This window comes from Actinopolymorpha pittospori, from assembly GCF_014873875.1.
GTDB classification, from domain to species: domain Bacteria; phylum Actinomycetota; class Actinomycetes; order Propionibacteriales; family Actinopolymorphaceae; genus Actinopolymorpha; species Actinopolymorpha pittospori.
Window position 1 is genome coordinate 2,743,306 of sequence record NZ_JADBEM010000001.1, and the last position, 110,867, is coordinate 2,854,172.

Annotated in this window: 113 protein-coding genes and 1 pseudogene (2 of these 114 only partly in view); 63 read left to right on the top strand and 51 right to left on the bottom strand. The window is 69.1% G+C overall.

Annotated features, from left to right (window positions below):
* Both HEB94_RS12990 and HEB94_RS12995 read right to left on the bottom strand, forming a co-directional pair.
* On the bottom strand, positions 1–605 hold the 5' portion of the coding sequence (locus HEB94_RS12990; RefSeq protein ID WP_192750116.1) for a hypothetical protein. The gene continues 67 nt to the left of window position 1, outside the view; the window shows 605 of its 672 coding nt (coding positions 1–605); the start codon lies at positions 603–605; its stop codon lies beyond the left edge, outside the window.
* A gap of 43 nt (positions 606–648) precedes the next feature.
* Positions 649–1,440 (bottom strand): hypothetical protein, encoded by a 792-nt coding sequence (locus HEB94_RS12995; RefSeq protein ID WP_192750117.1) that lies wholly within the window; start codon positions 1,438–1,440, stop codon positions 649–651.
* Positions 1,441–1,500: 60 nt separating this feature from the next.
* On the opposite strand from HEB94_RS12995, the gene HEB94_RS13000 reads away from it, so the two are divergent.
* The 5 genes from HEB94_RS13000 (at position 1,501) to HEB94_RS49220 (ending at position 5,964) form a co-directional block, all read left to right on the top strand.
* A complete protein-coding gene (locus tag HEB94_RS13000) occupies positions 1,501–2,346 on the top strand; it encodes a hypothetical protein (RefSeq protein WP_192750118.1) in 846 nt (281 codons plus the stop codon).
* A 130-nt stretch (positions 2,347–2,476) separates the two neighbouring features.
* Positions 2,477–3,580, top strand: a complete 1,104-nt coding sequence (locus tag HEB94_RS13005; RefSeq protein WP_192756249.1) for an IS630 family transposase — start codon at positions 2,477–2,479, stop codon at positions 3,578–3,580.
* Between the two features lie 107 nt (positions 3,581–3,687).
* Entirely contained in the window at positions 3,688–4,707 is a 1,020-nt protein-coding gene (gene glnII / locus HEB94_RS13010) for a glutamine synthetase (RefSeq protein ID WP_192750119.1), read from the top strand.
* Positions 4,708–4,932: 225 nt separating this feature from the next.
* Positions 4,933–5,553, top strand: coding sequence for a dihydrofolate reductase family protein (locus tag HEB94_RS13015; protein ID WP_192750120.1), 621 nt, complete (start codon positions 4,933–4,935; stop codon positions 5,551–5,553).
* A gap of 231 nt (positions 5,554–5,784) precedes the next feature.
* The gene (locus HEB94_RS49220) at positions 5,785–5,964 is read left to right on the top strand and encodes a hypothetical protein (RefSeq protein ID WP_202897941.1); all 180 of its coding nucleotides are present in this window, start codon (positions 5,785–5,787) and stop codon (positions 5,962–5,964) included.
* Positions 5,965–5,993: 29 nt separating this feature from the next.
* Here HEB94_RS49220 and dnaE read toward each other — a convergent pair whose 3' ends face one another.
* Together dnaE and HEB94_RS13030 are read right to left on the bottom strand one after the other, a co-directional pair.
* Positions 5,994–9,533 carry a DNA polymerase III subunit alpha gene (gene dnaE, locus HEB94_RS13025; protein WP_192750121.1) on the bottom strand — a complete coding sequence of 1,180 codons (3,540 nt, stop codon included), beginning with the start codon at positions 9,531–9,533 and terminating at the stop codon, positions 5,994–5,996.
* A gap of 149 nt (positions 9,534–9,682) precedes the next feature.
* Positions 9,683–10,567, bottom strand: a complete 885-nt coding sequence (locus tag HEB94_RS13030) for an SDR family NAD(P)-dependent oxidoreductase (protein ID WP_192750122.1) — start codon at positions 10,565–10,567, stop codon at positions 9,683–9,685.
* A gap of 103 nt (positions 10,568–10,670) precedes the next feature.
* Here HEB94_RS13030 and HEB94_RS13035 point away from each other — a divergent pair, with 103 nt between their 5' ends.
* Both HEB94_RS13035 and HEB94_RS13040 read left to right on the top strand, forming a co-directional pair.
* Positions 10,671–11,336: a TetR family transcriptional regulator gene (locus tag HEB94_RS13035; RefSeq protein ID WP_192750123.1), complete on the top strand. Its 666-nt coding sequence runs from the start codon at positions 10,671–10,673 to the stop codon at positions 11,334–11,336.
* A gap of 208 nt (positions 11,337–11,544) precedes the next feature.
* Entirely contained in the window at positions 11,545–12,891 is a 1,347-nt protein-coding gene (locus tag HEB94_RS13040) for a GNAT family N-acetyltransferase (protein ID WP_192750124.1), read from the top strand.
* A 91-nt stretch (positions 12,892–12,982) separates the two neighbouring features.
* Here the strand turns inward: HEB94_RS13040 and HEB94_RS13045 are convergent, their stop codons facing one another.
* Positions 12,983–13,507, bottom strand: a complete 525-nt coding sequence (locus HEB94_RS13045; protein WP_192750125.1) for an NUDIX domain-containing protein — start codon at positions 13,505–13,507, stop codon at positions 12,983–12,985.
* A gap of 406 nt (positions 13,508–13,913) precedes the next feature.
* On the opposite strand from HEB94_RS13045, the gene HEB94_RS13050 reads away from it, so the two are divergent.
* Positions 13,914–15,893 carry an ABC transporter substrate-binding protein gene (locus tag HEB94_RS13050; RefSeq protein WP_192750126.1) on the top strand — a complete coding sequence of 660 codons (1,980 nt, stop codon included), beginning with the start codon at positions 13,914–13,916 and terminating at the stop codon, positions 15,891–15,893.
* 42 nt (positions 15,894–15,935) lie between these two features.
* On the opposite strand, the gene HEB94_RS13055 is transcribed toward HEB94_RS13050, so the two are convergent.
* Positions 15,936–16,985: an MASE1 domain-containing protein gene (locus HEB94_RS13055; RefSeq protein WP_192750127.1), complete on the bottom strand. Its 1,050-nt coding sequence runs from the start codon at positions 16,983–16,985 to the stop codon at positions 15,936–15,938.
* A 172-nt stretch (positions 16,986–17,157) separates the two neighbouring features.
* Here HEB94_RS13055 and HEB94_RS13060 point away from each other — a divergent pair, with 172 nt between their 5' ends.
* Positions 17,158–17,997 (top strand): polysaccharide deacetylase family protein, encoded by an 840-nt coding sequence (locus HEB94_RS13060; protein WP_192750128.1) that lies wholly within the window; start codon positions 17,158–17,160, stop codon positions 17,995–17,997.
* Positions 17,998–18,049: 52 nt separating this feature from the next.
* On the opposite strand, the gene HEB94_RS13065 is transcribed toward HEB94_RS13060, so the two are convergent.
* The 4 genes from HEB94_RS13065 to HEB94_RS13080 form a co-directional block, all read right to left on the bottom strand.
* Positions 18,050–19,726, bottom strand: a complete 1,677-nt coding sequence (locus HEB94_RS13065) for a hypothetical protein (RefSeq protein WP_192750129.1) — start codon at positions 19,724–19,726, stop codon at positions 18,050–18,052.
* Positions 19,711–20,472, bottom strand: a complete 762-nt coding sequence (locus tag HEB94_RS13070) for an ABC transporter ATP-binding protein (RefSeq protein ID WP_192750130.1) — start codon at positions 20,470–20,472, stop codon at positions 19,711–19,713. Before HEB94_RS13070 ends, HEB94_RS13065 begins: the two co-directional genes overlap by 16 nt.
* A 201-nt stretch (positions 20,473–20,673) precedes the next feature.
* On the bottom strand, positions 20,674–20,841 hold the full coding sequence (locus HEB94_RS13075) for a hypothetical protein (protein ID WP_192750131.1): 168 nt from the start codon (positions 20,839–20,841) through the stop codon (positions 20,674–20,676).
* Between the two features lie 83 nt (positions 20,842–20,924).
* Positions 20,925–21,662, bottom strand: a complete 738-nt coding sequence (locus HEB94_RS13080) for a transporter substrate-binding domain-containing protein (protein WP_192750132.1) — start codon at positions 21,660–21,662, stop codon at positions 20,925–20,927.
* A 96-nt stretch (positions 21,663–21,758) separates the two neighbouring features.
* On the opposite strand from HEB94_RS13080, the gene HEB94_RS50530 reads away from it, so the two are divergent.
* The 3 genes from HEB94_RS50530 to HEB94_RS13100 all read left to right on the top strand — a co-directional run bounded on the left by HEB94_RS50530 (position 21,759) and on the right by HEB94_RS13100 (position 24,513).
* Complete coding sequence (locus HEB94_RS50530; RefSeq protein WP_238361512.1) at positions 21,759–22,292, top strand: helix-turn-helix domain-containing protein; 534 nt, start codon at positions 21,759–21,761, stop codon at positions 22,290–22,292.
* A gap of 215 nt (positions 22,293–22,507) precedes the next feature.
* Positions 22,508–22,981, top strand: coding sequence for a MarR family transcriptional regulator (locus HEB94_RS13095; protein WP_192750133.1), 474 nt, complete (start codon positions 22,508–22,510; stop codon positions 22,979–22,981).
* The gene (locus tag HEB94_RS13100; protein ID WP_192750134.1) at positions 22,978–24,513 is read left to right on the top strand and encodes a DHA2 family efflux MFS transporter permease subunit; all 1,536 of its coding nucleotides are present in this window, start codon (positions 22,978–22,980) and stop codon (positions 24,511–24,513) included. The genes HEB94_RS13095 and HEB94_RS13100 overlap by 4 nt, the downstream gene beginning before the upstream one ends.
* Positions 24,514–24,643: 130 nt before the next feature.
* Here HEB94_RS13100 and HEB94_RS13105 read toward each other — a convergent pair whose 3' ends face one another.
* A complete protein-coding gene (locus tag HEB94_RS13105) occupies positions 24,644–24,991 on the bottom strand; it encodes a DoxX family protein (RefSeq protein WP_192750135.1) in 348 nt (115 codons plus the stop codon).
* Positions 24,992–25,138: 147 nt separating this feature from the next.
* Positions 25,139–25,708 (bottom strand): antibiotic biosynthesis monooxygenase family protein, encoded by a 570-nt coding sequence (locus tag HEB94_RS50535; protein WP_238361513.1) that lies wholly within the window; start codon positions 25,706–25,708, stop codon positions 25,139–25,141.
* Between HEB94_RS50535 and HEB94_RS54575 the strand changes: the two genes are divergently transcribed.
* Positions 25,592–25,942 carry a MarR family winged helix-turn-helix transcriptional regulator gene (locus tag HEB94_RS54575; protein WP_420481531.1) on the top strand — a complete coding sequence of 117 codons (351 nt, stop codon included), beginning with the start codon at positions 25,592–25,594 and terminating at the stop codon, positions 25,940–25,942. The genes HEB94_RS50535 and HEB94_RS54575 overlap by 117 nt on opposite strands.
* A 33-nt stretch (positions 25,943–25,975) precedes the next feature.
* A complete protein-coding gene (locus HEB94_RS13120) occupies positions 25,976–26,878 on the top strand; it encodes an aminoglycoside phosphotransferase family protein (RefSeq protein WP_192750138.1) in 903 nt (300 codons plus the stop codon).
* A gap of 49 nt (positions 26,879–26,927) precedes the next feature.
* Here HEB94_RS13120 and HEB94_RS13125 read toward each other — a convergent pair whose 3' ends face one another.
* On the bottom strand, positions 26,928–27,743 hold the full coding sequence (locus tag HEB94_RS13125) for a sugar phosphate isomerase/epimerase family protein (protein WP_192750139.1): 816 nt from the start codon (positions 27,741–27,743) through the stop codon (positions 26,928–26,930).
* 202 nt (positions 27,744–27,945) lie between these two features.
* Positions 27,946–28,692, bottom strand: a complete 747-nt coding sequence (locus HEB94_RS13130) for a Stf0 family sulfotransferase (RefSeq protein ID WP_192750140.1) — start codon at positions 28,690–28,692, stop codon at positions 27,946–27,948.
* Positions 28,693–28,808: 116 nt separating this feature from the next.
* Here HEB94_RS13130 and HEB94_RS13135 point away from each other — a divergent pair, with 116 nt between their 5' ends.
* A complete protein-coding gene (locus HEB94_RS13135; RefSeq protein WP_192750141.1) occupies positions 28,809–29,582 on the top strand; it encodes a transposase in 774 nt (257 codons plus the stop codon).
* Between the two features lie 50 nt (positions 29,583–29,632).
* Here HEB94_RS13135 and HEB94_RS49225 read toward each other — a convergent pair whose 3' ends face one another.
* Positions 29,633–30,262, bottom strand: a complete 630-nt coding sequence (locus HEB94_RS49225; protein WP_202896318.1) for a hypothetical protein — start codon at positions 30,260–30,262, stop codon at positions 29,633–29,635.
* 3 nt (positions 30,263–30,265) lie between these two features.
* The gene (locus HEB94_RS49230; RefSeq protein WP_202896319.1) at positions 30,266–31,141 is read right to left on the bottom strand and encodes an alpha/beta hydrolase family protein; all 876 of its coding nucleotides are present in this window, start codon (positions 31,139–31,141) and stop codon (positions 30,266–30,268) included.
* Positions 31,142–31,402: 261 nt separating this feature from the next.
* Here HEB94_RS49230 and HEB94_RS13145 point away from each other — a divergent pair, with 261 nt between their 5' ends.
* A complete protein-coding gene (locus HEB94_RS13145; protein ID WP_192750142.1) occupies positions 31,403–31,639 on the top strand; it encodes a hypothetical protein in 237 nt (78 codons plus the stop codon).
* A gap of 684 nt (positions 31,640–32,323) precedes the next feature.
* Positions 32,324–33,721 (top strand): alkaline phosphatase PhoX, encoded by a 1,398-nt coding sequence (locus HEB94_RS13150; protein WP_192750143.1) that lies wholly within the window; start codon positions 32,324–32,326, stop codon positions 33,719–33,721.
* 108 nt (positions 33,722–33,829) lie between these two features.
* Here HEB94_RS13150 and HEB94_RS13155 read toward each other — a convergent pair whose 3' ends face one another.
* The 3 genes from HEB94_RS13155 to HEB94_RS13165 all read right to left on the bottom strand — a co-directional run bounded on the left by HEB94_RS13155 (position 33,830) and on the right by HEB94_RS13165 (position 36,270).
* Positions 33,830–34,456, bottom strand: a complete 627-nt coding sequence (locus HEB94_RS13155) for an SH3 domain-containing protein (protein WP_192750144.1) — start codon at positions 34,454–34,456, stop codon at positions 33,830–33,832.
* 221 nt (positions 34,457–34,677) lie between these two features.
* The gene (locus HEB94_RS13160) at positions 34,678–35,709 is read right to left on the bottom strand and encodes a hypothetical protein (protein ID WP_192750145.1); all 1,032 of its coding nucleotides are present in this window, start codon (positions 35,707–35,709) and stop codon (positions 34,678–34,680) included.
* 6 nt (positions 35,710–35,715) lie between these two features.
* The gene (locus HEB94_RS13165; protein WP_238361514.1) at positions 35,716–36,270 is read right to left on the bottom strand and encodes a SigE family RNA polymerase sigma factor; all 555 of its coding nucleotides are present in this window, start codon (positions 36,268–36,270) and stop codon (positions 35,716–35,718) included.
* A 249-nt stretch (positions 36,271–36,519) separates the two neighbouring features.
* Between HEB94_RS13165 and HEB94_RS13170 the strand changes: the two genes are divergently transcribed.
* From HEB94_RS13170 to HEB94_RS13185, 4 genes are read left to right on the top strand one after another with little or no spacing between them, the layout of a single operon-like run.
* A complete protein-coding gene (locus tag HEB94_RS13170; protein ID WP_192750146.1) occupies positions 36,520–37,485 on the top strand; it encodes a hypothetical protein in 966 nt (321 codons plus the stop codon).
* Positions 37,482–39,089: a peptidoglycan-binding domain-containing protein gene (locus HEB94_RS13175; protein ID WP_192750147.1), complete on the top strand. Its 1,608-nt coding sequence runs from the start codon at positions 37,482–37,484 to the stop codon at positions 39,087–39,089. The genes HEB94_RS13170 and HEB94_RS13175 overlap by 4 nt, the downstream gene beginning before the upstream one ends.
* Positions 39,086–39,820: an ATP-binding cassette domain-containing protein gene (locus HEB94_RS13180; RefSeq protein ID WP_192750148.1), complete on the top strand. Its 735-nt coding sequence runs from the start codon at positions 39,086–39,088 to the stop codon at positions 39,818–39,820. Before HEB94_RS13175 ends, HEB94_RS13180 begins: the two co-directional genes overlap by 4 nt.
* Entirely contained in the window at positions 39,817–41,034 is a 1,218-nt protein-coding gene (locus HEB94_RS13185) for an ABC transporter permease (protein WP_238361515.1), read from the top strand. The genes HEB94_RS13180 and HEB94_RS13185 overlap by 4 nt, the downstream gene beginning before the upstream one ends.
* Before the next feature lie 51 nt (positions 41,035–41,085).
* Here HEB94_RS13185 and HEB94_RS13190 read toward each other — a convergent pair whose 3' ends face one another.
* The 4 genes from HEB94_RS13190 to HEB94_RS13205 form a co-directional block, all read right to left on the bottom strand.
* A complete protein-coding gene (locus tag HEB94_RS13190) occupies positions 41,086–41,835 on the bottom strand; it encodes an SDR family NAD(P)-dependent oxidoreductase (RefSeq protein ID WP_192750149.1) in 750 nt (249 codons plus the stop codon).
* Positions 41,836–41,906: 71 nt separating this feature from the next.
* A complete protein-coding gene (locus HEB94_RS13195) occupies positions 41,907–42,797 on the bottom strand; it encodes an SRPBCC family protein (RefSeq protein ID WP_192750150.1) in 891 nt (296 codons plus the stop codon).
* Entirely contained in the window at positions 42,790–43,347 is a 558-nt protein-coding gene (locus tag HEB94_RS13200) for a winged helix-turn-helix domain-containing protein (protein WP_192750151.1), read from the bottom strand. Before HEB94_RS13200 ends, HEB94_RS13195 begins: the two co-directional genes overlap by 8 nt.
* A 115-nt stretch (positions 43,348–43,462) precedes the next feature.
* A complete protein-coding gene (locus tag HEB94_RS13205) occupies positions 43,463–44,623 on the bottom strand; it encodes an MGDG synthase family glycosyltransferase (protein WP_192750152.1) in 1,161 nt (386 codons plus the stop codon).
* Positions 44,624–44,982: 359 nt separating this feature from the next.
* Here HEB94_RS13205 and HEB94_RS13210 point away from each other — a divergent pair, with 359 nt between their 5' ends.
* Both HEB94_RS13210 and HEB94_RS13215 read left to right on the top strand, forming a co-directional pair.
* The gene (locus HEB94_RS13210) at positions 44,983–45,948 is read left to right on the top strand and encodes a DMT family transporter (protein ID WP_337918526.1); all 966 of its coding nucleotides are present in this window, start codon (positions 44,983–44,985) and stop codon (positions 45,946–45,948) included.
* A gap of 58 nt (positions 45,949–46,006) precedes the next feature.
* The gene (locus tag HEB94_RS13215; RefSeq protein WP_192750154.1) at positions 46,007–46,768 is read left to right on the top strand and encodes a polysaccharide deacetylase family protein; all 762 of its coding nucleotides are present in this window, start codon (positions 46,007–46,009) and stop codon (positions 46,766–46,768) included.
* A 10-nt stretch (positions 46,769–46,778) separates the two neighbouring features.
* On the opposite strand, the gene HEB94_RS13220 is transcribed toward HEB94_RS13215, so the two are convergent.
* Positions 46,779–47,720 carry an endonuclease/exonuclease/phosphatase family protein gene (locus HEB94_RS13220; protein WP_202896320.1) on the bottom strand — a complete coding sequence of 314 codons (942 nt, stop codon included), beginning with the start codon at positions 47,718–47,720 and terminating at the stop codon, positions 46,779–46,781.
* A gap of 345 nt (positions 47,721–48,065) precedes the next feature.
* On the opposite strand from HEB94_RS13220, the gene HEB94_RS13225 reads away from it, so the two are divergent.
* Positions 48,066–49,439: an alkaline phosphatase PhoX gene (locus HEB94_RS13225; protein WP_192750156.1), complete on the top strand. Its 1,374-nt coding sequence runs from the start codon at positions 48,066–48,068 to the stop codon at positions 49,437–49,439.
* Positions 49,440–49,478: 39 nt separating this feature from the next.
* Here the strand turns inward: HEB94_RS13225 and HEB94_RS13230 are convergent, their stop codons facing one another.
* Positions 49,479–50,378: an SDR family oxidoreductase gene (locus HEB94_RS13230; RefSeq protein ID WP_192750157.1), complete on the bottom strand. Its 900-nt coding sequence runs from the start codon at positions 50,376–50,378 to the stop codon at positions 49,479–49,481.
* 117 nt (positions 50,379–50,495) lie between these two features.
* On the bottom strand, positions 50,496–51,506 hold the full coding sequence (locus HEB94_RS13235; RefSeq protein ID WP_192750158.1) for an alcohol dehydrogenase catalytic domain-containing protein: 1,011 nt from the start codon (positions 51,504–51,506) through the stop codon (positions 50,496–50,498).
* Between the two features lie 424 nt (positions 51,507–51,930).
* Here HEB94_RS13235 and HEB94_RS13240 point away from each other — a divergent pair, with 424 nt between their 5' ends.
* Positions 51,931–52,449, top strand: coding sequence for a DUF4396 domain-containing protein (locus tag HEB94_RS13240; RefSeq protein WP_192750159.1), 519 nt, complete (start codon positions 51,931–51,933; stop codon positions 52,447–52,449).
* A 76-nt stretch (positions 52,450–52,525) separates the two neighbouring features.
* Here HEB94_RS13240 and HEB94_RS13245 read toward each other — a convergent pair whose 3' ends face one another.
* The gene (locus HEB94_RS13245; protein WP_192750160.1) at positions 52,526–52,870 is read right to left on the bottom strand and encodes an RNHCP domain-containing protein; all 345 of its coding nucleotides are present in this window, start codon (positions 52,868–52,870) and stop codon (positions 52,526–52,528) included.
* 180 nt (positions 52,871–53,050) lie between these two features.
* Positions 53,051–53,623, bottom strand: coding sequence for a TetR/AcrR family transcriptional regulator (locus HEB94_RS13250; RefSeq protein WP_192750161.1), 573 nt, complete (start codon positions 53,621–53,623; stop codon positions 53,051–53,053).
* Positions 53,624–53,930: 307 nt separating this feature from the next.
* On the opposite strand from HEB94_RS13250, the gene HEB94_RS13255 reads away from it, so the two are divergent.
* The gene (locus HEB94_RS13255) at positions 53,931–54,947 is read left to right on the top strand and encodes an alcohol dehydrogenase (protein ID WP_192750162.1); all 1,017 of its coding nucleotides are present in this window, start codon (positions 53,931–53,933) and stop codon (positions 54,945–54,947) included.
* Between the two features lie 91 nt (positions 54,948–55,038).
* Here HEB94_RS13255 and HEB94_RS13260 read toward each other — a convergent pair whose 3' ends face one another.
* The gene (locus HEB94_RS13260; RefSeq protein ID WP_192750163.1) at positions 55,039–55,431 is read right to left on the bottom strand and encodes a VOC family protein; all 393 of its coding nucleotides are present in this window, start codon (positions 55,429–55,431) and stop codon (positions 55,039–55,041) included.
* A gap of 250 nt (positions 55,432–55,681) precedes the next feature.
* Between HEB94_RS13260 and HEB94_RS13265 the strand changes: the two genes are divergently transcribed.
* Positions 55,682–56,353 (top strand): DUF402 domain-containing protein, encoded by a 672-nt coding sequence (locus HEB94_RS13265; RefSeq protein ID WP_202896321.1) that lies wholly within the window; start codon positions 55,682–55,684, stop codon positions 56,351–56,353.
* Here HEB94_RS13265 and HEB94_RS13270 read toward each other — a convergent pair.
* Positions 56,278–56,889, bottom strand: a complete 612-nt coding sequence (locus HEB94_RS13270; protein ID WP_192750165.1) for a TetR/AcrR family transcriptional regulator — start codon at positions 56,887–56,889, stop codon at positions 56,278–56,280. The genes HEB94_RS13265 and HEB94_RS13270 overlap by 76 nt on opposite strands.
* A 100-nt stretch (positions 56,890–56,989) precedes the next feature.
* Between HEB94_RS13270 and HEB94_RS13275 the strand changes: the two genes are divergently transcribed.
* Entirely contained in the window at positions 56,990–58,171 is a 1,182-nt protein-coding gene (locus HEB94_RS13275; protein ID WP_192750166.1) for a cytochrome P450, read from the top strand.
* Between the two features lie 371 nt (positions 58,172–58,542).
* Here HEB94_RS13275 and asnB read toward each other — a convergent pair whose 3' ends face one another.
* Positions 58,543–60,399, bottom strand: a complete 1,857-nt coding sequence (asnB, locus tag HEB94_RS13280) for an asparagine synthase (glutamine-hydrolyzing) (protein WP_192750167.1) — start codon at positions 60,397–60,399, stop codon at positions 58,543–58,545.
* 191 nt (positions 60,400–60,590) lie between these two features.
* On the opposite strand from asnB, the gene HEB94_RS13285 reads away from it, so the two are divergent.
* From HEB94_RS13285 to HEB94_RS50540, 3 genes are read left to right on the top strand one after another with little or no spacing between them, the layout of a single operon-like run.
* Positions 60,591–61,175, top strand: a complete 585-nt coding sequence (locus tag HEB94_RS13285; protein ID WP_192750168.1) for a MarR family winged helix-turn-helix transcriptional regulator — start codon at positions 60,591–60,593, stop codon at positions 61,173–61,175.
* 48 nt (positions 61,176–61,223) lie between these two features.
* A complete protein-coding gene (locus tag HEB94_RS13290) occupies positions 61,224–61,595 on the top strand; it encodes a DUF3140 domain-containing protein (protein WP_337917650.1) in 372 nt (123 codons plus the stop codon).
* Between the two features lie 12 nt (positions 61,596–61,607).
* Positions 61,608–61,817, top strand: coding sequence for an HVA1 family protein (locus HEB94_RS50540; RefSeq protein WP_192750169.1), 210 nt, complete (start codon positions 61,608–61,610; stop codon positions 61,815–61,817).
* Between the two features lie 103 nt (positions 61,818–61,920).
* On the opposite strand, the gene HEB94_RS13300 is transcribed toward HEB94_RS50540, so the two are convergent.
* The 4 genes from HEB94_RS13300 to HEB94_RS13315 all read right to left on the bottom strand — a co-directional run bounded on the left by HEB94_RS13300 (position 61,921) and on the right by HEB94_RS13315 (position 65,292).
* Entirely contained in the window at positions 61,921–62,130 is a 210-nt protein-coding gene (locus HEB94_RS13300; protein WP_192750170.1) for a hypothetical protein, read from the bottom strand.
* A 315-nt stretch (positions 62,131–62,445) separates the two neighbouring features.
* The gene (gene sigJ / locus HEB94_RS13305; RefSeq protein WP_192750171.1) at positions 62,446–63,330 is read right to left on the bottom strand and encodes an RNA polymerase sigma factor SigJ; all 885 of its coding nucleotides are present in this window, start codon (positions 63,328–63,330) and stop codon (positions 62,446–62,448) included.
* A 182-nt stretch (positions 63,331–63,512) separates the two neighbouring features.
* A complete protein-coding gene (locus HEB94_RS13310) occupies positions 63,513–64,655 on the bottom strand; it encodes a hypothetical protein (RefSeq protein ID WP_192750172.1) in 1,143 nt (380 codons plus the stop codon).
* 139 nt (positions 64,656–64,794) lie between these two features.
* Entirely contained in the window at positions 64,795–65,292 is a 498-nt protein-coding gene (locus tag HEB94_RS13315; protein ID WP_337917652.1) for a GNAT family N-acetyltransferase, read from the bottom strand.
* A 114-nt stretch (positions 65,293–65,406) separates the two neighbouring features.
* Between HEB94_RS13315 and HEB94_RS13320 the strand changes: the two genes are divergently transcribed.
* Positions 65,407–66,408: an ArsR/SmtB family transcription factor gene (locus tag HEB94_RS13320; RefSeq protein ID WP_192750174.1), complete on the top strand. Its 1,002-nt coding sequence runs from the start codon at positions 65,407–65,409 to the stop codon at positions 66,406–66,408.
* Here the strand turns inward: HEB94_RS13320 and HEB94_RS13325 are convergent.
* From HEB94_RS13325 to HEB94_RS13335, 3 genes are read right to left on the bottom strand one after another with little or no spacing between them, the layout of a single operon-like run.
* Positions 66,366–66,854, bottom strand: a complete 489-nt coding sequence (locus HEB94_RS13325; RefSeq protein WP_192750175.1) for an HIT domain-containing protein — start codon at positions 66,852–66,854, stop codon at positions 66,366–66,368. The genes HEB94_RS13320 and HEB94_RS13325 overlap by 43 nt on opposite strands.
* 42 nt (positions 66,855–66,896) lie before the next feature.
* Positions 66,897–67,829: a 5-dehydro-4-deoxyglucarate dehydratase gene (kdgD, locus tag HEB94_RS13330; RefSeq protein ID WP_192750176.1), complete on the bottom strand. Its 933-nt coding sequence runs from the start codon at positions 67,827–67,829 to the stop codon at positions 66,897–66,899.
* Positions 67,830–67,883: 54 nt separating this feature from the next.
* Entirely contained in the window at positions 67,884–69,173 is a 1,290-nt protein-coding gene (locus tag HEB94_RS13335) for a glucarate dehydratase family protein (RefSeq protein WP_337917653.1), read from the bottom strand.
* Between the two features lie 360 nt (positions 69,174–69,533).
* Here HEB94_RS13335 and HEB94_RS13340 point away from each other — a divergent pair, with 360 nt between their 5' ends.
* A complete protein-coding gene (locus HEB94_RS13340; RefSeq protein ID WP_192750178.1) occupies positions 69,534–70,400 on the top strand; it encodes a sensor histidine kinase in 867 nt (288 codons plus the stop codon).
* Here HEB94_RS13340 and HEB94_RS13345 read toward each other — a convergent pair.
* Positions 70,328–71,245: a haloalkane dehalogenase gene (locus HEB94_RS13345; RefSeq protein ID WP_192750179.1), complete on the bottom strand. Its 918-nt coding sequence runs from the start codon at positions 71,243–71,245 to the stop codon at positions 70,328–70,330. The genes HEB94_RS13340 and HEB94_RS13345 overlap by 73 nt on opposite strands.
* Before the next feature lie 61 nt (positions 71,246–71,306).
* On the bottom strand, positions 71,307–71,774 hold the full coding sequence (locus tag HEB94_RS13350) for a MarR family winged helix-turn-helix transcriptional regulator (RefSeq protein ID WP_192750180.1): 468 nt from the start codon (positions 71,772–71,774) through the stop codon (positions 71,307–71,309).
* Between the two features lie 109 nt (positions 71,775–71,883).
* Here HEB94_RS13350 and HEB94_RS13355 point away from each other — a divergent pair, with 109 nt between their 5' ends.
* From HEB94_RS13355 to HEB94_RS13380, 6 genes are all read left to right on the top strand, one after another.
* Positions 71,884–72,708 carry an alpha/beta fold hydrolase gene (locus HEB94_RS13355; RefSeq protein ID WP_192750181.1) on the top strand — a complete coding sequence of 275 codons (825 nt, stop codon included), beginning with the start codon at positions 71,884–71,886 and terminating at the stop codon, positions 72,706–72,708.
* A gap of 111 nt (positions 72,709–72,819) precedes the next feature.
* Positions 72,820–73,362 carry a mycothiol transferase gene (locus tag HEB94_RS13360; protein ID WP_192750182.1) on the top strand — a complete coding sequence of 181 codons (543 nt, stop codon included), beginning with the start codon at positions 72,820–72,822 and terminating at the stop codon, positions 73,360–73,362.
* A 158-nt stretch (positions 73,363–73,520) separates the two neighbouring features.
* On the top strand, positions 73,521–73,799 hold the full coding sequence (locus HEB94_RS13365) for a hypothetical protein (RefSeq protein ID WP_192750183.1): 279 nt from the start codon (positions 73,521–73,523) through the stop codon (positions 73,797–73,799).
* A 123-nt stretch (positions 73,800–73,922) separates the two neighbouring features.
* Positions 73,923–75,005: a HupE/UreJ family protein gene (locus HEB94_RS53495; protein WP_192750184.1), complete on the top strand. Its 1,083-nt coding sequence runs from the start codon at positions 73,923–73,925 to the stop codon at positions 75,003–75,005.
* Between the two features lie 80 nt (positions 75,006–75,085).
* Positions 75,086–77,686: an outer membrane protein assembly factor BamB family protein gene (locus tag HEB94_RS13375; protein WP_192750185.1), complete on the top strand. Its 2,601-nt coding sequence runs from the start codon at positions 75,086–75,088 to the stop codon at positions 77,684–77,686.
* Positions 77,687–77,919: 233 nt separating this feature from the next.
* The gene (locus HEB94_RS13380) at positions 77,920–78,786 is read left to right on the top strand and encodes an SCO6745 family protein (protein WP_192750186.1); all 867 of its coding nucleotides are present in this window, start codon (positions 77,920–77,922) and stop codon (positions 78,784–78,786) included.
* A gap of 3 nt (positions 78,787–78,789) precedes the next feature.
* On the opposite strand, the gene HEB94_RS13385 is transcribed toward HEB94_RS13380, so the two are convergent.
* Positions 78,790–79,371 carry a TetR/AcrR family transcriptional regulator gene (locus tag HEB94_RS13385; RefSeq protein ID WP_192750187.1) on the bottom strand — a complete coding sequence of 194 codons (582 nt, stop codon included), beginning with the start codon at positions 79,369–79,371 and terminating at the stop codon, positions 78,790–78,792.
* A 98-nt stretch (positions 79,372–79,469) separates the two neighbouring features.
* Between HEB94_RS13385 and HEB94_RS13390 the strand changes: the two genes are divergently transcribed.
* From HEB94_RS13390 to HEB94_RS13405, 4 genes are all read left to right on the top strand, one after another.
* Positions 79,470–79,835: an SDR family oxidoreductase gene (locus HEB94_RS13390; RefSeq protein WP_337918527.1), complete on the top strand. Its 366-nt coding sequence runs from the start codon at positions 79,470–79,472 to the stop codon at positions 79,833–79,835.
* 53 nt (positions 79,836–79,888) lie between these two features.
* A complete protein-coding gene (locus HEB94_RS13395; RefSeq protein WP_202896323.1) occupies positions 79,889–80,617 on the top strand; it encodes a CDP-alcohol phosphatidyltransferase family protein in 729 nt (242 codons plus the stop codon).
* A 184-nt stretch (positions 80,618–80,801) separates the two neighbouring features.
* Positions 80,802–81,458: a HemK2/MTQ2 family protein methyltransferase gene (locus HEB94_RS13400; protein WP_192750188.1), complete on the top strand. Its 657-nt coding sequence runs from the start codon at positions 80,802–80,804 to the stop codon at positions 81,456–81,458.
* A gap of 26 nt (positions 81,459–81,484) precedes the next feature.
* A complete protein-coding gene (locus HEB94_RS13405) occupies positions 81,485–81,700 on the top strand; it encodes a CDGSH iron-sulfur domain-containing protein (protein WP_337917655.1) in 216 nt (71 codons plus the stop codon).
* On the opposite strand, the gene HEB94_RS13410 is transcribed toward HEB94_RS13405, so the two are convergent.
* Together HEB94_RS13410 and HEB94_RS13415 are read right to left on the bottom strand one after the other, a co-directional pair.
* Positions 81,697–82,746: an iron-containing redox enzyme family protein gene (locus tag HEB94_RS13410; protein ID WP_192750190.1), complete on the bottom strand. Its 1,050-nt coding sequence runs from the start codon at positions 82,744–82,746 to the stop codon at positions 81,697–81,699. The two genes, HEB94_RS13405 and HEB94_RS13410, sit on opposite strands and share 4 nt — an antisense overlap.
* Positions 82,743–83,876, bottom strand: a complete 1,134-nt coding sequence (locus HEB94_RS13415) for a carboxylate-amine ligase (protein ID WP_192750191.1) — start codon at positions 83,874–83,876, stop codon at positions 82,743–82,745. Before HEB94_RS13415 ends, HEB94_RS13410 begins: the two co-directional genes overlap by 4 nt.
* 199 nt (positions 83,877–84,075) lie before the next feature.
* Between HEB94_RS13415 and HEB94_RS13420 the strand changes: the two genes are divergently transcribed.
* Together HEB94_RS13420 and HEB94_RS13425 are read left to right on the top strand one after the other, a co-directional pair.
* Positions 84,076–85,590, top strand: a complete 1,515-nt coding sequence (locus HEB94_RS13420) for an FAD-dependent oxidoreductase (RefSeq protein ID WP_192750192.1) — start codon at positions 84,076–84,078, stop codon at positions 85,588–85,590.
* A gap of 42 nt (positions 85,591–85,632) precedes the next feature.
* Positions 85,633–85,854 (top strand): hypothetical protein, encoded by a 222-nt coding sequence (locus HEB94_RS13425; protein WP_192750193.1) that lies wholly within the window; start codon positions 85,633–85,635, stop codon positions 85,852–85,854.
* Between the two features lie 11 nt (positions 85,855–85,865).
* Here the strand turns inward: HEB94_RS13425 and HEB94_RS13430 are convergent, their stop codons facing one another.
* From HEB94_RS13430 to HEB94_RS13445, 4 genes are all read right to left on the bottom strand, one after another.
* Positions 85,866–86,303: a Rossmann-fold NAD(P)-binding domain-containing protein gene (locus tag HEB94_RS13430; RefSeq protein ID WP_202896324.1), complete on the bottom strand. Its 438-nt coding sequence runs from the start codon at positions 86,301–86,303 to the stop codon at positions 85,866–85,868.
* 23 nt (positions 86,304–86,326) lie between these two features.
* Complete coding sequence (locus HEB94_RS13435) at positions 86,327–87,547, bottom strand: FAD-dependent oxidoreductase (protein WP_192750194.1); 1,221 nt, start codon at positions 87,545–87,547, stop codon at positions 86,327–86,329.
* Entirely contained in the window at positions 87,544–88,212 is a 669-nt protein-coding gene (locus tag HEB94_RS13440) for a TetR/AcrR family transcriptional regulator (protein ID WP_192750195.1), read from the bottom strand. Before HEB94_RS13440 ends, HEB94_RS13435 begins: the two co-directional genes overlap by 4 nt.
* 163 nt (positions 88,213–88,375) lie before the next feature.
* Positions 88,376–88,780 (bottom strand): YybH family protein, encoded by a 405-nt coding sequence (locus HEB94_RS13445; RefSeq protein WP_192750196.1) that lies wholly within the window; start codon positions 88,778–88,780, stop codon positions 88,376–88,378.
* A 186-nt stretch (positions 88,781–88,966) separates the two neighbouring features.
* On the opposite strand from HEB94_RS13445, the gene HEB94_RS13450 reads away from it, so the two are divergent.
* From HEB94_RS13450 to HEB94_RS13500, 11 genes are all read left to right on the top strand, one after another.
* Positions 88,967–91,474, top strand: a complete 2,508-nt coding sequence (locus HEB94_RS13450; protein ID WP_192750197.1) for an outer membrane protein assembly factor BamB family protein — start codon at positions 88,967–88,969, stop codon at positions 91,472–91,474.
* Positions 91,475–91,538: 64 nt separating this feature from the next.
* Positions 91,539–92,855, top strand: a complete 1,317-nt coding sequence (locus tag HEB94_RS13455; RefSeq protein ID WP_192750198.1) for an alkaline phosphatase family protein — start codon at positions 91,539–91,541, stop codon at positions 92,853–92,855.
* Between the two features lie 10 nt (positions 92,856–92,865).
* Positions 92,866–93,402 carry a phosphoglycerate mutase family protein gene (locus HEB94_RS13460; RefSeq protein ID WP_192750199.1) on the top strand — a complete coding sequence of 179 codons (537 nt, stop codon included), beginning with the start codon at positions 92,866–92,868 and terminating at the stop codon, positions 93,400–93,402.
* 136 nt (positions 93,403–93,538) lie between these two features.
* On the top strand, positions 93,539–94,006 hold the full coding sequence (locus HEB94_RS13465) for a MarR family winged helix-turn-helix transcriptional regulator (protein ID WP_192750200.1): 468 nt from the start codon (positions 93,539–93,541) through the stop codon (positions 94,004–94,006).
* 80 nt (positions 94,007–94,086) lie between these two features.
* A complete protein-coding gene (locus tag HEB94_RS13470; protein WP_192750201.1) occupies positions 94,087–97,077 on the top strand; it encodes a helicase HerA-like domain-containing protein in 2,991 nt (996 codons plus the stop codon).
* A complete protein-coding gene (locus HEB94_RS13475; protein ID WP_192750202.1) occupies positions 97,074–97,757 on the top strand; it encodes a hypothetical protein in 684 nt (227 codons plus the stop codon). Before HEB94_RS13470 ends, HEB94_RS13475 begins: the two co-directional genes overlap by 4 nt.
* Positions 97,744–98,184 (top strand): hypothetical protein, encoded by a 441-nt coding sequence (locus HEB94_RS13480; protein ID WP_192750203.1) that lies wholly within the window; start codon positions 97,744–97,746, stop codon positions 98,182–98,184. The genes HEB94_RS13475 and HEB94_RS13480 overlap by 14 nt, the downstream gene beginning before the upstream one ends.
* Positions 98,185–98,455: 271 nt before the next feature.
* The gene (locus tag HEB94_RS13485) at positions 98,456–98,623 is read left to right on the top strand and encodes a DUF6406 domain-containing protein (protein ID WP_192750204.1); all 168 of its coding nucleotides are present in this window, start codon (positions 98,456–98,458) and stop codon (positions 98,621–98,623) included.
* Between the two features lie 110 nt (positions 98,624–98,733).
* On the top strand, positions 98,734–99,009 hold the full coding sequence (locus HEB94_RS13490) for a hypothetical protein (RefSeq protein WP_192750205.1): 276 nt from the start codon (positions 98,734–98,736) through the stop codon (positions 99,007–99,009).
* A gap of 12 nt (positions 99,010–99,021) precedes the next feature.
* Positions 99,022–99,177, top strand: coding sequence for a hypothetical protein (locus tag HEB94_RS13495; RefSeq protein ID WP_192750206.1), 156 nt, complete (start codon positions 99,022–99,024; stop codon positions 99,175–99,177).
* 235 nt (positions 99,178–99,412) lie between these two features.
* Complete coding sequence (locus tag HEB94_RS13500) at positions 99,413–99,838, top strand: DoxX family protein (RefSeq protein WP_192750207.1); 426 nt, start codon at positions 99,413–99,415, stop codon at positions 99,836–99,838.
* A gap of 4 nt (positions 99,839–99,842) precedes the next feature.
* Here HEB94_RS13500 and HEB94_RS13505 read toward each other — a convergent pair whose 3' ends face one another.
* Positions 99,843–100,889 carry a polysaccharide deacetylase family protein gene (locus tag HEB94_RS13505; RefSeq protein ID WP_192750208.1) on the bottom strand — a complete coding sequence of 349 codons (1,047 nt, stop codon included), beginning with the start codon at positions 100,887–100,889 and terminating at the stop codon, positions 99,843–99,845.
* 317 nt (positions 100,890–101,206) lie between these two features.
* Here HEB94_RS13505 and HEB94_RS13510 point away from each other — a divergent pair, with 317 nt between their 5' ends.
* From HEB94_RS13510 to HEB94_RS13530, 5 genes are all read left to right on the top strand, one after another.
* A complete protein-coding gene (locus HEB94_RS13510) occupies positions 101,207–102,709 on the top strand; it encodes a SulP family inorganic anion transporter (protein WP_192750209.1) in 1,503 nt (500 codons plus the stop codon).
* A gap of 162 nt (positions 102,710–102,871) precedes the next feature.
* Positions 102,872–103,897, top strand: coding sequence for a sigma-70 family RNA polymerase sigma factor (locus tag HEB94_RS13515; RefSeq protein ID WP_192750210.1), 1,026 nt, complete (start codon positions 102,872–102,874; stop codon positions 103,895–103,897).
* Between the two features lie 129 nt (positions 103,898–104,026).
* The gene (locus HEB94_RS13520) at positions 104,027–104,779 is read left to right on the top strand and encodes an SDR family oxidoreductase (protein WP_192750211.1); all 753 of its coding nucleotides are present in this window, start codon (positions 104,027–104,029) and stop codon (positions 104,777–104,779) included.
* 103 nt (positions 104,780–104,882) lie between these two features.
* Positions 104,883–106,106 carry a hypothetical protein gene (locus tag HEB94_RS13525; RefSeq protein WP_192750212.1) on the top strand — a complete coding sequence of 408 codons (1,224 nt, stop codon included), beginning with the start codon at positions 104,883–104,885 and terminating at the stop codon, positions 106,104–106,106.
* An 86-nt stretch (positions 106,107–106,192) separates the two neighbouring features.
* Positions 106,193–106,744, top strand: a complete 552-nt coding sequence (locus HEB94_RS13530; protein ID WP_192750213.1) for a DUF302 domain-containing protein — start codon at positions 106,193–106,195, stop codon at positions 106,742–106,744.
* Between the two features lie 51 nt (positions 106,745–106,795).
* On the opposite strand, the gene HEB94_RS13535 is transcribed toward HEB94_RS13530, so the two are convergent.
* From HEB94_RS13535 to HEB94_RS54580, 3 genes and pseudogenes are all read right to left on the bottom strand, one after another.
* On the bottom strand, positions 106,796–108,367 hold the full coding sequence (locus HEB94_RS13535; RefSeq protein WP_192750214.1) for an FAD-dependent oxidoreductase: 1,572 nt from the start codon (positions 108,365–108,367) through the stop codon (positions 106,796–106,798).
* A gap of 112 nt (positions 108,368–108,479) precedes the next feature.
* A complete protein-coding gene (locus tag HEB94_RS52415) occupies positions 108,480–108,758 on the bottom strand; it encodes an SDR family NAD(P)-dependent oxidoreductase (protein ID WP_202896325.1) in 279 nt (92 codons plus the stop codon).
* Positions 108,759–108,840: 82 nt separating this feature from the next.
* Positions 108,841–109,128: pseudogene (locus tag HEB94_RS54580) on the bottom strand (SDR family NAD(P)-dependent oxidoreductase); the annotation flags it as partial.
* 242 nt (positions 109,129–109,370) lie between these two features.
* Between HEB94_RS54580 and HEB94_RS13545 the strand changes: the two are divergent.
* Complete coding sequence (locus HEB94_RS13545) at positions 109,371–110,171, top strand: SDR family NAD(P)-dependent oxidoreductase (RefSeq protein WP_192750215.1); 801 nt, start codon at positions 109,371–109,373, stop codon at positions 110,169–110,171.
* Positions 110,172–110,173: 2 nt separating this feature from the next.
* A protein-coding gene (locus HEB94_RS13550) for an SDR family NAD(P)-dependent oxidoreductase (RefSeq protein WP_192750216.1) crosses the window boundary here: on the top strand, positions 110,174–110,867 show its 5' portion. Its footprint extends 131 nt past the window's final position; the window shows 694 of its 825 coding nt (coding positions 1–694); the start codon lies at positions 110,174–110,176; its stop codon lies beyond the right edge, outside the window.

A 110,867-nucleotide genomic window follows, 5' to 3' on the forward strand; every position in this document is an offset into this window, starting at 1 on the left:
GGGGTGTCGAGGATGTACCGACGCTGGTGGGGCGGCACATCCCGCAGGAACGCACGCGGGTCGTCGAGGAGATCTCGGATGAGGTCCCTACCTGCGAGGAAGAACAGGTCGATCAGTTTGGGGTTCCCGTCGGTCGAGAGCAGTACGTGGCGCTCGCCGATGTCGACGCCGCCCCACCACCGGACGTTCTGACGGCCCCATTCGTCCATCCTGTCGACCTCGTGCCGGAGAGCGCGTAGGTCGGCATCGGCTTCCTCGGCGTGCGCCCAGTGCCGCAGAAACGTCTCGACCAACTCCCTGCCCGGAGGGCTCAGGTGTTCGAGCACAGCCAGATGGCCGCCACCTTCGAGTTGGGTGGCAAGCTCCACCTGCGGAACGTATCGATTGGCGGCGCATCGTCGGCAGAGTTCGACGAAGTACCCATAGGCCGGCTCGAACGGGCCGACCCGGGCAAGGAGTCGACCACTCGGCGACCGGTACGCGTAGGCCCAGTCGCCCTCACCGCACATCGCCCAACCCAGGCGCTCGAGACGGGCTCGCGCCGACCGGTGGTCGAGCACCGGCCACTGCACGCCGAGCAAGCGGACGACCTCGGGCTCATGCACCCGGCGAAGTCTGTCACCGGGTGGCTGGTTCCTCCATCCGAGTTCAGCTGTTCGGCTGGCTCACCGCGGTTCGAAACTGGCGCGTCAGTTCGGCGGCGTGGTCGACGTCCATTCCGGCGGCCACCCAGGTGGTGACGCCCAGGGCTGTGGAGTCGGCCCAGGCGCAGACGACGGTACCGTTCAGTTGCGTCTCGTTCGGCTGACCACAGGCCATGGCGACGTCGTCGCGGCCTGATTCGACGGAGTGTGCGGATTGCACCTGTGCTCCGGCCAGGTAGTCTCGCACCCCCAGGGCTGGGGACCTCTGCAGTGAAGCCCGCAACCCGCTGCCCGGCTTGGTGTTGAGGCCGAGGAACGCGACGGCCGCGGCACCGTCCTGGTATTCGCCGTAGACGACCGAGGCCACGAGTTCCTGCCGGTCGGCTCGGGAAAGCACCTGCTGTCCACGGGCACGGGCCGCGCTGTCGTCGACGAGAGTCCAGTTGCCGGCCATGGCTGGCGCCGACAAGGTGGAGCCTGGCCCCCGCGCCACGGGTGGGCCGAGGGTCTCAGCGCTCCTGAGCTCGACGATCGTGGTCTGCAGCCCGGCTGTGGCGACGACGACGCCGAGGTAGGTCCACCACCGCCAAGTTCGGCTGGAGTATGCGGCCACCACGCCGGCAGCGACCACTCCCACGGCGGTGGGGAGGACAAGCCGCCCCGCGGTGTAGAAGACGCTCTCGGTGTGGCGAGGCACGACGACGATGAGCAAGGCGGCAAAAGTCGGTACGGCTACCAGCGCGGCGAAGCGCCATGGGCGGTCGTTGGGCCTGTTCAGGCGCCCCCCAATGATCACGACGGCCTATCGTGCCAGGGTTCTGTTCGGCGTTCGTCGACTGGTGTAACGTCCCCAGCCGTGCTTCTCGCGAGTGCGGCAGCCCAGCGGTACGGCGTCGACGAGGCGCAGGCCGCGATCCGGTTCGGGGAGGCGGCGAAGGCCACCGGAGCATGGGCCGGGCGGCGGTTGCTCTGGCTGGGAAGCGAACCGGCGTTCGAGTTGAGCTTTTGGTGCGGAACGTGCCCCGTCCTGTTCCAGCGGCTGGAGGGCGCGAAGCGCACCCTCTCCCTGGCCGAGGTCCAGGACAAACTCGCAGGCGGCCTGGAAGACATCGATCCAGGCATCGTGGCGGCGTTCGCCGCGTTGCTGCCCGCGGCTCACTACCTCGTGATGCTCCTCCAGATCAGGCCACGCCTGACGTATCCAGTCCTCGACGGGGACTACTTCGCCCACGAGCAGGTCGCGACGTGGGGAATCGACGGCTTCTGGGGTCTACCGGAGAATCCTCGGACGCCCTACTACCGGACGTTCGAGACGGGGGTAGCGGAGGACGCCCACCTGTACGAGTTCGTCGTGCCCATGGTTCCGCCCTCCTGGAACGACCGCGACCGCGTTGAGCAGTACTCCCGTCTGTTGCACGACGGTCCGGCCCCCGCCGTCGTCGCCGTGAGCACGCTCGACATCTGCCAGCCGGCGATGGACGGCCAGAGCGGCGACTACTACGAGCACTGGGCCTTGACGCACTTCCTCCTCGACGGCCACCACAAGATCGAGGCGGCCGCGGCGAGCGGTCGGCCCGTCCAACTTCTCTCGTTGGTGTCAGTCGACGCCAGCCTGGCCGGAGAGCGCCAAGTCGCCCGGCTGCCCTCCGTCCGTGCGCAACGCGTGAGTCGGCGACCTCGTTCCGTGCGATCCCAACCGTAGGTCCGCACCCGGACGGGCTCGTCAACTACGCCTGGCTCGTGGGACGTGACGGCGACAGAAACCTCGCATCCAACATATGAGATGTCCGTCTAGTGTTCCCCGCCGGAAATTCGTATGTTAAATCGGTATGATGGTGTCCGTGGCTCGTACTGGGCGGCCGAAGGCCGAGTTGGTGTTGTCTGCTGGTGAGCGGGAGCAGTTGGTTCGTTGGTCGCGTCGGGCGAAGTCGTCGCAGGCGTTGGCGTTGCGGTCGCGGATCGTGTTGGCGTGTGCGGTGCCGGGGGCGGTGAACAAGCAGGTGGCGGCCGACTTGGGGGTGTCGCCGAACACGGTGAACAAGTGGCGTCGGCGGTTTGTGGCCAAGCGGTTGGACGGTTTGGTCGATGAGCCGCGGCCGGGTCGTCCACCGTCGATCTTGTTGGACAAGGTGGAGGAGGTGGTGGTTGCGACGCTGGAGGAGACGCCGGTGAGTGCGACGCACTGGTCGCGGAGGTCGATGGCGGCGCGTTCGGGTTTGTCTGAGTCGACGATTGGGCGGATCTGGGCGAAGTTCGAGTTGAAACCGCATCGCAGTGATGGGTTCAAGCTCTCCACGGATCCGTTGTTCGTGGAGAAGGTGGTCGATGTGGTCGGGCTGTACCACAACCCGCCGGAGCGGGCGGTGGTGTTGTGTGTGGATGAGAAGTCGGGCATGCAGGCGTTGGACCGCTCCCAGCCGGTGCTGCCGGCCATGCCCGGGATGCCGGAGCGGCGCAGCCACGATTACGTCCGCCACGGTGTGACCAGCCTGTTCGCCGCGTTCAACATTGCCGATGGCACGGTGATCTCCCAGACCCACCGACGACGCCGCGCCCTGGAGTTCAAGAAGTTCCTGATCGCGATCGACAAAGCGGTCCCTGCCCAACTCGACGTCTACCTCGTCTGCGACAACCTTTCCACTCACAAGACCCCCGCCATCAACGACTGGCTCGCCCGCCATCCGCGCTTCCACATGCACTTCACCCCGACCGGGGCCTCCTGGCTCAACCAGGTGGAACGCTGGTTCGCCTTCCTCACCGACCAACTCCTACGCCGCGGCGTCCACAAAAGCGTCCAGGCGTTGGAGAAAGACGTCCGCGAATGGATCAAGAACTGGAACACCGACCCGAAACCGTTCGTCTGGAAGAAGACAGCCGAAGAAATCCTCGACTCCCTCGCCCGATATATCGCACGAATTTCCGGCGGGGAACACTAGTTCATATCGCCTTAACACGTGAGCAACGGCCGCGAAATCGCACGTTGTGACCCTGCTTGGGCAAGGACACCGCCTCACAAGGCCCGCGCCCCTAAGGATGAACGCCCGTGAGCTACAAGGCCGAGTACATCTGGATCGACGGTACCGAGCCGACCGCGAAGCTGCGCTCGAAGACCAAGATCCTCGCTGACGGCACTGAGCCGGGTACCTGGGGCTTCGACGGCTCCAGCACCAACCAGGCCGTTGGCCACAGCTCGGACCGTGTACTCAAGCCGGCCGCGACCTACCGGGACCCGATCCGCGGTGGGAACGACATCCTCGTGCTGTGCGAGGTCTTCAACATCGACGACACCCCGCACGAGTCGAACACCCGTGCGCTGCTGCGTCCGGTCGCCGAGCAGTTCGCGGCCCAGGAGTCGCTGTTCGGTATCGAGCAGGAGTACACGTTCTTCCAGGGTGCCCGTCCGCTCGGTTTCCCCGACGCCGGCTACCCCGCGCCGCAGGGCGGCTACTACTGCGGCGTCGGCGCCGACGAGATCCACGGCCGCGACGTCGTCGAGAAGCACCTCGACAACTGTCTCGCCGCGGGCCTGAGCATCTCCGGTATCAACGCGGAGGTCATGCCCGGCCAGTGGGAGTTTCAGGTTGGCCCGCTGAGCCCGCTGGAGGTCGCCGACCAGCTCTGGATCGCGCGCTGGCTGCTCTACCGCACCGCCGAGGACTTCAACATCTCCGCCACCCTCGACCCCAAGCCCGCCAAGGGCGACTGGAACGGCGCGGGCGCCCACACCAACTTCTCCACCAAGGCCATGCGTGAGGGCTACGACGCGATCATCGAGGCCTGCGAGGCCCTCGGCCGCGACGACAAGCCGGTGGAGCACATCAAGCACTACGGCGCCGGCATCGAGTCCCGCCTGACCGGCGCCCACGAGACCGCCCCGTGGAGCGAGTACAGCTACGGCGTCTCCAACCGCGGCGCGTCGGTCCGCATCCCGTGGCAGGTCGAGGTCGACAAGAAGGGCTACATCGAGGACCGCCGCCCCAACGCAAACGTCGACCCCTACGTCGTGACCCGCCTCATCGTCGACACTTGCTGCTCGGCGCTGGACAAGGCGGCCATGGTCTGACGCCGCTCCACCCGCTCGCGCCGAGAGCACCCGTCGTCACGACGGGTGCCCTCGGCGCTTGTGATTCGCGCGGTGGCTTCCCCGACCGGGATGTCGCAGCCGGTCATCGCCCGCTACGGCCCGTATCATCGGCGCAGGTCCCGAAGAGTTTCTTTCCGCCTCGCCGATGAGTTTCGCCGCCGACCGCGGTCAGATTCGATACCCAAGCACCCAGGGAGTGGTTCGATGCGGAAGATCACCGCTGGTCTGTTCATCTCGCTCGACGGCGTCGTGGGAGAACCCGCAGACTGGCACTTCCCCTACTTCAACGACGAGATGGGCATCGCCGTCAGCAGCCAGATGGAGACTGCCGACACGATGCTCTTCGGTCGCAAGACCTACGACAGCTTCGCCGGCGCGTGGCCGGAGCGGGAGGCCGCGGGCGGCGAGGACGCCGGCTTTGCCAAGGCACTCGGCGACGCGCGCAAGATCGTCGTGTCACGGCAGAACCTCCAGTTCAGCTGGCGCAACTCCGAGCAGTTGAAGGGCGACCTCGTCGAGGCCGTCACCGCACTGAAGAACGAGCCGGGCGCGGGCGACATCGCGCTGAGCGGATCCGTCTCCATCGTTCGCAAGCTTCTTGCCGTTGGTCTCCTCGACCAACTGAGCCTGCTGGTCCACCCGATCGCGGTCCGCAATGGCCTGCGCCTGTTCGACGAGGGCGAGTGGTCGATCCCCTTGCGGCTGGAGTCGTCCCAGGCCTTCAGCACCGGCGTTCTGCACCTCGTCTACGCCCCGGACGAGTCGACGTCCGCAGGCAGCTACGACGACGCGAAGGCGCACCTGTCCCAGACCGAGAGCAGCTGACCCCGCTGCCATGCCGCACCCGCAGTGGCGGGCCATCGCCCACGTCGCCTCGCTTGCCGAGGGCGAACCCGTGGACGCATCGTCTCGAGTGACGCTGCACTTTCACCCCGACCGGCTCGTGGCGGGAGTGCCGATCCTGGCGGCGATGGCCCGTGACGGGAGGTACCGGTCGCAGTTCGAGACCGGGACCAGCAACGGGACCGCCACCCCACCTACCGAGGTGCGGAGTTCGTGGACCTGGGCGTCTCCATCGCCCGTGGCGGCCATCTCGATCCGGGCGTCATCGGCGACGCCTCCCGCAGCGGCCAGTACGACGAGCAGGCCCTCAAACGGGTCTGGCACTACCTGGCCAGGTTCGGAGCGCCCGACCTGCGGGCGACGAGCGTGGACAGCGGACGCCTCGTCACCTGACCAGACCTGGTGTGGAGCCACGGACGCGGTCAGGCCCGCACACACCCAGGGCCGAGAAGGGCTTTCAGGTCACCGACCAGCGCGGGGCTGGGCGCGACCCGCCAGCGGTCCTCCAGACGCATCACCAGCGTCTTCTCGAGGGACTGCAGATGCAGGTGCACCTGGACGCCGCCGGCGTGGCTGGCGAAGATCTCCTTCAGCCGGTCGACCACAGGTGGCGTGCAGCGGTCACGCAGCAGGGTGATCGCCATCGGCCCCGTCGTACTCCCGGACAACCGCGTCAGGTCGGGCACGGTGAGGTCGGAGGCGATGAGTTGGGCGTCGTCCTCGCGCCGATCGAGCCGGCCTCGGACGGCGACGATGGTGTCCTCGGCGAGTTCTGCCCCGTGAAGCTGGTAGGTGGCGGGGAAGAAGAGGACGTCGATGCCACCCGTGAGGTCCTCGAGAGTGACGACTGCCCAGGGATCGCCCCGCCTGGTCATCCGTCGTTGGACGGTCGTGACGAGGCCGGCGACGGTGACGGTGGCCCCGTCGGGCCGCTCGTCGTCCGCGAGCAGCGACGCGACGCTGGTGTCGCTGAGCCGTGCGAGCCCCTGCTCGACGCCGTTCAACGGATGGTCGGAGACGTAGAGTCCGAGCATGTCCCGCTCGTTGGCGAGGAGCACCCGCTTGTCCCACTCGTCGATGGTCGGGACGCTGAACGGAATCGACAGGTCCGAGGCGCTGTCATCGTCGTCGAAGGATCCGAACAGCGAGTGCTGCCCGATGGCCTCGGCGCGCTTCTCGTTGACGAAGTAGTCGATCGCTTCCTCATGGCAGGTGGTCAGCGCCCGGCGGCGGTGCCCCATCGAGTCGAAGGCCCCAGCCTTGATCAGTGACTCGACCACCCGCTTGTTGCACGCGGCCAGCGGCGCCTTGGCCAGGAAGTCGGCGAAGTCGGTGAAGCGGCTCTTCTCAGCCCGCGCCTCGACGATGCCGTCGACGACACCCGCGCCCACGTTGCGCACCGCCGTCAGTCCGAAGCGGATGTTGCTGCCGACAGGGGTGAAGGTCGCCTCCGACTCGTTCACGTCGGGCGGGAGCACGGTGATGCCCATGTGTCGGCACTCTCCGAGGTAGAGCGCCAACCGGTCCTTGACATCGCCGACGGAGGTCAACACCGCGGCCATGTACTCCACCGGGAAGTGCGCCTTGAGGTAGGCGGCCCAGTACGCCACCAGTCCGTACGCGGCCGAGTGGGCCTTGTTGAACGCGTAGTCGGAGAAGGGAACCAGGACCTCCCACAGGGCACGGATCGAGTCCGCGGAGAAACCGTTCACCCGCATTCCGCGTTCGAAGTCGACGAACTCGGCGTCCAGGACCTCCTTCTTCTTCTTGCCCATCGCCTTGCGGAGCAGATCGGCCTTGCCCAGGGTGTAGCCCGCGAGCTGGCGGGCGATCTCCATCACCTGCTCCTGGTAGATGATGAGGCCGTACGTCTCGGCGAGGATCGGCTGGAGCGCGTCGGCCAGCTCCGGATGGAGGTAGCTGGTCTCCTGTTGGCCGTTCTTACGTTGGGCGTAGTTGATGTGGGAGTTGGCACCCATCGGGCCGGGCCGGTAGAGCGCGATGGTGGCGGAGATGTCCTCGAACCGGTCCGGCTTCATCAGCTTCAGCAGCGACCGCATCGGTCCGCCGTCCAACTGGAACACGCCGAGAGTGTCCCCCCGGGCCAGCAACTCATAGGTTTTCTGGTCGTCGCGGGACTTCCCCAACTGCTCGAGGTCGACGTCCACACCCCGCGCGCGGTGCACGTTGGCGATCGCGTCACCCAGCACCGCGAGGTTGCGGAGACCGAGAAAGTCCATCTTGACAAGGCCGAGGGACTCGCATGCGGGGTAGTCGAACTGCGTGAGGATCGCGCCGTTCTGCTCCCGCTTCATGATCGGAACGATGTCGATCAGCGGGTCCGACGACATGATCACACCGGCGGCGTGCATGCCCCACTGACGTTTCAGCCCCTCGATCCCGGTGGCCTTGTCGACGACGGCCTTGACCTCGGCGTCCCCGTCGTAGAGGGCTCGGAACTCCCCGCCTTCGCTGTACCGCTTGTGCGAAGAGTCGAAGAGTTGCTTGAGCGGAACGTCCTTGCCCATCACGGGCGGCGGCATGGCCTTGGTGATCCGGTCACCGGTGGCGAAGGGATAGCCCAGCACCCGGGAGGCGTCCTTGACCGCCTGCTTGGCCTTGATCGTTCCGTAGGTGACGATCTGACACACCCGGTCGTCGCCGTACTTGTCGGTGACGTACCGGATCACCTCACCGCGACGACGCTCGTCGAAGTCGACGTCGAAGTCCGGCATCGACCTGCGTTCGGGGTTGAGGAAGCGTTCGAAGATCAGGCCGTGTTCGAGTGGGTCGAGGTCGGTGATGCGCATCGCGTAGGCGCACATCGATCCCGCGCCCGAGCCGCGGACCACGCTGCGGATGCCACGGTCGGTCGCCCAGGTGATGAAGTCGGCGACCACGAGGAAGTAGCCGGCGTAGCCCTTCCCGATGATCACCTCCGCCTCGAAGTCCGCGCGCCGGCGGACGGTGTCGGGGATGCCCGCCGGGTAGCGGCGCCGGAGCCCGACCTCGACCTGTTTGAGGAACCACGACGTCTCGTCCTCCCCAGGCGGGCAGGGAAAGCGCGGCATGTAGCGGCCTTCACCCTCGGTGAAGGAGATCTCGCACCGCTCGGCGATCTCCAGGGTGGCGTCACACGCCTCGGGTAGGTCGCGGAACACCTCCCGCATCTCCGCGGCCGACTTCAGGTAGTAGCTGTCGCCCTCCAACTTGAACCGCTTCGGATCGGCGAGGGTGGAGGCGGACTGGACGCACAGCAGCACCTCGTGCGCGGGGGCGTCCTCACGTTCGACGTAGTGCAGGTCGTTGGTGGCCACGAGGGGGAGGGACAGGTCCTTGGCCAGCCGGAGCAGGTCGGTGCGAACGCGCTTCTCGATCGTCAGGCCGTGGTCCATCAGCTCGACGTAGTAGTTGCCCGCGCCGAACGTGTCGCGGAACTCCGCGGCCGAAGCGCGCGCCTGCTCGTACTGCCCCAGCCGCAGGTAGGTCTGCACCTCGCCCGATGGGCAGCCGGTCGTGGCGACCAGCCCTTCGGAGTAGGTACGCAGCAGCTCACGGTCCATCCGCGGCTTGTAGAAGAACCCCTCGATGGAGGCGAGCGAGCCGAGCCGGAACAGGTTGTGCATGCCCTCGTTGTTCTGCGCCAGCAGCGTCATGTGGGTGTAGGCGCCACCACCGGACACGTCGTCCCCACCTCCGGCACCCCACCGGACCCGGGTGCGGTCACTCCGGTGCGTCTTGGGGGTGACGTAGGCCTCCAGGCCGATGATCGGCTTCACCGAGGTCGACTGCGACGCCTTGTAGAACTCGTACGCGCCGAAGAGGAAGCCGTGATCGGTCAGGGCCACCGCCGGCATCCGCTGCTGCTCGCAGGCGGCGAAGAGGTCCCCGACCCGGGCCGCGCCGTCCAACATCGAGTACTCCGAGTGAACGTGCAGATGAACGAAGTCCCCGCGCGACATACGTCCCCTTCTCCGCCACACAAGCCCGCGGCCCGTGCCCCCGCGGCGGTCTGGCGAGGCCGACGAGAGTAACCCAGTCACGCCATGTGCACGCGAACGACTGACCCCTTTGCCGGGCCCAGCCTTGGCCGGCCCCGGCCGCCGGCTGGTCACGCGTGCAGGTCGGGGAGGCTGCTGCCGCGCTGTTGCTGCCAGGCGTCGCCGGCTTCGTCGTGGTCGGTGGATCGGCTCAGGTGCTCCCACTTCGCGTCGGTCTCGATCCGGTGGTGCCAGACCTCGCGGCCGTACTCGTAGGCGTCACTGCCGGCGAGGATCCGCAGCGGCGGGTCGTCGAGGTCGGCGATGGCGAGTACGAGCTGGGCGACCTTGCGCGGGTCGCCGTTCGCAGTGTGTTCGAACCCGGTCATGGAGCGGGCGGACGCGCCGACCGTTGCCTCGTACGGCTCGCTGATCGGTGGGATGGTCATCGACGACCCCGCCCAGTCGGTACGCATCCCGCCGGGCTCCACGACCGTGACCTTGATGCCGAGCGGCGTGACCTCGGCCGCGAGCGCCTCACTGAACCCGCCGACGGCCCACTTCGCGGACTGGTACGCGGTCATACCCGGACTTCCGATGCGGCCGCCGACCGACGAGATCTGGATGATCCGTCCGCCGCCCTGCTCGCGCAGGAACGGTACGGCGGCCTTGGTGACGTAGACCGTTCCGAGGAAGTTCGTCTCGATCTGGCGGCGGAAGACCTCAAGGGTGGTGTCCTCCAGCGACACCCGGTCACCCTGGCCCGCGTTGTTGACCACGACGTCGAGCCGGCCGAACGCCGCGACCCCTTTCGCGACTGCGGCCTGGGCGGCAACGGGATCGGTGACGTCGAGTTGCTCGACGTGGACGCGCTCCCCGTACCGCTCGACAAGATCGTCGAGGGCGCGCGGATTCCGGGCCGTGGCGACCACACGATGACCGGAGGCGAGCACCTGCTCGACGATCTGGCGGCCAAGACCCCGGGACGAACCGGTCACGAAGAACACCGAACTCATGAAGGGAGATCCTTACTGTCGATTTAACGCAACATGCTTGCGTTAAGTGCGACGATAGGCCGGCGTCGGATTTAAGTCAATGGCCTTGCGTTATCTTTGGCTGGTGAGCCAGCCCAAGCAGCGCGCTCGGTCGTCGCAGGACAAGGAGCTCCGCAAGACGGCCCTGTTGGACGCCGCCCGCGAACTCGCGATCGAGCAGGGCGCGCGCGAGGTCACCCTCACCGCGGTGACCGCCCGGGTCGGACTACACGCCTCGGCGCTGCGGCGCTACTTCGAGTCACGCGAGGAACTGCTCCTCGAACTCGCCGAGCACGGATGGGACGAATGGCGGAACAGTCTGGTGAACGGCCTCGGGGACTCCCGTGGCCTGACCGCCGGCGAGGTCGCCACGATTGTCAGCGACTCGCTCGAGCGGCTGCCGCTCTTCTGCGACCTACTGACCCACGTCGCCCTCAGCCTGGAAGGCGCCGTGCGACTGGAGCGGGCGCGCCGCTACAAGACCGCGGCCAGCGTCGCCTACGACGCGATGACCCAGGCGCTCGTCGACGCCGACGCCGGGCTTGATCACCAGGGCGCCCGAACGCTCCTCAGCGCGGCCATGAGCTGCGCCGCCTACCTCTACCAGCTGTCCCGCCCGACCGCGACGCTGCGCCAGCTCTACGCGGAAGAACCACGGTGGGCACACGACGCCCTCCGGTTCCACGAGCAGCTCACGACCCTGCTGACCGCCGTCGCCCTCGGCGCACGGCAGAACGCCTCGAACGCCTGACGACCCGTCACCGCGGAGTACGCCTGGCGGTGCTGTGAGCCAGGACCCGGCTGAAGCCGACTGCCAGTGCGCGTCGCAACTCTTCCTGGATCAGTGACATGGGCCGAACCTAATTGACTGGCCGCCTCCGGGTGCGTCTCCTACTCTTTGGCCGAGCGATCAACGACCGAAGGCGTGAACCCTTGAACGGTGGGGCCGGAGGAGCGACATGAGACGCGATCTTACTGACGGTCTGGTCCTGCGCTGGTCCACCGCGAAGGACGTCGAAGATCTTGCCAAGTTGAACAGCCTCGTCTTTCGGTGGGATCAGAACGAGCCGAACCTCGGCCTGGCGAACGTCGTTCGACGGTGCATGCGTGGCGACCATCCGTCCATGGGGCCCGAAGACGTTATGGTGGTCGAGGACATCCACAAGGAAGGAAATCGGATCGTCGCCTGCGCCTTCTATCTCCAGGAGGAGTGGGAGTACGACGGGATCGTCGTTCCGGTGGCTCGGCCCGACATCGTGGCGACCGAGCCGGCATATCGCAACAGGGGCTTGATTCGAGCCGCTCTCGAAGTCATGCACGAGCGCGCCGAACGCGAAGGTCGACCCGTACAGGGAATCACCGGCATCCCCTACTTCTACCGTCAGTTCGGATACGAGTACGCGGTGGACGAGCGGGGGCATGTCGCCGTCGCACTTGGGTTGCTGCCCGACAAACCCGCCGACGAGGAACCGTACCGGCTGCGACAGGCCCGTACCGAGGACGTTCCAGCGATAGCGGCGTGCTACCGACAACAGCAGGCCGGCTACCTGGTTTCCCGTCGCCTGCCCGCCTCGTTCTGGCAGTACTACATCGATGCCGAACACGAGATGGAGCCGATGTGGAACGACGAGCGTCTGCGGGTCGTCGAAAGGGCCGGCGGAGACTTCCGCGGATTCGTCTTCACACCGTACCGACGGTCGGACGACACCTTCACGGTGTCCATGATCGGATTGGTGCCCGGAACCAACCTCGCGCACGCGGCGCCCGCACTGCTGCGCGAACTCAAGCGTCTGGGCGAACAGACAACGGTGAAGCGGTCGCCCACTCCCTCGGACGCGCCGGACAAACCGCTGCAGAAGCTCGTCCTCGAACTCGGTAGGAACCATCCCCTTTACGAGACCCTGGAACCGGGCTGGCTGCCGCACCGCGAGGCGCCGTCTGCCTGGTACGTACGTGTGCCCGACCTGCCCAGACTCCTGCGGCTGGTCGCACCGGCGCTCGAACGTCGCCTCCTGAACTCGAGGTTCACCGGGCACAGCGGCGAACTCAAGCTCGACTTCTACCGCGGCGGCCTGCGGATGTGCTTCGAGGACGGCAAGCTGAAGACCGTTGAGGACTGTCGGTTCGGGGCGTACGACAGCTCCGCCAAGGGCGGCTTTCCACCCCTGCCCTTCCTCTGTCTGGTGTTCGGACACAGCTCACTGGACGAACTGCGTGCCGCCTACCCCGACATCTGGGTCGACGGCGAGGCCGAGGCGTTCCTGAAGACACTCTTTCCCAAGCGCGCCTCGCGACTGGTCGACTAGCGAGAGGCGGAGGCGTCGACGGGCGTTCGTCGGCGCCCGTCGGCGTCGAGGCGGCGCGCGCCGAACCTACAGGAAGCGTTGTGCGGTGGCGTCACCGCTCGACATCGAGTCTGCGAACCAGGGTCTCCCGTACGTCCAGCGGCCAGTGGCACGCCCAGAACTCCCGGGCGTCCTTGCCGGCGAAGCGCCGAACCTCGTCCTTGGCAATCCATCTGTGGTCGAGGAACCTCGTGTCTCCGTCGACGATCGGCAGGCTCACGTTCTGCGGCCACGGGTCGGGCTCGGCGAGGAAGACGAATCCCACGCGTTCGAGTCGCCCAAGGTGCCAGAACTCGTCGACGGAGAGCAACCGGACGAGCTTCACCCTGAGCCCCGACTCTTCGTGGGCTTCCCGAACGGCGCACTCCTCGATGCCCTCGCCATGCTCGAGTCCACCACCGAGGGGACCCCAGTCGACGACGCGGTCGCGCTCCTGCTGGACGATCAGCAGCCGGCTCTCGGGGGAGACGACGAGGATTCCGGTGCCGGGCCGCACTACGGGCCTGTGGGCCGGCGTCGACGTCGACGTCGGCGTCGGAGCGGGTAGGGGCGCGGAGGTGCCGTCAGGGCTGGACACGGTCACCAGTGTGCAAGGTCCGTCCCGGACCCTGTGGGACCCGAGGAGTCGCCGCGACAGTTCGTCGCGCTCCCGGCGGTCGGTTACCGCTCCGTCGGGAGGCTCCCCACGTGCGCAGCCGGATTCGGTCACGGCGTCGTGGTACGGCAACCGACATCTACTCGACGCCGATACGGCGGCCGATTCCAGACCGCACTGGCTAGCGCTTTCACGGTGAGGGCAGATGACGCGCGGCCAGTTCCGGCCGAGGGCGCGGCGATCTGGATCTGCTCCGCATGGGTCGGGTCGGTCAACGGGGACTCCGAGCGTTCATCTGCCCTTTACATGGGGGAGTGACGCGGTGATCATGTGCAGGAGCGAAGCGTGGCGGCACCAGACACCCGACTCCCGAGAAGGAGTGAGCGTCATGGGATCACCGATTCTCCGGCCGAGTCGACGGGACCTGCTCCGACTGGGTGTCACCTCAGTCGCCGCGCTCACCGTCGCTGGATGCGATGCGTTCTCCCTCAACCCGTCGGAGGAAGCAGGCGGAAAGTCGCCGAAGCCCGTCGACGTCGGGCTCAAGGAGGCGCCGGCGCTCGCGGAGCAGGTCAAGGCCGGCACACTTCCGGCCAGAGCGCAGCGTCTCCCGAAGAATCCCCTGGTCGTCCAGCCGACGGAGGAGATGGGCGTCTACGGCGGCACGTGGAACACCATCCTCACGTCCGTTGACGCCGACCCGCACCTCACCGGGTCCCTCTCCTACGAGCCCCTGGTCCGCTGGGACGTCAACCAGACCAAGGTCTCGGCCAACATCGTGGAGTCCTGGGAAGTCACGCAGGAGGGACGTGTCTACACCTTCGTCCTGCGCGAGGGAATGAAATGGTCGGACGGGAAGCCCTACACCGCCGACGACCTGGTCTTCTCCTACGAGGACGTCCTGAGTAACAAGGACCTCTACCCGCTGATGCCGCAGGAGTTCGCTCCCGACGGACGGCCGGCGAAGTTCGAGAAGGTCGACGCCAGGACCGTGCGTTTCACCTTCCCCGTACCCCACGGTCTGTTCCTGGAACAGCTCGCATCCACAGGTGCGGCGACCTTCCACTGCCTCCCGCGGCACTACCTGGAGCAGTTCCACCACAAGTACAACGCGAACGCGGACAAGCAGGCCAAGGACGCGGGCTTCACCGACTGGACGAAACTCTTCCTGGCCAAGGGCGGTGGTGGTCCGGACGAGCTCTCCGCGTGGCAGAACCCCGACCTGCCATGTATCTACCCGTGGAAGGTGCGGTCGTTCAGCGGCACCCGCCTCCAGGTCGAACGCAACCCCTACTACTGGAAGACCGATCCGGAGGGCAGGCAGCTGCCCTACCTCGACAGGGTTGTCTTCGACATCGTCACCGACCCACAGGTCAGCACCCTGAAGCTCAACCAGGGCGACTACAGTCTCGTCACGCCTGGGCTCGTCACGCTCCAGAGCAAGCCTGTCTTGGCACGCGGGCGTAGCCAGGGTCACTACCACTTCATCGACATCGGTTCGTCGCGGATGAACGACGCGACGTTCATCTTCAACCTCAACCACAAGAACCCCGCCATGCGGCAGATGCTGCAGAACAAGGACTTCCGGATCGGCCTGTCCTACGCGTTGAACCGCCAGGAGATCATCAAGGTCGTTCTCCTGGGTCAGGGTGAGCCCTGGCAGACCTCGCCACGCCGTGAGTCGGGCCTGTTCCTCGAGGAGCTGGCCAAGCAGTACACCGAGCACGACGTCGCGAAGGCGAACCAGCACCTGGACGCGGCCGGCTTCCGCGAGCGAGACGGCGACGGGTTCCGGCTCCGCGCCGACGGGCAGCGGGTCGCGTTCACGCTGGAAGTGCGTACCAACTTCAACCCGCTCTGGGCGGACATCGGCCAGCTCGCCTCCGGTTACTGGAAGACGGTCGGGGTCGACGGACGGGTGAAGGTGGAGGACGCCACCCTGCTCACCAACCGGGTCCAGGCCAACGAACACGACGCGGTCATGGATGACGGCGACGGTGGAGCCCTGCCCATGCTCGGCCCGGGGTGGTACTTCCCCAACAGCGGCGACACGGCGTACGCGGTCAAGTGGGGGGAGTGGTACGAGACGAAGGGAAAGTCCGGTGAGGAGCCGCCCGCAGGTCCGCGACGGCAGATGGAGCTCTTCGACCAGATCAGGATCACGCCGGACCGGCAGAAGCGCGAGGACCTGTTCATGGAGATCCTGCGGATCTCACAGCAGGAGTTCTACCTGATCGGCACGGTGCTCCCGGTGGCTCGCTACAACGTCGTGCAGGACAACCTGCGAAACGTCGCGAAGTCGATGGTCGACGACTGCTGCGAACCCGGACCGTCCTACCCCGAGCAGTACTTCTGGTCGGCGAAGTAGCGCGGAGCCGACGCTGGAGGTGCCGGGAGTGGGTAGTCGCGCTCAGTCGCGGCGGACGTGCTCGTGCACCACGCGGCGTTCCCCGGTGGCCGGGGCGTCCGTCGGAGTCCGCGGCAGCGGCACGGCCGGGCGGAGGCGACGATCAAGTTGACGGACCACTCCGACGAGTTCGACCGCCGTGTGCTCGATCTCCCTGGTGGCCCGGTTGCGTTCGGTGGTGGTCACGGCCAGCACGAGCGCGGTCAGCGCGGCTGATCCACCGAACGCCTGGAGGGTGATGATCTTCGCGTAGGTGTCCTGTCCCGCGAAGGGGCCGGTTCCGTTCGCCGCCGCGACCGCTGCCATCAGCGAGACGATCAGGACGCAGGGAGCGGCACCTGCCAGTCGGAAGCGCAAGGCGGCCCAGATCAGAACTGGGAAGGCCAGGAAGAGAAGTTCGATGTTGACGCGCGTCGCGACCAGCATGATCAGGAACGCCGCGCTCGGAGCGGCGACGGCCTCCAGCGCACGCAGTGGTCGCAGCCCACGTGGCCATCGAATGCGCGGTAGCAGCAGGAACACGGGTGTCAGGGTGATCACGCTGATGCCCGAACTGATCCAGTCCAGCAGCCAACGGGCCCAGTAGTTGGCCGGTTGTTCCAGGTCGGCAAGCACGAGGGCACCCACTCGTAGCGAGGTGGCCACCGTCATGCCGACCACCGCTCCGAACACGACCAGCGCGGCCAGATCCCGCATCCGGTCCAGCTCGAGGCGGAAGCCCACGCGGCGCAGGAGCCAGTAGCCGCACAGCACGCCGATCGTCGTCGCGGCCGCGACGGTCAGGGCCGCCATGGGTGGCCGGTCCAGGCTGAGGAGGTTGAGGAGGAAGGAGCCGAGGAGGATGCCCGGCCAGGCCCGCATACCGAGCAGGAGTAGTGCGGCCAACGCTCCGCCGATCGGCGGCCACAGGAGTCGCACGGAAATGTTCCCGAGGTTCAGGAGCAAGCCGATATTGCCGACAAGGTAGTACGCGGCGGCTAAAGCGAGGACGAGAAGGCCGTCGAGAGCGATCTTGCGGAGTGCGATGCCACTCGGCAGAGCAACCTTCGGCACGGACAACAAGCCTACGCCGCAAGGACTCTTCCCGATGCTGGGGAATCGGTCCACTGCTTCACGAACCAGGCGTGAAACACCTGCCCGCATGGGGACGCTGCCTCACCGTGTGGAGGGCGAAGTTGGTCGCCGCGGTAGCGGCACTGGCCACAAGTGGATTCCTGTTGTCCGGGTGCACCCCGGTCGTGAAGCAAACGGGACCGGCGTCCCGATCGAGCGCGCCGATGTCCCCGAGTTCGCCGGGTACGACGACCCCCACGTCACCGGCCAGGCCCGGACACGACCCGGGGACGGCGCCAGGTCCGGCGAACGGGCGGGGGCCCTCTCCCACCTCGGCGGAACGCGGCGTCCCGACGTCCGGGGCCACGGCGGGTCGGCCCACGCCTTCGCCGGCGCCGCCCCGGCGATGCTCTCCGTCGCGGACATCCTGCGGTCCAAGGGCGTCACGGCGACGTTCTTCGACACCGGTGCGCACGACAGTGCCAACCCGGACGTGGTCCGTCAGGTGGCCTCGATGGGGTTCCTCATCGCGAACCACACCTGGGATCACGACTACCCCGACCAGACCTCCTCCGGGTGGACCGTCGAGTATCTGCGCGACCAGATGGCACGCACCTCCGCGCTCCAGCAGCGGTTGACCGGCCGGCCCGTCTGCTTCTTCCGTCCGCCGGGCGGCAACCTGACCAACGTGCTGACCGCCGCGTCAGCCGAGGGCATGTCCACCGTGTTGTGGTCCGTCGACGCGCGGGACTGGGCCCAACCCGGGCAGAACGACCCGGAGTCCGTCGCGAAGATCGTCGAGCGGGCCACCTCGCTGGATTCTGAGGACGATCAGAACCCCATCGTCCTCATGCACGTCGCCAAGGCCTCGCACGAGCCCGAGGCGCAGGTCTCGTCCTTCCGTGGCAACACCATCGCGGCGCTGCCACAGATCATCGACTGGTACGCCGATCACGGCTACCGGTTCGTCGACCTGCTGGGCCACGATGCCTCGCCCACGCCGCTGCAGTGACGTGGAGGTCCGCTCCTGAACCGTGTCGCGGAGACGCGTGGGCCGGCCGGGGTCATCCGCGCGACCGGGCCTTCGCCGCCGCGGCCTTGATGGCCTCCTTCTCGGCCTGCCCGGCAAACCGGTCGAGCCAGCCGTTGCCGGCGTGGGCCCGCGCCATTCCCGGATAGCGAAGGCGGGCGAAGGTCTCCGGCAGCCGGACGGAGAGCTGTCGCAGGGCCAGCGCACCCACGGCAACGGCCATCAGGACGGCGTTGACCAGAGCGATGGCGACGGTCACGACCGGGAACCAGGCGGGCAGCCAACCCGGACCGATCGCCAGGAGGATGCCCGCGACGATGGTGGGCGCCGCCAGCAGGGAGGTCAACCACATCGCGATCTGGATGGCGAAGGAGTTCTCGCCGGCGTCCGTGGCGTTGATCCGGCGGTGTGGGTCGACGCCGGGTGTCACGGCCAGCACGGACATCAGTACCGCGATCCCGCTGCCGGTTCCGCACAGTGCCACCAGACCGGCGAGCACCGGCAGGGCCAGGTCGTAGTCGCCGGTCAGCACGATCATCATGGTGGAGAGCACCAGCGCGGGTATGCCGAAGAAGACGACCAATCCGACCTGGCGGCCCCGTACGTCGGCCCGTAGGGCCCGCGGGTGCTGGCCCACGACGAGCTGCCACAGCGCCGTACCGTCCTGGCCGTAGAGGTTGGCGCCGCTGAGCGCCACCATCATCGCCACGCCGACCCCGGCGAGGGCGGCCAGCTGGGGTACGTCGGCGATGAAGCCGTAGGCGGCCAGGAACAGGCCGAACCAGATGGACGAACGGATCTCCAGGCTGCGCCAGGGATCCCGCCACCAGGTGCGCAGCTCCTTGCCGACGACGGCGCCGAACTCGTTGCCAGGCAGCATCCCGGGGCGCTCGAGGATCCGGGACCCGATCGGGCGACGGCCACGCCGCATCGTGCGGTTTCCGACGTAGGGCGTGAGCAGCAGCAGGGCCGCGCCGACCGCGACTGCCGCGGCCCCGGCGAGCAGCCCGAGCCAACCAAGTGCCGTCGCGATGTCGCCGGCGGCGGCCGCCTCGACGGCCTGCACCGGCCAGCCCGCCGGGGTCCAGCCCAGCACCGCGCTCATCGCGGCATGGGGGAGCCCTTCGTCGAGGAACGTCGGGACCGCGTTGACGACCGGTGAGACGATCAGCCAGCCGACGAACAGGGTGGCGATGAGCAGGCCGTACTGCACTGCCGCGATCTCCACCCCGAGGTGGGTCCGCATGGCGGCGCCGAGCAGCGCGTAGACCGTACGTGAGACGGCCACGCACAGGACCAGGAAGAGCACCGCGCATGGCACGGCGACGAGCGTCGCGACCACGGAGCTCGTACGTACGCCATGACCGACCAGGGCGACCATGGTGAGGGCGGTCACCGCTCCGCCGACACCCACGAACGCCGAGGCGAGCAGGCCCGCCGCCAGCCGGCGTCGCGGGACCGGCAGCAGCGTGAAGTACTCCGGCCGCAACACCGCCGCGCCCGAGGCGAGGATCGGCCCGATCAGCCACCCCACGAACCAGCCGACGAGCAGCAGCATCGAGACGTCGGAGCGGGCATCCGGCCGCGCGAGGAGCACCCCGGCCCACGTCGCGGCGGCGGCCGCCAGGCCGAGCACGAGCCCCCAGGTGCGCTTGAGACTGGGGCTGTGCCGGCGGATGGCGAACGTGAGGTCGATCAGCTGCCCAACCACGCGAGCTCACCCTCCACCGCGGCGCGCTCGCCGACGAGTTCGACGAAGACGTCCTCGAGGCGCGACCCGGCGCGTACCTCGTCGAGCGTGCCGTCGGCCAGCACCCGGCCCTCGGCAATGACAGCCACCCGGTCGCAGAGGTCCTCGACCAGCCCCATGACGTGGGACGAGATCACCACCGCACCGCCGCCGGCGACGAAGCGGCGCAGGATCCGACGCAGCACCCGGGCCGAGACGGGGTCGACCGCCTCGAACGGTTCGTCGAGTACCAGCGCCTTCGGGTTGTGCAGCAGGGCCGTCGCCAGCCCGATCTTCTTGCGCATGCCGGTGGAGTACTCGAGGACGAGGACGCCTCGCTCCTCCGCCTCGTCCAGTTCCAGCACCGCGAGCAGCTCGCGTGCCCGGTCGCGGATGACCGACGGCTCCATTCCCCGCAACAGGCCCCAGTAATGGAGCAACTCGCCACCGGTCAGTCGTTCGGGCAACGCGAGACCGTCGGGAAGCACGCCGAGCATCGCCTTCGCGCCGACGGGGTCGGCCCACACGTCGACGCCGTGGACGTACGCCGTGCCGGAGTCGGGTCGCAGCAGACCCACCGCCATCGCCAACGAGGTGGTCTTGCCGGCGCCGTTGGGTCCGACCAGCCCCGTCAGCGAACCTGCCGGCACTCGCAGGGTGACGTGGTCGGCGGCCAGGCGCCCGGAGAAGTCCTTGGTGAGACCGTCGAGGTGGAATGCCGCTGTCATGGGGCCCTCTCGTCAGTGCCGTCGGCGCACAGTGCGCAGGACGACATCGGCGAACTCGTTCACGAGCAGCCGGCATCCGGCCGGCCAGGGGCGATCAGCTCCGGGAACGAGCAGAGATCCAGGCGCGTGTCACCACGGCGACCGCCCACGCTGTCGAACGGACGGAGCATGTGCTCCGTTCCCATTCAGCCTCGGGGCAGCTCAGCCCATCCCGTCCGGCGGGAGGGAGTTGTACCCCGGCTGGTCGCCCCGGGCGTACTTGGTCTGCTCGCGACGGTTCGCCCACGGCAGTGCGTCAGAACGGCGCCGGGACAGGAGGGCGAGCACGACGACCAGCAGCACGACGCCGACTGCGATGAACCATCCCATGCGCCGAGGGTGACACCGAACGTCAACCTGATCCAGCGTCGGCGCTTGGACGAATCCGAACTGTGACTCGCCGGTGGAACGAGCTAGTTCGACGTGTCCCGCAGCAGCGGCGCGACTGTGGCGTCCAGTTGGTTCGCGCGCCGAAGCGACTCCGCGACGAAGCCGTTGGCCTTGAGTTCCTCCACGACGTCCCGGAGGAACTGGACGGTCTCGGGCCGGCGGGTCCTCGTCGTTCCCACCGCCTGCTGGATCTGCATGAACCGCTCCTCGATCAGCCGAAGCCCGGCGTCCGCGGCGGCGTATGTCGTCATCGGCTGCCGGATGCCGGCCGCCACCTCAAGGCCCTGGCCGCGGAACTCGTCGGCTCCTTCCTCACCCCGTACGACGCTCGCGTGCTGAAGGGTGCGGGAGAGGAACAGGTCGTAGGCGGACCCACGCTTCACGCCGACCCGCACGCCCGGACGGTCCACGTCGTCCGGCTTGGCGAAGTCGGAGTCCTGGCGTACGACGAACACACCCTCGATGACGACGTACGGCGCGGTGAAGGCGACTTCGGCCTCCCGCGCGGGGTCGACGGCCAGGAAGCAGAGGTCGGCCTGACCGGAGGCCATCGCCTCGTAGGACTTACGTGCCGCGTCGAAGCAGCGGAGTTCGACCGGAACGCCGAGGCGTACGCCGACCTCACGTGCGATGTCGACCGTCACGCCGGTCGGCGCCTCCAGCGTTCCCTGGGCCAGCACCGGATTTCCGAGGTTGATCGAGGCCCGCAGGGTTCCCGTCGGAGCGAGATCGTCGGTGATGGCGGCGGTCGCGGTCGTCATGGAGGCGAGCGTATAGCGGACCGGAGTTCCTCACGTGCCGCGTGTGCGGCCGATGCGTGCCATGCCGTCGGCCCGGAAACGTATAGCGTCATTGCTATGACCGGGGGTATTACCCGGCAGTTGGACGGAAAGCTTCGCGAGCTTCGGTTCCATCTCGACCCGGACCAGGTGCGGATCACGTACTGGATCGCTCCGGGCCGGCGGATCATCTTGCTGACGGTGTTCCGTAAGTCGCGGATGCGAGAGGACCGCGAGGTCGATCGCGCGCGGCGCGCGTTGGCGCGGTGTGGACCAAGCGCACACCGTCGAGGACGAGGAGGGGTGGGGGCGATGAGTGGACCGGCCAACTGGGAAGAGGTCCGGGACCGCCGGATGGCAGAGCCTGGCGCGAGCGAAGCCTATGGGGCGGCGCGGCTGGCGTTCGAGCTTGGTGCGGCCGTCCGACAGTTGCGGGAGCAGCGTGGTTGGAGTCAGCGTGAACTCGCCGAGGCGGCTGGCATGACCCAGTCGGCTGTCGCGCGCTTCGAGGCCGGCGGCACCGTGCCGACCCTGCCGATCCTCGAGCGGATCGCCCGGGCGTTGGACGTGGAGCTCGCGGTTCACTTCAGGCCGAGGCCCAGCGCCGCCTGATCCCGTCCCTGGATGTGGGGGTTTGGCGCCGTACCCGCCGCCCCGGTGACGCACATTTTGGGCGACCGCTGGTCACGGTCGACTTACCAGAAGTGATCTCTCGGCTCACTGGGAGCCAGACCGCCAGCGCCCAGGTGAGTGAGCCCGCCCGATAGTTCGCTTCGGGCAATTAATTTCATTCGCGCAACTCTTTCATGCCCGGTAGCATCCAGCTCGTGGGTACGGCGGAGGATCTCGAGCTGGCGGAGGCGTTGGAGGCACTGCTCCAACGTGTCGCCTGTTCCCAGGCCGACTCCGACCTGGAGTCGATGGCCGGTAGGGACATGTCACTGACGCAGTTCCGGTGCCTGGTCGCCCTGGCCGTGGAGGACGAGGCGATCCCGATCCATCAGCTCGCCGAGCAGCTGCACATGTCGCTGCCGACCGCTGGGCGCACGATCGACAGGTTGGTCGCCCAGCATCTGGTGATCCGCCGCGAGGACCCACACGACCGACGAGTACGACGGGTCTGCGTCTCCGCTGAGGGCAAGCAGGTCGTCACCGGGATCGACAAGGCCCGGCACGAGGCTCTGCTGGCCTTCGTCCACTCGCTCGATCCGTCGGACAGCGCCCGGCTGCAGGACGCTCTGCGTCCGATCGTCGGTCCGACTTCACCACAGCAACATCGTCTGGAGGGGCGACACGCATGACCTTAACGACCGGCTCTGATGCCGGGAGCGAGAGCGACAAGCTCGATCGCGGTGTCCTGAGGGTGGCCGGCGTGGTGGTGCTCGGCGCCATCATGTCGATCCTCGACGTCACCGTGGTCAGCGTCGCGTTGCCGACCTTCCAGCGGGAGTTCGACGCTTCGTACGCCACCGTCGCATGGACGATGACCGCGTACACACTGGCGTTGGCGACCGTCATTCCAGTCACCGGTTGGGCCGCCGACCGGTTCGGGACGAAGCGGCTCTACCTGACCTCACTCGTCCTCTTCGTCGCGGGCTCCGTCCTGTGCAGCATGGCCTGGGACATCGGCCCGCTGATCGTCTTCCGGGCGCTGCAGGGTCTTGGTGGCGGCATGCTGATGCCGCTCGGCATGACGATCATGACGCGCGCGGCCGGGCCGCAACGCATCGGTCGGGTGATGGCCGTCCTCGGTGTTCCGATGCTGCTCGGCCCGATCGCCGGCCCGATCCTGGGCGGATGGCTGATCGAGTCGGTCACCTGGCACTGGATCTTCCTCATCAACCTGCCCGTCGGGCTCATCGCGTTCCTCGCCGCGCTGCGCATCCTGCCGAAGGACCGGCCGGAGCCCTCGGAGTCCTTCGACTTCGTCGGCATGCTGCTGCTCTCGCCGGGCCTCGCGCTGTTCCTCTACGGCGTCTCCTCGATCCCCGATGCCGGAACGGTCGCGGCGGCCAAGGTGCTCATCCCGTCGCTCGTCGGCCTCGTCCTGGTGATCGCCTTCGTGTTCCACGCCCTGGGCAAGGAACACCCGCTGATCCACCTCGGGCTCTTCAAGAGCCGCAGCCTGACGATCGCGGTCGTCACCATGACGCTGTTCTCGGTGGCGTTCATGGGTGCGATGCTGCTGCTGCCGAGCTACTTCCTGCAGGTACGCGGTGAGGGAACGCTCAGCACCGGTCTGCTGCTGGCGCCGCAGGGTCTGGGAGCGATGCTCACCATGCCCGTCGCCGGCCGGCTGACCGACAAGATCGGCCCCGGCAAGCTGGTCCTGGGCGGCATCGTGATCATCGCCGTGGGAATGTCGGTGTTCACCCAGGTCGCCGCGGACTCGTCCTACGTCGTGCTCCTTGGTGGCCTGTTCGTCCTGGGTCTGGGCATGGGGATGACGATGATGCCGATCATGTCGTCCGCGATGGCCAGCCTGACCCACCACCAGGTCGCTCGCGGTTCGACGCTGATGAACATCGTCCAGCAGACGGCCGGATCGATCGGCACGGCGGTGATGTCGGTCATCCTGACCAACCAGGTCCTGGACAGCCAGGCCGCGACCACCTACAGCGCGGTGACGCAGGGCCGGGTAGCGGCCGAGCAGGTTCCGCCCGAGGTGCTGAGTCAGGGGCAGGCGGCGCTCTCCAACGCGTTCGGCACCACCTACACCGTCGCGCTGGTGCTGGTCGTCCTGTGCATCGTTCCGGCGCTGTTCCTGCCGCGCCGCAAGATCGAGACCACGCCCGAGCAGGACGAAGCCGCCGTTCCGATCGTCATGCACTGACCGTCGGCCCTTCACCAGGGCAGCACGGATCGAAGTGGTCGAAGTGGCCGCCACGTCGTACCTGACGTGGCGGCCACTTCGTGTGTGCGGGCTGGGCGGTCGATCAGGGTGGTCGGTCGGGGTGGGCAGGTCAGGCCGCGAGCCCGAGGGCCAACGAGGCGAGCACCGGTGCGACGAACACCAGCGGGAACGGGACGTGTGAGAGCTGGCCCGCTCGGATCACGGTGACGGCGGCCCCGGCGAAGTACAGCACCAGGCCGGTCGCCGCCAGGACGCCGATGGCGGGTACGAGCAGGCCGATCAGCAGGCCTGCCGCGCCGGCCGCCTTGAGGGCGCCGAGCCAGGGCCACCACCAGCGGGGGACGCCGTAGGCCGTCATGGACCGCACGACCCAGGCGGGGGAGACGAAGGAGACGCCGGCCGAGAAAGCTGCCATGGCGGCGGCCAGCAGGGTGAAAACGATGTGGGCGGTGGACACGGAAGTGCTCCTCCTCGGGAGGCGCCGGCGGGCTCGCCGGGCTGGATGTCGAGAGGTCTTCTGTGTCCTGACGGAGCGCGGCGACCGAAGGTGACCGGATGCCGGGCCGGCGGCCTCGAGCCACCTGATCACAGCGCCCGCGTCGCCCTAGGCGTGGTGGGTGAAGACGACCTCGTACAGGGCGGGTTCGAAGGTCGCCACGGCCGCCGCTCGCCGCATGTGTGCAGCGGCTTCGGGGTTGCTGGCAAGTGCCTGGAAATCTTCTCTACTGCGCCACTGTGCGTAGTTGGCGACCCTGGTGCCGTCGATGCTGCGGTGGATGTTGGCCGCGATGTAGCCGGGCTGTTTGGACATCACCTGCTCGGTCGCCTCGACCAGCATGTCAACCAGCCCTTGCTGGTCTTCTGGGGTGACGGTGAAGACATTGATCAACGTCACGACCTGTTCGTCCACGGCGATCTGGTCCATGTGGAAGGGCGAGTCGGGTATGAGCTCAAGCGGGCTCAGCAGGCGTTCTGTGTCGTGGTGGACGAAGTACTTCGGGAGGTCGGCCTCAGTAACGCGCAGTACGCCGTGCTGGCGATGCTCGAGGAGGCGGGTGTGCTGTCCGGCGCCGAACTGGCCCGACGGTGTTTCGTCACTCCGCAGACGATGAACCAGATCGTGGCGGGCCTGGAGGCCAGAGCACTTGTCCAGCGCGCTCCCCATCCCACTCATCGGCGCATCCTTCAGATCAGTCTGAGCGAGCGGGGGCGCACACTGCTCGTGGAGGCCCATCGCGGCGTGGGTGCGGTCGAGAGCCGGATGACCGCGGGGGCTGTCCGAACGCGAGGAGCGCGAACTCGTTCGGTTGCTCGACGCCTGCGCCAGCGCGCTCACGACCGGAAGTCTCCGAGCCGGCGGGGAGTAGTGGCACAGCTTCGACCCGGCTCGCCGCAAGAACTCGGTTGACGTCGCCGGGTGTGGTCGCCAACCATGGCGGCGATGAAGGCACTGAAGATGCACGTCGACGAGGTCGAGACGGACGCCGCACTGGTACGCCGACTGCTTGCGGGGCAGTTCCCACAGTGGGCCGACCTGCCCGTCAGGCTCGTCGCGTCGTACGGCACCGACCACGACATCTACCGGCTGGGTGAGGACCTGGCGGTCCGCCTGCCGCGCATCGGTTGGGCCACCGGCCAGGCGGCGAAGGAAGCGGAGTGGTTGCCCAGGCTCGCGGCCCACCTGCCGCTCGCGGTACCCGTCCAACTGGCGATGGGGCATCCCGCCGAGGGCTACCCGTTCGACTGGTCGGTGTATGAGTGGTTGCGCGGCGAGAACGCCAACGGCACCCTCGACGACCTGTGCCAATCCGCCGTTGACCTCGCGGCCTTCGTGCACGCACTGCGTGGAGTCGACACGACCGGCGCACCTCCGCGTCCCCGTGGTGGTCGAGGCGGACCCCTGGCGGAGTGCGACGAGGACGTTCGCCGCTCGATCGCGCAGCTCGGCGACCGGATCGACGGTCAGCTGGCGCTGCGTTCGTGGGAAGTGTCGTTGGGCGTTCCGCCCTGGGGCGCGCGTGAGGTCTGGGTGCACGGGGACCTGCTCCCGGGCAACCTGCTCGTGGTCGGCGGGCAGCTGTCGGCGGTCATCGACTTCGGTTGTCTCAACGTGGGCGATCCGGCATGCGACCTGCAGCCCGCGTGGAACGTCTTCGCCGGCGACAGCCGGGCCCGCTTCCGTGCCGAGCTCGATGTCGATGACGCCTCGTGGTTACGCGGTCGTGGATGGGCGCTCTACCAGGCGGTGATGGCGTTGCCCTACTACTGGGACACCAATCCCGGCATGATCCGGCAGGCCACCCATGCGCTGAGGCAGGTCCTCGCCGACACCACCTCGTCCTGACGGCAGAGGAAGTGTTCGCGGTCGCCGGCTTCGTGGAAGCCGGCGGCGCTCACGAGCCGGTCGCGGGCCCGAAGACGGCCGACGCGATCGCGTCCTCCTGGTCGAGGCAGGCCCACTCGTCGGCCTCGGGACCGTCGTAGACGAGGGCGAGCGGGCCGGTGAACTCCGCCTCGCGGAGAACGCCCAGTGTCCGGCGGAAGTCGGCGTGGTCGGGTCCGTCGGCGCTGAAGTGGCACTTGGCGTGGCAGGTCTCGGCCCGAGGAGCTACCGCGGCGAGGTTGTCGTACTTCTCGGGGCCTTTCCAGTTGCCGAGATCGATGAGCAGCCCGACCTGCCCGTCCGCCGCATCGAGGATCGTGTGCACCTCCGAAGGGCCGGCGGTCAGGTCGAACCAGTTCTCGGTGACGACGCGTACGTCGGGATGGTCGCCCGCCAGCTTGGCGAGCCGCCGGCCGCTGTCGCGCAGCCGCTCCGGACTCGGCTGCTGCTTGCCGGCGATGACGCGGGCCCGGTGCGCGCCCAGGGCGGCGCTGATGTCGAGCCAGCCGTCGATCCAGGCCTGGTGCGCGTCGGCGTCGGTGGGATGGGTGAGGTCGCCGTCGTCGACCAGTACGGCGTCCAGGTCGATCTCGGCTGCCTCCAGTGCCGACCTGAGCTCGGTCAGGTAGCTCTCCTCGAGGCTCGGGAGATGGAAGTGGCAGATCTGGACGGTGTCGTAGCCGCGGCGCCGGAGTTCGGCGGGCAGCTCCAACAGGGCCATCCCGCTCTCGGGCCGGGCCAGACTGCCCGAACCGCGGTCGGGGCCGTCGCCGGACATGTACGAGCCGAGGGTGCGGTGGAGTGACCAGCTCGAGACAGCTTTCATGACTACTCCCCTGGACGGTCGGCGCGCTTGTTCCAGCATCGTCGCGTACGTCGATGCGTACTTCCAGGTACGCGCCAGCGTAGAGCGGATCGCTGTCAGGAGCCGGACAACGTCGCTCGTACGTCTCTGGCTGGCACCGCTTGTCAGGGTTCGTAAGGTTAGCCTAACCTTTGCGCTTGTGCGCCGGGCTTGGAGCTCCGGATCAGTCGAGTCGGGCGGCCTCCGCCCGGTAGCGAGCCATCCACTCGGCGTTGATGTCGTCGGCCTGGCGCTGGTGTCGCGGCGTGACACTGCCCGTGGTCGGTAGGCCGAGGTGGTCGAGGATGCCGAGCGTGACGGCGCTCATGTCGGCGATGAGCTCCTCGTACACCACCTCATGGGGCTGAACGTCGAAGGAGGAGAACCACGTCCGCCAGGCGGCGTTGTGTTCCTCGATCATCCGAACGAAGCCGCGGATGCCGTCGAGGTCGTACTCCGGCTCGCGTCCGGACACTCCGCTGTCGCCCACGTACCACAGGTTGGTCTGCTCGGCTCGTAACCAGGACACGGCCTGCGCCACGACGTCCGCGCGCCGGACGAACACGAAGCGGGTGCGGCCGAACGCCTGGTTCAACAGTTCCAGATCCGCACCCGCGAGCTTTGGATGGACGGTCGCCAGCTTGGCGACGACCTCGTCCAGCGTTCCCCACATGACCTTCGCGCCGAACACGCGGTTGTCGGTGCTGCCGGCTGTGATCGCGGCTCGGACGTAGTCCGCATAGTCGAAGTGCCCGGATCGGTCGACGATGCGCCAGCGTTCGGCCCACGACTGCTCGTTGGGTTGACGGAAGTACGCCTCGGGGCGGCCGCCGACACCGGTCGATGCCAACAACCCGCACAACAGTGAGCTTCCCGTGCGTGGAGTGGCGCAGATGAGGTAGGAGTCGGTGGGACTCGCCGGCGCGGACATCGCACGATTGAACACGGGCCACGCTCCGTCGCGCAATCAGATTCCGCCGAGGCTAAAGGTTGTCCCGTAATCGGCGTGTCGGGTCGGTAGACCCGCCGGTCGGGGTTGACCATGTCGTGGTGCAGGTGATCAGTGCTTCCTCGGATGGCTGGATTCCACCGTTTACGGGGTTGTCGGTGCGGCAGTTCCGCAAGCTGGTGGGCATCGTGCGGGCTCGTGGCGCCGAGCAGACAGGTGCGGGCCGCCGGTGGGGGCTGGGACTTGAGGACCGGGTGTTGCTGGTCGCGGTCTACTACCGCACGAACCTGACGTTGCGGCAGGTGGCGTTGCTGTTCGGGATCTCCAAGTCCGCCGCGGGCCGCGTGGTCGACCACCTCGCTCCGTATCTGGTGCTCTCGCCGCTGCGGCGCCGCCGGGGGCCGGAGCAGGTGCTGATCGTGGACGGCACCCTGGTCCCCACCCATGACCGCAGCATCGCGGCGTCGTCGAAGAACTACCGGTACTCCACCAACCTGCAGGTCGTCATCGACGCCGACACCCGCCTGACGGTCACGGTCGGCAAACCGGTGCCGGGCAACCGCAACGACTGCCGCGCCTTCCTCGACTCTGGCGCCGATGCCGCCTGTGCCCAGATGGCCGTGATGGGCGATGGCGGCTACCAAGGCACCCGGGTCATCACACCGTTCCGCAAACCAGCCGGCGCCACGTTGCCGGAATGGAAAGAACAGATCAACACCCGCCACCGCCGCATCCGCGCCCGAGCCGAACACGCCCTGGCCGGCATGAAGAACTGGAACATCCTGCGCAACTGCCGACGCAAACGCCAAGGCGTCTACTACGCCACCTCAGGTATCGCCCTCATGCGCAACCTCACCCTCACCACCGACTGAACCACCACACCCACGGTCGACCCGCCCAACCCCAGCACGCCACAAGATCATTACGGGACAACCTTTAGCGGGACGGGCGCAGGAATACCGGAGGACGGAACGTCGTGAACGCCGGTGGCATCGCGGCGTCCTGCCCGGTCCCGATGTCGTAGACGAGGTGGTACTCCGTACCGAAGTCCGCCGCGGCCCTGTTCAGTCGGCTCGGCCGGTGGCCGGGTGTCCGGCCACCGGCCGGTGTCGACCCGTTCGAACAGCGCGCGCAGGGTGAGGATCTCCTCCGCCGCGCTGAAGGCGCAGTGCATGCCGCGGTCGACGTAGACCTGACGCAGCTTGGCCGGGTCGCCGGACTTTCGCACCTGTGCGGCGTACCACCCCGCCTGGTCGGGGACGGCGCCGCCGTCGCCGGTGTTGTGCAGGGTGATGACCGGTGTCGCGGTACGGCCGTGGGGAACGCCGTAGCGGTACATGTAGCCGACGGCCTCGGGGTCGGCGGCGATCCGCTCACCCGACGCGAGGCGGTCCAGGTCGGCGCCGAGGTCGAGTCCGGCCTCGCGGTACGCCTGCTGGACCAGATGACGCTGGCTGGACCGGCCGAGCTGGCGGCGGTAGTCGACGCCGACGTTGGAGGACGGGTTGCCGCCGGCACGGCGTTCGATGTCGGCCCGCGCGTTCGGTCCCATGCCCTAGACGTAGGCCCACTGGGTCCACGACGCCTGTTGGCGGAGCTTCTCGGCCAACTCGGTGGGCTCCGCCTGGTGTGCGGAGTACCAGCCGGGGATGTTGCCCAGCGCACCCGCCAACGCGAGTCGAGCCCGGCCCTCCGGCGTCGTCAGAGCCCGCTCGACGGCCTGCATGAGGGCCTGGTTGCTACCCGCCGGGTCGCTGGCGCGAACCAGGTCGATGTCCTCGCCCGAGGCAAGCAGGGTCCTGACGGCGTAGGAGATGTCCGGCGCGGCGTTCCAGGTGCCGTTCGCGTCGAACTCGCCGCACAGGGCCGCCACACCGTCGAACCGGTCGGGGTCGCGCTCGGCCAGCATGACGGAGATGACCGCGCCCATCGACCAGCCCATGGTGACGGTGCGGTGGGGCTGCCCGACGTTCACGTCGAACCAGTCCAGCAACGCCAGCTGGTCATGAAGCGCGGGCTCGAGCGAGTAGCCGTACCGTTCCCGGTAGTCCGACGCGGCGAGCGCGTAGCCGTGCTCGAGCAGCCACCGGTCGGTCTCCGTACGGTTCGCCAGCCGGATCTCGGGCGGCCACGGCGCGGACTCCGCGGGGTAAAGGCCGTGGCTGAACAGCACCAGGGTGCCGTTCCATCGCCGCGGCATCTCGACGCGGAAGTCGGCACCCTCGATCGTGCCGGTGAGGGTGCGCCGCCCCTGCGTCGTCGGGTCCGACCCGGCAACGCTGGCGGTGTCCGAGGTGTTGGCGGTGTTGGCGGCGGTGGCGGCGTTGGCGGCCGTACCGCTGCCGAGCGGGCTGGTTAGGAGCAGAACGACGACGAGGACGCCCCGTAGGCGCCTTCCGCGGCTACTCGTTCGGTCGGATGACTGAGACATGACGGGTCCCTTCGCTCGCGGGTCCGTTGCTTGCTGGATCACTCGGAGGGAGGACATGCGCACTGGTGACCGCGAGAATAGGTGACCAAATAGTCACATGTAAAGCACTGGCGCGGGTCATCCGACACCGGCGGCCTCGGGACCCGCCCGTACGCCTTCCCCTCGTCCTGTCGGATCGCCTTGGCCGAATCCGGGCTCGGCACGTCAGGCGAAGCCCCGACGCGACAGCCGGCGGATGCCCCGACGAGCCGGCCGGCGGCGTTGGATCCGATCGCGGACTTCGTTCGCGCCCGTTACCCCGACGGATTCGTCGGCATGAAGGTCGACGCCGGCACGGTCGTGGTGTATCGCCTCGCACCGTACGGACCAGCCGTGGACAAGGCCGTGCGCGAACGCTTCCCCGCGGCACGCGTGAGGTTCGTCGACTCCACGACTGACGAAGCCGAACTCCAAGCGAGAGCCGACCAGATCGCGGCCGGCGGCGACAGCGGTTACTGACGGAGCAGAGGAGTGACCATCCGCTCCTGGGGTTTCGACCGGATGTACGGCGCGGTGACCGTTGACGTCGCGGAGGACGCGGATGTCTACGTGCTTGGCTCCTCGGGCGGTACGGGAACGGTCTCACCGTCCAGGGCCACGCTGCTGCGGCCTGCTTCGCCTGACGCGGTTCCAACGACAACCGCAACGACGCGATCTTTGCTTCATGGGAAGCAAGCTGCCGCAATGCCGACTCGTACTCACCCAGCGACAACGACAACGCGGGACACTCCACGGCGCCATCGAGCTGCTCACCGACACCGGCAAGCCAAGCCAGCAACGGATGCGCGAAACCCGCATCCCCGCTGCCAGTGCCGGTGTCGATGTCCATGACCAAACCCTAGACCCGACCACCGACAACAACCCCAACAAAACAAGGGCATCTGAGCCTGGGAACGGATCTCGCGACCACCTGACCGCAGGTCGACTCCGACACCCGCGAATCGCGACCACGCTGTACCCGTCCACCACCCGTCGAGAGGGGCTTTCGCAAAGGGACGGTAAAGGCGTCGTACGGCGAGTCGCTGGGGACACGCCGTGGTGTCGCGTGCTGTTTGGTCAGTCTTCGATCTCCGTTCGGGCAGCGCGGCGAACCTCCGCATACGTTCGCAACAACGTTCTTGTCTCGCGACGAAAGGAGAAGACGTGACCGACACCGCTCCCGGCGGCGCCACCGCAGGCAATCCTGGCCGCCGTCAGCTCCTGCGCGGAACCATCGCCACGGCCGCATCGTTGATGGCACTCGGACCGCTGGAGGCACTGGGTGCTCGCACGGCTGGTGCGGCTCCGTTGTCCAAGCGGCGTTCGAGCCCCGACTATGGCCCCCTCTACCCGGTCAAGGATCACACGACCGGCCTGGAACTCATCAAGCTGCCCAAGGGTTTCGAGTACCTCACCTACGGCTGGACCGGCGACGAGATGTCGGACGGACTTCCGACGCCCAGCGCACACGACGGAATGGCCGCCTTCCGACGTCCGGAAGGCAAGATCGCGATCGTGCGCAACCACGAGCGCGGCGGGTTCGACGGGGCGTTCACCGACCCCGCCTACAACCCACAGGCCGGTGGCGGTACGTCGAACCTCGTGTTCGACCCTGACAAGGGCGAGTTCGTCGAGTCGTGGGCAAGCCTGTCCGGCACCATCCGCAACTGCGCGGGTGGCCCGACCCCGTGGGGCAGCTGGCTCACCTGCGAGGAGACGACGACCCTCGGCCCGGACGGCACCCGGCACGGTTATGTCTTCGAGGTGCCCTACGACGGAAAGGGTGACCCGCGGCCGATCAAGGGGATGGGCCGTTACAGCCACGAGGCCGTCGCGGTCGACCCCCGAACCGGCATCGTCTACCTCACCGAGGACGAGACTCCGTCCGGGTTCTATCGCTACCTGCCCGCCAAGAAGGGTGACCTCGTGGCCGGCGGTGAGCTGCAGATGCTCGTGGTGGAGACGGAGGACGGTTCGTCCTACTCCACCTACACCGACGGCACCGGCATGAGCTATCGCACCTCGTGGGTGCCGATCTCGAACCCGGACTACGCGCCTGGTGAGGTACGCCCCGCCCTCCAGGGTGCGGCGCTCGGTGCCGCGGTCTTCCGGCGGCTCGAGGGCGCGTGGTGGGGCAACGACCGGATCTACATCGTGTCGACGAGCGGCGGACCGCGGGGGCAGGGGCAGGTCTTCGAGTACGACCCGGCGGAGGAGACGATGCGGGTGTTGTTCGCCTCGCCCGACGCGAACGTGCTGAACGCACCGGACAACATCTGCGTCAGCCCGCGCGGCGGCATCGTCCTGTGCGAGGACGGCGACTCCGCGGAGTACCTCCACGGGCTCACCACGGACGGCGAGATCTTCCCGTTCGCGCTGAACCAGATCGTCATCCCGCCGGGCGGCGTTCCCGGCAAGCGAGTCGCGCCGGGGGACTACTCCTCCTCCGAATGGTGCGGCTCGACGTTCGAACCGGTCCGCGGTAACTGGCTGTTCGCGAACGCCCAGAGCCCGGGTATCACGTTCGCCATCACCGGTCCGTTCCGCGACGGCTCCCTGTAAACGAAAGGCCCGACGGAGGAGCAAGGCTACGTTGACGGCGCGTGGGGCGAACGTCCACAACGACGTTCGCCCCACGTGGGTACAGGGCATGTCTGAACGGGATACGCCCTAGCCGCACGCAACCGGAAGGTTGAAGAGGGGGTCCTTGACGTTCATGACGTAGCGAGCGGTCACCCAACGCCCGTCGAAGAGTTGGTACCAACGGGGGTTGCCGTCGACAGCGGGTCCGTTCACCTTGCAGACGATTTTGACGATCTTCCCGTACGGCAGTCGACCAGCCGAAGCGGCCTTCGTCGTGGGCGCGGTTCGCACCGTCACGTTGGGACTCGCGATGACCTTCCCCCGAGGCCCGTGTCCCAGGCACCATTGCGGTGCGGCTCCGACGTTGGTGACGTAACGCGCGCTCACCCAGTGCCTCGCGTCGAGGGAGAGCATGTACCAGCGTGGGTTGCCGTCGACCGGGACGCTGTTGGCCTTGCACCAGATGGAGACCTTGGCGCCCTTGTTCAGGGTCCCGATGCGGCTCGCGGCGGTGGTGAAGTAGGTGCGAACGGCGACCGGAGCGATCACCCTGCCTGTGTAGTCCCCCTTGTCGGCAGGTGCGGCCGCGGCCGCCTGGTAGGCGGGTGATCCTGTCGGTGCGGCCCTGGCCGTGGGTGCGGCCAGACCTATGAGCGGGACGGACACGACGGCCGCGGCCGCCAGGGCGAGACCGCGCAGACTCCGAAACCTCATCGATTCCCCTTATGACATGGACGCCGTCACGCGGTAGCGAGATCGAGCATGGTGGTGCTGACACCGCCCTGTTCGCCGCACGCTTCCGGACGTCCCCCGTTGACTGTGATCAGAAGACGGTCTCGTTGTCGCGTCCGTTGCAGGCGCGATGATCACTTTTCGATCTCTTCGGGGAAGGACTGTGCGGCGTGGTCCGGCCGGTCCGGGCCCGCACGGGCACCTCAGCCGGGATAGCGGGGATGCTCCTTGAGCTTGGGGAAGTAGGCCGCCCGGAACTCCTTGCCACACTCGAGGTCGGTGAGGGCGACGTGGATCTCCTTGTCGAGCATCGACTGGGCGGTGCGCCTCGAGACCTTGGTTACCCCGTCAGGGGGAAGGTTGGTGGCGAGGTCGAACTTCACCGCGTCGCCGATGCGCGTCGGCTGGGTCGTGGACACCGTGATCCCTTCGCGTCGCAGACACGACGCGTACGACTTGGCCAAGGTCGCGAGTTGGGGGTCGTCGTTGAGCGCCTGGGCCGAGGCCTGGTCTTTTGCCTTCCGTTCCGTCGACTCCTGCTCCAGTTCGGCGGCCGACTTCTCCGGCCCGTACACCTGTTCCTGGGTCCGCGCCATACAACCACCGAGCTTCTTCCGACCAGCGACCATCCGCGGCGTACCCATCAACGCCTTGTCATAGGCCGACCGCTGAGCCGGACCCAACGAGTTCACATACGCCGACTGCGCGGACGGCGCCGGCTCGCTCGCCTTACTGCCCGGTGCCTTCGGATCATCCGGATACACCGCACCGGAATAGAACCCGAACCCGTACTTCCCCCGAAACGCCTTCGCCGCCGCGTAATCCGCCCCATCCACCGCCGCCGCCAGGTCCTGCCACTCCTGCACATGCGGGGTGTACACAAACCCCTGCTCCCGCATACACGACGCCATCGCGTTCTCCATCAGATACGCGTTCCGCGTCTCCGGCGACACATCCCCAGGAACGGTGAGGTAACCGTCCCGGCCGGTCGCCGGCGCGCTGGCGGAGGGTGCGCTCGCCACCTCCGACCGGGTGGGGAACGCCCCGGGCAACGCGAGCAGTCCGAAGCCGATTCCGGCGAGCGCCATCACCGACCCCCCGAGCATCAGCGCGGCCCGCCCGCGCCGGCGGGACCGGATGCGGGCGCGGAGGTGTTTTCGCTGCTCGGGCTCGAAGGCCACGACGTCCGGCGTCTCCCGCATCATGCGGGACAGATCAGATTCGAAGTCGTCCATGTCTCTTCACCACACCGGCTCGACGGCCAGGAGCGTGCGCAGCTTCGCCACGCCCCGCGACGCGAGTGACGAGGCGGTCCCGACGGGACAGTCCAGCACGTCCGCGACCTGGTTGTCGGAGAGGTCGCAGTAGTAGCGGAGCACGACGGCGGCCCGCTGCCGAACCGGCAGCCGTGCGAGTGCCGACTCGAGTCGGGTGCGTTCGTCCACCGTGCCGGTCAGATCGTCCACGGCCGGAGGCTCCGGGAGCTGTTCGGTGGGGCGCTCACCCCACCACCGTCGCTTCGCCGACCGTGCCGCCGCCCGCGCCAGCACCCGGCGTACGTAGGCCTCGGGCATCTCCGCCGACACTCTCGGCCACGCGAACCACAGCTTGACCAGAGCCTCCTGGAGAAGGTCCTCGGCCCGGTGCCGGTCGCCACCGGTGAGCAGCCGTGCGTAGCCGAGCAGGGCCGGCCAGCGGGACGCGACGAAGTCGTCGAACTCGCGGTCCTGCGTCCTCCCCATCGGCGATGCTCGTCCCTCCGCGTCGAGGCCCGCACCGACTCGGCTGGAAGGCATCGGCTCCGGCCTCCCAGGTGCGGGCGAGCCATACCGTACGCCGGGAACTACCGGTGGGGTATCGCGGCTTCGGGCTGCCGCGGCACCGCTCGTTCGCGACGCGGTCGTACATCCCAGCGGCACGTGTCGTCGCGGCCCATTCGGCGATGTGGCACAGCTCACAGGCGAGGACTGCAGGACAGTGGGCGGTCCAGGGCCTTCACAGGGCAGTGAGTCACCCGATCACGACGCTGCCGACGGAAAGGTGCCATGTCGAAGTCTCGCGGTATCCGAATGCTGGTCGCGGCCCTTGGTCTGCTGCCCCTCCTGGCCGCGTGCGGCCAGTCCGCTCCCTCCGACGCGTCGGCCGGCGATGCGCGCGCCGGCGCCGCGCCTGGTGACACCGCGCCTGGTGACACCGCGACGCCCAGTGTCGAGGCCACGACGGACTCCGCTGGACTGCTGTCCGTTCCTGGGGATGTGTCGCCGGAGACGCGGAACGCGTATCTGATGGAGAACGCGATGGCGTCGTGTATGCGGGAGCAGGGGTTTGTGTACACCCCGCATGTGCAGGAGTGGCAGGACCTGGCGGCGGCGGTGGATGGGGCGGATTACGCGGCGGCGAAGGCGTTTCGGGGGAAGTACGGGTTCGGGTTCTATTCCGGTGCGGTGTATCCGGATGATCCGAAGGCACCGGGCAGTAAGGCGAGCGAGCCGGCGCCGTCCGCGCAGTCGGCGTATGTGAACTCGTTGGGTCCGGCTCAGCGGTCGGCCTATGACAAGGCGTTGATGGGTACGCCGCGGATGGTCGCTGGTCGGAAGAAGCTCGGTGGTTGTATGGCGCGGACCCAGGAACAGGTGTACGGGCCGGAGAAGTCGGCCGCCGAACTGGAGCAGGAGTCGGCGGCGAACCAGGAGAAGGATCGGGAGTCGGCTCAGGCACTCGACGGTGACCCGCGGTTGGTGGCGCTGGCGCAGTCGTACGCGTCGTGTCTGCGACGTGAGGGTGTCAGCGTCTCCACGACCCAGCCGACCGGTATCGGGGACGCGGTGAAGTTCTCCTTCGCCGAGACGCTCCCGCCCACCGGGCCGACCAGCCTGACCAGGCAGGAGGCCCTCTCCCGACTCACCAACGAGATCCACCTCGCGCTCACCGACCTCGAGTGTGGCAAGGAGTTCCGGGCCGACTACTTCCCCAAGCTCAAGCAGCACCCGTACCACGGATCGAACGGATGACGCGAAGCCGCTCCGCCAGACTGGGAGCCGTCGTCCTCGTGGTCGCTCTCGTCGGAGCCGGCGGCTGGTTCGCCGGGAGCAGGATGCAGTCGCCCGCCGATGCGGCCGCGGCACAGCAGCCGCCGAAGGCGCGCCCGATCACCGTCGGCGTCGTACGGCAGCCGCTGACCGCGTCGGTGGTGGCGCAGGGCTCGGTGGAGTTCGCCTCACCGCGCCCGCTCACCCTGGCCGGCTCCGTGGGCAGCTCGGCGAGTTCGGACGGCGACGGCGAGCTCGCCCAGCGGGTCACCAAGGCACCGGTCGCCGGCCGGGTCCTCAAGGAGGGCGACGTCCTCATGGAGGTGAGCGGCCGGCCGGTGCTGGTACTTCGGGGAGCCGTCCCGATGTACCGGACGCTCCGCCCGGGCACGTCGGGTGACGACGTACGCCAGCTTCAGCAGGCGCTGCGCCGGCTCGGCTACGACCCGGGTGCAGTCAGCGGCACGTACCGTCAGGAGACCGCGTCGGCGGTGACCCGCTGGTACCGCGGCAAGCACTACCAGCCGCAGGAGCCGACGGTCGCCGACCGGCAGCGGCTCGGCGAACTGCAGGGAGCGGTGTACGGCGCGCAGCAGGCCCTCCTCGACGCGGAGGCTCCCGAGCCACCGGCCGATCCCACGGGTGGTGCGGAGCCGGGCAAGCCGTCGCCGGACGGCACGCCTCCCAGCGATGACCCGCCCCCGAGCGACGACACGACCCCACCCGCCGACACGACCCCACCCGCCGACAAGCCATCCGGTAAGGGCACGACCTCACATGCTGGTGCGGCGCGGACCGGGGAGAGCGACGAAGCCCGCGAGCTGCGGATCAGGGCAGCCCGGAACCAGCTGGACACGGCCAACGCGGCCCTCACCGCCTTCCAGAGTTCCTACGGCACGAAGGTCCCCGCCGGTGAGGTGGTGTTCTTCCCCGAACTCCCGGTCCGGATGAGCAAGGTGTCGGTGCGGGTCGGCGACACACCGTCCGGGCAGATCGGGACGGTGACCAGCTCCGAGGTCGTGGTGCAGGCGGTGGTGCCCGGAGCCGACGCCACCTCGCTGCGGACCGGCATGAACGCGCGGATCCAGCTCCCGGACGGCACGGAGGCGAAGGGTGTCGTCGGGGCGATCGGCGGTTCGGCCACATCGGCGAACGCCGCGGCCGGCGATGCGAAGTCGGACGACGGTTCCTCGGAAGACGGCGCCCCGGCAGACACAGACGCCGACGCGGCAGACGCGGACGCGGCAGCAGGGGACGCCGCGCCGGCCGACGCCGCGGTGCCAGGCGGACCCTCCGCGCCGGTGCAACTCCAGATCGCCGTCACCGACTCCGGGCAGCTCGCACGGAACGCCGGGCTGTCGGCGAAGGTGACCATTGAGGTGGGCGCGTCGGACGGCGACGTGCTCGCGGTCCCACTCGTCGCGGTCCGTACGTCGGCGAACGGGCAGGCGCGCGTCCAGGTCCTCCGAGCGGGCAGGGCCAAGAACGTCCCCGTCACCGTGGGACTGTCCTCAGGTGACCTGGTCGAGGTCAAGCCGACGGACGGCACGCTGAAGGAGGGCGACCAGGTGGTGGTCGGCCAGTGACGGCCGCGACGACCTCCGCTCCCGCACCGGACGCACCGGACGCTGACACCGTCATCCAGCTCAGCGGTGTCGATCGGACCTTCGAATCGGTCCCGCCGGTGCACGCCCTGCGCAAGGTGAACCTGACGGTGCGACGCGGGGAGCACCTGTCCATCATCGGGCCGTCCGGTTCTGGGAAGTCGACGCTGCTCAACACGCTGGGACTGCTGGACCGACCCAGCTCGGGAACGTACTGGCTGGACGGCGTCGAGACCAACGCGCTCTCCGACCTCGAACGCACCGCCCTGCGCGGCAGCCGGATCGGGTTCGTCTTCCAGTCCTTCCATCTGCTGCCGTACCGGACCGCGGAGGAGAACGTCATGCTGGCGGAGGCCTACCGCAGAGCCCGGCCGGGACGTGGCCGCGCGAGCCGTCCCGAACGCGCGAGGGCGGCGCTGGCCCGGGTGGGCGTCGAACACCGCGCGACTTTCCGGCCCGATCGGCTCTCCGGTGGTGAGCGTCAGCGGGTTGCCATCGCCCGGGCGTTGATGAGTGATCCGGCGTTGTTGCTGTGCGACGAGCCCACCGGCAACCTCGACAGTGAGAACACCCGCTCGGTGCTGGACCTCTTCGACGAACTCTCCGCGCAGGGAATGACCCTGGTCGTCATCACCCACGACGAGGCGGTCAGTGCTCGCGCGGGTCGGCGTACGCGGATCAGCGACGGGCGGCTCAGCGAGGAGCGGCGATGACCGCTCCGCGGCGTCCGTTCATGGATCCCAGGGACCTGTGGACAGAGGCGTTGGCGGGCGTGCTCGCCCGGCCGATGCGGTCGGTTCTCACCACCTTGGGAACGGTCCTCGGCATCGCCACCCTGGTCATCACCATCGGTGTCGCCTCCACCGCCGGCAACCAGATCGTCGGCAGGTTCAGCGCGCTCACCGCCACCTCGGTGACGGTCGTGGCGCCCTCCCAACCCGGCGACGACGGCCTCGTGGACTGGTCGGGCACCGACGCCGTCGAACGCCTCGCGGGTGTGGAGTCGGTCGCGGCGCTCGCCGACTCCGACACCACCGCGAACGTCCAGGTACGCGCCAACAACGTCATCGCGCCGGGAGGTGCGCTCGGGCAGTCCCTGGCGGTGGTCGCCGCGTCCGACGACCTGCCGAAGGCCGTCCGCGGCGCGATGGCCGCCGGGCGGTTCTTCGACACCGGCAACATCGCCCGGCACGACCAGGTGGCGGTGCTCGGCGACCAGGCTGCCCGCCTGCTCGGCATCCGCGCGGTGCAGGACGCGCCCGCGATCTTCTTCGAGGGCCAGTCCTACACGGTGATCGGGATCCTCGGCGGAATCCAACGTGAGCAGCGGCTTTCCACCGCGGTGATCCTGCCGCCGACGACCGCGGCGGACCGGGTCGGCCTCGAACACCCGACCCGGGTCCTGGTCAACACCAGGCTCGGCGCCGCGCAGCAGGTGGCCCGGCAGGCGCCGGTCGCACTCGCGCCAGGCTCGCCGAACACCCTCACCGTGCTGGCTCCGCCGGACCTTTCCAAGGCCAGGAAGGGCGTGGAGGGCGACGTCAACAGTCTCTTTCTGGTGCTGGGCCTGGTCTCCCTGGTGGTGGGTGCGATCGGCATCGCCAACGTGACACTGGTGACGGTGATGGAGCGGGTCGCGGAGATCGGCCTGCGGCGTGCGCTGGGTGCGTCGAGACGACAGGTCTCGGCACAGTTCCTGCTGGAGTCGGCGACCATCGGTCTGCTCGGTGGTGTCATCGGTGCCGCGACCGGAGTGGTCGTCGTGGTCTGCGTCGCGGCGGCCAAACACTGGACGCCGGTGCTGGACTACCGGCTCGCTCTCGGTGCTCCGCTCGCCGGTGCCCTGGTCGGGTTGCTCGCCGGGCTGTACCCGTCGCTGCGCGCCGCGCGGATGGAACCCGTCGACGCCCTGCGCGCTCCCTCCTGACCCGGCGCGGATGCCCCGCTCGCTTCACCGGCTCGATGGGGGAGACGCACCCTAGTCGACGACGGAGCCGCAGGTGATGTTGAACGCGGTCGCGGTCATGGTGCGTGCCCGGTCGGAGGCGGCGAAGGCGGCGACGTGCCCGACGTCCTCGAAGGTTGCAGCGCGGTTCAGCATCGTCTGCCCCACGATGCCCTCGACGATGGCGTCGCGTCCTTCGAAGTTCTGGGGGAGTGTCTCGGGTACGCCACCGGTCTGCAGGGTCAGGACGCGGATCCCGTGTGGGCCGAGTTCGACCGCCAGGCTGCGTCGTAGCGCCTCCACCGCGCCGAAGGCCACCTGGAGACCGCCCAGGTTGGGCATCGGGTCGCCGTAACCGCCGAACATGAGGATCACGCCCGAACCCTGCCGGATCATGTGTCGGGCCGCCGCCTTCGAGGTGAGGAACGTGGTGCGGACGGCTGTGACGACCGGGGCCTCGAGGTCCGCGAGCCGCATCTGGGCGAGCGGGGTGCCCTGGACGTCTCCGTGCGAGATCAGGTTGAAGGAGATGTCGAGGCTTCCGAAATCGCGGGCCACGGCGTCGGCGTGCTCGTCGACGGCCGCCTCGTCGAGCGCGTCGACCTGCGCGATCTCGGCCTTGCCACCCGCTGCCCGAATCTTCTCGGCCACGGCCTCGAGCCGCGAGACGGTACGGCCGGCGAGATGGACGGTGGCGCCCTCGCGGGCGAAGCCCCGGGCGACCGCGCTGCCGATCGCGCCCGCGCCGCCGTAGATGATCGCGTTCCGTCCGGGCAACAACATGTCGTACCTTCCTCGTCGATGGTTCGGTACCCACGGCCGTGTCGTGGCGTCGAGGTTTCCGGGAGGCCTGATCACTCGATGGTGAGCATTCCTTCCGGCATGCCGTCCACGGAGACCTCGAGCCACATCGGCCGCCAGTTCGGGAGTTCGTGGTAACGCCGGAGCTCGGCGAAGCCGCCGAGCCAGCCCATCCAGGAGTCGTAGGGCGGGTCCTGTTCGTCGAAGCCGCTCTGGACGAACGTCAAGGTGGTCTTGCCGTCCGACTCGGCGAGCTCCCAGGTGCTGGTCATGCTGGTCATGCCGTCGTCCCACGCGATGGAGAGCTTTCTGCCGGACTCGAGCTCCAGGATCTTCGCGGGTGACGGGTCCAGGTGGAAGCCGCCCATCGCCCAGCGGCCGCCGACATACGGTTCGAGGTCGATCCGCGCGCCGAACCACCTGGCGAACGCGTCGGGGTCGATGATCGAGTCGTAGACGTCCTGCGCCGAGGCGTCGATGACGAACTCCTCCCGCATCCTCGGTGAGGTGAAGTCGCATTTCGGAGTGAGCGGACGTCCCTCCAGATGATCGACCAGGTTGGCGCCGGAGAGCGCCCAGAAGGTGTGCAGGACGGCGAGCTTTCCGGCGCCGGCGATCATGTCGGCGAATGTCGGTAGGCCGGCGTGGACGATCGTCAGGATGGTGGCCTGTGCTCCGTCGGGTTCGACGCGAAACTCCACGGTGGTGTCGGTGTCGTCGATCCGCCAGGAGAAGCGCAGCGTCTGGTCGTCGACGTGAAGGAGTTCCTGACGCGGCGCGTCTCCCTCGGGCGTGTGACGGCCCCAGAACTCGTAGCGGTTCGGGAGGTCGACCTCGGCGTGCTCGGCCAGCCAGACGCGCAGGGCCTGCGCGTCGGTCAGCGCGTCGTACACGTCGGCGACCGGCGCTCGGACTCGGACGCGCAGCGTCATGGGCTCAGTCATCGGTTCTTCCCTTCGGATAGCAGGCGACAGCGAGCTTGAAGGCGTCGCCCTCTGCGCCCCCGTAACGGGTGAAAAGGTCCTGCAGGGTGGACCTGAGGTCGGCAAGGAACTCCTGACGCTGCTCCGGGCGGACCCGGATCTCGCCGGAGACCCCGATGGACGGAAGCTCCGGCGCGGAAGGATCGAGAGCCGCGACGTCGGCCTGGACCTCCTCCATCAGGTCGAGCAGGTAGCCGAGGCTCAGCGCGTCGCGGCTCGTCTGCGGGCCGATTCGGCCGACGAGGCGGGGCGACAGCCAGTAGGAGCGGGCGGCCGCCTGATAGATGCCCTCGTGGATGGCGCGTACCCGGCGCTCGGACACCTGCGTAACCAGGCCGGCGTCGGCCAGGCGTTTCACGTGGTAGTAGACCCGCTGCGGGGTCTGGTCCAGCCGGCTCGCGACCTGCGTGCAGGAACGCGGCTCGGCGAGTTGCCGCAGCACCTCGATGCGCTGCGGCTTGAGCAGGGCCTCGGCCTGCTCCACCTGGTCCAGGTACAGAACGTCTCTCATCGCAAAGTCATCCTCGTACATAAAAACTTTCTTTGTCAATGCAGCGGGACTGGAGAAGGGTGTGACAGGAGAGCCGATGCGACTCAGGGCAGGGGACGAAGCGGAGGAGCGGACGTCAGCGGTGTCGACCGAACCGGGCCGGCGCCACCGCGTCGCCCGCGGTACCCGACTCGGCCAGTGCCAGCAGCAGGTCGATGCCGTCGGCGCGGAAGATCGTCCGGGCGCGCTCGATCTGCTCGAACCTCGCCGGTCCGTCGGGGTGCAGTGCGTCCAGTGCCGTCACGAGGTCGTGGGGCGTGTCGGACCGGCGGGCCAGCCCGGCCCGGGTGAGATGACGGCCGGCGGCCCGGCCGTGCCCTGGCAGCGGCGCATGGATCACGACCGGGGTGCCGGCCCGGAACGCTTCGGCGCAGGTCTGTCCGCCGGCGTTCTCCACCACGGCGTAGGCGCCCGCGACCAGGTCGGGGAGGTCCTCGCGCCAGCCGAGAGCGTGCTCGGGTCCGGCGACCCGGCGTACCTCGTCGAGCAGGCGGCTGTTGCGTCCGCACAGGGCCAGCGGAAAGTAGCGCCCGGTGGACGCCAACGCGCGCACCGTGTCGGCCAGGCCGTTGGCCACGCCCCAGGATCCCGAGGAGACCAGCACGGTCGGGGGTCTGGCCGCGACGGCAGGTGGCGTAGGTCGTGCGTCGGGGTTCGGGCGCTCGTACTCCGGCCGCACGATCGGGCCGAGCCAGTGCGCACGCCCCGACACCAGCGTCGCGGCGGTACGTTGCCCGGAAGGGGTCAGGCACAGATAGGCGTCGTTTCCGGAGGACAACCAGACCGCGTGTGGGTTGAACTCCGTGATCACGACGAGTGTCGGCACGTCCAGCCGACCCTCCTCGCGCAGTCGTCCGACGACCGCGCCGGCCAGATGGAACGTGCTGAACACCGCGTCCGGTGCGATCTCGCGCAGCGCCGCGTGCCCCGCCGGAGCGGCCAGCCGTACGAGCGGTTCGATCATCCTGCGGCCCTCTCGCGGATCACCGAAGGCGTCGTACACCCGCTGGTAGCGGCCCGGGGCGTGGCGCAGCATCAGGCCGTAGATGCCGCGGACGCCGACGCCGAACCCCGCGGGCAGCAGGTCGAGCACGTCGACGAGGTAGGTCGTGTGGCCGCGTTCCCGCAGCCGTCGGGCGAGTTCGAGGGCCACCCCGTCGTGTCCGCTGCCCATGCTCGCCGACATGATCAGATACCGGCGCCCCGCGTCCGGTCGAGGTTCCGGCCGGGCGGTCATGCGTCCTGCCGTACGAACTCAGACTCAGACTCGAACTCGGACTCGCGCTCGGGCGCGGTGCGGGCGGCGGAAAGGGGACCAGCCACGCGAACCGGGGCGAACGGCGGCATTGTCAAGCAACGGTTGACGCTGGCGCGTCCGATCGGGACAAGGCCGGTCCGAACGGCCCCAACCCTGTCAATCACTGCTTGACGGCGGTGGGTGGGGATTGTGTAGAACAGAAGGGCCCACCGTCGGAAGGTTCGTCGGGCGGTGACGTTCGCGAAGCGGTACGGGGGGTTCGTCCGCCGGACACACGTGCCTCGCTTCGTCGTCGCCCTCCTACGAACCACGTGAGTGTCCGATCAGTCGCGCGTCGTGTGACCAGGTCCGGGCACCATTGGAGGTACCCAGTCTCTCGGCAGGTCACATTGATTCTCACCGCCATTCTCGCGGCGCTCGCGGCAGCCAGTAACGCTTTCGCGTCGGTGTTGCAGCGCCACGAGGCGCGCAACGCGCCAGGAAAGGAATCATTCCGACTGGCGCTGCTGGTGGACATGGCGCGGCGACCTTTGTGGTGGCTTGGCATCCTCGGCATCATCGGTGGTGCACTGTTCCAGTTCGTCGCCTTGCTGACCGGCCCGCTGGCCCTGGTGCAGCCGGTCATGATGGTGGAGCTACCGATCACCTTGCTGCTGGCATCTCTCCTGCTCCAGCGTCCGATCACCCGGGGATCACTGATCGGGACGCTCAGCGTGACGATCGGCGTGATCGCGCTCGTGGTGGCCGTTTCGCCGTCTGGTGGGCACTCCTATGTCGCGCCGCTGCGTTGGATGCTGGCCCTCGTCGCGACCGCAGGTGGAGTGGCCGTGCTGGTCATGCTCGGTCGCGCGACCCGCGGCGGGGCCAGCGCCGCTGCCCTGGGCGCCTCGGCGGCGATGATGTTCGCGCTGACCGCCGCGCTGATGAAGAGTGCGACCGGAGAACTCTCTGGCGGCGGGGCCGTCGCGTTCCTCACCACGTGGCAGCTGTACGCCACAATCATCGCGGGCGTGGTGGCCGTCTTCTTGCTGCAGAACGCCTATCAGGCCGGCTCCCTGGTCGCCGCGCAACCGGCGATCACCGTGGGGGACGCCCTGGTCAGCCTGGTGCTGGGCGTGCTGCTCTTCGAGGAGGACCTGCGGCTCGGCGGGTGGCTCGCACTCGCCATCGTCGGACTCGCCCTGATCATCGGCGGTGCGGTCGAACTCTCCCGGTCACCCCTGGTCGCCGGCGTCGTCACGGGCGAGGAGTCCCACGCCACCAGCGAGGTGGGTTCCGACGGACAGGACGAGGCGCCTTCCTGACCGAGTCGTCGCCTCCCGGACGCGACTAGCCCACCCGGACAACGGGAACGAGAGGTGAATGACGCGTCGGCTGGCAGTGGCCGCGGGGGCGGCAGGAGTGCTCGCGGCCGGTGCGGTGGTCGCGGACCTGCTGCCCGCCGCGGGCTGGCTTCCGCCGATACGTCGGATCCTGCCGACGCTGGCCGGTCGGGGGGACTCGCGCCATGTCGCGCTCACGTTCGACGACGGCCCGCATCCGGTCGCCACCCCGCTCATCCTCGAACGCCTCTCGGACCTGGACGCACGCGCGACGTTCTTCCTGCTCGCCGAACAGGTCCTCCGCGATCCGGGGGTGGTGGCGGCGATCCACGCGGGCGGACACGAGATCGCCGTACACGGCCTGCGGCACGACCTGCCGACGCGACCCTGGCGGGACCGCGCCGAGCTGACCGAGGCCTACCAGGTGATCAGCGAGGCGGCCGGCTACCGACCGAACTGGTTCCGTCCGACCTACGGTTTCCTGACCGCCTCGAGGTACGCCGCCGCACGACGACTTGGCCTGCGCCCCGTGCTGTGGACCGTGGCGGGTCGGGACTGGCTCGCGCACCGGGACGCCCACACGGTGAGCGAACGCGTCGTCCGACACCTGACCGGCGGTGACACCGTCCTTCTGCACGACTCCGACGTGTCTGCGGCGCCCGGCTGCTGGCGCGCGACCCTCCACGCACTCGACCGCATCGTGGACCACTGCGACGCGAGCGGCTGGTCGGTCGGGCCGCTCGGTGAGCACGGCCTCCCCAACCCCCCGGATCCGGCACCGCCTGAGTTTCGACGAGCCTGACCGGTTCGGGCTACGGGAGGTCGAACCGCGCGACGACCGGACGGTGATCGGATCCGGTCTCGTCACGGCGCTGTTCGGGGTCGTCGGTGACGGAGACGATGCCGGTGTCGCCCGTACCGACAGACGAAACCGCGCCGACGAGGACGTGGCTGACCAGCAGATGGTCGATCAGCTCACCGCGGCCGCGATAGATCCGGGAGAAGCGCTGGGCCTCGGGGATCAGTGGCCCGAGGTTCCACAGCCGCTGCGCGTCGCCCTTGTCGGGCCGCTCGAACCCGTCGGTCCCGATCTCCGAGCCGGGCGGGCCGTGCAGGAGTTGCGTGGTCGCGGCCTCCGGCTCGTCGTTCAGGTCGCCGGCCACGATGACGGCGAGATTCTGGCCGTTGTCGTCGAAGAGGCGGGTGACGTACGCGCGGACGGCGGCGGCCTCGGCGGCGCGGCGGTGCAGCGCGTAGGTGGTGTAGCGGGCGCGTTCGTGTTCGTCCCGGGCGTTGAACCGGCCACCGGGGAACGTCAGCAGCTTGCTCTTCAGATGACAGCTGACCACATCGACGGAGGTGTCGCCCAGTTCGACGCGGACTCTCAGCGCGGGTCTCCCCATGTCCGCGAGGGTGCTGCCGTCGTCGTCGACCTGCACCGGCGCGAGCTTGTCCGGGAAGGCGGTGATCTGCTCCACGTCGTGGAGTCGTCGCCGCGAGAAGATCCCGACCCGGATTCCTCGACCGTCGGGATCGGCGAGTTCGCTGTGCCAGCGTCCACCGAACGCCGCGAGCAGGTCGCTCACCGCATCCGGGTCACCGACCTCCTGCACCGCGAGCAGGTCGGGATCCAGGTGGGAGACCGTGCCGGCCAGCGCGTCCAGTTTCTCGCGGTACGCCGACTGTGACGTCGGTCCGGCCTCGGTTCCCGGGCAGAACAGGTTCTCCACGTTCCAGCTCGCGACGGTGACCACGACGTTCCCCCTCGGCTGACCGACGGATGGCCGCGGTCCCATGGCGGCGTCGATGGGCCGCCCGTTGGATACCGGGCCGCTGCTGCCGACGGTAGAGCGCCGCAGCGGGGCGGTCCTCACCAATCCGTCCTGGTGGGCGGGGGCGAGAGTCACCAGTGCGAACGGGGACGTCTCGTGACGCTCGAGGGGGTTGCCGATCTCGGCCCGCCCGGAAGCCCTCGACGTGGCTTTGTCCCGCGTCTACCGTTACCGCCGTCAATGAATTTCAGATGAACGGGAGTCGTCGAAGAAGCGATCTGGCCGCCTGGCAGCGTCGCTGCGAGGCCTACGCGCGAGGAGGATCACATGGACGTGACCCGACGTGAAGTGCTGTCCCGCTCCGGAACTCTCGGACTCGGCATCGTCGTGACAGGCACGCTCGGCGCATTGTTCGCCGCGAATCCTGCCGCTGGCTCGTCCGGTCCCGAGGTCGGCTACGGTCCGCTGGTTCCGGATCGTCGCGGCATCCTCGACCTACCACGCGGATTCCGATACCGAATCCTCAGCAGGGAAGGTGATCAGCTCCGCTCCGGCGGCGGCAACGTACCGAGCCGCTTCGACGGGATGGGCTCCTTCGCCGGACCTGCCAGGACGACCCTGCTGGTCCGCAACCACGAGTGCCGGGTCGGGGTACCCCACCCGGTTCGCGCGGCGACCACCCACACCTACGACCCGATGGGACCTGGAGGCACGAGCACGCTCCGCGTGCGGGCGGGCTCGATCACGCAGGAGTACGTCAGTCTCGCGGGCACCTACGTGAACTGCGCCGGAGGCATCACGCCCTGGGGAACGTGGCTCACCTGCGAGGAGACCGAGGATCCGCCACCTGGCAGCACGATGAGCCACGGCTGGATCTTCGAGGTCGACCCGTTCGACCATGCCCGCAACGCCGGGCCCACCCCGCTCACGGCGATGGGACGCTTCCAGCACGAGGCCGTCGCGATCGACCCGCGGACCGGTGTGGTCTATGAGACGGAGGACGCGTTCGTCCAGCCGTTCGGGCTCTTCTACCGCTTCCTGCCCGAGCGCCCCCTCGGTGGTCACGGCAGCCTCCGCGCCGGCGGAACCCTCGAGGCGATGCGGGTCCGTGACCTCCCCGACCTGTCGCTGGTGCAGGAACCTGGAACGACGTTCACCGACATCGAGTGGGTGCGGGTGCCCGACCCGGAGGCGACCACCACCTCGACACGGCTGCAGGACTACGGTCCCGCCGGGATCACCCGGGGCCAGAAACTCGAAGGCGCCTACTGGGGCGATGGTTCGGCGTACTTCGTCTCCAGCTACGCCCGGGACAACGAAGGGTCCAGCGCCAACCACGACGGTCAGGTCTGGCGCTACGACCCCCGTGCCAGCACCCTCGAACTCGTGGTCGTCTTCGGCTACGACCCCGCCGAGCAGGTCACCGAAGGTCCGGACAACATCGCGCTCTCACCATATGGCGGCCTGATGGTGTGCGAGGACCTTGGCGGTGACAACTACGTGCTCGGTACGACGGCGGCCGGGGAGACCTTCCCGATCGCGAGGAACCGGCTCAACATCGGCAGCGACGCCGAACCGGAGTACGGCGAGTTCGCGGGCGCGGCGTTCTCCGCCGACGGTAGGACGCTCTACTTCAACGTCTACAACCCGGGGACGACGTTCGCGGTCACCGGCCCCTGGGCCCGCCAGAGCGACTCCTGACCCACCCCATGTGTCGAGTGGAGGTGAGGGGCCGCTCGATCAGGCGGACGGCGTGTAGGGGGAGAGAAGGCCGCCGAGGCCGACGCGTCGGAGGAACTCCGCGCGGGTGCGGTCCGCGACGTCGCTGACCTCCTCCGATCCGTCGTTGGCAGGGTCGACGTGGACCCGGAACGGTCGCTCGCCGTGCGGAGTGTCGACGAGCTTCACGACCGCGTCGGCCACCATGGACACGTCCGCGTCCGGCGGAGCGATCGCGGCGAGACGCTGCGAAACCTGATCCACCAGGCCGGCGTACCTTTCCTCGTACGCGGCGACGACACTCTGGTCGGCGGGGTGCCCGCTGTTCGCGAAGTGGCTCGTGCCGTGGGTGAAGGAACCCGGTACGACGATGCTGGTCTCGATGTCGAAGCGGGCCAGCTCCGCGGCGTAGCTGACGGCGAGGGCGTCCATGGCGGCCTTGGCGGCGAAGTACGGGCCGAGGTATGGCGGTGTGCCGCCCTTGGTGCTGCTGGAACCGATCCACAACAGCAGCGCCTCGCCTCGTGAACGCAGGTGCGGGAGCGCGGCGCGGTTGACACGCTGGGTGCCGAGCACGTTCGTGTCGTACACCGCGGCGATCTGCTCCGGGGTGAACGCCTCGGCGGGGCCGGTGACCATGTGGCCCGCGTTGTGGATCACGACGTCAATGACGCCTTGCTCGGAGAGAACGGTCGCGATCGCGGCGTCGACCGACTCCTGCGACAGTACGTCCAACTCGACGGTGCGCAGGTCGACTCCGTGCGCACTGGCGTACGCCGCCGCGTCGTTGACCCGCGAGGTGTTCCGGCCCGCGGTGTCACGCATCGCGGCGTACACCGTGTGGCCGGCGTCGGCGAGGGCTCGTGCGCTCAGCGCCCCGAAGCCCGAGCTGGCGCCGGTGATGATGATGGATTTTCCCATGACAGAACCTCAGGTCGTCGGCTGCGTTGACGTCCCGGCCGGAGGAGGACACGGCTGGGTGTGGGCACGATCGGACACGACCGTGCCGGGTGACGTGGGTGTGGGTCGGGTCGGCGGTCAGTCGAAGGTGATGACCGAACGGATGCCGCTGCCACCTCTGCCGAGGGCCTCGAGGGCGTCGGGCGCCTCGTCCAGGGTGATCGGGTTGTACTCGGGAAGAATGCCGTGCATCGCGGAGAACGCGAGGGTGTCCCGCAGGTCGTGCGGAGACCCGGACGGCGAAGCCATCACTCGCAGCCGGTTGAGGACCATCGGCTGGGTGGGCAGATTCAGCGGCTCCGAGCCGTACCCGCACAGCAGCAGGGTCCCGTCGGGAGCCAGGCCGCCAAGGGTCGCCGCAGCCGCGGAGGTGGAGGGAGACGCGTTCAGGATGAGGTTCGCGCCGCCGTCCCAGGCTTTGAGCGCGGCGGCGGGGTCGGAGTCCTCGGTGGCGATGAAGAGTTCGGCGCCGAGTTGCTTGGCGCGATCCTCGCCGCGGCGGGAGCGGCCGAGGACAGCGACGCGGGCGCCCATCGCCTTGGCGTACTGGATGGCCAGGGCCCCGATGCCCCCGGTGCCGATGACCGCGACCCGCGAGGTGGCGTCGGCGCCCCCCTTACGCAGGCCGTTGAACGCCGTCAGGCCGGCGCACATTAGTGGCGCGGCGGCCACCGGGTCGAGTCCTTCCGGCAGGGGAGTGACGAAGTCGGCCTTGAAGACGGCGTACTCCGCATAACCTCCGTTGACGACGATGCCCGTGATCCGCTTGTGGGGGCACAGGATCTGCTCGCCGCGGGCGCAGTAGTCGCAGTGGCCGTCCGAGTCGTACAGGAACTGCGCGCCGACCGGCGTACCGACCGCCGGCCAGGTGACGTCAGGCCCGACCGCCGCGATCGTGGCCGTGATCTCGTGGCCGGGCACGACCGGGAACCGGGCGAAGGCGTAGTGGCCACGTACCAGGTTCAGGTCGGAGAAGCAGACGCCACAGGCCGTCATCTTGAGGAGGACCTCACCCGGACCAGGCTCGGGCACCTCCAGCTCTGTCAGGGACAGCGGGGTGTCGACCGCGGTGGCGATGGCAGCGCGCATGAGGTACTCCTCGACTCGGTGCTGGTTCCTGCGTCGCCCCATCGGTCACGAACCGTGTTGTCGTGACAGGTAGCGATATTCGGCCCAGCCTTGGTTCGACCCGTTGGGAGCACGGTCCGCCGGACGCACGTGCTCTCTGGCGTCAGTCTTTCACCGACGCCAGGTGCGGGTCCAAGGCTTCTTGCGACGCCATCGATGTCGTCTGAGCATCACCACAAACGGTTACGAACCCCGCGGCCGCGCGCGGAGTCCGACCCTCGGATCGATGTGGCGTGAACATCGATCGCCCACATGGACTCCCTCGGCGGGCGTCCCCGCATCGGTTCCAGGTGTCGGCCCTGCTCTTCCGCCTCGTCGGAATACCCGTGGGGGGTATGTGGTTGGCGTTGCCGACAGAACTGTTCCGCGCCTCCCGGAGGAACCGATGCACCAGTCGGCAGACGAGTCTGACCACACTCGCCACCAGCAGCACCGGCGACACCAGCATGATGAGCATCAGCACGGTGGACACGCGAGCTGGCGGACCGCGGCCCAGGCAACCGCGCACTGCCTCACCGGCTGTGCCATCGGCGAGATCCTGGGCATGGTCGTCGGTACGTCGCTGGCGTTGCACAACGGCGCGACCGTCGCGGTGTCCATCGCGCTGGCGTTCGTCTTCGGCTACGCGCTCACCATGCGCGGCGTCCTCCGCGCCGGGTTGCCGGTCCGTCAGGCCCTGAAGGTCGCGCTCGCCGCCGACACCGTTTCGATCGCCGTCATGGAGATCATCGACAACACCGTCATGGTCGCGGTGCCGGGCGCGATGGACGCGGGCCTTGCCACCGCGTTGTTCTGGGTGGCGCTGGCGTTCTCGCTGTTGCTCGCGTTCGTCCTGACCGTGCCCGTCAACCGCTGGATGATCGCGCGCGGTCGTGGCCACGCGGTGGTCCACGCGTACCACTGACGACCGGTGACGCGACGCCCACAGTGCCTGCCAGGCCCGCCTCCGTGCGACCTGGCAGGCACGTCCAGGTCGTGTCCTAGTCGTCCTGCGGGCGTTGGAGCGGGAAGGGCGGCATCGTCAGCGGGAGAGCCGCGAGGCGTACCAGTAAGAGGACGTTGTCGTCGCCGGCGGTGCGGTTGAGGCGCAGTCGCCCGCACTTCAGGCAACGGTGGATCAGAACCCAGCGACCCTGACCGCGCACCGTCACGGCGATGGGTTCCATCCCGCCGGGGCACTCGGCCTTACGGTCGCCGGGGGTGTTGCGATCGAGGTGTCTCGACCACAGACAGCTGGGACAGTGATTGCGATGCGTCGTACCTGGCGCGTCGAGAGAGACCTCTACGCCACAGTGTCCGCACTGAAAGGAACGCGCGAATGCCAAGGAAGACCTTTCGGAGCGAGGGTTTCAGGCTGGAGTGACACGGCTCGCCTCCTTTCGGTCCAGGTGCTCGATCAGGAGCTGACAGCAGAACAGGAACCCGCCCGGGGCGTCAATCGAATATCGCCGCGGCGCGGGGTTCGGGGGGTTGGTTGGCGTGCGTCGTTGCTGGGGCGGGCGTTCCTAGCGGAGCAGGGTGCCGAACACCACGTCGAAGAACGGATTCAGGGCGTCCGCGGACCGGTCCGAACGCGCGGAGATGAGCGTGCCCTCCCAGGCGTTGAGGATGAACCGGGCCATGGTCTCGGCGTCGATGTCGGCGCTGACCGTGCCGGTTTCCTGGGCTTCGCGGATCGCGCCCGACAAAGCGGTGGCCCACCGCTGCAAGCTCTGCCCTACGGCCTCGCGGATCACCTCGCTGTGGTCGACGATCTCGGTGCCGAAGTCGCCGAAGAGGCAGCCGCGGGTGCACTTCAGGTCGACGATCTCGTCGCGGAGGAACTCGAAGTAGCGGCGCAGTCGGACGAGGGGCTCGACGCTGGTGTCCTCGAGATCCTGCAACCGACGGCTGGCGCCGTACTTCTCCAGCGCGACGACGGCCAGGTCCTCCTTGCTGGAGAAGTGGTTGTAGAACGAGCCCTTGGGTACGCCCGCCGTGTCCGTGATGTCCTTCACGCCGGCGGCGTTGAAGCCCCGTGCGTGGAAGCGATCGACCGCCGCGTCGACGATCTGTTCCCGCATGCTCCGCCTGGCCATCGGAGCCTCCTTGCCGCAAGATGACCGTTCGTCTCGCGGTCAGGGTAACCCACGTCCTCGGCGGTGGCCTTGTGGTGTTCGTTACGCCCTCTCCGCGCCGGAGCAGCCTTGACAGCATCTAAGACGACCGGTCATATTGTCTCCGTTCGACTCCCGCACGGGTCGGCCCGCCGTCCAGCCAGGGGCCCGAGAAGCCCGGCCGGACCGGCAACACGACGTGCACGAGGTGCACCCACTCACACCGACACCACTCACACCGACGCCGCCAGAACCTGACCTCGGCGGCGTCCTCGTCCTGAGGAGACACATGTCCACCTACCGCGCGTTCCAGGTGACCGGATCCCGGAACTTCGAGCTCGTCACCCGGGAGGTCACAGCTCCGCCCGTGGGCCAGGTGCGGATCAGGGTGGAGAGCTGCGGGGTCTGCCACTCCGACGCCCTGGCCGCCGAAGGGCTGCGGGCCGACCCGAGCCGGCCGATCGTTCCGGGCCACGAGATCGTCGGCGTCATCGAAGCGGTCGGCGACGGCGTGACCGCGTGGCACGTCGGCGACCGGGTCGGCGTCGGCTACCTGGCCGGTCACTGCGGCGAGTGCGAGAGCTGCCGGCGCGGCGACTTCGTGAACTGCGTCAACCAGGAGCAGACAGGCACGACCGTCGACGGTGGGTACGCCGAGGTCGTCACGGCGAGGACCAGCGGACTGGTCCGGATTCCCGACGGCATGGCGTCGGTCCAGGCCGCACCACTTCTGTGCGCGGGCCTCACCACGCTGAGCGCGCTGCGGCAGGCCGGCGGCCGTCCGGGAGCACTGGTCGCGGTCCAGGGAATCGGCGGCCTCGGCCACCTCGGAGTGCAGTACGCCAACCGGCTCGGCTACCGCGTCGCGGCCATCGCGCGCGGGCCGGGGAAGGCCTCACTGGCGGTCCAACTCGGCGCGGACGAGTACATCGACAGCACCGCCGAGGACCCGGCCGAGGCGCTGCAGCGGTTGGGCGGCGCCAGCGCCATCCTGGCGACGGCCGCGAGCGGTGGCTCCATGACCCCGCTGATCCGCGGTCTCGCGCCGCGCGGTCGCCTGCTCGTCCTGGGCGCGGCGCAGGACCCCATCTCCGTCTCGACCCCGGACCTCATCTTCGGCACCCGCACCATCACGGGCAGCCTCACCGGCAGCGCGATCGAGAACGAGGACAACCTCGCGTTCAGCGCCCGCCACGACATCCGTCCGATGACCGAGACGATGCCGCTCACCGAGGCGCCGAAGGCGTACGAGCGCATGATGGCCGGCCAGGCGCGGTTCCGCATCGTGCTCGACCCGGCCGCCTGACGCCTGCGAAGGCGCGCCGCCGGGCCTGGGAGCGCGGTTCAGAAGCGCTGAATCGCGCTCCCAGAACCTCCGTGCGTCGCCGGCCCGGCGCTCAGGAGGAGTCGACGTAGAGACAGAAGGGATGCCCGGCCGGATCGAGGAGCACTCGCACGTCGTCCTGCGGTTGGTGGTCGGGGAGAGTCGCCCCCATCTCGACCGCATGAGCCACGGCCGCATCGAGGTCGCCGACCTCAACGTCCAGATGGATCATCATCTGCTGCCGACCATCGACCGCGGGCCAGACCGGTCGCGCGTACTCCGCCGAGTGCTGAGGCTGAACCGCCAGGTAGGCGTTGCCCTCAGGCGCCGCCAAGGTCACCTCGTTCGGCTCGTCCCGGTAGACCTCCCAGTCGAGCAGTTCGGCGTAGAACCTCCCCAGCGCGCGTACGTCCGGCGCATCGAGCACCACGCCCCAGTAATGACCATTCGAGCGTCCACGAACCATCGGGGTCACCTCCTCGTGCCGTGGAGCGCAATCTAGTCCTCCGCACGGACATGACCCGGCCCCGCGCGCGGGTGCACGCCGAGGCGATCCGACGGGCAGGAGGTGTGGGGCTCTGGAGCGGGCCGAATCGCCTTGCTCTGTTAGGTTGTCGGCCGTGACGACACCGCCGGGTCTTTTCCAGCCAGGGAGCACCGTCGTACGACGTGACGTGCAGCGAGGCAGGGTGGCCTCGGCTGTGCCGTGCAGGGTGGTGGCGCCTCCCGAGAGCGCCGACGGCACCGAGGGTGCCGAGGATCTGCTCGCCCTCGTCCGCTGGCCTGGTGTCGTCGGCTGGTGGGAGAGGACGTGGATCGACTACCTGCTCACCGGCGATGAGGCGCGGCGCGCCCAAGGGATCGACGACCTCGCGGCAGGGACGTGGGAGCTCGCCAGTTGGACGTGGCGGGACACGACGAAGCTCGACCTGATGGTCCCCGACGCCTACTTCAGCGTGTCCGTCTACTTCGATGCGGAGGAGAAGTCCAACGGTTGGTACGTCGACTTCCGCCGCCCCTTCACACAGACGTCGATCGGCCTCGACACCTTGGACCTCATGCTCGACCTCGTGATCGAGTCCGACCTCACCTACCGCTGGAAGGACGAGGACGAGTACGACCAGGGTCGCCGGCTGGGCGTCGTCTCCGACGTGGAGCACCGTCACGTGCAGGAGGCGCGTGAGCAGGTCATCGACCTTCTGCGGCGGCGAACCGGCCCGTTCGAGGACCGGTGGCGTACCTGGCGACGCGATCCCGGCTGGCCCCTTCCCGTCCTTCCTGCGGACGCCCTGACCGCGGCCGTGGCGGCGGGTCAGAGCGAGCGCAGCCCCTGGACGGCGACGTCGATCCCGCGTCGCATGGACACCCAGAACTCCTCCTCGGACTGACCGAGTTCGAGGCTCGCGAGCCCGACCCCCTGTGTCGCCCCCATGAGGGCACCGACAGCGGCCGCCGCGCTGATCGGGTCGAGTTCGTCGGGACAGGCGTTCGCCAGGGCCGTGGCCACCTCCCGCTGCACGTCGAACATCAGGTGCAGCGCCTTCGCCTGGAGTGCCGGGACGGTCATGAGGAGATGCGTGTAGGTCTCCACGAGTGCGGGATCGTCGCGCCCCACGCCCTGGACTCTGAAGTCGGCCAACATTGCCTCGTAGGCCCGGATGAGCAGGTCGGCGACAGTTTCGCCGGGCTGCCGGTCGGCGATCACGTCGAGCGGAACCCTGCCGCGCCGCAGCGTGTCCGCGAACAGGACGTCTTCCTTGCTGGGGAAGTGGTTGAAGAACGTCTTCGTGGCCACGTCGGCCGCGGACGCGATCTGCGCGACCGTCGTCTGCTCGTACCCCTGCTCCCCGAACAGCCGGATCGCGGTCTCCGCGAGCAACTCCTTCGTCTGGCGCTTCTTGCGCTCGCGCCGCGTCTCGTCCATACGCAAACTTTACATGGAGAAGACGGTTACACTCGTTGCATCGTTACACTCAATGGTGTTTCCATGGAAGTGGCCGAACGGTCTCGACCGAGGAGAGCGCATGACAGTCCAGGAGCCCCTGAGTCTTCCGATGACCGCGACCGGCCCGTTCGACCCGCCGGACCAGATCATGGCGATGCGGGCCGGGCAGCCGATCGCGAGAGTGCGGTTCGAGAACGGCGACCTCGGCTGGGTGATCGCCAGGCACGAGACCATCCGGCACGTGCTCACCGACCCACGCTTCAGCGCCCGGCAGGAGTTGCGGCGCGACGCCGGCGAGACGTTGCCGCCGGCCCCGCCCGGGGTGTTCATCGGGATGGACCCGCCAGACCACACCCGCTACCGGCACCTGCTGATCGGGCAGTTCACCGTACGCCGGATGAAGCTGCTCACCTCTCGCATCGAGGAGATCGCCCACGAGCATCTGGATCGGATGGAGGCGACCGGATCTCCGGCCGACCTGATACCGGCCTACGCCGCACCGATTCCCGCGATGACGATCTGCGAACTGCTGGGCGTGCCATACGACTTCCGCGACGAGTTCGCCCGTCAGGCCACCACGATGGCGCGGGCGGACACCACGATGGAGGAGAAACGACAGGCGGTGTCGGGGATCATCAGCCACCTCGCCGACCTGGTGCGCCAGAAGAGGTCCGAGCCGACCGACGACCTGCTCGGGGGACTCGCGAGTGAGGGCAACGACCTGACCGAGGAGGAACTCGCCAACATGGCCTTCCTCGTGCTCGGCGGCGGACTCGGCACGACGGTGGACATGCTCGGGCTCGGCACCTTCGCCCTGCTGCGTCATCCGGAACAGATTCCGAGGCTCACGGATCCGGAGACCGTCGACCATGCGGTCGAGGAACTCCTGCGCTACCTCACGACGGTGCGGGGCACGATCCGTACGGCCTTGGAGGACGTCGAAGTCGACGGCGCCCAGATCCGGGCCGGTGAATCCGTCCTCGTGTCGCTGGCCGTCGGCAACCGTGACGCGGCGAGGTACGCGGACCCCGACACGCTCGACGTGAGCAGGTCGGCGGCCGGGCACCTGTCGTTCGGACACGGCATCCACCAGTGCCTCGGACAGCAACTCGCCCGGGTGGAGATGCGGGTGGGGTTCGCCGAACTGTTCCGGCGATTCCCCGACCTGCGTCTGGCCGTGCCGGCAGACGACGTACGGGTTCGGGACGACATCTTCCACGGCGTCGACCAACTCCCGGTGGCCTGGGGCGCTGCGTCGTGATGACTTTCACTCCTACGCCTGAGGTCGCCGCCTGAGACGCCGTCAGGGAGGACCGTCGTGGTCCTCCCTGACGAGGGGGAGCGCTACGTCAGGAGTGTCAACACGAGCCTGACACCCCGATCGTGCTGCTCGAACTCACGTCCTAACAGCCGTTCACCCAGCGGTGCGAACTGATCTGGTCGTTGGCGACACGGCGTCGTTTACGTGGTCTCATGCGATCCCCCCGATCGTGACCACGGCGACCGGCTGCGTCTCATCGACGGATGCCCCGGCCGCACGATCTCGTTGTCGAGGACGACCTTGGCAGCCGGCGATGTCAGATCACTGGCGGACGAGCGTCATTTCGTTGACGGCACCGGGATGCCGACGCACTAGACCGGGAGGTCGAGGCGGACGTTGAGTTCCTGGAGCCAGGTGTTCAGGCTGAGGGCGAACTCCATGACGGGTCGAGCGAGGCCACCGGAGTTCCCATCGCCGGGCGACTCGTCCAGGAGGCCCCGCGACTCCGCCTTGCCGAGCAGAGCCATGATCGGCGCGTCGCCTCGTCCGACGACGCGGGTGAACTGTTCGCGGAGTGCCTGTTCGTAGCTGGGGTCCTGGGTGGTGGGGTAGGGGGACTTGCGGCGTTCGGCGATCGAGGTGGGCAGCAGGTGTCTGGTCGCGGCGCGCAGCAGGCTCTTCTCGTGCCCGTCGAAGGTCTTCATCGCCCACGGCGCGTTGAAGACGTACTGGACGAGGCGGTGGTCGCAGAACGGCACCCGCACCTCGAGGCCGCTGGCCATGCTCATTCGGTCCTTGCGGTCGAGCAGCAGTTGAACGAACCGGGTGAGGTGGAGGTAGCTGATCTCGCGCATCCGACGCTCGTGCCCGGTTTCGCCGTCCAGGCGGGGAACCTCGGCGATGGCCTGCCGGTAGGAGTCCTCCCGGTAGGCGCGAAGGTCCAGCTTCTTGGTGAGCACCGGATCGAACAGGGCAGAACCTCGCCGGCCCTGCGCGGCGAACATCGCCAGCCAGGGGAAGGTGTCGGCGTTGACGGCGCGGGGTTCGTGGAACCAGCGGTAGCCGCCGAACACCTCGTCGGCCGACTCGCCGGACAGCGCGACGGTCGAGTGCTCGCGGATGGCGCGGAACAGCAGGTAGAGCGAGATGTAGGCGTCGCCCCAGGTGGCCGGCGACTCGTTGGCCCTGATCACCGTCGCACGGTTGCCGGGGTCCATCAGGTCGGAGGTGGACAACACGATGTCGCTGTGGGCGGCCCGGACGTGTTCGGCAAGCTCGTGGACGTACGGCGTGTCAGGCGTGTCGCGGATCGGGTCCGGCTTGAAGTTCTCGGCATAGCCCACGAAGTCCACGGCGAAGGACCGGACCGGCCCTGACCCCTGCGCCGTCAGAGCCTTCGCGGCGATCGCGGTGATCGCGGAGGAGTCCAGCCCTCCCGACAGCAGCGTGCACAGCGGAACGTCGGAGATGAGTTGGCGCTGAACGATGTCCTCGAGCAGGTCGCGCACCGTGCCGATGGTGGTGTCCAGGTCGTCGGTGTGCTCGTGTGCCTCGAGCTGCCAGTACCGGCGCTTGTCGATGCCACCTCGATGGACGCGCACCACGGACCCCGGTCGCACCTCGTGGATGTCGGCGAACACCGACCGTTCGGGTGTCTTGACGAACGACAACATCTCCCGCAGCCCGTCCAGGTTCAGGACTGGCTCGACCTGCGGATTGGCCAGGATCGCCTTCGGCTCCGAACCGAACAGCACTCCGTGCGGCAGCGCGTGGTAGTACAGCGGCTTGATGCCCATCCGGTCCCGCACCAGCAGCAACTCCTGCTTGCGGGTGTCCCAGATCGCGAACGCGTACATGCCGTTGAGGTGGTCGACGAAGGAGTCGCCCCACTCCAGGTACGCATGCAACACCACCTCGGTGTCGCTGCTGGTCTGGAAGCGGTGGCCACGCCCCGCCAACTCCGTACGCAGTTCGTGGAAGTTGTAGACCTCGCCGCTGTAGGTCATGACCGCGGCCGCGTGGCCGCCGTCCTCCACCGACATCGGCTGGCGGCCGCCCTCGAGGTCGATGATCGAGAGCCTGCGGTGGCCCAGCGCCACATGCCGGTCCAGCCACATCCCCTCGGCATCCGGGCCACGGCACGCCATGGTGTCCGTCATCGCCTGTGTGACCGTGCGCTGGCCACTCAGATCAGCCTCGAAGTCCACCCAGCCGGTGATGCCGCACATTCAGCTGTTCATCTCCTTCCGACGCCACTCCGCGGAACGCGGGACCTGCCGGGAGGAAGTCGGTCGCGGGAGGACTGCCCGACGGTCCGTTCGGCACGTATCGTTCGACGCGCCACTCGTCCAACGTAGTGGCGGTAGTTGCTCTGAGCAACGTTGCGTCGCGCAACATTCCGGTCAATGGTGGGGCACTCATGAGCAAAGTGAACGTACGTCGTGGCAGGGGCACGCCTTCGCCCACGGGAGATTCGTCCACGGGGGAGAAGCCCACGCTGGAGATCCTCGAACGCGAGGTCACCCTGCTCGTACGCAGCGCGCTCCGCGGTCTGTGGGACGAAGGGTTCGGGCCGGCTCCCGGCGTCGACCGACACAGCTATCCCATGCTGGTCCTGCTCGCCGAAGAGGGCCCGATGCGCGTCGGCGAGGTCGCCCGATGGTTCCGGCTGGACAAATCGACCGTGAGCAGACACCTCGCACGGCTGGCGACCGCGGAACTCATCGAGCCGGTAGACGATCGGGCCGGTGTGCGCTCACCGCTGCGCGTCTCCGCCGCGGGCAGGGCCCGGATGGCCGAGATCAGTCGGGCGCGGCAGGAGTGGATGGGTGAGGCGGTCGAGGGTTGGTCCCCGGACGACATGGCAGTCCTGGCCGACCTGATGTCCAGGCTCAACGAGGACCTGCGGGCCGTACGGGAGAAGCGGCGGGGTGGCCGTGGCGAGGGCCCCATCGAGGGGAAGTCGGACGCGTCGCGGGAGGCTGTTCCGGCTCGCCGTCGCTAGGGTGAAACACGAACCCCCGCGCGGCACCGTGGTCCAGGTGCGCCTGCCGTGGCGTTCGAGAGTGTCGAGGTAGCGATCATGACCGGAGACCGGGACAGGATTCGGGCCGACTTCGACGACGTGGTCAACATGGCGCCCGCCGAACTCGAGCGCTGGCTCGCCACCGACCAGTCGCGCCGGGCCGGACAGCATCGAGACGGTGGTGAGTCGGTCGGACACGAGTCCGGGCGCCGTATCGTCGAGATCCGTCGGAGTACCAGAGGCGATCTCAGTGTCGACGATTACGCACACATGCGCAAAGTCGTCGGATACGTGCATCGGCATCTCGCGCAGCGTCCCTCGGGGGACGTCCGCGACAGCACCTGGCGTCATTCGTTGATGAACTGGGGACACGATCCACTCAAGGATCGAAGGGGTTGAGAGGGGGCGATCGTGCACGAGTTCCGCGAAGGTGACCGGGTTCGCTGGGACGCCGGGAACCAGAGTTCGGTCGGGACGATCGAGCGCAAGCTGACCGAGGACACCGAAGCCGGCGGACGGCAGGTACGGGCCAGCGAGGAGGAGCCGCAGTACCTCGTTCGCAGCGAGAAGACCGGTCGTACCGCGGTGCACAGGCCGTCCGCTCTCCACCGCCTCGACTGACCGCGTCGTCGGGGTCGCGTCGACTGAGGGATGGCGATGGTTTTGGGCCTGGCTCGACCAGGCCCGCTTCCCGTCGGGAGCGGCTAGCTGGTGCGTCCGACGGTCAGGTGTCCCTCGGACGGAGCTCGCGCGGCAGGGAGGGATCGGTCAGCACGTCATAGAGGTTGCGCGCGATGGCGTGGTAGCCGTACATCGCCCCGTTCACCCTGCGCAGGCCGAGGTCGTCGCTGAGTCGGCGGGAGTCGGCCAGGACGCGTCGACACCGGTCAGCCAACTGCTCGTAGTGCGCGAGCGGTACCTCCTTCAGTTCCATGGCGTCCCTGTCGAGTACTTTCGGCGGCCAACGAGCAGCAAGCGCCGCGACGGCCGCGTCCTGTCGGCGAGGCAGTGACCTGCGGCCTCGAGCCAGGATCGAAGGGTGTCGATGGACACCGCCGGTCCCCACCAGGGCGCCGGCGTCATCGGAGCGAGGTAGCGGTCCAGGGCGTCGATCGCGTCCTGGTAACCGAGCCCGCCCACGTCGAGTCCGACGCCATGGCCGATCTCACGGATGCCGTGCTCGACCTGCCACGACGCCGTGGTCAGCCGCCCGAGCGTCAGGTCGTACGGCGGTCGTGCCGTGCTCCCGTCACTGGTCCAGGATCGTCAGGTCCAGTTGACGCAGCCGCTCGGGATCGGCGAGGACGTCGATCTGGACGATCCGGCCCTGCGTCACGGTGAAGGCCAGCACCGACAGGGGTTCGCCGCCCGGTGCGACGAGGAGCCCGGCCGCGCCGTTGACGAGCGCCGGGTACGTGACCGCCGCGGGTTGGGAGAACGTCAGCGCCTGTCGCGCGACGTTCGCGGCCCCGCGGATCACCCTCGTCAGGTCCGGCCGCTGGTCACCACCGTCGCCTCGGAGGACGACGTCCGGGTCGAGGACCTCGACCAGCCGATCGAAGTTCCCCTCCCGGGCGGCGGCGAGGAAGGCTTGGACAACCTCGCGTTGGCGTACGACGTCGGCGTCGGGAACGGCGGCCTCCCCGCGCACCCGGCGCCGCGCCCGGCTGGCGAGCTGTCGGGTCGCGGCCGGCGAGCGTCCCACGATCGGGGCGATCTCCTCGAAGGACACGGCGAACACGTCGTGCAGGACGAACACCAGTCGTTCCGTCGGGGCCAGGGTGTCCAGGACGACGAGGAGTCCCAGGCCGATCGAGTCGGCGAGAAGTGCCTCCTGCTCGGGATCGATCGCGTCCTCGCGGCTCAGGATCGGGTCGGGTACGTACGTCTCCAGGGACTCCTCGCGCCGCGACCTGCGCGAACGCAGCATGTCCAGGCACACCCGCCCGACAATCGTCGTGAGCCAACCACCGAGGTTCGCGACGGCACTCGTGTCGGCACGGCTGACCCGCAGCCAGGACTCCTGTACGGCGTCGTCGGCCTCGCTCAGCGAGCCGAGCATGCGGTAGGCGACCGCCCGCAGGTGAGTCCGGTTCGTATCGAATTGCTCCGCCAGCCAGTCCTGATTGTCCATCTGCCACGCTTCCTCGTTCGGCTTCCCGTCGTCAGCCTGACGGATGGAACGCGGCGAATGTGACAGGGCCGCCCACCCACCGGACGGTGCGCACCGGGCGTGCGGTCATGGTCGCGGCACGACGCCCGCACGCCCGGATGTGTCGCGGAGCCCGGCTCAGCGCGGCGGAGCGCCCGGACCGCTCAGAGCGGGTTGGTCTTCAGTACACCGGTCAGCCGGTCGTACTCGAAGGTGAACGAGCGGGTGTCGGCCGTGTCCTGCAGGCCCTCGATGCTGACGTCGAGCCTGCCGAGCCGCACGTCGTCGTGGGTGGCGATACGCAGCCACGGCTCGCCGGCGCGCAGTGCCGTGACCTCCTTGAGCAGTGTGCCGTCCCGCCCGGCGGCGATGGCGTAGCTGCGACCCTGCGGCGAGAGGAAGTCGATACCGCCGTCCTCGCGAAGGGTCATGGTGATGACGAGGTTGCCGCGCCCGCCGTTCGCGGTGCCGATGAAGTCGTAGATCGGGGCCGGGTCGCCGACGTAGTACTTCAACCGACCCATGCCGGTGACGTCCATGCCGTTGTAGAACGTCCGCCCGTCAGTGTCGAGCCACAGGTGCGGATTGTGCGTCTTGGCGTTGAAGTCGGGCCCGGAGTTGTAGGAGATGTGCCAGTGCGGCGGGTTGTCGTTGTGCAGCGTGTTGTTGGTCTCGAATCCCATCAGCACGAAGCGGTGCCCCTTGGCGGCCGCGACCTCCACCATGCCGGAGTCCATCAGGATCGCGTGGGAGGCGATGAGTTGGTGAACGACGGAGCGGACCTCTCCGGTCGGCCACGCGACACTGGTGAACGGACCGGCGACACGGTCGGGGTCGTTGTGCTCGATCCGGAAGTTCATGCCGGGAGAGTCGTCGGGGAAGCTCCACACCTGCAGCGTCGGCTGGTTGGCGTCAACCGACGGTTGCGTCATCGGCAGGGTGAACGTGAACGCGTACCGGTCGAGCCGGTCACGCCGGATCTCCGGACGCAGCTCCTGGTGGATGACCGCCTCGACATAGGTGTTCGGCCAGCCGACCTGGACCTCGATGCCGTCGGTGTTCTTCGGCCCGCGTACGACCGTGTAGAACTCCGCTCGGCTGGCGACCGAGTAGGTCGCGCCCGGGACGATGTCGTAGCCCTCCGGCAGCGTGATCTCGGGCCGGCTGGGCTCGCCGGCAAGTCGGCGAACGACGCGGAAGAGTCCATAGGTCACGTCGGCGGCCTGCGCGACGCCGGGAAGCGCTATCGCGAGGCCAACGGCGGGCACGCCGGCAAGCAGGGTTCGTCGGGTCAGTGGTGTGGGCATCGAAGGTCCTCCCCTGGAAGTCATGATCTTCAACGTGTGATCATCTTCGCCCGAACCGACCCGACAAGGTCCCCTCGCCGAACACCAGATGAAGGGAGCCGCTCCCGGCCTCACCGCTCCGGCCTCACCCCTCCGGGCCTCACCCCAGCAGGTCCCTCGTGTCCAGCAGCAGCCAGGTGTCCGGCGGGATCTCCGGCTTCCCGGGCACCGGCCGGCGTTCCTCCGTCCACGCCGACCCCACGGCGGCCGTGGCGAACCCACGCCAGAACCGCGCGGCGCCGGCGTTCTCCTCCTGGAAGGCGATCGCCCAGCGGCCTGGTTGGGAGCGCAACAGTTCCAGTGCGGCCCGTTGTCCGACGCCGTTGCGGCGAAGGGCGCGGACGACGAAGAAGCCGCCGATGGACGTCGCGCCGTCGGCAAGTCGCCGGGTCATCGTGAAGCCGGCGAGCGTCGAGTCCTGGTGGATCAGGTAGACCCGGCGGTCCGGCTCGCTGAAGAACAGCGGCAGCCGCTCGAACGCGTACAGTCCGTCGGGGCTCGGCGTGTAGCCGCGAAACTCCGACAGGTCATGGCGTTCCAGCTGTGCCAGCCGTTCGACCACCAGCCGGTGCTCCTCGCCGACCCGCTGAATCCTCACCGTGGATCCCACTGTCAACTCCCTCTTGCCGGGCTGACCCTTCTGGTCGGGTCGCATGGTCGAGTGTCGTGAGCGATAGTGGGAAGCCCTTAATCTTTCGCGTGGAGGCGAAACATGGGCTGGTGGCAGATCAGCGCGGACACTCTGGCGCAGAGCCGCTTCGTCGTCTCCCCGCTCGCGGAGACGGTCGCGGCCATGATGGCGCTGCGCTCGGGTGCGGCGGCCTACCCGGGGGAGCGGCGCTGGGTCGACCTGCACCGGCCCGGCTACCAGGAGTACCTCGCAGGTGACCCGATCGGCGAGGCCCTCGTGCGATCCGCGCTGGGCAGGAACTGGATCGCCGACTTCCTGGCGCCGACGCCTTCCGGCGCGGAGGGTGTGACGTTCGAGGAGGAGGTGGCGAGGGTCCGGGCGACGCCGGACGAGACCGCGCGGGCCGATCTGGCGGTGGCTTCGGGCGGCCCGGTTCCGGACCAGCTTCGGGTGTCGTCAGGGCTCGGCCACCGCACCGCCGACCTGCTGGGCTGGGTGTGGACGCAGGCCGTCCTGCCGTACTGGAACCAGCGCCGGCGGATCATCGAGGCCGACGTCCTGGCGCGGGCCCGTCAACTGAGCCTTGGCGGCTGGGCGGCCGCGCTGGACGGCATGCAGCCGAAGACCCGCTGGCTCGGTCAGGGCCGGCTGCAGATCAACGGGCACGACTACCCGCCGCGGGAGTTGTCCGGGGTGGACCTGCTGTTCGTACCCGTCACGCCACGGCAGGGCTGGGTGTCCTGGGAGGAGCCGAGCCGGTACGCCGTCGTCTATTCGTGCTCGGGCGTGCTCGCCGACCAGGGCCGCGCGCCCCTACCGCAGGCGCTGGGCAGGCTGCTCGGCCCGGCGCGGGCGCAGGTCCTAGTCCTCCTCGACACGCCCAAGAGCACGACGCAACTGGTGGCGCTGACCGGCCAGGGGCTCGGCTCGGTGGGTCGTCATCTCAAGGTCCTGCTGGACGCCGGTCTGGTCCTGCGTCGGCGAGCCGGCCGGACGGTGCTCTACTCCCGCCTCGCGCCCGGTGACGCGTTGGTGGAGGCTCAGTGGGTGGGCAGCGCCGTAGACGCCTGGGACTCGAAGTAGTCGCGCAGCCGGACGGCGTACACCCGGCGCTCCGCGGCGGTCGCGGGCTCGGGACGGTGGCGGCTGGCGTAGAGGTCGTCGCCTGCGTACCGAGGAAACACGTGCACGTGGTAGTGCCACGCGTCCTGGTAGCCCGCCGGCTCGTTGTGCTGCCTGGTCGAGACGCCGTCGCAGTCGTAGGTGTGCCGGATGGCGACCGCGACCTCGCGCACCAGGTCGTGGACCGCGTGCCCGTCGGCGTTCGGCAGGTCGTACAGGTTCTCGTGGTGTGCGGTGGGGACGACGAGGACGTGGCCGTGGTTGTTCGGCCACCACCGTGCCGAGACGAACGCGGCGGCCCGCTCGCTCCGCCGTACGATGTCGTCGGGATCGCTCAGCGGTGTCTCCCGGCCGGCGAGGAGCAGGCAGAACGGACACGAGTAGCCCGTGGGCTCATGGTTGAACACGCGTCCTCCGGTGCGCTCGTCGAGCGGCTCGATCCGGCATCCTCACGGCGCTGTCAAGCCAGGATTGACCTTCTCCACCAGGGCGCGGAGGTCATCGAGCTCGCCTTCGGTGAGATCGGTCAGGGGTGGACGTACCGGTCCGGCCGTCCGGCCGACCGCTGTCAGGCCCGCCTTGACGATGGCCACGGCGTACCCGGCTCCACGGTTGCGGATGTCGAGGTAGGGAAGGACGAACTCGTCCAGCTTGCGGTAGGCCTTCTCCCGGTCGCGGGCCCGCACCGCGTCGTAGAAGTCCATCGCCCACTCCGGCATGAAGTTGAAGATCGCCGAGGAGTAGGTCGTGACACCCATCTCGAGGTACGGCAGCGCGTAGGTCTCGGCGGTGGGCAACCCGCCGATCGACAACAGCCGATCGCCAAGCTGGGCGTGGATCCTGGTCAACAGGTCGACCGAGCCGATCCCGTCCTTGAAGCCGATCAGGTTGGGGCAGGTGTCGGCCAGGGTGCGTACGGTGTCGAATCCGAAGGCGGCGTTGGCCCGGTGGTAGACGATCACCCCGAGCGAGGTCGCCGCGCACACCGCGCGTACGTGCGCGACGAGGCCCGCCTGGGACATCTCGGTGAGGTACGGCGGCAGCAGGAAGACTCCGTGCGCTCCGGCGGCCTCGGCGTCCCGCGCCATGGCGACCGCCTGCGCGGTGCCGTAGCCCGCCGGGGCGATCACAGGTGTGCCGTCCGGCACCGAGGCGACCGCGGCGCGCACGACCTGGCTCACCTCCGTGGGCGTGAGGGCGAAGAACTCGCCGGTGCCGCCCGCCGCGAACAGCCCGGACGCGCGAAACGATCCCTGCCAGGCGACGTGCTCGCGGTAGGCCGCCTCGTCGAAGGCGAGGTCGGGAGTGGCGTGGGTGACGGGGAAGGACAGCAGTCCCGTGCCCAGCGCGGACCTGAGCTCCGGTGGGGTGAACGTCGCCATGGTGAGCCTCCAGTCAGTGGGCGTCCGGTCGGAGTGGGTACCCGTGCTGATGTCTCACCAACGCGGCTTCGTGGGGTCGTAGTCCGGCTGGAACCTTCGCATGTAGCCGGTGTCGTCGCGGCGGCGGATCCCGCACGAGACGTACTGCTCGTGCAGGCGGGCGAGCGCGTCCCGGTCGAGTTCCACGCCGAGCCCGGGGCCGGTCGGCACCGCGACGGAGCCGTTCTCGAAGTGGAACAGCCCCGGCGCGATCACCTCTTCGCTCTCCAGCTTCCACGGCCAGTGGGTGTCGCACGCATACGTCAGGTTCGGCGTCGCGGCGGCGAGGTGGGTCATCGCGGCCAGGCTGATACCGAGGTGGGAGTTGGAGTGCATCGACAACCCCATCCCGAAGGTCTCGCAGATGCCGGCGAGCAGGTGGGACCGGACCAGGCCGCCCCAGAAGTGGTGGTCGGACAGGATGACCTGGACGGCGTCCTCCGCGACGGCCGGCCCCAGATGGTCGAACGCGACGACGCACATGTTCGTGGCGAGCGGCATCGACACCTCTCGCGCGACCTTCGCCATCCCGCCGATGCCGGCGGTCGGGTCCTCGAGGTACTCGAGCACCCCCTCGAGTTCCTGGCCGACCCGGATGGAGGTCTCCACACTCCAGGCGGCGTTGGGGTCGATGCGCAGCGGGTGCTCGGGGAAGGCCCGGCGGAGCGCGTGGATCGTCGCGATCTCCTCCTCGGGCGGGAGGACGCCACCCTTGAGCTTGAGCGCGGTGAAGCCGTAGTCGTCGACCATTCGGCGGGCCTGGGCGACGAGCCCGTCAGGGGCGAGCGCGGCGCCCCAGGAGTCGGGCTCCTCGCCCGGATGACCCGCCCACTTGTAGAAGAGGTAGGCGCTGTAGTCGACCCGGTCCCGAACGGCGCCGCCGAGCAGGTCGCTGACCGGCCGGCCGATCGCGTGACCCTGCGCGTCGAGGCAGGCCACCTCGTACGCCGACAGGACCCGCTCGGCCGCGCGACTTCCGGTCATGACACCGCTGCTGGCGGCCCGGCCACGGGACGTGTCGCCGTCCACGACCTCGCGGATCCGTCGGGCGACCTCGTGGGTGTCCCACACGTCGACGCCGGTGAGCCGCGTCGCGGCGGCGCGGACGTCGGCCAGGTGGCCGTCGTCGCCGTAGGTCTCGCCCAGGCCGGTCACGCCGCCCTCGGTGACGATCTCGATGATCGTCCGGAGTGCGAAGGGCTCGTGGACGCCGGAGGAGTTGAGCAGCGGTGGATCCCGGAACGCGACCGGGGTCACGCGTACCTCGCGGATGCGGTCGGTCTCACTCGACACAAGCTCGGCCACCAGGAGTCCTCCGCTCGATGCGACGGCGGCGTCCGCTGCCGGACATCTCGGACGCCTACGAGCGAATCTAGTGGGCGTGCGGTGGTGGAGACAGCGCGGCGGCGGCATCCGAGACGGTACGGCCGCGGTAGGACAGTGTCGGTGATCGTCCGCGATCCGCGACTTCCTGCAGAAGCTTCCCTCCTCCCTCGACCTGCGGACCTACTGCGACGCGACGGTCTTCGCACGCGGCGGGCAGGGAAGGGACGAGAACGAGGGCTACGACGCGTTCGTTCCGCTCATCGACTCGGGGATCTCGAGCTCGCGGAGTCCTGTGAGTTTCCGCAGACAGACACTCGGCTCGCCGCAGCCCTGAACGGCATGCTCGCCCAAGTGGAGCGGGCCTTCGCCGCCCGGGCGACCTCCGAGGCGCGGATGCGCCGTTTCGTCACCGACGTGAGTCACGAGCTGCGCACGCCGCTGTTCGGCATCAGGGGTTCCACCGAGCTGTACCGGATGGGTGCGCTGTCCAAACAGGCGGACGTCGACCAAACCATGCGCCGGATCGAGAGTGAGTCGAGTCGTCTCGCGAGCCTCACCGAGGACCTGTTGCTGCTCGCCCGGCTCGACGAGGGCGCCGGCCCGGGCGCCCTGCGGCTGCAGCTCGCACCGATGGACCTACGGACCCTCGCGGCGGACGCGCTCCACGACCTGCGTGCCCTCGACCCGACCCGCACCGTCGAGCTCACCGGACCAGGCACCGGACCTGCTGCCAGGCCGGGCACCGGTCCGGATGCCATCGGGTCGGCCGCTCCAGCCCCGGTCATCGGTGACGAGGCGCGGCTCCGGCAGGTCGTGGCGAACCTGGTCGGGAACGTGATCGCCCACACGAAGGCCGGCACCAGCGTGCGGATCGGCGTCGGGACGGTCGGAACGCGGGCGGTGCTCGAAATCGCCGACAACGGGCCGGGGCTCGCCCCCGACCAGGCCGCTCGCATCTTCGACCGCTTCTACCGGGCCGACAGGTCCCGCAGCCGCACGGACGGGCGAACGGGATCCGGTCTCGGGCTCGCCATCGCGCAGTCCCTGGTGGCAGCGCACAGCGGACGGATCGAACTCCGGACCGCCCCGGGGCAGGGGGCGACCTTCCGCATCGTTCTGGCCGCCGCGGGATGTCAGGCGGAGCGCGCCGCGGACTCGCCTGCCATCGACTCACCAGCCAGCGGGGAGGTCGCCGACCGCAGTTGATGCCGGTCGGCCCACTCGACGATCGCGGCCGCGATCGCCTCCGGCTGGTCCTCGGGGGCGAGATGCGCGGCCGGCCCGCAACCGCGGATCTCCAGGTTGGCGATGTTCTCGGCACACCACGCGGTGAGCTCGGGACCGATCATCAGGGTCGGTGAGGAATCGAAGGTCAGGAGCAGCTTCGGAACGTCCGCACTGCCCGCGAGCCACCGGTCGTACGCCGTGATGCGGTCGACCACGTCGGCCGGTTCCCCGTCGAGGGGCATCGAACGGGCCCACTGCAGCAGCGGACGTCGGCTGTCGTACGTCGGGTAGGGCTCGCGGTAGGCCCGCAGGTCCTCCTCGGACAGCGGGGTCAGCACGGTCTGCCGGAACGCCTCGGCGAAGACGTTCTCTTCCAGGACGAGCCGCTCACCGACGTCGGGCGTCCGGAAGGCCTCGAAGCGGCCACGCGCCGCGGCGGGGAACTCTGCCCAACTCATCGGCCGGACGATGGTCTCCATGAACGTCAGGCCGCGGATCCGGTCCGGGTGGCGAGTCGCCCAGTCGAAGGCGAGCGCTCCGCCCCAGTCCTGGCCGACGAGCACGACGTCGTCCAACCCGAGCCGGTCGAACCACGCGTCGAGGAAGCGTGCGTGGTCGGCGAAGCGGTACGGAATGGCCGGCTTGCCGGACCGCCCCATCCCGATCAGGTCGGGGGCGAGGCAGCGGCCGGGCGCGCCGATCCTCGGGAGTACGTGCCGCCACAGGTGGGACGAGGTCGGGTTGCCGTGCAGGAAGACCAGCGGCGTACCGCTTCCGGTCTCCTCGTAGTACATCGTGGAGTCGAGCACATCGACTGTGGGCATGGCGAAAAGTCCTTACCGCGTTGAGATCGGTTGAGGTCGAGGTCGAGGTCGCTCGATCGGATCAGGCGTCGAGCGGTGTGTCGAGCAGGGTCGTCAGGTCGCGGACGAAGCGCGCGGTGGCCCGTCCGTCCAGGCCGCCCAGCGGCGCGAGGAGCTGGTCGAGGAGGTGCTGGACGGTCTCCATCGCGGGGCGGATCACCTCGCTCCCACGGTCGGTGAGCGAGAGCTGGACGGCCCTGGTGTCCGCCGGGTCCCGGGAGCGTTCGATGAGGCCGTCGGCCTCCAGGGTGCGGGCGAGCTTGGAGACGTAGAGAGCCTCGAGTCCGGTGTGGTCGGCGAGCTCGCGTTGGCTCGGCCGCATGCCGGAGCGCTGCATGCCGTACAGCGACGACAGGAGTGAGTACTGCGCGTGCGTGAGGCCGAGCGGCGCGACCGCGCGGTCGACGGCGGCCCGCCACTTCAGGGACAGCCGCCACACCAGGAAGCCGGGCGTTGGACTCATCCGTGCGTCACTCGCGGTCGACCTCATGACAGATAGCGTACATGGCTATTAAGTACATGGCTACTATCTGCCGGTCGGGACCTGCGCGTCCGGGAGAGTTGACTCTGTCACCGGTGTGAGGGTGCACTGTGGCGTCATGACCACTGACGCACTCCCTTTCGGCTCTGTGGACGTACTGGTTCGGGGCAGCGGTCCGGCCCTGCTGCTCGCCCACGGGGCGGGCGGGGGAATCCAGGGAAACTTCGGCCTCGTCCTGGACGACCTGGCGGACGACCACACCGTGATCGGTCCGCACTATCCCGGGTCAGGTCGTACACCGGTCGCGGCCGAACCGCTCCAACTCGACGACCTGGCTGACCAGTTGGTGGCGTCGGCCGTCGCGGCGGGAAAAGACACGTTCGCCGTCCTTGGTGAGTCCCTCGGCAGCGCCGTAGCGATCCGGATCGCGACCCGGCACCCTGATCGGGTCGAGGCGCTCGTGCTCACCGTCGGTTTTCCGGTGGCCGATCCTGTCCTCCTGCTGGCGGCCGAACTCATCAAGGTTCTGACGTTCGCCGGTGAGCGCGGGGCCGTGGCACGTCTCGCGACCCTGTCCTGCCTGACCAACGCGCGGCTGAGCGAGATCCCGCCCGCGAAACTGGACGCGCTGGTCGCGCAGACCCAGGAGGGAATGCCACCCGGCACCCGCGACCACTTCGACCTGGCGGCCCGGGTGGACGTCCGCGACGACCTCGCCAGGGTCGACGTGCCCACACTCGTCTTCGCGGCGACCGGCGACCGCCTGGTGTTGCCGGACAGCCATCGAGCTCTGGCCGCAGGGATCCCGAGGGCCAGGTTGGTCGAACTACCCGGTGCCGCGCACATCCTCGAAGAGCCTGACCGGAAGACCTGGCTAGGGCAGGTGCGACCGTTCCTCCACTCCGTGTTCACGCGTGGGGTGGCTGCTGCGACCCAGGACTGACCGACGTGTCCCGACGGCCGACACTGTTTGGTCCTTCCTCCCGGCTGCTCCCGACGCCCTGTGATCCCGACGCCCTATGATCCCGAGCCGACGAGACGCCACACTTGCCCCGTGACTGACCTCCGCGACTTCTATCCGCAGACGCGAGTCGACGAACGAGCGACGCTGGAGCAGTTCCTGGACTTCTACCGGCACGTCGTCATCGCGAAGATCGAGGATCTCGACGAGGCGCGGGCATCCTGCCGTGCGCTGCCCGCCACCGACCTGACCGTGGGCGGCATCGTGAAACACCTCGCGAGTGTCGAGGACCTGTGGTTTCGGCGGAAGCTGCTCGGGCTGCCGCCCTCGGAACCCTTCGCCTCGGCACCGTCCGACGTTCGCGACTGGGCCTTCCACTCCAGCGCGCACGACTCGGTGGCGGGCCTGTGCGAACTGTACGAGCGAGCCTGCGACCGGAGCCGGGCGGCGGCCGGGCTCTTCGACTCACTCGACGCGTCCGCGACCCTCCCCTCCTTCGGGACCGGCCCGGTGACCCTGCGCTGGGTGTTCGTCCACATGATCGAGGAGACGGCACGCCACGCCGGGCACCTGGACCTCCTGCGGGACGCGATCGAGACGACCGACGTGCTCGGTGAGGTCCACCGGCGCCGGTGAGTCGGCGCCGGTGAGTCGGCCCGCCTGCCCGGGCATCACGACAGGCAGACGTGGCCGGGCAGACGTGGCCGGGCACGGACAGCTCTCGTCGAACCCCGGCAGCCGCGCCGGCGGCCGACGACACTCGCCGGACCGCACGACACAGGAGCGACACGCGAATGACCGAGCACGAGCACGAGCACGAGCCCGAACGCGACGAGATCACCCCGGCGATGCTCGACGACGGTCTACAGAAGCAGCAGGCGTGGTTCGCCGCCCTGGAGGAGTTGAGAGCCGAGACCGTCGCGATCCTCACCCAGGTCGTCGACGACGCGACCACACTTCCGGCGCGGGAGAAGCTGGAGGAGGCGGTCGCCCAGGAGAGCGCGACGTGGGCGGCATACCGGGACGTCGCGGACGCGACGATCGAGGGGCTTCGGCCCCGTCCGGACCAGTGACCGTGACGATGCCGTCCGCGACATGCCGTACGGAGTGGCGCCGCACCACGCGTTAACCGGCTCGTCGGGCCATCCTCACCTCACGTGCAGGCAAATTCTTTACCAAGATCCTTTGCTACGTCCGTGAAGATTTTCGGCCGCACGATCCTCCTCGCCGTTCTGGTGGTGCTGTTGTACCCGGGCACGGCGTCGGCGCACGTGCGCTCGACCGAAGGCGCCGCGGTCATCCGCCAGGACGGCTCGACGGTCCGGTTCGACATGAACCTCGAGTACGACCTGCTGACAGCTGCCACCGGACTCGGCTTTCCGCCCGGGACCGACGACCAGAAGACCCGCCTGCTCACCGAACACCACGAGGCGGTGGAGAAGTACCTCACCGACCGCGTCGACGTCTCGATCGACGGGGTCGTGTGTGAGAGCGTCCTGACGCGGACCGGTGTCCTGCGGCTGCAGGACCGCCCCTACGCGCGAGCGGTGCTCACCTTCACCTGCCCGGGTGCCTCCGACGGGTCCTACCGCGTTCGCTACGACGTCTTCGGCGAGCGGGACGCCATCGTCGACGAGCACACGAGCATCGTCGACTACCAACTCGGTGGCCGTAGCGGCACCTACGTCTTCGACGGCGCGCACCACGAGTTCGAGGCGGGCAGGACAGGAATCCTGTCCGCCGTCGGCCGCTTCGTCGCCATGGGTGTGGAGCACATCCTGAGCGGGCTCGACCACGTGCTCTTCCTCGCCGTACTGCTGCTCGGCGCGCGCAGGCTCGGCAGCGTCGTGAAGGTCGCCACCACCTTCACGGTGGCCCACAGCGTCACCCTCGTGCTCGGCGTACTCGGCTGGGTGTCCGTGCCGTCCCAGATCGTCGAACCGCTGATCGCCCTGTCGATCGCCTACGTCGCGGTCGAGAACATCATCGGCGGCGAGTCACGCCGTCGCCTTCTCGTGGTCTTCTGCTTCGGCCTGCTGCACGGACTCGGTTTCGCCAGCACGCTGAGCTTCACCGACGAGCTGAGTCCTCGACTCATCGGCTCCCTCGTGAGTTTCAACGTCGGGATCGAACTCGGCCAGGCGCTCATCATCGCGGTGATCTTCCCGATCCTGATGCTCATCCGGCGTTCCTCCTGGTCTGCCGTCATCCACCTGGTGGCGACCCTCGCCGCAGCCGGCCTCGGCTTCGTCTGGTTCTTCCAGCGTCTGCTGATCTGAGCGAACGCGGCCGACCTCTCCGCTGTCGGACTTTCCTCCCGCTGCCCTCAGTTCACTCACCTTGAACGGAGCACACTTCGATGGGAACCGCAGACAATCTCGGCGCGCGTCGTACCCCGCCGTGGGTACGTCGTGCGCTCCTGGCGGGCACCTGCGCGATGGCCGCGCTGGTGTTCGTCGACCCGCTCAGGCCGGTGGTCGCCGACGTCCTCGACCTCGCGGCCGCCGACGTCAGCGGCGTCGTCTACGAGGACAGGAACGCCAACGGCACCAGGGACGACGGTGAGGCTGGTATCTCCGGCGTGACCGTCTCCGACGGTGTGGCGGTCGTCACCACCGACGATGCGGGCCGGTACGCCATCGACCTCGACGTCGACCGGCGCATCACCGACATCGTCTTCATCACCAAGCCGGCCGGTTACGCCGTGCCGGCCGACCAGTACAAGACGCCGCAGTTCTACCGCGACCTCGGCACGCTCGCCGAAGGTGCGTCGGCGCAGGCCGACTTCGGGCTGCGTCCGGACCCGAAGTCCAAGAGCGACAACTTCACCTTCGCCAACGTCGCCGACACCCACGTGAACCCGAACCTCGCCGCGCAGCTCGAGGAGATCAACTCGACCTCGCAGAACCTCGCGTTCGTCCAGGTGAGCGGTGACCTCACCAACAACGCGACAGACTCGGAGTTCACCTTCTACCGCAACGCGACGGCCGCCTCGAAGCTGCCGGTGTGGCCGGCCGTGGGCAACCACGAGTACTTCTCCGGTGGGGGTACGACCTACGCCGCCCGGATCGAGAACTACCGCCGCTACGTGGGCCCTGAGTGGTACTCCTTCGACTACGGCAACCGCCACTTCATCGTGCTGGAGAACAACGGTGGCGCGCCCTTCGACGAGGAGCTCACCTGGGCCAGGAACGACCTCGAGCGCCACGCCGGCAAGAAGCGCGTCGTCGTCCTGATGCACCAGCCGATGAACGTGCCCTTCGGCGCGCCGTCGAGCTACGACGCCTACGCCAGCGTCTTCGAGAAGTACCGCACCGAACTCGTCCTCGTCGGACACGAGCACTCCAACCAGGCTGACAACTCCTGGGTCAAGGGCGCCCGCCACGTCCAGACGAACTCCAGTTCCTACACCATCGACCACAGCCCGCGCGGTTTCCGGTACGTGCACATGACGGGCAAGGGGTCGGACAACCCGTTCCGGATGTACGGCGTCCAGCGTTCGCTCACGATCACCAGCCCCGGGCCCGGCAGTGAGATCTCGGCCCAGGGGATCAGGGAGATCCAGGTGAACGCCTACCACACCGCCGACGAGGTGCGGCAGGTCCGCTACCGGCTGGACGGCTCCCGTTCGTGGGCGCCGATGAAGAAGTCCGGCGACTTCACGTGGTACGCGCCGTACCCGGGGAAGGCCAGCCGTTCCGTCGGTGAGCACACCATCGAGGTCGAGGCGATCGACGACGGTGGCAAGCGCTGGACGAAGTCGGGCACCTTCAAGCTCCGCGAAGGTGCGCCCGCGACCATCACCGCGGGCGCCGACTGGCCGCAGTTCCACGGCGACGAGACCCACAGCGGTGTCGCGAAGGACGTCCTCGCCCCCAACCTCGAACTCGCGTGGACCTACCGCACGCCGGGCACGATCCTCACCGGCTCGCCGGTGGTCGCGAACGGTGTCGCCTACGTCGGTACGCGGGACGAGAACGGCCTGACCAACAACGCCGTTCACGCCATCGACATGAAGACCGGCAAGCGCATCTGGTCGGCTCCCACCGAGGCCTCCGTGCACGGGACGCCGGCGGTGGCCGACGGCCTGGTCTTCGCGCCCGCGATGAACGGAACCCTGCACGCGTTCGACGCGAAGACGGGTGAGCAGCGCTGGAAGGTGTCCCCGGACGAGGCGGCCGCGCCGTCGATCCAGCGGAAGTACTCCTACTACTCCCCGGCGGTGGCCGACGGCAGGGTCTACTGGCCCTACCAGAGCCGCATCGGGAAGGGCAGCCGTGGTCTGCTCATGGCGCTCGACACCAAGACCGGCGAGACGATCTGGGAATCGCCGATGACCGGTGCGACGATGAGCGACGGTACCCCCGTGGTGGCCAACGGCAAGGTCTACGTCGGTAACGAGACGGCCGACCGGATCATCGCCTACGACGTCGCGACGGGTGCCCAGCGGTGGGTCTCCTCCGCGGTGCTCGGCGGTTGGCAGGACGCGTCGCCGACGGTGGCCGGCGGCAGGATCTTCGTCGGCTCCAACAACCGCGTCATCGCGCGTGACGCGCAGACCGGCGCCGACCTGTGGAACTACCGCAGCCCGGGTTCGTCGCAGATTCCGGGGAACGCCACGTCGGCGGCGCCCGCGGTGGTCGGCGACACCCTCTACATGGGCTTCCCGGACGGGCGGGTCACCGCCCTGAACGTCGAGACCGGCGCGGTCGTCTGGAGCGTCCTGCTGCCCGGCAGCGGATACCAGGGCGGCGTGCTCTCCGCCCCCGCCGTCAGCGGCGACACGGTCTACGTCGGCTCGAACGGCGGCAAGGTCTACGCCCTCGACCGGGCGACCGGCACGGAGCAGTGGAGCTACGAGATCGGCACCTGGGTCGCCTCCGGTCCGGCGATCTCCGGTGACGCGCTGCTCGTCGGCGCCTGGGACGGCAACCTCTACGCCTTTACCTCGAAGGAGTAACCGAGTCCGGACCAGCCCGAGCGAAGGAGTGACCCGAGCTTGGCGTAGCCCGAGCCCGGAGTAGTTCCCTGGCGGGCACCTGGAGTCCGTCGCGTCCGCGCGGCGTCCTCCGGGTGCCCGCCGTTGTCGTCTTCGCGTTCCGCTCTCCACCCGCGATCTTGGCATTGACTAGATTGACGGGCAGGCCTAATCTTGCCGCTGACAAGATGGAGCTCGCTTGTGAGGACGCGACGATGACGGATGACCTCGACCTGACCCGCCGGCTGTGGTGGTTGCTGGAGCCGGTGCACGCGGTGCTCTACTACGCGCCGGAGGCGTTCGAGGAGGCGGCGGCGCTCGGCTACGCCACCGACACCCGGTGGCCGAGCTACTTCGCCTGGCGCTCCGCGCCGCTCGGAGCCGCGGGCGCCACCCTCGTCACCGCGACGTTCTACAGCTTCAGCCCGCGGATGGTCGCCGCGCAGGTCCCGTCGGTGTGGTCGGTGGCGGAGCCCGAGAAGGTGCTCGGCGCCCGGCTGCGGGCGGTGGACCGCACTCTTCGCGCCATCCTCGGCGACGGCGTGTCGCGACCCGAGGTGGTCGAGGTGGCCGAACTCGCCCGTACGGCTGCCGAAGCGGCGAGTACGGCGGGCCGTCCCCTCGCCGCCGCCAACGCCGACCTGCCCTGGTCGGACGAGCCGCACCTGCGGCTGTGGCAGGCCGCGACCATCCTGCGAGAGCAGCGCGGGGACGGGCACGTCGCCGCCCTGCTGACGGCCGGGCTGGACCCGTGCGAGTCGCTGGTGTCGTTCGCCGCGACCGGCGCGGCACCGGTGGAGGTGTTCGCCAGCCGGGGCTGGACCGACCAGGAGTGGGGCGCTGCCCAGGACCGGCTCGCGGAGCGCGGCTGGGTGGACGACGCCGGCATGGCGACCGAGCGAGGCCGAGCGGGTCGTCAGGAGGTCGAACGTCTCACCGACGAGTTGGCCGCCGCACCATGGCGGGCACTGGGTGGTGCCGTGGGACGCCTGGCGGAGCTCACCGCCCCGATGACGCAGGCGATCGTGAAGACCGGCCTGCTGTCCCGGCAGAGCACCCTCGGCATCGCGCCGAGGTCGTGACGGTCAGCGGATCGCCCGCAGCACCAGCGCGGCGAGTTGTTCGCCCGCCTTTGCGTCGAGCGGCGCGTGGTCGACCAGCAGCCGGTACCACAGCACGCCGTAGATCACGTCGATGAGGAGCTCGAGGTCCTCCTCGGGGTCGATCTCCCCGCGGGTGACCGCGCGTTCCAGGACGCCGCGCAGCGCGGCTCGGCGGCGGAAGAGGAAACGCTCCCGGAACGCCGTCGCGAAGACCGGATCGAGAACCGCCTCGGCCATCAGTCCGACGAGGATCGGCCGTTGGCCGTGCTGCCGGAACGTCTCCCGCAGGAACGTCGAGAGGTCGACCTCCAGTGAGCCCTCGTCGTCGGCGCTGATCCGCTCGGCGGCGAGGTCGAGCATCGCGTCGAGGACGACGTCGGCCTTGGACGGCCACCAGCGGTAGATCGTCTGCTTGCCCACGCCGGCGCGGGCGGCGATGCCCTCGACCGTCAGCGCCGCGTAGCCGCGCACCCGCAACTCCTCCAGGGCCGCGCCGTGGATCGCCTTCCGGGCGGCCTCGCTGCGTGGTCGTCCCGGTCGTCCTGGTCGTCGGTCGCCTGCCATGCGCCCACTTTACAAGACGTCGCGTCTCGATTTAATATCGAGACGTTACGTCTTGAAAAGGAGTCGCTGAGGGGAAGATCCTCGCCTACCTGTTCGCCATCCAGCACGCCCAGGTGACGGGTTCGATCACGCTCGTCTCCGCCGCCAGCGCCCGGGCCGCGCTGCCCGGCACGGTGACGCTCGCCGCGGTGAACGGAGCCGTCGAGCGGATCGTGCCGCCACTCGCCGCCGAGCTGGCGCCGGTCCGCGTCAACGCCGTCTCGCCCGGCATCATCGACACCCCGTGGTGGTCGTTCCTGCCCGAGGACCAGCGGCAGGCGCAGTTCGCGGCCGCCGCGCAGGGTCTGCCCGCCAACCGGATCGGGCGCCCCGACGACGTCGCACAGGCGATTCGTTACCTGGTCCACGCGACCTTCGTCACCGGCACGATCCTGCCCGTCGACGGCGGCGCAACCGTCTCCTGACAGTGACCTCGCGGACTCTCCCGGTCGGGCGCTCCGGGCGCTAGTTTGGCGCGGTGGCCACAGAAGTCTGGCAGGGACCAGGGGCGTTCCGCCCTGCGCTGGCGCTGGGAGCGGGCGCTCAGCTCGCCCTGCTGCTCCTGCTCTGGGTGACCGTCGGGCTCGGCACGGTCGGCTGGCTGGTCGGGGCGGCGGACCTGGTTGTCACGTTCGCGCTGCTCGGCTACGCCTTCCGGCGACAACCGAGCAGGTCGCTCGGCCCGGCCAACCTGGTCACCCTGACCAGGGTCACGCTGATCGGCGGTGTCACCGCGCTCGTGGCGGACCGCCTCGGACATCCCGCGCCCGTCGTGCTCGTCGTCCTCGCCGCGGTCGCGGTCGTCCTGGACGGCGTCGACGGAAAGGTCGCCCGACGGACCGGCACGGTCTCCGAGGTCGGGGCGCGCTTCGACATGGAGGCCGACGCCTTCCTCATCCTGGTGCTCAGCGTGTTCGTCGCGCCCTCGCTCGGGCTGTGGACGCTGGCGATCGGGCTCATGCGGTACGCCTACGTCGCCGCGTCCTGGGTGGCGCCCTGGATGCGGCTGCGGTTGCCGGTGCTGTACTCCCGGAAGGTCGTCGCCGTGGTGCAGATGGTCACTCTCGTGGTCGCCAGCGCCGGCGTCCTCCCGCACCTGGTCGCGGTCGTCGTGGTCGCACTGGCGCTGGCGTCGCTCACCTGGTCCTTCGGGCGGGACGTGTGGTGGCAGTGGCGGCGGCGCCACGAAGACCCACGATGGGCGTGAAGTCCGACCTGACCACATGAGGTCGGGCGGCTCGCCCCGCCGCCCGAACCCGAAGGCTCTTGACAGCAAGGCTCGACGGGACGGGATGGGGGTGGTTCCCGGCGTGGAGGCGGGTGTGTGTGGTAGCCAGGGAAGGTCGGACACATCTCCGTGACGCCAGCGAGGAACGAGCCGGGGTGCCGCGATGTGGATGCTCAGACTTCCGGGGGTCTACGCCCCGCAGCACGACTCGCGGCTGCTGGTCGCTGCCCTGGGCAGGGAGCGGCTGCCGAGCGGGGCGCGGGTGCTGGACCTGTGTACCGGCAGCGGGCTGCTCGCCGTGGCGGCCGCCCGCGCCGGCGCCAAGGAGGTCACGGCGGTGGACATCTCCTGGCGGGCGGTCTGGACGGCGCGGACCAACGCGAGACTTCGCCGCCTTCCCGTCACGGTGCGCCGGGGCGACCTCGGCGCACCCGTGCTCGGCGAGCGTTTCGACCTCGTCCTGGCGAACCCGCCCTACGTCCCTGCCCTGGGGGCCGGCTGGGCGAGGACGAGCCGGGCCGCCCTCGGCTGGGACGCGGGGTGGGACGGCCGGGCCCTGCTGGACCCGCTGTGCGCGCTGCTTCCGCGGATGTTGAGTTCGCACGGCGTGGTGCTGCTGGTCCACTCCGCCCTGTGCGGCGTCGGCCGGACGATCCTGCGGCTGCGCGACGTCGGTGTGCGGGCCCGGGTCGCGGACCGGCTCGTGGTCCCGTTCGGCCCGGTGATGCTGGGCCGGGCGTCCTGGTTGGAAGAACGCGGCTACATCCGACCGGGGCAGCGTGAGGAGGAGCTGGTCGTGATCCGGGGGAGTGCGTCATGAGACGGGCAGGGCGAGAAGGAGGGCAGGTGGTGCGGATCGTCGCGGGCGGTCCGATCCTGCTCGCCGGGCCGGTCGAGGTGACCTACGACGGAGGCACGGTGTACTCCGACCGCTTCGTGGTCGCGATCTGCGCCTGCCGGCGCAGTCGGATCTACCCCCTGTGCGACACCAGCCACCGCGGGCGGCGACCTCCGGCACGGCGCGGCGACGCCAGCGCAAGCTCGCCTTGCGGGGAGTCCTAGGACGCGTCCTGAGCCGGTTCGCCCGGTCCGGCCGGCAGAGTCTGGATCGGCTGTCGCAGCGACGTCGTACCGGTACGCCAGGCGCCGAGCAGCTGGTCGGCGAGCCGGTCCTCCAGGAAGGAGGTCGCGTCGATCCCGAAGATCACGTCGGGTGTCAGGTCGGGTTCGCGTCCGAGCAGATCGCCGATCACGTCGTGGCGCATCACCTGTTCGTGTACGGCGTCGGCCTCGACGTGCTCGGTGTAGAACGACACGCACTGCTGTGGAAGCTTCAGCCGACGGAGCGCCTGCACCATCCGGTGTGCGCTAGGTGCGGTGGTGATCTCCGCCGCGGCGAAGTGGCCGACTAGCGCGCCCCGCAGGGAGCGGTGGAGGCCGAGTAGCGACATCAGGTTGACGGTGGCGAGCATGTGGGCCGGTGCGGCGTCGAGGTAACGGCCGTATCGCGGGTCGAGCCCGAGACCGGCCATGAGGTCGGCGAAGAGCTGGGAGTGCGCCCGGGCGGCCCGACCCGCACCGAACTCGTCGTACTCGACCGCGACGAGGGAGGCCTTCGCCTGCCCCAGCAGGCGAGGAATCACCCAGGCGTGCGGATCGGCCTCCTTCAGGTGGTAGAGCGAGCGCATCGCCACGAACTCGCGCACCTGCCACAGTTCTCCGCCGCGTTCCAGGAAATGGGAGACACCGGTGCCGTCCACCGGTTCGTGGACGAGGGGCTCGAGGGCGCTGGCGACGTCGGAATGGTGGGGAAGGTCGTGGCGGAGCGCCGCGAGGAAGGCACTCTCCAGATCCCCGCGCAGGCGCAGCAACTCCGGGTCCCACTCCCAGCGTCCGTCCGTGCCGGCGAAGGCGCGGTAGTGCAGTTCGTAGCAGGTGTAAAGCGCGAGTTGCAGGTCCTCGCCGTAGGCGTCCGCGGCGGCCACGGTGGCCCGGGGCGGTAGGACTCGATGGCGGTCGCCGGACAGCGCCTCGATGACCGCGGCGGACAACGGGCCGCGAGGTGTGGGAAGCGCCGGAGAGTACGACGTGGCCGCGCGGCGGGTCATGAGCCGTCACCTACCGCGCAGCCCGCGGCGGTCTGCGCGACCAACATGTCCACGACCGCCTGGGGCCCGGCCGTGGCGGTCCCGCGCTGCCGCGCCGCGCCGGTGCCGTGCCGCCGCAGGAGCGCCACGAGTTCGTGGACGAGACCGAGATCGCCGGCCTCCTCCAGTGCGTCGCGCACGTAGCGGAGCAGCCGCCGGAGCAGATCGGTCGCAGGGACGAGTCCGCCATGGGCGGGATCGACGCCTGGACCCTCCAGTCCGTACCTCGCCGCGGACCAGACAGCGGCGGCCGCCAGTTGGTCGGGAAACTCCGGGACCGGTCGTCCCGCCAGGATGTCCACGTGGATCGTACGCACGAGTGCCCGGGTGAGCCCGGCCTGCAGGATGGCGTCGTCCACTGTCCCGGCGGCGTCCGCGGCGCGGACCTCCAAGGTGGCGAAGCGACCGGAGGGACGGGCCAGCCAGAACGTCATGTTCGTGTCGACGAGGTGCCCGCACTCGACCAGTCGCCGGACCAGCGTGTCGTACTCGCGCACCGACCGGAAGCAGGGCGGTATGCCGGCGCCCGGGAACTGCGCCTGCCGAATGGTCCGCCAGCTGTGGTAGGCAGTGTCCCTGCCGTTGTCGAACGGCGAATTGACGGAGATCGCCAGCAGGGTCGGGAGCCATGGACGCAGGTGGTTCATGACCATGACCGCTGTCTCGCGGTCCGGCATTCCCACGTGGACGTGACAGCCGCAGGACTGGTAGGTGCGGGCGACCTCACCGTACAGTTCGGCGATTCGGGCGAAGCGCGGCGCGGACGGTGCGAACCGCTCGTCCCGGGAGAGAACCGGGTAGCCGACGGAGACCAGCCGGAGCCCGTCCGGTGCCGCCGCGTCGCACAACACCGCCCGTGTCGTTCGAATGTGGTGGGCGGCCTCGGTGAGCGACCTGCAGACCCCACTTGCCGCCTCGAGCTGGGTCGGAAGCAACTCCAACTGCAGAAGGGCTCCCTGCGGCAGCCGGTCGCTCGACGCAGCCCGCGTGAGGACCTCCTGTGCCCTGGGCGCCGGCAGCCGCGACGCGGGATCCACGAGGAGGAACTCCTCCTCGATCCCGAAGGTCTCGCCGATCTCGCCCGTCGCCATGGATGTCCCGATCACGCACGTGTCGCCGGCAGTCCGCCGCATTCCAGGATCGCAGGCCGAACCCGTGTACCGCGGGAAACGCCGGGCGTCCGACCTCGCGATGAGGCCCGGGTGAGTCAGGTCCGAACGCTAACCTGGGAGGGTTGGGGCGTCACGCTGTCGGTCCACGCAATCACGCCTCGGTAGGAGAAAAGTGACCATGACGGCACATGGCAGTGTCTGGTTGACTGGAACGGATCGCCCCTCCTACGCCGCGCTGGACGTCGATCTGGACGTCGATCTCGCTGTTGTCGGTGGTGGCCTGGTCGGGCTGACCACGGCCCTCCTCGCCCAGCGTGAGGGCTTTCGGACCGTGGTCCTCGAGGCGGGTCGGATCGCGTCGGGAACCACGGGCTACACGACCGGCAAGGTGACTTCCCAGCACACGTTGATCTACGCCGAACTGGTCGCCCGGCACGGCGAGCAGGCGGCCGCACACTACGCCGCGGCCAACGTCGCCGGCATGGAGCTCCTGGCAAGGCTCGCCGAGGAGGCCCAGATCGACGCTGACCTGACCTCGGCGCCCTCCTACGCGTACACCCTCGATCCACGACGTGGGAGCGAGTTGGAGAAGGAGGCGGCCGCAGCCCGTCAACTCGGCCTTGCCGCCACTGTGTCCGACAGGCCCGACTCCACGGATCTGCCCTTCGACGTCGCGGCGGCCGTCCGCTTCGACGACCAGTTCCACCTTGATCCGGTGCGTTACCTTGACGGGCTTGCCCACGAGCTGACGAGGATCGGTGGCATCATCCTCGAGCACACCCGGGCCACCTCGGTCGAGGAACGCAGGGACCACACGGTCGCGGTCTCCACCAGCGCGGGAACCGTCCGCGCCGACCAGGTGGTCGTCGCGACCCTGCTGCCCATCAACCTCATCGGCGGTTACTTCGCCCGGACCAGGCCGAGCCGCAGCTACGGCCTCGCCGCGCGACTGAGGACCCCCGCACCCGCGAGTATGACCATCTCGATCGACTCGCCCACCCGGTCGACACGGCCGTGGCTCGCCGCCGGCCCCGGCGGAATCATCGTGGTCGGCAACGGTCACGAGACCGGTGCTGTCGAGGACACCATGGCGCTCTACCAGGACCTCGAGGACTGGACGCGGTCGACGTTCGACGTCGAAGCCGTCGACTACCGCTGGTCGGCCCAGGACTTCGTCACCACCGACAAGATCCCCTATGTGGGGAGGGCTCCAGGGCACCAGCAGGTTCAGGTGGCCACCGGGTTCAACAAGTGGGGCCTGAGCAACGGGGCCGCCGCGGCGATCATGCTCACCGACCTGATCGCCGACCGTCCGAACGAGTGGCTGGACGTCTTCAGGGCGAGCCGGATCGGCGACGCGAAGTCCGTGGCCAGCCTCCTCAAGGACAACCTCCAGGTCGGCAAGGAGTTCGTCGGCGGACATCTCGGCAAGCACAGACGCCGAGCCGCCGGTGACCTCCAGCCGGGCCAGGGCGGGATCGTCGAGTTGGACGGCGACACGGTGGGCGCCTACCGCGACGAGAAGGGTGACCTCCACACGGTGACCCCGACCTGCTCCCACCTCGGATGTCCGCTGCACTGGAACTCCGCCGAGCGGAGCTGGGACTGCAACTGCCACGGCTCCCGGTTCGACGTCGAGGGCGCCATCCTCAACAGTCCTGCCACGCGATCCATCGCCCGTGACCAGGACTGAGCGGCGGTAGGACCCTGGCGCCGCGCGGCCTATCCTGGGTGGATGGTCGAGCCAGGTTCGACGGTCGATGTCTGTCCGGTGTGCCGAGAACCCCAGCAGCCGACGTCGTACGGCCAGGTGGAGTCCGCTCCGGGCGGCAGGGGCGAGCCCGTGCCGCTGACCTGGAGTTGCCCCCATGACTGCCAGCAGACCGTGTGCGCGGAGGAGTGGGACCGTGCGGTCCTCGCGCTCGCCCGGGAACGCCGCGCGGCCAGGCGCCGCTGACCGGCGGTCGGTCAGGCCGCCCGCCTGAGCTGGAGGCGGCGCTGGAGCAGCCGGCCGACGGGAGGCAACGCCGCCAACCGGAGCGGGACGTCGCGCAGCCACAGCCGGAACGGATCGGCCGGTGCGTAGAGTCCCTTGACCTTGCGGCCGAGCCGCTGCTTCTTCTCCGCCTCGGGACGCAGTTCCTTCTCCCACTCCGCGAGGGCGACCCCGATGTCGTCGGGGTGGCGCTCCAGCGCGGCACCCAGCAGGTCGGCCCCGGCGACGGCGAGGGAGGAGCCGTACCCGGCGAAGAGGGTGACGCACCAGGCGGCGTCGCCGAGCAGCGCGACCCGGCCCTTGCTCCACGAGGGCAGCACCACCTGGCTGATGGAGTCGAAGTAGACCGACTCGGCAGTGCGTAGCTGGGCGAGTACGTCGGGCGCGGCCCACCCGATGTCGCCGTACACCTTGGGAAGTTGGTGAGGGCTGGTCAGCGCCTGCTGGTGGAGGCGGTGCGCTGCCCCGGGTCGCGGTCGTGCGCACTGAGTGCTTCGATGGTCGCCGAGGACTTGCCGGCGAACGCCGTACCGAAGAACGCCGCGAGGCCGGGGAGATTGGCGAGCCGGAGGGCGAGCCGGCGCACGCGCAGTCGTGACTTGGAGGCGGGCAGGAACCACTGCGCGCCCCGGCGCGCGGCGCGCTGTTTGTCGGCGATGACCGGCCGCCAACGGCGCTCGTAGGCGGTGAGCGCGGTGGTGATGGAGTCCGACGTCGCGAGGAGTTCGCCGAGCAGGTAGGCACCGGCCACCGCGAGGGACGCGCCCTGGCCCGCCAGAAGCGAGACGGCCTGGCAGGAGTCGCCCAGCAGGACGACGCGGCGGGAGGACCAGCGCGGGGCGACGACCTGCGCCACCTGGTCGTAGTAGATCTCCGCTGGCTCCGGGCAGGCGGCGAGTGCCTGAGGGGCGATCCAACCCAACGACGCGTAGGCGTCGCGGACGGCGCGGCGCGGATCGTCGGGGAGCGCGGGATCGCTCGTCCGGTGCACCGTGAACGCGGCCACGCGGCCGTCGCGCAGGCCGTAGAAGCCCATCTGCGCGCCGGTCGTGTCGGTGAGGCAGAAGCGGTTGCCCAGGAGGGTGTGGATTCCAGGATCGGTGAAGACGTACGCCGCGGTGTGGAAGCCGAGGTGTCGGACGAAGTCCCGCTCCGGGCCGAACGTCAGTCGCCGGACGGTGGAGTGGATGCCGTCGGCGCCCACCAGGAGGTCGGCGTCGAGAACGCTGCCGTCGGCGAACGTGACGCGTACGCCCTCGGGTGCGTTGTCGATCCGGGTGAGCGCGCACCCGAAGCGCAGGTCGACGTCGGCGGTCACCTGCTCGCGGAGCGCGTGCTCGAGGTCGGGGCGCATGATGCTCACCAACCGGCCGTTCACCGCCCGCGCGAACCTCGCGTAGTCAATCCCTGCTTGACGGCGGCCGTCGTCATCGAGGTAGCACATCTCCTCGACCTGGTAGCCGAGTTCGTGCAGGCGGGGCAGGAGGCCCATGGGCTCGGCGGCGTCGTAACCCGGCCCGAAGAAGTCGATCATGTATCCCTGGCGGCGAGGCTCGGGCGCCTTCTCCACCACGGTCACCTGCCAGCCGTGGCCGGTCAGGCGGCGCGCGAGGGCCAGGCCGGCGATGCCGGCACCACAGATCAGCGCTTTCATGACGTCCTTCCTTTCGCTACGCCCTTCTTCGTTGTGCTCTTCCTCGGCGCGCCTCGCTTCGACGGGTCCCGCCGCGACGCTGTGCGGGTGGAGAGTGGAGTGGGCGCGACGAGCCCGCGCAGGACCGTCGCCGCGGCGGCCGAGGTGAGCTCCACGCCGAGCACGCGGTGCAGCATCAGACCGTCGATGGTCGCGGCCAGGACGGCGGCGGTGTCCCCGGGGTGATCCTGGCCGTGGCTGGCGAGCCAGGTGGTGAGGTCCTCCCGGAAACCGGCGACGAGTGTGGACAGCTCCGCACGGAGTTCCGGGTCGCGGGTCGCGGCGAGACAGGTCTCGGTGAACAGCAACGAGGTCGCGTCCTCGCCCGGGTAGGAGTCCAGGGCGCCGAGCATCAGGTCGAGGCCGGCGTCCAGGTCGTCTGCGGAGGTGAACGCCAGCGACGTGGCGGACACCACCTCACCCATCACGCGCAGGGCGGCTTCCCGCAGCAGCGCCTGGACGGAGGGGAAGTGGTAGTGGATGAGCCCGGGCGTGACATCGGCCCGCTCGGCGAGGGCGCGGGTGCTGACCGCGCTCCAGCCCAGCTCGGGGATCAGCGTCGCGGCCGTGTCGAGGAGCCGCTGGCGCACTTCGCGGCCTCGCTCCGCCGAGGTCCTGGCTGGCATCGCCGTCCTCTCTTGGTCGCCCTCGTTCCCGCCTTGGTCGCACGCCTTGGTCGAACGACTTGGGTGATTGACTTGGACGACTGACCAAACCGTAGCACGCGTACGCACGTACGGCGGGTGCGGTTGGACCGACGGGGGCCAGCCGCACCCGGCTCCGGACACCTCAGGCGGTACCGAACGGGTTGTCGATGACGTAACGCCAACGCTCGTCCGACCCACGACGGGCGACGTCGGTGGCAGTGCCCTGGAAGGCCATCGGACTCCCGTCGCGAGGATCGGTGCCACGCATCGACCAGTCGACGATGAGCAGCGCGATGTCTCCCGCGACGTAGAGGTGACGAGTCCGCGCGTCGAGGGTCACCCCGAAGCCGAGCAGATGGTTGTGCGCGGCGAGCCGTTCCGCACCGGTCACCGGACAGCCCGGACGTGGCACGAGAACGGCGTCGGGTTCGTAGTGTCGATCGAGCTGCTCGGCGGATCCGCGCGCGAACGTCGCGGAGTAGGCCGCCACATGGTCGGACGGATCGTCGGCGAGGGGCATGGTGAACGGGAAGTCGTTGTCAGCCATGCCCTCCTAGTGAAACACGACGTGGATCGGTTCCGTCGGAGCCACGCCGTGGCATGCACCGGACCAGACCGGCGTCGTGCCGTGTGCATGTGGCGTTCCGGCGCACGACGAACGCCGGTCATCTGGGCGCAGTTGGCTGATTCTTCGGGGTGCCGCGGCGTCCGCGTGCCCCGGAGAGGAACAGTGATGGCGATCCGGTTGTGGGGCGTGATCGTGGCTGCGGCTCTCGTCGCGCCGCTTTCGGGAACGGTCGCGGAGGCGTCGTCTGCGGACGACGCGGCGACCGCGACGGTCACCGGAACGGTCTGGACGGACCGGGACGGCGACGGTGTACGTGAGGCGGGTGAGCCCGCACTACGCGACGTCGTGGTGTCCGACGGCCTGCAGGTCGTCCGTACGGGGAAGGACGGCGGCTACAGCCTGACGCTGGACGTCGACCGCCGGCTGACCGACATCGTGGCCGTGACGCTGCCGTCGGGCTATCGGGTGCCGCTCTCCGCGGTGCGAACCCCGGAGTTCTACCGTGACCTGGGCGAACTCGCCGCGGGTGCGCGGGCCAACGCCGACTTCGGCCTGATCCCGGATCCGCGGACGGCGAAGGGCGACCCGAACTTCGTCACCGTCTCCGACGTCCACGTCGCCGACTACGGCAACGGCATCGACGCCGAACGCGAGCGGGCCCGGGCGCAGTTCGAGCAGCTGAACGACCTGGCCGAGCGGCCCGACTTCGTGTTGGTGTCCGGCGACCTCACCAACAGCGCCGAGCCGAGCGAGTTCGAGAACTACCAGGCGGCCGCGTCCTCCTCGCGCTACCCGATCTGGACCTCGCCGGGCAACCACGAGATCGACTCGGGACCGAACTACGCCGCCCAGATCGAGAACTACCGCCACTACCAGGGGCCGGAGTGGTACTCCTTCGACTACCGCGACCTGCACGTGGTGATGCTCGAGAACTACCGTGGCCAGAACGAGGCGGACCAGCTGGAGTGGCTGCGCCGTGACCTCGCCGAGGTCCCGGCCGGGCGCCGACTCCTCGCGGTCGCGCACATCCCGTTCAGCGGCGGCCTGACCGAGGCGAACGAGACGCCGCTCATCGACCTGCTCCGCGACCACCACGTCTCGCTGGTCCTGTCCGGACACGTCCACGGCAACGACACCGATCCCACGACCTTCCCCGGCGGCCAGCAGATCGTCACCTCCGCCGCCTGGGCGCCGCAGGAGGGCAGCCCGGAAGGGTTCCGCCGGATCCTCGGCCGCGGCAAGCACAGCCTGTCCACGCCGTTCACGGCGTTCGACCGCGAGCAGCAGCTCACCATCGTGAACCCGGCCCCCGGGACCACGCTCCACGAGGGCGGGCCGGCGGTCCTGGTCAACGCCTACGACACGACGAACCCACCCACGCGCGTGGAGTACCGCGTCGACGGCGGGACGTGGCGACCGTTGCAGTCGGTGGGTCGCTGGTCCTGGACCGACAAGCAGGACCTGGAGCTGTCGGCGGGCCCGCACCGCATCGACGCCCGCGCGGTCGGCCGCGCCGGGCAGCCGTGGACGACGAGCGGCGACTTCACCGTGACCGACGAGGCGGCCGCGCAGCCGAAGCCGGACGCCGACTGGCCGACCCTGCAGGGTGACAACGAGCGCACCGGGCACGCGGCCGGCACCGTCTCCGGGCCGCTGGACCTCGCCTGGGTCTACCGCAGTGGTGGCGCCATCCTGACCTCCTCGCCGGTGGTCGCGGGTGGCACCGCCTACGTCGGGATCCGGGACGAGGACGGCATCGCCGAGCACGGCGTGGCCGCGATCGACCCGAAGACGGGCAAGGAGTTGTGGCGGCGCGCGACCGACGCTCCCGTCGACGCGACCCCTGCCGTCGCCGACGGACTCGTCCACGTGAGCACCGTGCGGGGCACCGTTCTCGCCCTCGACGCGAAGACCGGAGCGGTGGTCTGGCAGGTGCGTACCGGCGTGGGTTCGGACGCCGTGCAGCGTGCCTGGTCCTTCGCCGGCCCCGCCGTCGCGGACGGCGTTGTCTACCAGAGTGTCGGCTACAGCCTGCTGGCCCTCGACGCCCGGACCGGGACCCAGCGCTGGAGCTTCTACCCCGACACCGACGGGTACGGCGGCACGGACCGGCCTGCCGCGCCGACCGTTGCGGGAGACCTGGTGCTGTTCACCGGTGACGGCCGCTACGTGACCGCCGTCGACCGGGCCACCGGCAAGGAACGCTGGCGGCACTACCCGACGATTCCCGCGCGGTACCGCTCGGCGCCCACCGTCGCCGACGGACGGGTCTTCCTGCACGGCGAGGGCAGCCTCGAGGTGCTCGACCTCGCCGCCGGAAACCTGCTGTGGAAGGACTCCCGGGGTGGGAACGAGGGGCGCGGAACACCCGCCGTGTCCGGCTCCATCGTGGTCTCGCCGATCGGTGGTTCCGGCATCGCCGCGTACGACGTGGCGACCGGACAACGGTTGTGGTCGACCACCGGCGGACCGGTCGAGGCCTCGCCGCTGATCAGCGGTGACACGGTCTACGTCGGGAGCAAGGACGGCCGCTTCTCCGCCGTCGACCTGCACACCGGAAAGGTGACCTGGAGCCGGAACATCGGCACCTGGGTCAACTCCTCCGCGGCACCTACCGGAAACCTCGTCCTCGTCGGCGCCTACGACGGCAACGTCTACGGCTTCACCGGCTGAGGACCGCATCGAAAGTCGCACGAAGCACTACCAGGCCCGCAAGGGCCAAGCAGGAGGTCAGTTCATGTCCATGCCAACCCGACGCGGATTCCTGACAGGCGCCGCGGTCGTCGCGGGAAGCCTGGTCCTTCCCTCGGCGGCGAACACCGTCGCGAACGCGGCTGTCAACACACCATTGACGGCGACGAAGACCACCGGCCGGGCCAAGCACGTGGTCCTGGTGGACTGGGACGGCTTCGACCCCGACTACCTGAGCCTCGTCGACACTCCGAACCTCGACGCCCTGGCGGCCGCGGGCAGCTTCACCGTCATGGACGGCACGTTCCCCACCATCTCCAACCCGTCACGTGCGAGCATGTCCACCGGAGCGTGGCCGGAGGTGCACGGCAACGTGTCCGGCGTCTGGGATCCGGTGACCAACAAGGTGCAGGGGCAGGACAGGTTCCTCTCCGCCGAGACCATCGCGCAGGTACTCGCGGGTTCGGGCCGCACCCTCGCGTCGGTGCAGTGGTACATGGTGCAGAACTTCGGCGCGACCTACGGCGACCCCGACCACCTCTACGTCCAGCCGGGCGGCACGATCGGGCAGCGCACCGACGTCGCGATCAACATCCTGAACAGGCGGGCCGTCAACTCCGGCGGACAGCAGGTCGCCGTACCGAAGATCCCCGACTTCCTGGCGGTGTACTCGAGCGATCTCGACGCCCTGGGACACGCCGAGGGTGACGACGCCCCCGGAATGGCGGCGTTGATGACCGAGCACGACCGCCAGCTCGGCCGGCTCATCCAGGCGACCAAGGACGTCGGCATCTTCGCCGACACCGCGTTCATCGTCACTGGTGACCACGGCATGAGCACCTGGTCCACGCCCATCGGGGACAAGGTGCTCGACGCGGTCGCGGGGCTCGGCTACCGCGCGGAGTTCGTCACGACCTCCGCGTCGCCCGACACCGAGGTCGTCCTGGTCGTGAACGGCGTCCTCAACATCTACCTGCGTGGTCGGGCCGTCGGTGCCGAACGCCGGATCAAGGCGGCGATCGGCAGGATCCCCGAGGTCCTCAACGTCTTCGACCGCAAGGCACTGAACAGCCTGCACGCCAGCGACAAGCTCGGCAACCTCGTCGCCGAGGCCAAGGAGCCGTACGGCTTCTCGACCACGCCGCCCGCCGGGACGGGCATCGCCGGCGTGCACGGGACCACCCGCGAGATCACGATCCCGTTGTTCCTGGCGGGCGCCGGTGTCGGGCAGAAGGCTCCGCGTCACCCCGAGATCGTCGACATCGCCCCCACCATCGCCGCTCTGCTGGGTACGCGTGCCCCGGCCGACAGCCAGGGCCGCGTCCTCCGTGAGGCCCTGCGTACCCGCGTTGGGCCGGTCTAGATTTGGCGCCGTGATCACACTCGAAGTGCGCCGACACAGCCTGCGTAAGGACACGGGCGGATCGCAGCTCTCCCAGGCCGGTGTGGAGTTGGCCCGTGAGGTGGGTGAGTCCATCGGGCCGTTCGCCGTGGTGGCGACCTCGGTGTCCCCGCGCACCCGCGAGACGGCCGCGGCCATGGGGTTCGCCGTCGACCAGGAGTGCGTCACGCTCGCGACGGATCCCGGGGTGTACGCCGAGTCCGAGCAGTCGCCGTGGTGGCTCGACGAACACCCGTTCGCCGCGTTGGCGAAGGTACTCGAAACGGGCGGCGCCTATCACCGTTACGCGCACGCTCTGGCCGCGCTGTGGCGGGACCTCCTGACACCGCTCACCGACGGGCAGGCAGTGCTGGTCGTCGGGCATTCGGGTGAGCTCGAGGCGGGCCTGGTCGCCTGCCTCCCCAATGCCGACCATCGCACCTGGGGGAAGAGCCTCGCCTGCTGTGAGGGAGCGAGGCTGACGTTCGACACTCGCTTCCGCACGGTGGAGTTCCTTCGCCTGCCCTGACTGGAGTGCCGACCGGGATGGCGCTGACTGAGGTGATGCTGACCGAGGTGGCACGGCTCACACCCACTTAGGCCTGGACCTCAAGCGACGTTGAGGTCGTAGCGTCGGTCCCGTCGTACTCGAGACGGGAGAGGCCATGGCCATGGTGACCTACACCGACGCCGAACTCGCGCACCATCCGGTTGGCTACTGGACCGGTGCGGCGCACGAGGCGGTCATCAGCTACATCGACCAGGAGCACCGCCGGCTCGGCGTCACCCAACGGCACTGGATGACCCTCAACGCCCTGACCAGGAACGAAGCTGGGCTGACGAGGGAGGAGATCACCTACGTCCTGCGCCGCTACATGACGCCGCAGATCGGCGACGTGTCGACCTATCCGGCCGTCCTCGACGACCTGGTCGAACGGGGCTGGGTCGCCGCGGGCACTGACGGAAGGCTGACCCTCACCGATGCCGGTCACGCGGGTCGTGCGCGGATCGCCGAGCGCACCGCCGCCATCCGCGCCCACCTGCACGACGGCGTGACCGACGAGGAGTACGTCGCGGCGTTGAAGGTGTTGCGCCGCATCACCGCCAACGCCGGTGGACCACTCACTCTGTAGACAAGGCGCCTTGCCGAGGTTGTCCACCGCCGCCTTGTTCGGCTGATCATGAGTGACGCCGGCTGGTGCATGATGGCGTGGTGATCACGGGCGGGGGGCTGGGGGAGTGGTGGAAGAGCGCTTCGTCCGTACGTGTCATCGCGATTCCCCGCACAGGTCAGCCTGGCGGCGGTCGGCTCGGAGACGTCGGGTCGACACCTGACGCTGGCCGTGGGCGTCGGCTCGGCCTGTTAGCCGCGACCTGGCACGGGTCCGTCACCGGGCGGCCGGGTGTGTACGAGGCCGGCGTTCCGCTCGTGCTGGGTTGGCGGCGTACCCGGATCGGTGGCGATCTCGAGCTGCTCGCCGCGGGTGCGGCCCTCGGACCGACCGCGAACGGTTCCGCGCCGGCGGACCTGGTCGGCGTGGCCATGCCCTCGGGTGGGCGCGGGCGCCCGCTCGGCCCCGGACGGCTCGCGGAGTCCTTCGCGAACGTGCCGACGTGGACCGCGCTGCGGGTGGAGTTCGACGCGCTGCTGCTCGACCGGTTCGTCGCCACCCATGACGAGGGTTACGCGCGCGGGCCGTCCTTCGACAGCGGCCTGCTCGCCGTGTGGGACGGGCCGTTCGCCCACGTGATCCTGGCCGAGCCGGTCAGCCCTCGCGCGATGTCCGGCCAGGTTGACGCGGTGGCCGACCAGGCGCGGCAGGCGCGGGCCCGGTCGTCGACGTCGCCGGAGCACGAGATCGGGTACGAACGCCTACGTGGTTGGCATCGCGAGCTCCGGGAGTCGGAGGCGCTCGGCCTGTGGCGGGTGCGGATACTCGTCGGGGGCGCGGGTCCGGAGGAGGCGCATCGCCTCGCGGGGCTGGCGGTGGCGTCGCTGGACCTCGCCGACGCGCCGTACGCCGTGCGCCCGACGGGAGCGCTCGGGTCCTTCGCGGAGCTGCTCGCGCCGGAGTGGGGCGGCCTGGCCGGGTCGGCGCTGGTCGCCGCGCTGACGGGTCCGCCGCGGATGGAGGTGCCAGGCGTACGGCTCGTGGCGCCGCCGGAGTTCGACGTCACACCGGAGACCACGGTGTCCTCGAACGGCCTTCCGCTGGGTGTCGTCCTCGACGCCGAATGCCGACCAGCTGGGACGTTCGTGGTGCCCGCCTCCAGCCTGAACCGGCACACCTTCGTCTGCGGAGCGACGGGCTCGGGGAAATCGCAGACGGTCCGCACCCTGCTGGAGGAGGCGAGCGCCGCCGGAATCCCATGGCTGGTGATCGAACCGGCGAAGGCGGAGTACCGGCGGATGGCGGGCCGCCTGCGTGACCTGCGTGACCTACGTGACCTACGTGACCTACATGGTCCCGCGGGCGACGTCGACGGCTCGGTGGTCGTCGTACGCCCGGGCGGTCCGGACACGGCACCAGTGGGCATCGATCCGCTGCGGCCGATCGAGGGCTTTCCGCTGCAGACGCACCTCGACCTGGTCCGCGCGTTGTTCCTCGCGGCGTTCGACGCGGAGGAGCCGTTCCCACAGGTGCTGTCGGTCGCCCTGACCCGTGCATACGCCGAGCAGGGCTGGGACGTCGCACTCGGCGAGCCGACGCATCCCGGTGCCCGGCCGCGTTACCCGACGCTGGCCGACCTGGAACGCGTCGCCGAACGCGTGATCGAGGAGATCGGCTACGGCCGCGAGGTCGCCGACAATGTACGCGGCTTCGTCAAGGTTCGCTTGTCATCGCTGCGGCTCGGGACGACCGGGCGGTTCCTCGAAGGCGGGCAACCACTCGACCTGGGCAAGCTCCTGCGTCGCAATGTCGTACTCGAGATCGAGGACGTCGGTGACGACCGCGACAAGGCGTTCCTCATGGGTACGCTCCTCATCGCGCTGACGGAGCATCTGCGGGTGGCGGAGCGGCGCGGTGCTGTGGCGTCGGGCACGCTGCGGCATCTGACGGTGATCGAGGAGGCGCACCGGCTGTTGCGCCGGTACGACGACGGCGGACGCGTCGGTGCGTCCGGTCATGCGGTGGAGATGTTCGCGGGGCTGCTCGCGGAGGTCCGGGCGTACGGCGAAGGTCTGGTCATCGCCGAGCAGATCCCGGCCAAGCTGATCCCGGACGTCATCAAGAACACCGCGGTCAAGATCGTGCACCGGCTACCCGCGAAGGACGACCGGGACGCCGTGGGCGCGACGATGAACCTCAGCGACGCCCAGTCCGCCTACCTCGTCACCACGACTCCCGGCGTGGCAGGTGTCTTCGCCGACGGGATGGACAACCCGATCCTGGTCCAGATGCCCGACCGGGTCGCCTCCGAAGACGCGCGAGGTGACGTGACGCTCGCAGACCCTGCGGAGATAGCCGTCCCGGTGATCGGACGCTGCGCGATCTATCGCGAAGCGGACTGTCCTTCCCGCAGGACGCTCACCACTGGGCGGCGGGCTCTCGATGCCATGCCACACGTGCGACTGTGGATCGAGCTGACCGTGGTCGCGCATCTGTTCGGTCGCACAAGTCCAGTGCTGACCGAACGTGTAGCCGCCGAACTGTGCGAGCTCGACGACGCCGTACGTGACTCGGCCATTCTCGAGGGGGTCGACGAGGCGGTCGCCGTACGCAGTGCGATCTTCGCCGGCAACCCTGGAACCGAGGCGCTGGCTCGGCACGTGGTGTCGGTACTTGGCCACACCCCGCCAGGCCGGGCGCCGTGTCCTGGGATCGAGGTGGCCTGGGCTGCTGCGCCCTATCGTTGGCGGCTGTTCGCGATCAGCCTGCGCCGCCTGCCTGAGGAGTTCCGCGACACGGCACTGCCCGTTGACGATGCATCGGTGTGGGAGGCGCTTCTCGGCCAGTCGGTCTCTGGTTCCTCAGGGTGGGATCTGCTCAGCCTGGTGAGCCGGCACCAGGAGATGAGCGGCTTCACCCGAGGCGAGGAGATTCGCCTCATCACGGGAGACGCACGTCCATCGGCCCTCGAACGGGTCGGGACCGGTTCCGAGCTGAGCAGCCTTCAGACAATGCTCGACGCGATGTCCGCGCCCAAGTGGGCCTACTTGTTCCTGCTCGACGAGTTGCGAGAGGCGGGGTGGACAGCATGACGGGCTTCGACAGGCCATCCTCTCGACCAGACTCGGGAGGGGAGGGCCATGAGAACGACGAGGTCGACGAACTCAGGAGAAGGCTGACGCAGGCCAAGGACAACGGGCCGCCGCGCTTGGATATGGATCGCGATGACGGGGATGATCCTCTCGTCGCGCGCCGACCTGACTACGCCACCCCCGTCGATGAGCGTCCAAGGGGCATTGGCGAACGGGTCGACGCCGCCCGGCACGACGAGATCCTGCCTTTGCGGGACGGCCGCAGTGGTCACCATCCTGGTGAACAAGTAGGACGCGACGAATTCGAGCGGCCTGATCCAGATGTGGTGAGGGATGCCGATGACATCTACCCAGATGGGCCCTCTGTCGAAGAGGGCAACGACAAGGGCTCTCGACTCGACCGTTTTCGAAGAAACGTGTACGAGGTTGCTGAGGACGGCCTCGATGAGATCGGACGGACAGCCAAAACAGTGCAGGAGTTCTTGTCCCGCGAACCGCCAACTGGTCATGCGGAGACTCGATCAGGACCCGTGATCAGCGAGGCGCCGCGCGAGGGCGCCGACGCAGGCGATGCGGTGACGGGGGCCATGGTCGCCGGCATGCTGATATTCGAGGCTGGTCGTGCTGGTGTGAAACACTTGCGACATGGCAGAAAGGAGCAGGATAGTGCCGATCAATGATGAGCAGGTGGCGACGCTGCGCGCTCACCTGGCGGGTGATTATGACGAGTACCAACGCCTGTGGGGGCGTCTCGACCGCACCGCCGCCCGAGCCACGTACGCGGCGCTGGTCGAGGGGGCGTTCTTCGAGGCGGTAGACCATCGCTTCCGGGGCGAGGCCGCTCCGGAAGCGGCGCGTGCCTACGTCGATGAGGTGCGTAGCCGCCTTTCGGAGGCCGACGAGGCCATCGATCCGGTCGTCGCCGAGCGTCTCCTGCGAGCTGTTCTCGGTAACGGCTCGATAGCGGACATCGATGAGAAGCGCCGATTCGGCACGGAAGTCATCCTACTGAGCGCGCTGATCATTGACGAACAGTTCGATGATGCCGCGTTGAACGAGTTCATGGTCAAGGCTCGAGCCCTGGGTGATCGTTTACTCGCTGGCTAGTGAAGGCGTGTTGTGACGGCTAGAGAATCCTCCCGAACCGTGCTCGGTGTTGCTCCTGCGAAACCACTTGGCGGGTGAGAACCGATGGGCGGGCGCGTTCGGCTGCTGGAACTCTTAGTCGGACCCCGTGCCACATTCTCTCTGGGTTCGCGTCTCCCGTAAACAGTTGGATCTCCTCGCGTCTGATCAAGCCGGCAGTCTGTCTATTCCCGCGTGCGGACTGGCTCCCCGCAGGACTACTTCATAGCTTAGGAACGGAGGGTGACTTCAGATGTCGACTGAGGGCGGATGGGCGGATGTACGGGCACACGAGAAGGAGGGGAGGCATCTCAGCCTTCGAGTCGGCGACAGTTTCGATCTCGGCGATGAGAGTTGGCACGTCGACAAGATCATGAACCCTCGGCGTCCGCTGGTCACGCTGACGCGTGTCGACGAGTAGTCGCGAGAGATCCCCAAGGCTCCCGTGTGAACTTGAGGCGGGTCACGTAACAGGCGGTTGGCGCGAACGGTCTGGCCGGCAATGGCAGTGGCATGTGAAGGAGCGTAGTAATGACTGCTGATGCTGTGACGGCTGAGCAGGTCGCGGCGCTGCGTGCGTTGCTGGCTGGTGACCTGGAAGAACATGTCCGGTTGCGCGATCAGCTCGACAGAGAGGCCGCGGCAACGGGATATACGGCCCTGCTTGCGGCTGCCTTCTTCGAAGCGGTCGACCGCCGGTTCGGTCAGGACGGCGCGTCGGCGGACATGGCCGCGTTCGTCAGTGATGTGCGTTCCCGCACTACCGCGGCGGCCGAGAGTATCGACCCCCCGTTGCCGAACGCCTGATCCGTGCGGCGCTTGGCGAGGTCTGCCGCCGGCCTGGACTCGGAAACTCGCGTCAGTACGCAGTTTCTGCTGCTTGGCGCGTTGGTCGCCGATGAGCAGTTCGACGACTCGGGGCTGGACGGCTTCATGGCTGAGGCCCGCGTGATTGCTGACAAGTGGACCAGCTGACTCGCGGCGGCCGCGGTCGCGGGCTGCTCGCGTCGAGATCCGGGTAACTGGGCACCGAGGCGGGCTCCGGTGCCCGACTTCTCGGATCTCGACATCCACGCCGGGCGACCGGCCCGGTGAGCTGCCCTGTCTTCCGGTCCAACTCCGATCCGGAGAGCACCGATGAGTTCTCGCTACGTCACCCGTCGAAGTAGGTGAACGTAGTCGAGACAGCTCTCCGGAAGGAACCACCCTCATGACCACGAACGACGCGACGACCGCCTCGACCGCCGAGCAGCGGGGACGCACGCTGAACATCGTCTTGTGGGTCGCACAGGTCGTGCTGGCCGTCCTCCTCGTCTTCTTCGCGGCACCCAAGCTGCTGAGCGATCCGTCGACCGTGGACGGCTTCGACGCCCTCGGGCTCGGCCAGTGGCTCCGCTATGCCGCGGGCGTGTGCGAGGTCGGCGGCGCGATCGGCCTGCTGATCCCGCGGCTGTCCGGCGTTGCCGCGATGGCCCTGGTCGGCCTGATGGTCTGCGCGACGCTCACCAACCTGTTCCTGATGCCTGGCGCGGCCCCGGTCGCGATCCTGACGGTGGCTCTCGGCGTCGGGTTCGGCCTGGTCGCCTGGGGTCGCTGGCCCCGGACGAAGGCCCTCGCCGCCTCGCTCCGTTCCTAGGACGTCACACCGACGGCGCGCTCCACGGCGCGAGCTCGTCGATCGTGACGAACTGGAAGCCGCGCCCGAGCAGTCCCTCCAGGATTCGGGGCAGCGCCTCGACGGTCTGGCTCCGGTCGCCGCCGGCGTCGTGCAGCAGGAGCACCGATCCGTTGGTGGTGCGCTCGACCGCCGCCGACACGATGGCGTCGGCGCCGGGCAGGCCCCAGTCGCCGATGTCGGAGTTCCAGAAGACCGTGGTCATGTCCCGCTCGGCCAGCCAGGTCAGCACGTCGGAGGTCCGCACCCCGTACGGCGGCCGCACCAGCGTCGAGCCCGTCCCGGTCGCCTTCGTCAGCGCCTCGTTCGTCGCGTCGACCTGGCGCATCAGCTGGTCGCGGGAGAGGTCCGGGAGGTACGGGTGGCTCCAGGTGTGGTTGCCGACGAGGTGCCCCTCACCGGCGGTGCGGGCGACGAGTTCCGGATGGGCCTGCACGTTCAGTCCGACACAGAAGAAGCTCGCCGTGATGTCGTACCGGCTGAGGATGTCGAGGACCTGCGGTGTGTATGCCGGGTGCGGGCCGTCGTCGAAGGTGAGGGCGATCTCGGGCACGTCGTCCGAGCCGCGCTCCACGAACCGGCCCATCGGCTGCAGTTCGCGTTCGGTCGCGGCGCTGCCGGCGAGATGGGCGCGGGACTCCTCGCCCCGCCCGGTCATGGTGCCGGTCCGGATCGAGAGCCCGTGCAGGGTGGACAGTTCGCGCCGCGCACTCTCGGCGAGGTCGCGCGCGGGCACGGAGCCGAGCGGTGGCCGGTCCGGCAGCACCGCCGGGTCGGCGCGGTAGACCCGCAGGCCGGCGGCCAGCAGATGGCCGTCGAGCATCCCGTTCGTACTCTCGATCACGGCGGCGAGGTCCCCACCGGCGCGTTCGGAGGTGTGGCGCAGCAGTTCGACGAGCCGGGTCTTGTCACCGCCCGCGACCACGACGGACGGCACCACCTCGGCTCCGGCCTCGTCGAGTACGACCACCTCGAAGTCGCCGTCCCGCCAACCGACACCTGCCGACCACATGGCGTACCTCCTGGGGATCATCGCGACCGCCGGTCGTACGGCCAGGGCAGCACCGCACGCTCGACCACAACGCAAGACAGGCGCGACCCTATCGGCAGGCCAAGGTAGAGTCCCGGTGGGCCAGCGCGGGCGCGGACCGTCCGCCATGTCGGGCTCGACGACGCTCCCGGCGAAGCCGCCCACCGCCGACCGCCGAAAGCCGCCTCTCCCAGACCAACCCGCCGCTGCCCTAGGTCCGGTTCAGCAGGCAGTGCGGGGTTCTCGCGCGCCCTCGCGCCTCCTGGTCGGGATGCGCCCGAGCATGACAGGTTGCCGTCTTGCAAACCGCTTCGTTGTCTCCGGCCGCGCGGTTGCGTGGCTTCCGTCCGTCGTGGCTCTCGCCGAAGGTGGCCCGGACCGAAGTGCTGGGCGGGCTCGTCGTCGCGCTGGCCCTGATCCCCGAGGCGATCTCGTTCTCGATCATCGCCGGGGTCGATCCGGCGATCGGGCTGTTCGCGTCGTTCACGATGGCGGTGGTGATCTCGATCGTCGGCGGCCGCCCCGCGATGATCTCGGCGGCGACGGGCGCCATCGCGCTGGTCGTCGCTCCGCTGTCCCGTGAACATGGCTTCGGCTATCTCGTCGCGACCGTCATCCTCGGCGGTCTGATCCAGGTGCTGCTCGGCGCGCTCGGTGTGGCGAAGCTGATGCGGTTCGTGCCGCGTTCGGTCATGGTCGGTTTCGTCAACGCGCTCGCCATCCTCATCTTCATGGCGCAGGTGCCGAACCTGTTGGACGTTCCCTGGCCGGTGTATCCGCTGGTCATCGGCGCGTTGGCACTGATGGTGGGCTTCCGCCGGCTCACCACGGTCATCCCGGCGCCGCTGGTGGCGATCGTGGCGTTGACGGCGCTGACGCTCGGCGCCGGGATCGCCGTCCCCACCGTCGGTGACAAGGGCGCCCTGCCGTCGTCCCTGCCGGTGCCGGGCCTGCCGGACGTGCCGTTCACGATGGACACCCTGACGCTGATCGCGCCGTACGCGTTGGCGTTCGCGCTGGTCGGGCTGATGGAGTCGCTCATGACGGCCAAGCTCGTCGACGACATCACCGACACCCGCTCGAACAAGACCCGCGAGTCCATCGGGCAGGGGATCGCCAACATCGTCACCGGCTTCTTCGGGGGCATGGGCGGCTGCGCGATGATCGGCCAGACGATGATCAACGTGAAGTCCAGCGGTGCGCGCACCCGGCTGTCGACGTTCCTCGCCGGCGCGTTCCTGATGGTCCTGTGCATCATCTTCGGCGGCATCGTCTCCGACATCCCGATGGCGGCCCTGGTCGCGGTGATGGTCCTGGTCTCGGTCGGCACGTTCGACTGGCACTCGATCCGACCGCGGACCCTGCGTCGGATGCCGATCGGTGAGATCGCGGTGATGGTGATCACGGTCGCGGTCGTGGTCGCGACCAGCAACCTCGCCATCGGCGTCGTCGTCGGGTCCGTCACCGCGATGGTGATCTTCGCGCGCCGGGTGGCACACCTGGTCAACGTCACGTCGGTGACCGACCCGGACGGCACGAGCGTGGTGTACGCCGTGAGCGGCGAGTTGTTCTTCGCGTCCAGCAACGATCTGGTCTACCAGTTCGACTACGCGGGGGATCCGGCGAAGGTCGTCATCGACCTCACCGACGCGCACATCTGGGACGCCTCCTCGGTCGCCGCGCTGGACGCCATCACCACGAAGTACGCCGCCCACGGCAAGTCCGTGGAGATCACCGGCCTGAACAAGCACAGCGCCCGGATCCACCGGAGCCTCAGCGGCGAGGTCACCGGCAGCATCTGAGCGGTCGCCTCCCGGCGCCGTCCGGTGATCCGCGCCGCTCCTCGCTCCGCCAGGTCGAACTCCTCGGTCGTGGACCGATGCGTTTCGGCGTCGGCGCGGGTCTGTACACAGTGGGGCGGTGAAGGACGCCGTCGACAGCGGTGCGGTGGCGGAGGAGCGACCATGGACAGTGCGGCAACGGACGGCGCGGCGGTGGACAGCGCGGAGTTCACCAGGCTCACGGACCCGTTCCGGAAGGAACTGCTCGCGCACTGCTACCGGATGCTGGGCTCGGTCCACGACGCCGAGGACGTGGTGCAGGAGACCTACCTGCGGGCGTGGCGTTCCTTCGACGGCTTCGAGGGGCGTTCGTCGTTGCGGACCTGGCTGTACCGGATCGCGACCGCCGCCTCGCTGACCGCGCTGGAACGCCGCGGCCGGATCGCGTTGCCGTCCGGTCTGGGCAGCGGGACCGACGACCCGTCGGCGCCGCTCGCGTACGCGGGTGCGGAGGTCCGGTGGCTCCAGCCGTTCCCGGACGCGCTGCTCGACCGGGAGTCCACGGATCCTGCGACGATCGTCGCCGAACGAGACGGCCTGCGACTCGCGCTCGTCGCCGCGTTGCAGCATCTGCCGCCTCGACAACGCGCGGTCCTGATCTTGCGTGACGTGCTGGCCTGGCGGGCCGCGGAGGTCGCGGACCTGCTCGACACCACGACCGTCGCCGTCAAGTCGACCTTGCAGCGAGCCCGCGCCCAGATCGCCGAGATCGCGCCGGCTGAGGATCGGCTCGTCGAGCCGGCCGATCTCGAGCACCGTGCCCTGCTGGCGCGCTATGTCGCCGCGTTCGAGAGCGCCGACGTCGCGGCGCTGACGAGCCTGCTACGCGAGGACGCCCTGCTGGAGATGCCGCCGTTCCTGACCTGGTTCCGTGGGCGCCGGGCCGTCGTCGACTTCCTCGGTGGGCAGGTGCTCGCCGGGCCCGGGTGCGTACGGATGGTGCCGATCCGGGCGAACGGGCAGCCCGCGCTCGCGGCGTACATGCGTGGCGAGGACGGGCTCCACCACGCGCACGCCATCCAGGTGGTGAGCTGGCGGGGTGGGCGGGTCGCGCACGTCGTGGCGTTTCTCGACCCGAGCCTGTTCGCGACGTTCGGTCTGCCGCCACTCCATCCAGAACCAGGGCTCGCGGGCGGTCCCACCCGCTGACCAGGGCGGGACGCCGATTCCTTTTCCGTTCCGGGCTGGTCTGTACCCGCATCAACATGCACGTCACCGATGCATGTCAATGCTTCGTTGGCACCGACCACCCCGATGCGGAACGAGAAGGAAGAACACATGTCGACGTATGAGATCAGCGGTCCCACGGCACTCGTGACCGGCGCTAGCCGCGGCTTCGGGCACTCCATCGCCATCGCCTTGTCCGAGGCGGGTTCGACGGTCGTGGGTGTGGCCCGGGACCGGCACCGGCTCGAGGAGTTGCGGTCCCGGCTGGGGGAGACGTTCGTACCGGTCGTGGCGGACGTCACCGACCCGAACGTCGCCGGCGAGCTCATCGACCGCTACCGGCCCACCTCCCTCGTCCTCAACGCGGGCGCGCGGCCACTCGCCCGTCCGCTGCAGCACCACACGTGGCAGACGTTCAGCCGCAACTGGGAGGTCGACGCGGCGCAGGCGTTCCACTGGACCAGGGAGGCCCTGCTCAGCCCGCTCGACCCCGGCAGCACCGTCATCGCGATGTCCAGCGGCGCCGCCGTGGGTGGGTCACCGCTCAGCGGCGGATACGCGGGAGCGAAGGCCATGATCCGGTTCATGACCTCCTACGCCGCCAGCGAGTCCGAGCGCAACGGCCTCGGGATCAGGTTCGTCTCGGTACTTCCGAGCCTGACCCCGGCCACCGACCTCGGCGCCGCCGCAGTGGCCGCGTACGCCCGTCGGCAGGGCGTGGACACGGGTGCCTTTCTCGCCGGAGCGGGTCCCACCCTCACCCTGGAGCTGGTGGGAAAGGCGGTGACGGACCTGGCGTTCGCCCCCACGTACGAGGCCGGCGCCTACCTGCTCACTCCCGCGGGCCTCACTCCGGCCGGCTGACTCCGCCTCCTCAGCCGAACGGCACAGGTGATCCAGGTGAGTGGCTTCGGGAGGTGCCGAACGGCTGATGCCCGACCGGTGGCGATCGGCCGAAGCTGACGTCATGACACCAAGAACGCGCATCACGTCGAGAAGTCGCGCGGCATCAAAGGATCCGGCCACGGTCGGCCCGGACTCCGCCTCCGTCGACGTCCCACCGGGATCGTCGTCTCGGCGAACCCTCCGCGCCCGCTGGCCCGAATGGGTCGGATACGCCGCCGCCACGTGGTCCCTGGTGTACGGCGTGTTGGGGGTGTACTGGTTCCTCGGCGGCGGTGGCTACCCGTTCGGGGCCGACCTCGACCCGTCCGGGAAGGCGATCTCGCTCCTGGACTCCGTCCCACCTCGCGTCGTGGCCGGCGCGATCGCCGTGGTCGGGCTGGCCGGCGCCGTGATCGCGGTCGTGATGGCGCGGAGGCGGCTGGCCGGCCCGAGGGCGGCCGCGCTGATCGGATTCGCCGGGACTCTCGGCGTCGTCCTCACGGCGGTGATCCCGGACTTTCGCCCCCTGATGGCGGTCGCCCGGACGCCGATCCTCCTCGTCGGTCTGCCGTTCGGTTTCCCGGAGGGAGTGTCCCTGTCGTCGTTCGTCTCCACGATGTACACCTGGGTGGTCCTGAACCAGCTCCTCTTCATGCTCGGCGGTGTCCTCTGGGCGGCGACCGCCGTCGCCTTCGCGCGCCGGAACCGCAACGCCTGCGGCAGTTGCGGCCGCACCGACGAACCGGCTGCCGGCTGGACCACCCCGGCCGGAGCCGCTCGTTGGGGCCGCTGGGCGGCCTGGACCGCGTTCGCCGTCCCGCTGTTCTACGCCCTGACCCGGTGGTCGTGGGCGCTGGCCATCCCGCTCGGTGTCAACCGCGCCTTTCTCGAGGAGGAAGCGCGTGAGACGCCGCAGATCTGGATCGCTGGTGCCGCCCTCGCCACGCTCGCTGTCGGAGGAGGCGTCCTCACCCTGGGGCTCATCCAGCGCTGGGGCGAGGTCTATCCGCGCTGGATTCCCTTCCTGCGTGGCAAACCGGTGCGGCCGCGGACCGCGATCGTTCCGGCGACCGTGGTCGCCGTCCTGTTGCCCGGTGCCGGCCTGTTGGAGATCCGGGCGGGCATCGAGATGATCGAGGCCGGGGGCTTCCAGGACACCTGGGGGCCGATCCTGCCGGGATTCTTCTGGCCGCTGTGGGCGGTGGCACTGGGCGCCGCCACCCTCGCGTACTACTTCCGCAGGCGCGGCCGCTGTGCGGTGTGTGGCCGCCTCGATCCGGACCCGCGCGCCGCCGCGGCCGGCTGAGTCCAGGCACGGGATCACGTTTCGCGTCGAGCATGGGTGGGCACCACGTGAGAACACTGGCGAGCGGTAGTGAGGACCCGAGAACCATGGCGACGCCGGCAGCAGGCCCCGTCCGCACCATCCCGTACGAGGTGCACCGGCTGGCGATCGCCATCGACGTCGGGTTCGAGGAGTTCCGCGACCGTTACGAGCAGGCGGTCCCACTGGTGGACCAGGATCGGTTCCAGTCGCTGATCCGGGCGGACGCCGACTGGGAGCAGGTCCAGCGGGCCTCGGCCTACCGTCACGACCTCGCGTTGTTCTGGCGCCTGGACGTCGGCGCGGTCATGCGGCTGGCCGACGACCCGCCTCGGTGTGTGCAGTACCTCATGGGCAACGTCGTGATCGCCGAACGCATGTACCGCCACGACCCGTCGGTCATGCTCTACGCGCCGTTACGCGTCCTGATCCACGAGGACGGCAACGGGAGGACCTGGTTCACGGTCGACCAGCCCAGCAGACAGTTCGCCAGTTTCGGCATCCCGGCGATCAGGGCCGTGGGTATCGAACTCGACCGGAAGCTGGCGCGTCTGCTGGCCTTCCTCAACGCGCCGGTGCCATCGGCGCTCACGGCTGGGACGGCGTCCGGGGGATCGTGAGTCCGGGACCGCCAGGTGCGCAAGGTGAGCTTGCCCGGGGGCGTCGTGTGCTCAGCTCGCCAGCAGTTGGTGGGCCACGATGTATCCGGAGTTGCCGTTGACTCCGTGGCCGGGCCAGGTGCCAGCGCCGACCTGGTAGAGACCCTCGACGGGGGTGCGGTGGCCGGGTTGGCCCGGCATCGCGTGCAGCAGGTAGGCCTGGGCCAGGTCGCTCGCTCCGCCGTAGGGGTCGCCGGGCCCGCAGTTGGGGTTGAACCGCGCGATGTCGTCCGGTGTGACGACCGCCTGACCGATCACGGCGTCCGGGATGTTCGGGACGTGCTGCGCGACGATCCCGAGCACCCGCTCGGCCATGCGGGCGGTCAGCTCCGGCGTCCAGGTACCGTCACCGACCTCGATCTCACCGGCCGCGTCGCCGTGTGGATGGCACGGCATCTCCAGGACCTGGACCCGCATGATGGCCGCGCCGTCCGGTGCCCGGCTCGGGTCCTGCGCGGTCGGACAGTCGACCGTGAACGTCGGCTCGGCCGGGAGCAGGCCCGCCATGCCCTGCGCCGCCGCCAGCGTGCACCCGTCCAGGCCGGTGGTGAAGTGCGGCTGGCCGACCCGTGCGAAGCGAGGGTCGGGCCATCGTGGCGGTTCCCGCAGGGCGAGGTGGATCTGCAGGCAGCCTCGGCCGTACCTGTATCCCGCGGCCTGGGCGCGCAGCTCCTCCGATGCGTCCTCGCCGAGCAGGCGGAGATAGAGCTGGTCGACGTTGGTGGAGGCGACCACGGCCTCGCGCGCGGCGTACCGCTCACCTTCGTCGGTGCGCACCCCGACCGCCCGCCCGTTCTCGACGAGGATTCCGCTGACCTCGGTTCCGGTGACGACCTTCCCGCCGTGGTCGGTCACCAGCCGAGCCAGGGCCGTGGTCAGGGCTTCGCTCCCGCCCGCCGGAGTCGGCATCCCGGCCTGCATGATCGCCAGCGCGACCAGGATCACCCAGATGCCGCTGCCCACCTCGTCCGGTGTCCGACCCAGATGCATCACCCAGGGCGCCAGCATCGCCTGGAGCACCGGTGAGCGGAATCGCGACACCTCCCTACGCCCCGTCTCGAAGACCGTCGAGGCGAGTGGTGTCAGCCCCGGTCCGTCTCCGCTGAACAACCTGTCGATCGTCGCCCTCGCGTCCGGCTCGGCGAGATCCTGGGTGAAGAGCCCGAAGACGTCGGGCGCGTACGGCGCGAACGACTCCATCCACGCCGCGAAGGTGGCCCCGTCACCAGCGGCCAGCCGGTCGGCCTCGGCGACCATCGCGTCCATCGAACGCGGGAGCACCGCGGTCCGGCCGTCCGAGAACGACACTCCGGTGGGGAGGTCGGTGTTGAGATAGGTGAGGCCGCGAGCGCCCAGTTCGTCGCCGAGTTCACGCATGACGGGCCCGGCCAGCAGCAGTGGATGGGAGGCGGAGTACACGTCGTGCCGGAAGCCGGGCAGCGTCAGCTCCTCGGTTCGACACAGTCCGCCCGGCCGGTCGTTGCGTTCCAGCACGATCACGTCGTGGCCCGCCCGGGCGAGATAGGCCGCGGTGACCAGTGCGTTGTGGCCGCTGCCGATCAGAACGACGTCGTGGCCCTCCACAGTGCGCCCCCCTCCAACCGGGCCTGCCGTGCCGTAGGGGGAGCCAGGCCGCCGGGCCACGGCGATCATGCCTGCGTCGTGGAAGCGTCCCGCCCGAGAAGGTACAGGACACCTACCACGGTACGGGTCCGTCCTCGTCGAAGAAGCCGCCGCTTGGCCCGTCGGCCGGCAGGGTGGCCAGCGAGACGACGACGCGGGCGCCCTGCGCGGGAGTCCGGGTGCCGTGGTGACCGTTGAGATCGGTGGCGAGGTAGCCAGGAGTCGCCGAGTTGACCTTGATGTGTGCATGGTGGGCACTTCGCCGGAACGCGTTGGCATAGTGCGCGGTGAGCATCGTCACCGCAGCCTTGGACGCGGCGTAGCCGAGGCTCGTGTCGCTCTGGGCGAACATCGACTCGAGATTCGGCGGTGTGGGCGTGGGAGGCCGACGTACTGGCGACATTGACGATCCGCGGCGCGGACCCCTCCCGCAGCAGCGGAAGCATCGTGTGGGTGACGGTGAGAAGGCCGAACACGTTGGTTTCGAAGGTTTCTACCAGGTCGTCCCCCGTGACGGCCAAGGTCGGTGTCCGACGCAGAATGGCCGCGTTGTTGACGAGTACGTCGAGTCGGCCGTGTTCGCGGCGCAAGAGAGCGGCCACCGCCTCGATGCTGGGGGTGTCGGTCACGTCCAGCACGACCGGGACGACGTTGATGCCCGACTCCGAGTTGACCAGCGACGCGGTGACTCCGGCCGCCTTCGCGATCTCGCGGACGCCCACACCGTCGTAGCCTGACCGGGTAGGGGCGGACCGCGGGCCGACCGCGGGATCGCATTCCCCGTCAATGCCGCGTTGCGCCGAGGTGGGGCAAGACGGGATTGCGGCGTAGGTCGCCGGCGATCATGTCTACAACCGTATACTCGCTGGGACGATAAGTCTACGAGCGTATACCGGACCATTCCGTACGTTCTTTCGCAGCCGCGGATGCCGACCCCGATACCGATCCCGAGGCCGAGGTGAGGATGGATCTCAAACTGGCGGGCCGGCGGGCGCTGGTGACCGGATCGAGTTCCGGTCTTGGTGCGGCGACCGCCAGGCTTCTCGCGAAGGAAGGGGTCGCGGTCGTCGTACACGGCCGGGACGAGACGCGCGCCGATGCCGTGGCCAAGCAGGTCCGCGCCGACGGCGGGAAGGTCGACGTCGCGCTCGGGGACCTCGGGACCGATGCCGGAGCCGACGCTGTGGCGGGCGCGGCCCTCGCGGGCGGTGACGTCGACATCCTGGTCAACAACGCCGGCACCTACTGGCCGAAGTCCTGGGCCGAGACCACCTCGCAGGAGTGGCTCGAGACCTATGACGCCAACGTCGTGTCCGGCGTACGGATGATCCAGCGTCTGGTACCCCTCATGCGGGACCGGGGATGGGGGCGCGTCATCCAGATCGGTGGTGGACTGGCGCAGCAGCCGTCCGCCGAGGGAGCGTTCTACAACGCGACCCTTGCCGCCCGGCACAACCTCGCCGTCTCCCTCGCACGTGAGCTGAAGGACACCGGTGTGACGTCCAACGTCGTCTCCCCGGGCGCGATCCTGGTGTCGACCGTGCAGCGGATCTTCGAGGAGGCGGCGCCCGCCTTCGGCTGGGGCGAGAGCGCCGAGGAGATCGAGCGCGGCGTCGTCCGGGACCTGCTGCCCAACGACATCGGGCGGCTTGGTCGGCCGGAGGAGGTCGCCGCCGCCGTCGTGTACCTCGCCAGTCCGCTCGCCGACTACGTGAGTGGAGCCGTCCTCCGCGTCGACGGCGGCACCATCCGAACGGCCTTCTGATCATGGGCTCCGCCGCCTCGATCAGCCTCGCCGGTCAGGTCACCGCGACCGCGCTCGCCGACGCGGGCGCGGCGGTGGGCGTGGTCGCCCGCTCCGCCGACGAGATCGCCGCCACCGCCGCGCGGATCCAGGACAGGGGAGGGCGCGCCGAGGCGATCACCGTGGACGTGGTCGACGAACAGAGCGTGCGCCGGGCGTTCGAGCGGATCCGCGGCGACCTGGGCGAGATCGACCTGCTGGTGAACAACGCCGGCCGCAACACCACCTTCGGTCCGGTCTGGCGGGTCGACGCCGACCGGTGGTGGGGAGACGTCGCCGTCAACCTGCTCGGTCCGTTCCTGTGCAGTGCCGCGGTCCTGCCCTCGATGGTGGGCCGCGGACAGGGGCGGATCGTCAACGTCGTCTCCGGAACCGCGGGCCGTCCCTTCCCGTACAACAGCGGGTACGCCGCGTCCAAGGCCGCCGCCGTACGACTGACCGACTGCCTCGCGGCCGAGACCGCGGGATACGGCGTCCACGTCTTCGCCCTCGAACCCGGCTCGGTCCGGATCGGGATGAGCGCCGACATCAGCAAGAACCCGGAGGCGGCTCGGTGGCTCGGCCCGGTCCTCGGCCGCGCCCTGGAAACGCTGCCGGACGTACCCGCGAGCGCCACCGGCGCCGCCGTCGTCTTCCTGGCGTCGGGCCGGGCCGACG

What these genes read in the sequence shown, in the direction of transcription:
- HEB94_RS13005 (WP_192756249.1), top strand. Translation starts at nt 2,477, where the DNA reads ATGGTGTCCGTGGCTCGTACTGGGCGGCCGAAGGCCGAGTTGGTGTTG.
- HEB94_RS13015 (WP_192750120.1), top strand. Translation starts at nt 4,933, where the DNA reads ATGCGGAAGATCACCGCTGGTCTGTTCATCTCGCTCGACGGCGTCGTG.
- dnaE (WP_192750121.1), bottom strand. Translation starts at nt 9,533, where the DNA reads ATGTCGCGCGGGGACTTCGTTCATCTGCACGTTCACTCGGAGTACTCG.
- HEB94_RS13030 (WP_192750122.1), bottom strand. Translation starts at nt 10,567, where the DNA reads ATGAGTTCGGTGTTCTTCGTGACCGGTTCGTCCCGGGGTCTTGGCCGC.
- HEB94_RS13040 (WP_192750124.1), top strand. Translation starts at nt 11,545, where the DNA reads ATGAGACGCGATCTTACTGACGGTCTGGTCCTGCGCTGGTCCACCGCG.
- HEB94_RS13050 (WP_192750126.1), top strand. Translation starts at nt 13,914, where the DNA reads ATGGGATCACCGATTCTCCGGCCGAGTCGACGGGACCTGCTCCGACTG.
- HEB94_RS13070 (WP_192750130.1), bottom strand. Translation starts at nt 20,472, where the DNA reads ATGACAGCGGCATTCCACCTCGACGGTCTCACCAAGGACTTCTCCGGG.
- HEB94_RS13075 (WP_192750131.1), bottom strand. Translation starts at nt 20,841, where the DNA reads ATGGGATGGTTCATCGCAGTCGGCGTCGTGCTGCTGGTCGTCGTGCTC.
- HEB94_RS13080 (WP_192750132.1), bottom strand. Translation starts at nt 21,662, where the DNA reads ATGACGACCGCGACCGCCGCCATCACCGACGATCTCGCTCCGACGGGA.
- HEB94_RS50530 (WP_238361512.1), top strand. Translation starts at nt 21,759, where the DNA reads ATGACCGGGGGTATTACCCGGCAGTTGGACGGAAAGCTTCGCGAGCTT.
- HEB94_RS13100 (WP_192750134.1), top strand. Translation starts at nt 22,978, where the DNA reads ATGACCTTAACGACCGGCTCTGATGCCGGGAGCGAGAGCGACAAGCTC.
- HEB94_RS50535 (WP_238361513.1), bottom strand. Translation starts at nt 25,708, where the DNA reads ATGAGTGGGATGGGGAGCGCGCTGGACAAGTGCTCTGGCCTCCAGGCC.
- HEB94_RS13120 (WP_192750138.1), top strand. Translation starts at nt 25,976, where the DNA reads ATGAAGGCACTGAAGATGCACGTCGACGAGGTCGAGACGGACGCCGCA.
- HEB94_RS13125 (WP_192750139.1), bottom strand. Translation starts at nt 27,743, where the DNA reads ATGAAAGCTGTCTCGAGCTGGTCACTCCACCGCACCCTCGGCTCGTAC.
- HEB94_RS13130 (WP_192750140.1), bottom strand. Translation starts at nt 28,692, where the DNA reads ATGTCCGCGCCGGCGAGTCCCACCGACTCCTACCTCATCTGCGCCACT.
- HEB94_RS49225 (WP_202896318.1), bottom strand. Translation starts at nt 30,262, where the DNA reads ATGGGACCGAACGCGCGGGCCGACATCGAACGCCGTGCCGGCGGCAAC.
- HEB94_RS49230 (WP_202896319.1), bottom strand. Translation starts at nt 31,141, where the DNA reads ATGTCTCAGTCATCCGACCGAACGAGTAGCCGCGGAAGGCGCCTACGG.
- HEB94_RS13155 (WP_192750144.1), bottom strand. Translation starts at nt 34,456, where the DNA reads ATGAGGTTTCGGAGTCTGCGCGGTCTCGCCCTGGCGGCCGCGGCCGTC.
- HEB94_RS13160 (WP_192750145.1), bottom strand. Translation starts at nt 35,709, where the DNA reads ATGGACGACTTCGAATCTGATCTGTCCCGCATGATGCGGGAGACGCCG.
- HEB94_RS13165 (WP_238361514.1), bottom strand. Translation starts at nt 36,270, where the DNA reads ATGCCTTCCAGCCGAGTCGGTGCGGGCCTCGACGCGGAGGGACGAGCA.
- HEB94_RS13170 (WP_192750146.1), top strand. Translation starts at nt 36,520, where the DNA reads ATGTCGAAGTCTCGCGGTATCCGAATGCTGGTCGCGGCCCTTGGTCTG.
- HEB94_RS13175 (WP_192750147.1), top strand. Translation starts at nt 37,482, where the DNA reads ATGACGCGAAGCCGCTCCGCCAGACTGGGAGCCGTCGTCCTCGTGGTC.
- HEB94_RS13185 (WP_238361515.1), top strand. Translation starts at nt 39,817, where the DNA reads ATGACCGCTCCGCGGCGTCCGTTCATGGATCCCAGGGACCTGTGGACA.
- HEB94_RS13190 (WP_192750149.1), bottom strand. Translation starts at nt 41,835, where the DNA reads ATGTTGTTGCCCGGACGGAACGCGATCATCTACGGCGGCGCGGGCGCG.
- HEB94_RS13195 (WP_192750150.1), bottom strand. Translation starts at nt 42,797, where the DNA reads ATGACTGAGCCCATGACGCTGCGCGTCCGAGTCCGAGCGCCGGTCGCC.
- HEB94_RS13200 (WP_192750151.1), bottom strand. Translation starts at nt 43,347, where the DNA reads ATGAGAGACGTTCTGTACCTGGACCAGGTGGAGCAGGCCGAGGCCCTG.
- HEB94_RS13205 (WP_192750152.1), bottom strand. Translation starts at nt 44,623, where the DNA reads ATGACCGCCCGGCCGGAACCTCGACCGGACGCGGGGCGCCGGTATCTG.
- HEB94_RS13215 (WP_192750154.1), top strand. Translation starts at nt 46,007, where the DNA reads ATGACGCGTCGGCTGGCAGTGGCCGCGGGGGCGGCAGGAGTGCTCGCG.
- HEB94_RS13225 (WP_192750156.1), top strand. Translation starts at nt 48,066, where the DNA reads ATGGACGTGACCCGACGTGAAGTGCTGTCCCGCTCCGGAACTCTCGGA.
- HEB94_RS13230 (WP_192750157.1), bottom strand. Translation starts at nt 50,378, where the DNA reads ATGGGAAAATCCATCATCATCACCGGCGCCAGCTCGGGCTTCGGGGCG.
- HEB94_RS13235 (WP_192750158.1), bottom strand. Translation starts at nt 51,506, where the DNA reads ATGCGCGCTGCCATCGCCACCGCGGTCGACACCCCGCTGTCCCTGACA.
- HEB94_RS13240 (WP_192750159.1), top strand. Translation starts at nt 51,931, where the DNA reads ATGCACCAGTCGGCAGACGAGTCTGACCACACTCGCCACCAGCAGCAC.
- HEB94_RS13250 (WP_192750161.1), bottom strand. Translation starts at nt 53,623, where the DNA reads ATGGCCAGGCGGAGCATGCGGGAACAGATCGTCGACGCGGCGGTCGAT.
- HEB94_RS13255 (WP_192750162.1), top strand. Translation starts at nt 53,931, where the DNA reads ATGTCCACCTACCGCGCGTTCCAGGTGACCGGATCCCGGAACTTCGAG.
- HEB94_RS13260 (WP_192750163.1), bottom strand. Translation starts at nt 55,431, where the DNA reads ATGGTTCGTGGACGCTCGAATGGTCATTACTGGGGCGTGGTGCTCGAT.
- HEB94_RS13270 (WP_192750165.1), bottom strand. Translation starts at nt 56,889, where the DNA reads ATGGACGAGACGCGGCGCGAGCGCAAGAAGCGCCAGACGAAGGAGTTG.
- HEB94_RS13275 (WP_192750166.1), top strand. Translation starts at nt 56,990, where the DNA reads ATGACAGTCCAGGAGCCCCTGAGTCTTCCGATGACCGCGACCGGCCCG.
- asnB (WP_192750167.1), bottom strand. Translation starts at nt 60,399, where the DNA reads ATGTGCGGCATCACCGGCTGGGTGGACTTCGAGGCTGATCTGAGTGGC.
- HEB94_RS13285 (WP_192750168.1), top strand. Translation starts at nt 60,591, where the DNA reads ATGAGCAAAGTGAACGTACGTCGTGGCAGGGGCACGCCTTCGCCCACG.
- HEB94_RS13300 (WP_192750170.1), bottom strand. Translation starts at nt 62,130, where the DNA reads ATGGAACTGAAGGAGGTACCGCTCGCGCACTACGAGCAGTTGGCTGAC.
- sigJ (WP_192750171.1), bottom strand. Translation starts at nt 63,330, where the DNA reads ATGGACAATCAGGACTGGCTGGCGGAGCAATTCGATACGAACCGGACT.
- HEB94_RS13310 (WP_192750172.1), bottom strand. Translation starts at nt 64,655, where the DNA reads ATGCCCACACCACTGACCCGACGAACCCTGCTTGCCGGCGTGCCCGCC.
- HEB94_RS13320 (WP_192750174.1), top strand. Translation starts at nt 65,407, where the DNA reads ATGGGCTGGTGGCAGATCAGCGCGGACACTCTGGCGCAGAGCCGCTTC.
- kdgD (WP_192750176.1), bottom strand. Translation starts at nt 67,829, where the DNA reads ATGGCGACGTTCACCCCACCGGAGCTCAGGTCCGCGCTGGGCACGGGA.
- HEB94_RS13340 (WP_192750178.1), top strand. Translation starts at nt 69,534, where the DNA reads ATGCTCGCCCAAGTGGAGCGGGCCTTCGCCGCCCGGGCGACCTCCGAG.
- HEB94_RS13345 (WP_192750179.1), bottom strand. Translation starts at nt 71,245, where the DNA reads ATGCCCACAGTCGATGTGCTCGACTCCACGATGTACTACGAGGAGACC.
- HEB94_RS13350 (WP_192750180.1), bottom strand. Translation starts at nt 71,774, where the DNA reads ATGAGGTCGACCGCGAGTGACGCACGGATGAGTCCAACGCCCGGCTTC.
- HEB94_RS13355 (WP_192750181.1), top strand. Translation starts at nt 71,884, where the DNA reads ATGACCACTGACGCACTCCCTTTCGGCTCTGTGGACGTACTGGTTCGG.
- HEB94_RS13365 (WP_192750183.1), top strand. Translation starts at nt 73,521, where the DNA reads ATGACCGAGCACGAGCACGAGCACGAGCCCGAACGCGACGAGATCACC.
- HEB94_RS13375 (WP_192750185.1), top strand. Translation starts at nt 75,086, where the DNA reads ATGGGAACCGCAGACAATCTCGGCGCGCGTCGTACCCCGCCGTGGGTA.
- HEB94_RS13380 (WP_192750186.1), top strand. Translation starts at nt 77,920, where the DNA reads ATGACGGATGACCTCGACCTGACCCGCCGGCTGTGGTGGTTGCTGGAG.
- HEB94_RS13385 (WP_192750187.1), bottom strand. Translation starts at nt 79,371, where the DNA reads ATGGCAGGCGACCGACGACCAGGACGACCGGGACGACCACGCAGCGAG.
- HEB94_RS13400 (WP_192750188.1), top strand. Translation starts at nt 80,802, where the DNA reads ATGTGGATGCTCAGACTTCCGGGGGTCTACGCCCCGCAGCACGACTCG.
- HEB94_RS13410 (WP_192750190.1), bottom strand. Translation starts at nt 82,746, where the DNA reads ATGACCCGCCGCGCGGCCACGTCGTACTCTCCGGCGCTTCCCACACCT.
- HEB94_RS13415 (WP_192750191.1), bottom strand. Translation starts at nt 83,876, where the DNA reads ATGGCGACGGGCGAGATCGGCGAGACCTTCGGGATCGAGGAGGAGTTC.
- HEB94_RS13420 (WP_192750192.1), top strand. Translation starts at nt 84,076, where the DNA reads ATGACGGCACATGGCAGTGTCTGGTTGACTGGAACGGATCGCCCCTCC.
- HEB94_RS13425 (WP_192750193.1), top strand. Translation starts at nt 85,633, where the DNA reads ATGGTCGAGCCAGGTTCGACGGTCGATGTCTGTCCGGTGTGCCGAGAA.
- HEB94_RS13435 (WP_192750194.1), bottom strand. Translation starts at nt 87,547, where the DNA reads ATGAAAGCGCTGATCTGTGGTGCCGGCATCGCCGGCCTGGCCCTCGCG.
- HEB94_RS13440 (WP_192750195.1), bottom strand. Translation starts at nt 88,212, where the DNA reads ATGCCAGCCAGGACCTCGGCGGAGCGAGGCCGCGAAGTGCGCCAGCGG.
- HEB94_RS13445 (WP_192750196.1), bottom strand. Translation starts at nt 88,780, where the DNA reads ATGGCTGACAACGACTTCCCGTTCACCATGCCCCTCGCCGACGATCCG.
- HEB94_RS13450 (WP_192750197.1), top strand. Translation starts at nt 88,967, where the DNA reads ATGGCGATCCGGTTGTGGGGCGTGATCGTGGCTGCGGCTCTCGTCGCG.
- HEB94_RS13455 (WP_192750198.1), top strand. Translation starts at nt 91,539, where the DNA reads ATGTCCATGCCAACCCGACGCGGATTCCTGACAGGCGCCGCGGTCGTC.
- HEB94_RS13465 (WP_192750200.1), top strand. Translation starts at nt 93,539, where the DNA reads ATGGCCATGGTGACCTACACCGACGCCGAACTCGCGCACCATCCGGTT.
- HEB94_RS13475 (WP_192750202.1), top strand. Translation starts at nt 97,074, where the DNA reads ATGACGGGCTTCGACAGGCCATCCTCTCGACCAGACTCGGGAGGGGAG.
- HEB94_RS13485 (WP_192750204.1), top strand. Translation starts at nt 98,456, where the DNA reads ATGTCGACTGAGGGCGGATGGGCGGATGTACGGGCACACGAGAAGGAG.
- HEB94_RS13490 (WP_192750205.1), top strand. Translation starts at nt 98,734, where the DNA reads ATGACTGCTGATGCTGTGACGGCTGAGCAGGTCGCGGCGCTGCGTGCG.
- HEB94_RS13500 (WP_192750207.1), top strand. Translation starts at nt 99,413, where the DNA reads ATGACCACGAACGACGCGACGACCGCCTCGACCGCCGAGCAGCGGGGA.
- HEB94_RS13505 (WP_192750208.1), bottom strand. Translation starts at nt 100,889, where the DNA reads ATGTGGTCGGCAGGTGTCGGTTGGCGGGACGGCGACTTCGAGGTGGTC.
- HEB94_RS13515 (WP_192750210.1), top strand. Translation starts at nt 102,872, where the DNA reads ATGGACAGTGCGGCAACGGACGGCGCGGCGGTGGACAGCGCGGAGTTC.
- HEB94_RS13520 (WP_192750211.1), top strand. Translation starts at nt 104,027, where the DNA reads ATGTCGACGTATGAGATCAGCGGTCCCACGGCACTCGTGACCGGCGCT.
- HEB94_RS13525 (WP_192750212.1), top strand. Translation starts at nt 104,883, where the DNA reads ATGACACCAAGAACGCGCATCACGTCGAGAAGTCGCGCGGCATCAAAG.
- HEB94_RS13530 (WP_192750213.1), top strand. Translation starts at nt 106,193, where the DNA reads ATGGCGACGCCGGCAGCAGGCCCCGTCCGCACCATCCCGTACGAGGTG.
- HEB94_RS52415 (WP_202896325.1), bottom strand. Translation starts at nt 108,758, where the DNA reads ATGTTCGCCCAGAGCGACACGAGCCTCGGCTACGCCGCGTCCAAGGCT.
- HEB94_RS13545 (WP_192750215.1), top strand. Translation starts at nt 109,371, where the DNA reads ATGGATCTCAAACTGGCGGGCCGGCGGGCGCTGGTGACCGGATCGAGT.